Source organism: Janthinobacterium sp. CG_23.4 (genome assembly GCF_029892305.1).
GTDB lineage: Bacteria > Pseudomonadota > Gammaproteobacteria > Burkholderiales > Burkholderiaceae_D > Janthinobacterium > Janthinobacterium lividum_D.
In genome coordinates, this window is sequence record NZ_JARXUX010000001.1 from 4,368,157 (window position 1) to 4,481,360 (window position 113,204).

102 protein-coding genes, 1 tRNA gene and 1 pseudogene are annotated in these 113,204 nt (G+C 60.7%); 43 read left to right on the top strand and 61 right to left on the bottom strand.

Translation table 11 applies throughout. The features are described 5' to 3' along the window. Positions 1–184: 184 nt before the first annotated feature. Together H4V96_RS19630 and H4V96_RS19635 are read left to right on the top strand one after the other, a co-directional pair. On the top strand, positions 185–334 hold the full coding sequence (locus H4V96_RS19630) for a hypothetical protein (RefSeq protein ID WP_196855633.1): 150 nt from the start codon (positions 185–187) through the stop codon (positions 332–334). Between the two features lie 70 nt (positions 335–404). Continuing rightward, a complete protein-coding gene (locus H4V96_RS19635; RefSeq protein ID WP_196855634.1) occupies positions 405–683 on the top strand; it encodes a YkgJ family cysteine cluster protein in 279 nt (92 codons plus the stop codon). A gap of 22 nt (positions 684–705) precedes the next feature. Here H4V96_RS19635 and H4V96_RS19640 read toward each other — a convergent pair whose 3' ends face one another. After that, on the bottom strand, positions 706–1,689 hold the full coding sequence (locus H4V96_RS19640; protein ID WP_196855699.1) for a DUF5655 domain-containing protein: 984 nt from the start codon (positions 1,687–1,689) through the stop codon (positions 706–708). 231 nt (positions 1,690–1,920) lie between these two features. Here H4V96_RS19640 and H4V96_RS19645 point away from each other — a divergent pair, with 231 nt between their 5' ends. The 7 genes from H4V96_RS19645 (at position 1,921) to H4V96_RS19675 (ending at position 9,370) form a co-directional block, all read left to right on the top strand. Beyond that, positions 1,921–2,691: a DeoR/GlpR family DNA-binding transcription regulator gene (locus tag H4V96_RS19645; RefSeq protein ID WP_196855635.1), complete on the top strand. Its 771-nt coding sequence runs from the start codon at positions 1,921–1,923 to the stop codon at positions 2,689–2,691. Between the two features lie 33 nt (positions 2,692–2,724). Beyond that, positions 2,725–3,873 (top strand): MFS transporter, encoded by a 1,149-nt coding sequence (locus H4V96_RS19650; protein WP_196855636.1) that lies wholly within the window; start codon positions 2,725–2,727, stop codon positions 3,871–3,873. 168 nt (positions 3,874–4,041) lie between these two features. Beyond that, complete coding sequence (locus H4V96_RS19655; protein WP_196855637.1) at positions 4,042–4,887, top strand: undecaprenyl-diphosphate phosphatase; 846 nt, start codon at positions 4,042–4,044, stop codon at positions 4,885–4,887. 6 nt (positions 4,888–4,893) lie between these two features. Further along, positions 4,894–6,717, top strand: a complete 1,824-nt coding sequence (gene recQ / locus H4V96_RS19660) for a DNA helicase RecQ (RefSeq protein WP_010401723.1) — start codon at positions 4,894–4,896, stop codon at positions 6,715–6,717. Positions 6,718–6,780: 63 nt separating this feature from the next. Next, positions 6,781–6,909 (top strand): hypothetical protein, encoded by a 129-nt coding sequence (locus H4V96_RS19665; protein ID WP_280721119.1) that lies wholly within the window; start codon positions 6,781–6,783, stop codon positions 6,907–6,909. Positions 6,910–6,953: 44 nt separating this feature from the next. Next, complete coding sequence (locus H4V96_RS19670) at positions 6,954–7,934, top strand: LysR family transcriptional regulator (RefSeq protein ID WP_196855638.1); 981 nt, start codon at positions 6,954–6,956, stop codon at positions 7,932–7,934. Between the two features lie 149 nt (positions 7,935–8,083). Further along, complete coding sequence (locus tag H4V96_RS19675; RefSeq protein ID WP_010401726.1) at positions 8,084–9,370, top strand: Glu/Leu/Phe/Val dehydrogenase; 1,287 nt, start codon at positions 8,084–8,086, stop codon at positions 9,368–9,370. Between the two features lie 405 nt (positions 9,371–9,775). Here the strand turns inward: H4V96_RS19675 and galE are convergent, their stop codons facing one another. The 7 genes and pseudogenes from galE to H4V96_RS19710 form a co-directional block, all read right to left on the bottom strand. Further along, positions 9,776–10,795, bottom strand: coding sequence for a UDP-glucose 4-epimerase GalE (galE, locus tag H4V96_RS19680; protein WP_196855639.1), 1,020 nt, complete (start codon positions 10,793–10,795; stop codon positions 9,776–9,778). A gap of 149 nt (positions 10,796–10,944) precedes the next feature. Continuing rightward, positions 10,945–11,625 carry a tRNA (guanosine(46)-N7)-methyltransferase TrmB gene (gene trmB, locus H4V96_RS19685; RefSeq protein WP_070346145.1) on the bottom strand — a complete coding sequence of 227 codons (681 nt, stop codon included), beginning with the start codon at positions 11,623–11,625 and terminating at the stop codon, positions 10,945–10,947. A gap of 518 nt (positions 11,626–12,143) precedes the next feature. Continuing rightward, a complete protein-coding gene (locus H4V96_RS19690; RefSeq protein ID WP_196855640.1) occupies positions 12,144–13,568 on the bottom strand; it encodes a hypothetical protein in 1,425 nt (474 codons plus the stop codon). A 92-nt stretch (positions 13,569–13,660) separates the two neighbouring features. Then, positions 13,661–13,876: a hypothetical protein gene (locus H4V96_RS19695; RefSeq protein ID WP_196855641.1), complete on the bottom strand. Its 216-nt coding sequence runs from the start codon at positions 13,874–13,876 to the stop codon at positions 13,661–13,663. Next, positions 13,873–14,640: pseudogene (locus H4V96_RS19700) on the bottom strand (phage portal protein); the annotation flags it as partial. The gene H4V96_RS19695 and the pseudogene H4V96_RS19700, both read right to left, overlap by 4 nt. Positions 14,641–14,907: 267 nt before the next feature. After that, a complete protein-coding gene (locus tag H4V96_RS19705; protein ID WP_196855643.1) occupies positions 14,908–16,065 on the bottom strand; it encodes a Fic family protein in 1,158 nt (385 codons plus the stop codon). Positions 16,066–16,406: 341 nt separating this feature from the next. Next, positions 16,407–16,480: transfer RNA gene (locus H4V96_RS19710), tRNA-Gly, on the bottom strand. Between the two features lie 329 nt (positions 16,481–16,809). Between H4V96_RS19710 and rfbB the strand changes: the two genes are divergently transcribed. From rfbB to rfbD, 4 genes are read left to right on the top strand one after another with little or no spacing between them, the layout of a single operon-like run. After that, positions 16,810–17,889, top strand: a complete 1,080-nt coding sequence (gene rfbB / locus H4V96_RS19715; protein ID WP_070346117.1) for a dTDP-glucose 4,6-dehydratase — start codon at positions 16,810–16,812, stop codon at positions 17,887–17,889. After that, positions 17,889–18,782: a glucose-1-phosphate thymidylyltransferase RfbA gene (gene rfbA, locus H4V96_RS19720; protein WP_196855644.1), complete on the top strand. Its 894-nt coding sequence runs from the start codon at positions 17,889–17,891 to the stop codon at positions 18,780–18,782. Before rfbB ends, rfbA begins: the two co-directional genes overlap by 1 nt. 44 nt (positions 18,783–18,826) lie before the next feature. Next, a complete protein-coding gene (gene rfbC / locus H4V96_RS19725; RefSeq protein ID WP_070346115.1) occupies positions 18,827–19,372 on the top strand; it encodes a dTDP-4-dehydrorhamnose 3,5-epimerase in 546 nt (181 codons plus the stop codon). Between the two features lie 39 nt (positions 19,373–19,411). After that, positions 19,412–20,284: a dTDP-4-dehydrorhamnose reductase gene (rfbD, locus tag H4V96_RS19730; RefSeq protein ID WP_196855645.1), complete on the top strand. Its 873-nt coding sequence runs from the start codon at positions 19,412–19,414 to the stop codon at positions 20,282–20,284. Positions 20,285–20,424: 140 nt separating this feature from the next. On the opposite strand, the gene H4V96_RS19735 is transcribed toward rfbD, so the two are convergent. The 12 genes from H4V96_RS19735 to leuS form a co-directional block, all read right to left on the bottom strand. Next, positions 20,425–21,135, bottom strand: a complete 711-nt coding sequence (locus H4V96_RS19735) for a DUF4197 domain-containing protein (RefSeq protein ID WP_196855646.1) — start codon at positions 21,133–21,135, stop codon at positions 20,425–20,427. Between the two features lie 179 nt (positions 21,136–21,314). Next, positions 21,315–22,874, bottom strand: a complete 1,560-nt coding sequence (locus H4V96_RS19740) for a tetratricopeptide repeat protein (protein WP_196855647.1) — start codon at positions 22,872–22,874, stop codon at positions 21,315–21,317. Between the two features lie 3 nt (positions 22,875–22,877). Beyond that, positions 22,878–25,088, bottom strand: coding sequence for an EAL domain-containing protein (locus H4V96_RS19745; protein ID WP_196855648.1), 2,211 nt, complete (start codon positions 25,086–25,088; stop codon positions 22,878–22,880). Continuing rightward, positions 25,088–27,241: an HDOD domain-containing protein gene (locus H4V96_RS19750; RefSeq protein WP_196855649.1), complete on the bottom strand. Its 2,154-nt coding sequence runs from the start codon at positions 27,239–27,241 to the stop codon at positions 25,088–25,090. Before H4V96_RS19750 ends, H4V96_RS19745 begins: the two co-directional genes overlap by 1 nt. Before the next feature lie 203 nt (positions 27,242–27,444). After that, the gene (locus H4V96_RS19755; RefSeq protein WP_196855650.1) at positions 27,445–28,725 is read right to left on the bottom strand and encodes a multidrug effflux MFS transporter; all 1,281 of its coding nucleotides are present in this window, start codon (positions 28,723–28,725) and stop codon (positions 27,445–27,447) included. A 151-nt stretch (positions 28,726–28,876) separates the two neighbouring features. After that, positions 28,877–30,046 (bottom strand): class I SAM-dependent RNA methyltransferase, encoded by a 1,170-nt coding sequence (locus H4V96_RS19760; RefSeq protein WP_010401742.1) that lies wholly within the window; start codon positions 30,044–30,046, stop codon positions 28,877–28,879. Between the two features lie 124 nt (positions 30,047–30,170). Beyond that, a complete protein-coding gene (locus tag H4V96_RS19765; protein WP_196855651.1) occupies positions 30,171–30,788 on the bottom strand; it encodes a 2-hydroxychromene-2-carboxylate isomerase in 618 nt (205 codons plus the stop codon). Positions 30,789–30,798: 10 nt separating this feature from the next. Continuing rightward, positions 30,799–31,236 (bottom strand): CopD family protein, encoded by a 438-nt coding sequence (locus H4V96_RS19770; protein ID WP_010401744.1) that lies wholly within the window; start codon positions 31,234–31,236, stop codon positions 30,799–30,801. 84 nt (positions 31,237–31,320) lie between these two features. Beyond that, positions 31,321–32,592: a glutamate-5-semialdehyde dehydrogenase gene (locus tag H4V96_RS19775; protein ID WP_196855652.1), complete on the bottom strand. Its 1,272-nt coding sequence runs from the start codon at positions 32,590–32,592 to the stop codon at positions 31,321–31,323. Between the two features lie 34 nt (positions 32,593–32,626). Then, on the bottom strand, positions 32,627–33,643 hold the full coding sequence (gene holA / locus H4V96_RS19780) for a DNA polymerase III subunit delta (RefSeq protein ID WP_010401748.1): 1,017 nt from the start codon (positions 33,641–33,643) through the stop codon (positions 32,627–32,629). 10 nt (positions 33,644–33,653) lie between these two features. Continuing rightward, on the bottom strand, positions 33,654–34,253 hold the full coding sequence (gene lptE / locus H4V96_RS19785) for an LPS assembly lipoprotein LptE (protein WP_196855653.1): 600 nt from the start codon (positions 34,251–34,253) through the stop codon (positions 33,654–33,656). 2 nt (positions 34,254–34,255) lie between these two features. Next, positions 34,256–36,895 carry a leucine--tRNA ligase gene (gene leuS, locus H4V96_RS19790; RefSeq protein WP_010401750.1) on the bottom strand — a complete coding sequence of 880 codons (2,640 nt, stop codon included), beginning with the start codon at positions 36,893–36,895 and terminating at the stop codon, positions 34,256–34,258. A 378-nt stretch (positions 36,896–37,273) separates the two neighbouring features. On the opposite strand from leuS, the gene H4V96_RS19795 reads away from it, so the two are divergent. Continuing rightward, positions 37,274–37,639 (top strand): glyoxalase/bleomycin resistance/extradiol dioxygenase family protein, encoded by a 366-nt coding sequence (locus H4V96_RS19795; RefSeq protein ID WP_010401751.1) that lies wholly within the window; start codon positions 37,274–37,276, stop codon positions 37,637–37,639. Here the strand turns inward: H4V96_RS19795 and H4V96_RS19800 are convergent. Then, positions 37,636–38,532 (bottom strand): LysR substrate-binding domain-containing protein, encoded by an 897-nt coding sequence (locus H4V96_RS19800; RefSeq protein WP_029496712.1) that lies wholly within the window; start codon positions 38,530–38,532, stop codon positions 37,636–37,638. The two genes, H4V96_RS19795 and H4V96_RS19800, sit on opposite strands and share 4 nt — an antisense overlap. A gap of 160 nt (positions 38,533–38,692) precedes the next feature. Between H4V96_RS19800 and H4V96_RS19805 the strand changes: the two genes are divergently transcribed. Beyond that, positions 38,693–39,874, top strand: coding sequence for an acyl-CoA dehydrogenase (locus H4V96_RS19805; protein ID WP_010401753.1), 1,182 nt, complete (start codon positions 38,693–38,695; stop codon positions 39,872–39,874). Further along, positions 39,874–41,121 carry a CaiB/BaiF CoA-transferase family protein gene (locus tag H4V96_RS19810; RefSeq protein WP_070346107.1) on the top strand — a complete coding sequence of 416 codons (1,248 nt, stop codon included), beginning with the start codon at positions 39,874–39,876 and terminating at the stop codon, positions 41,119–41,121. The genes H4V96_RS19805 and H4V96_RS19810 overlap by 1 nt, the downstream gene beginning before the upstream one ends. Before the next feature lie 112 nt (positions 41,122–41,233). On the opposite strand, the gene H4V96_RS19815 is transcribed toward H4V96_RS19810, so the two are convergent. From H4V96_RS19815 to H4V96_RS19825, 3 genes are read right to left on the bottom strand one after another with little or no spacing between them, the layout of a single operon-like run. Continuing rightward, entirely contained in the window at positions 41,234–41,560 is a 327-nt protein-coding gene (locus H4V96_RS19815) for a barstar family protein (RefSeq protein ID WP_010401757.1), read from the bottom strand. 8 nt (positions 41,561–41,568) lie between these two features. Continuing rightward, the gene (dapB, locus tag H4V96_RS19820) at positions 41,569–42,378 is read right to left on the bottom strand and encodes a 4-hydroxy-tetrahydrodipicolinate reductase (RefSeq protein WP_196855654.1); all 810 of its coding nucleotides are present in this window, start codon (positions 42,376–42,378) and stop codon (positions 41,569–41,571) included. Between the two features lie 19 nt (positions 42,379–42,397). Continuing rightward, positions 42,398–43,003 carry an outer membrane protein assembly factor BamE gene (locus H4V96_RS19825; protein ID WP_196855700.1) on the bottom strand — a complete coding sequence of 202 codons (606 nt, stop codon included), beginning with the start codon at positions 43,001–43,003 and terminating at the stop codon, positions 42,398–42,400. A 195-nt stretch (positions 43,004–43,198) separates the two neighbouring features. Between H4V96_RS19825 and fur the strand changes: the two genes are divergently transcribed. Beyond that, complete coding sequence (gene fur, locus H4V96_RS19830) at positions 43,199–43,630, top strand: ferric iron uptake transcriptional regulator (protein ID WP_010401765.1); 432 nt, start codon at positions 43,199–43,201, stop codon at positions 43,628–43,630. 49 nt (positions 43,631–43,679) lie between these two features. On the opposite strand, the gene hrcA is transcribed toward fur, so the two are convergent. Next, entirely contained in the window at positions 43,680–44,696 is a 1,017-nt protein-coding gene (gene hrcA, locus H4V96_RS19835) for a heat-inducible transcriptional repressor HrcA (RefSeq protein WP_010401766.1), read from the bottom strand. Between the two features lie 173 nt (positions 44,697–44,869). Continuing rightward, entirely contained in the window at positions 44,870–45,595 is a 726-nt protein-coding gene (locus H4V96_RS19840) for an HAD family hydrolase (protein WP_050855975.1), read from the bottom strand. A gap of 244 nt (positions 45,596–45,839) precedes the next feature. On the opposite strand from H4V96_RS19840, the gene H4V96_RS19845 reads away from it, so the two are divergent. Both H4V96_RS19845 and H4V96_RS19850 read left to right on the top strand, forming a co-directional pair. After that, the gene (locus tag H4V96_RS19845) at positions 45,840–46,439 is read left to right on the top strand and encodes a hypothetical protein (RefSeq protein ID WP_196855655.1); all 600 of its coding nucleotides are present in this window, start codon (positions 45,840–45,842) and stop codon (positions 46,437–46,439) included. A gap of 36 nt (positions 46,440–46,475) precedes the next feature. Then, the gene (locus H4V96_RS19850; RefSeq protein WP_070346104.1) at positions 46,476–47,057 is read left to right on the top strand and encodes a hypothetical protein; all 582 of its coding nucleotides are present in this window, start codon (positions 46,476–46,478) and stop codon (positions 47,055–47,057) included. A 186-nt stretch (positions 47,058–47,243) separates the two neighbouring features. On the opposite strand, the gene mmsB is transcribed toward H4V96_RS19850, so the two are convergent. From mmsB to H4V96_RS19875, 5 genes are all read right to left on the bottom strand, one after another. Continuing rightward, entirely contained in the window at positions 47,244–48,149 is a 906-nt protein-coding gene (mmsB, locus tag H4V96_RS19855; RefSeq protein WP_070346103.1) for a 3-hydroxyisobutyrate dehydrogenase, read from the bottom strand. Positions 48,150–48,262: 113 nt separating this feature from the next. After that, positions 48,263–49,429: an enoyl-CoA hydratase/isomerase family protein gene (locus H4V96_RS19860; protein ID WP_280721120.1), complete on the bottom strand. Its 1,167-nt coding sequence runs from the start codon at positions 49,427–49,429 to the stop codon at positions 48,263–48,265. Then, positions 49,422–50,207: an enoyl-CoA hydratase gene (locus H4V96_RS19865; RefSeq protein ID WP_196855656.1), complete on the bottom strand. Its 786-nt coding sequence runs from the start codon at positions 50,205–50,207 to the stop codon at positions 49,422–49,424. Before H4V96_RS19865 ends, H4V96_RS19860 begins: the two co-directional genes overlap by 8 nt. After that, on the bottom strand, positions 50,204–51,364 hold the full coding sequence (locus tag H4V96_RS19870; protein ID WP_010401779.1) for an acyl-CoA dehydrogenase family protein: 1,161 nt from the start codon (positions 51,362–51,364) through the stop codon (positions 50,204–50,206). Before H4V96_RS19870 ends, H4V96_RS19865 begins: the two co-directional genes overlap by 4 nt. A 9-nt stretch (positions 51,365–51,373) precedes the next feature. Beyond that, positions 51,374–52,870, bottom strand: coding sequence for a CoA-acylating methylmalonate-semialdehyde dehydrogenase (locus H4V96_RS19875; protein WP_280721121.1), 1,497 nt, complete (start codon positions 52,868–52,870; stop codon positions 51,374–51,376). Between the two features lie 181 nt (positions 52,871–53,051). On the opposite strand from H4V96_RS19875, the gene H4V96_RS19880 reads away from it, so the two are divergent. Continuing rightward, complete coding sequence (locus H4V96_RS19880) at positions 53,052–54,434, top strand: short-chain fatty acyl-CoA regulator family protein (RefSeq protein ID WP_196855657.1); 1,383 nt, start codon at positions 53,052–53,054, stop codon at positions 54,432–54,434. Here the strand turns inward: H4V96_RS19880 and H4V96_RS19885 are convergent. From H4V96_RS19885 to H4V96_RS19915, 7 genes are read right to left on the bottom strand one after another with little or no spacing between them, the layout of a single operon-like run. Beyond that, entirely contained in the window at positions 54,431–55,507 is a 1,077-nt protein-coding gene (locus H4V96_RS19885; RefSeq protein WP_196855658.1) for an adenosine deaminase, read from the bottom strand. The two genes, H4V96_RS19880 and H4V96_RS19885, sit on opposite strands and share 4 nt — an antisense overlap. 28 nt (positions 55,508–55,535) lie before the next feature. Next, positions 55,536–56,483, bottom strand: a complete 948-nt coding sequence (locus H4V96_RS19890; RefSeq protein ID WP_280721122.1) for a nucleoside hydrolase — start codon at positions 56,481–56,483, stop codon at positions 55,536–55,538. After that, positions 56,431–57,552: an ABC transporter ATP-binding protein gene (locus tag H4V96_RS19895; protein WP_280721123.1), complete on the bottom strand. Its 1,122-nt coding sequence runs from the start codon at positions 57,550–57,552 to the stop codon at positions 56,431–56,433. Before H4V96_RS19895 ends, H4V96_RS19890 begins: the two co-directional genes overlap by 53 nt. 13 nt (positions 57,553–57,565) lie before the next feature. Next, positions 57,566–58,345, bottom strand: coding sequence for an ABC transporter permease (locus H4V96_RS19900; protein ID WP_196855659.1), 780 nt, complete (start codon positions 58,343–58,345; stop codon positions 57,566–57,568). Next, positions 58,342–59,181, bottom strand: coding sequence for an ABC transporter permease (locus H4V96_RS19905; protein WP_196855660.1), 840 nt, complete (start codon positions 59,179–59,181; stop codon positions 58,342–58,344). Before H4V96_RS19905 ends, H4V96_RS19900 begins: the two co-directional genes overlap by 4 nt. 21 nt (positions 59,182–59,202) lie before the next feature. Beyond that, positions 59,203–60,225, bottom strand: coding sequence for an ABC transporter substrate-binding protein (locus H4V96_RS19910; RefSeq protein WP_280721124.1), 1,023 nt, complete (start codon positions 60,223–60,225; stop codon positions 59,203–59,205). A 57-nt stretch (positions 60,226–60,282) separates the two neighbouring features. Continuing rightward, positions 60,283–61,386 (bottom strand): porin, encoded by a 1,104-nt coding sequence (locus tag H4V96_RS19915; protein ID WP_196855705.1) that lies wholly within the window; start codon positions 61,384–61,386, stop codon positions 60,283–60,285. 244 nt (positions 61,387–61,630) lie between these two features. On the opposite strand from H4V96_RS19915, the gene H4V96_RS19920 reads away from it, so the two are divergent. Next, positions 61,631–62,548, top strand: a complete 918-nt coding sequence (locus tag H4V96_RS19920) for a LysR family transcriptional regulator (RefSeq protein ID WP_010401793.1) — start codon at positions 61,631–61,633, stop codon at positions 62,546–62,548. Positions 62,549–62,634: 86 nt separating this feature from the next. Here H4V96_RS19920 and rsmA read toward each other — a convergent pair whose 3' ends face one another. The 4 genes from rsmA to H4V96_RS19940 all read right to left on the bottom strand — a co-directional run bounded on the left by rsmA (position 62,635) and on the right by H4V96_RS19940 (position 68,361). Beyond that, positions 62,635–63,414: a 16S rRNA (adenine(1518)-N(6)/adenine(1519)-N(6))-dimethyltransferase RsmA gene (gene rsmA, locus H4V96_RS19925; RefSeq protein ID WP_010401794.1), complete on the bottom strand. Its 780-nt coding sequence runs from the start codon at positions 63,412–63,414 to the stop codon at positions 62,635–62,637. Positions 63,415–63,514: 100 nt separating this feature from the next. After that, a complete protein-coding gene (gene pdxA, locus H4V96_RS19930; RefSeq protein WP_070346097.1) occupies positions 63,515–64,570 on the bottom strand; it encodes a 4-hydroxythreonine-4-phosphate dehydrogenase PdxA in 1,056 nt (351 codons plus the stop codon). 19 nt (positions 64,571–64,589) lie between these two features. Then, the gene (locus H4V96_RS19935; protein WP_128089132.1) at positions 64,590–66,008 is read right to left on the bottom strand and encodes a peptidylprolyl isomerase; all 1,419 of its coding nucleotides are present in this window, start codon (positions 66,006–66,008) and stop codon (positions 64,590–64,592) included. A 103-nt stretch (positions 66,009–66,111) separates the two neighbouring features. Then, positions 66,112–68,361 (bottom strand): LPS-assembly protein LptD, encoded by a 2,250-nt coding sequence (locus H4V96_RS19940; RefSeq protein ID WP_196855661.1) that lies wholly within the window; start codon positions 68,359–68,361, stop codon positions 66,112–66,114. A gap of 99 nt (positions 68,362–68,460) precedes the next feature. Between H4V96_RS19940 and H4V96_RS19945 the strand changes: the two genes are divergently transcribed. From H4V96_RS19945 to H4V96_RS19965, 5 genes are all read left to right on the top strand, one after another. Then, positions 68,461–69,528: a phosphotransferase gene (locus H4V96_RS19945; protein ID WP_010401802.1), complete on the top strand. Its 1,068-nt coding sequence runs from the start codon at positions 68,461–68,463 to the stop codon at positions 69,526–69,528. A gap of 92 nt (positions 69,529–69,620) precedes the next feature. Continuing rightward, positions 69,621–70,340, top strand: coding sequence for an N-acetylmuramate alpha-1-phosphate uridylyltransferase MurU (gene murU / locus H4V96_RS19950; RefSeq protein ID WP_196855662.1), 720 nt, complete (start codon positions 69,621–69,623; stop codon positions 70,338–70,340). Then, positions 70,340–71,662 (top strand): Xaa-Pro aminopeptidase, encoded by a 1,323-nt coding sequence (pepP, locus tag H4V96_RS19955; RefSeq protein ID WP_196855706.1) that lies wholly within the window; start codon positions 70,340–70,342, stop codon positions 71,660–71,662. The genes murU and pepP overlap by 1 nt, the downstream gene beginning before the upstream one ends. A 9-nt stretch (positions 71,663–71,671) precedes the next feature. Then, positions 71,672–72,814 carry a UbiH/UbiF/VisC/COQ6 family ubiquinone biosynthesis hydroxylase gene (locus H4V96_RS19960; protein ID WP_196855663.1) on the top strand — a complete coding sequence of 381 codons (1,143 nt, stop codon included), beginning with the start codon at positions 71,672–71,674 and terminating at the stop codon, positions 72,812–72,814. Between the two features lie 121 nt (positions 72,815–72,935). After that, entirely contained in the window at positions 72,936–73,889 is a 954-nt protein-coding gene (locus H4V96_RS19965; protein WP_196855664.1) for a sensor domain-containing diguanylate cyclase, read from the top strand. Positions 73,890–73,951: 62 nt separating this feature from the next. Here H4V96_RS19965 and H4V96_RS19970 read toward each other — a convergent pair whose 3' ends face one another. From H4V96_RS19970 to H4V96_RS19980, 3 genes are read right to left on the bottom strand one after another with little or no spacing between them, the layout of a single operon-like run. Further along, a complete protein-coding gene (locus tag H4V96_RS19970) occupies positions 73,952–75,406 on the bottom strand; it encodes an NAD(P)(+) transhydrogenase (Re/Si-specific) subunit beta (RefSeq protein WP_196855707.1) in 1,455 nt (484 codons plus the stop codon). A gap of 8 nt (positions 75,407–75,414) precedes the next feature. Further along, positions 75,415–75,729, bottom strand: a complete 315-nt coding sequence (locus H4V96_RS19975; RefSeq protein ID WP_010401815.1) for an NAD(P) transhydrogenase subunit alpha — start codon at positions 75,727–75,729, stop codon at positions 75,415–75,417. Positions 75,730–75,753: 24 nt separating this feature from the next. Next, the gene (locus H4V96_RS19980; protein WP_010401816.1) at positions 75,754–76,866 is read right to left on the bottom strand and encodes a Re/Si-specific NAD(P)(+) transhydrogenase subunit alpha; all 1,113 of its coding nucleotides are present in this window, start codon (positions 76,864–76,866) and stop codon (positions 75,754–75,756) included. 412 nt (positions 76,867–77,278) lie between these two features. Between H4V96_RS19980 and H4V96_RS19985 the strand changes: the two genes are divergently transcribed. Continuing rightward, positions 77,279–77,758 carry an NUDIX hydrolase gene (locus tag H4V96_RS19985; RefSeq protein ID WP_010401817.1) on the top strand — a complete coding sequence of 160 codons (480 nt, stop codon included), beginning with the start codon at positions 77,279–77,281 and terminating at the stop codon, positions 77,756–77,758. A gap of 31 nt (positions 77,759–77,789) precedes the next feature. Further along, a complete protein-coding gene (gene mnmA / locus H4V96_RS19990) occupies positions 77,790–78,905 on the top strand; it encodes a tRNA 2-thiouridine(34) synthase MnmA (RefSeq protein ID WP_196855665.1) in 1,116 nt (371 codons plus the stop codon). Positions 78,906–79,073: 168 nt separating this feature from the next. On the opposite strand, the gene H4V96_RS19995 is transcribed toward mnmA, so the two are convergent. The 3 genes from H4V96_RS19995 to H4V96_RS20005 form a co-directional block, all read right to left on the bottom strand. After that, entirely contained in the window at positions 79,074–79,478 is a 405-nt protein-coding gene (locus H4V96_RS19995) for a response regulator (RefSeq protein ID WP_196855708.1), read from the bottom strand. Positions 79,479–79,524: 46 nt separating this feature from the next. After that, positions 79,525–80,298: a 5'-3' exonuclease H3TH domain-containing protein gene (locus tag H4V96_RS20000; protein WP_010401823.1), complete on the bottom strand. Its 774-nt coding sequence runs from the start codon at positions 80,296–80,298 to the stop codon at positions 79,525–79,527. Positions 80,299–80,514: 216 nt separating this feature from the next. Beyond that, positions 80,515–81,186, bottom strand: a complete 672-nt coding sequence (locus H4V96_RS20005) for a glutathione S-transferase (protein WP_280721125.1) — start codon at positions 81,184–81,186, stop codon at positions 80,515–80,517. Positions 81,187–81,352: 166 nt separating this feature from the next. Between H4V96_RS20005 and H4V96_RS20010 the strand changes: the two genes are divergently transcribed. From H4V96_RS20010 to nagZ, 3 genes are all read left to right on the top strand, one after another. Continuing rightward, positions 81,353–82,405 (top strand): YjgN family protein, encoded by a 1,053-nt coding sequence (locus tag H4V96_RS20010; protein ID WP_196855668.1) that lies wholly within the window; start codon positions 81,353–81,355, stop codon positions 82,403–82,405. 2 nt (positions 82,406–82,407) lie between these two features. Further along, complete coding sequence (locus tag H4V96_RS20015) at positions 82,408–83,418, top strand: M48 family metallopeptidase (protein WP_196855669.1); 1,011 nt, start codon at positions 82,408–82,410, stop codon at positions 83,416–83,418. Positions 83,419–83,904: 486 nt separating this feature from the next. Continuing rightward, positions 83,905–85,446 (top strand): beta-N-acetylhexosaminidase, encoded by a 1,542-nt coding sequence (gene nagZ / locus H4V96_RS20020; RefSeq protein WP_280721126.1) that lies wholly within the window; start codon positions 83,905–83,907, stop codon positions 85,444–85,446. 45 nt (positions 85,447–85,491) lie between these two features. Here the strand turns inward: nagZ and H4V96_RS20025 are convergent, their stop codons facing one another. The 4 genes from H4V96_RS20025 to H4V96_RS20040 all read right to left on the bottom strand — a co-directional run bounded on the left by H4V96_RS20025 (position 85,492) and on the right by H4V96_RS20040 (position 88,194). Next, a complete protein-coding gene (locus H4V96_RS20025) occupies positions 85,492–85,653 on the bottom strand; it encodes a hypothetical protein (RefSeq protein ID WP_196855671.1) in 162 nt (53 codons plus the stop codon). 70 nt (positions 85,654–85,723) lie between these two features. Next, positions 85,724–85,996, bottom strand: coding sequence for a hypothetical protein (locus H4V96_RS20030; RefSeq protein ID WP_010401830.1), 273 nt, complete (start codon positions 85,994–85,996; stop codon positions 85,724–85,726). Positions 85,997–86,005: 9 nt separating this feature from the next. Then, positions 86,006–87,907, bottom strand: a complete 1,902-nt coding sequence (locus H4V96_RS20035; protein ID WP_196855672.1) for a ferrous iron transporter B — start codon at positions 87,905–87,907, stop codon at positions 86,006–86,008. 2 nt (positions 87,908–87,909) lie between these two features. After that, positions 87,910–88,194 (bottom strand): FeoA family protein, encoded by a 285-nt coding sequence (locus H4V96_RS20040; RefSeq protein ID WP_043462955.1) that lies wholly within the window; start codon positions 88,192–88,194, stop codon positions 87,910–87,912. A gap of 412 nt (positions 88,195–88,606) precedes the next feature. Here H4V96_RS20040 and H4V96_RS20045 point away from each other — a divergent pair, with 412 nt between their 5' ends. Further along, the gene (locus H4V96_RS20045; protein WP_010401835.1) at positions 88,607–88,810 is read left to right on the top strand and encodes a (2Fe-2S)-binding protein; all 204 of its coding nucleotides are present in this window, start codon (positions 88,607–88,609) and stop codon (positions 88,808–88,810) included. Between the two features lie 43 nt (positions 88,811–88,853). Then, entirely contained in the window at positions 88,854–89,555 is a 702-nt protein-coding gene (locus H4V96_RS20050; protein ID WP_196855673.1) for an energy transducer TonB, read from the top strand. A 224-nt stretch (positions 89,556–89,779) separates the two neighbouring features. Here the strand turns inward: H4V96_RS20050 and H4V96_RS20055 are convergent, their stop codons facing one another. Next, positions 89,780–90,460, bottom strand: a complete 681-nt coding sequence (locus H4V96_RS20055) for a Fe2+-dependent dioxygenase (RefSeq protein ID WP_010401838.1) — start codon at positions 90,458–90,460, stop codon at positions 89,780–89,782. Between the two features lie 423 nt (positions 90,461–90,883). On the opposite strand from H4V96_RS20055, the gene bfr reads away from it, so the two are divergent. Continuing rightward, the gene (gene bfr / locus H4V96_RS20060) at positions 90,884–91,360 is read left to right on the top strand and encodes a bacterioferritin (RefSeq protein WP_010401839.1); all 477 of its coding nucleotides are present in this window, start codon (positions 90,884–90,886) and stop codon (positions 91,358–91,360) included. 132 nt (positions 91,361–91,492) lie between these two features. Here bfr and H4V96_RS20065 read toward each other — a convergent pair whose 3' ends face one another. Beyond that, positions 91,493–92,107: a glutathione S-transferase N-terminal domain-containing protein gene (locus tag H4V96_RS20065; RefSeq protein WP_010401840.1), complete on the bottom strand. Its 615-nt coding sequence runs from the start codon at positions 92,105–92,107 to the stop codon at positions 91,493–91,495. Between the two features lie 277 nt (positions 92,108–92,384). On the opposite strand from H4V96_RS20065, the gene purB reads away from it, so the two are divergent. The 5 genes from purB (at position 92,385) to H4V96_RS20090 (ending at position 98,452) form a co-directional block, all read left to right on the top strand. Continuing rightward, complete coding sequence (gene purB, locus H4V96_RS20070) at positions 92,385–93,764, top strand: adenylosuccinate lyase (protein ID WP_010401841.1); 1,380 nt, start codon at positions 92,385–92,387, stop codon at positions 93,762–93,764. Positions 93,765–94,079: 315 nt separating this feature from the next. Continuing rightward, complete coding sequence (locus tag H4V96_RS20075) at positions 94,080–94,604, top strand: cytochrome b (RefSeq protein WP_010401842.1); 525 nt, start codon at positions 94,080–94,082, stop codon at positions 94,602–94,604. Between the two features lie 39 nt (positions 94,605–94,643). After that, entirely contained in the window at positions 94,644–95,198 is a 555-nt protein-coding gene (locus tag H4V96_RS20080) for a YceI family protein (RefSeq protein ID WP_010401843.1), read from the top strand. Between the two features lie 148 nt (positions 95,199–95,346). Beyond that, positions 95,347–95,922, top strand: coding sequence for a YceI family protein (locus H4V96_RS20085; protein ID WP_196855674.1), 576 nt, complete (start codon positions 95,347–95,349; stop codon positions 95,920–95,922). A 376-nt stretch (positions 95,923–96,298) separates the two neighbouring features. Then, the gene (locus H4V96_RS20090; RefSeq protein ID WP_010401848.1) at positions 96,299–98,452 is read left to right on the top strand and encodes a S46 family peptidase; all 2,154 of its coding nucleotides are present in this window, start codon (positions 96,299–96,301) and stop codon (positions 98,450–98,452) included. A 69-nt stretch (positions 98,453–98,521) separates the two neighbouring features. Here H4V96_RS20090 and H4V96_RS20095 read toward each other — a convergent pair whose 3' ends face one another. Further along, complete coding sequence (locus H4V96_RS20095) at positions 98,522–99,091, bottom strand: hypothetical protein (protein ID WP_196855675.1); 570 nt, start codon at positions 99,089–99,091, stop codon at positions 98,522–98,524. 152 nt (positions 99,092–99,243) lie between these two features. Here H4V96_RS20095 and H4V96_RS20100 point away from each other — a divergent pair, with 152 nt between their 5' ends. Both H4V96_RS20100 and H4V96_RS20105 read left to right on the top strand, forming a co-directional pair. Further along, positions 99,244–100,932, top strand: a complete 1,689-nt coding sequence (locus H4V96_RS20100) for a M14 family zinc carboxypeptidase (protein ID WP_196855676.1) — start codon at positions 99,244–99,246, stop codon at positions 100,930–100,932. Positions 100,933–101,022: 90 nt separating this feature from the next. After that, positions 101,023–103,176: an FUSC family membrane protein gene (locus H4V96_RS20105; protein WP_196855677.1), complete on the top strand. Its 2,154-nt coding sequence runs from the start codon at positions 101,023–101,025 to the stop codon at positions 103,174–103,176. Positions 103,177–103,304: 128 nt separating this feature from the next. Here H4V96_RS20105 and H4V96_RS20110 read toward each other — a convergent pair whose 3' ends face one another. From H4V96_RS20110 to H4V96_RS20125, 4 genes are all read right to left on the bottom strand, one after another. Continuing rightward, entirely contained in the window at positions 103,305–105,254 is a 1,950-nt protein-coding gene (locus H4V96_RS20110) for a S9 family peptidase (protein ID WP_280721127.1), read from the bottom strand. A 66-nt stretch (positions 105,255–105,320) separates the two neighbouring features. Then, positions 105,321–106,793 (bottom strand): amino acid permease, encoded by a 1,473-nt coding sequence (locus tag H4V96_RS20115; RefSeq protein WP_010401852.1) that lies wholly within the window; start codon positions 106,791–106,793, stop codon positions 105,321–105,323. A 351-nt stretch (positions 106,794–107,144) separates the two neighbouring features. After that, positions 107,145–108,575: an amino acid permease gene (locus H4V96_RS20120; RefSeq protein WP_196855678.1), complete on the bottom strand. Its 1,431-nt coding sequence runs from the start codon at positions 108,573–108,575 to the stop codon at positions 107,145–107,147. A gap of 128 nt (positions 108,576–108,703) precedes the next feature. Beyond that, the gene (locus H4V96_RS20125) at positions 108,704–109,162 is read right to left on the bottom strand and encodes a RidA family protein (RefSeq protein ID WP_010401855.1); all 459 of its coding nucleotides are present in this window, start codon (positions 109,160–109,162) and stop codon (positions 108,704–108,706) included. On the opposite strand from H4V96_RS20125, the gene H4V96_RS20130 reads away from it, so the two are divergent. Next, positions 109,161–109,322 (top strand): hypothetical protein, encoded by a 162-nt coding sequence (locus H4V96_RS20130; RefSeq protein WP_157998777.1) that lies wholly within the window; start codon positions 109,161–109,163, stop codon positions 109,320–109,322. The genes H4V96_RS20125 and H4V96_RS20130 overlap by 2 nt on opposite strands. Before the next feature lie 99 nt (positions 109,323–109,421). Here the strand turns inward: H4V96_RS20130 and H4V96_RS20135 are convergent, their stop codons facing one another. Both H4V96_RS20135 and H4V96_RS20140 read right to left on the bottom strand, forming a co-directional pair. After that, positions 109,422–111,008, bottom strand: coding sequence for an ATP-binding cassette domain-containing protein (locus H4V96_RS20135; RefSeq protein ID WP_280721128.1), 1,587 nt, complete (start codon positions 111,006–111,008; stop codon positions 109,422–109,424). Positions 111,009–111,159: 151 nt separating this feature from the next. Next, entirely contained in the window at positions 111,160–112,272 is a 1,113-nt protein-coding gene (locus H4V96_RS20140) for an NADH:flavin oxidoreductase/NADH oxidase (RefSeq protein WP_010401860.1), read from the bottom strand. 214 nt (positions 112,273–112,486) lie between these two features. On the opposite strand from H4V96_RS20140, the gene H4V96_RS20145 reads away from it, so the two are divergent. Next, positions 112,487–113,059, top strand: coding sequence for a glycine zipper 2TM domain-containing protein (locus tag H4V96_RS20145; RefSeq protein ID WP_196855679.1), 573 nt, complete (start codon positions 112,487–112,489; stop codon positions 113,057–113,059). The last annotated feature ends 145 nt before the right edge of the window (positions 113,060–113,204 follow it).

Here is a 113,204-nt window from a genome sequence, read left to right on the forward strand (position 1 = left end):
GCCGGCTGCCGTGCACACGCGCCATTGTAACGCGTCGCAGTTGCCACACGCCCATCGGCCGGGAGTGCCTGGGGCTGTCGCCTGCCTCCGGGAGACGCAATCCCATCTCAATGGCGCAACGCTGCCAGCGGCAAGGCTCACGCCGGCGATGGCGGGCAGGCAAACCATGGTGCAGTAAGCGCCAATGCACAGCGCATCTGGCGCACGTGGACGCTTCGATGTGCGCAACAACGATGCGGGCAGCAGCAGCGCCAGCGGTTCCGGCAGCATGACCATACACGGCGATCCTGCCCGCCGCACCCTGTCGGGCAAGCGCATCAGCATCGTGCCCTAATGCGGCCCAGGCAACGCATGGGGGCCGGCTTGCTATACTGTCGGTTCCTCACCCGCTCGTCTGAAATCCCATGTCACCATCTGCCACCCTGGCATGCCGTCCATCCTGCGGCGCCTGCTGCACCGCACCGTCCATCACCAGCCCGATTCCCGGCATGCCGGACGGAAAACCTGCGGGCGTGCGCTGCATACAGCTGGCCGACGACAACCGCTGCAAGATCTTTGGCCAGCCGCAGCGGCCCGCCTTTTGCGGCGGCTTGCAGCCGTCCGAGGACATGTGCGGCAGCAGCCGCGAACACGCCATCCGCTGGTTGGATGAGCTGGAACAGGCAACGACACCGCACAACTGATACGCGCACAGGCCACCATCGGCTACGTTTTCACACCACGCTGACCTGCATACGCGGCAAAAATGAACGGCTTTGCCGCATCAAGTTCGGCGATCGTGCTGATGTTGATCTCCAGGCTACCCGTACCCCAATGCCCGATGGCGGTCACATCGCGCGCTTTTGGCAGGACCTGTAATACGGGCGCCGGGTCGACGTGCAAGTACAGCGCGAGGCAATTCTTCTTATGTATCACCACGGTCGCAAAGTTCTTCAGCCGTTTGAACGCCAGGTACAAGCGCAGTTCCTTACGCTCAACGTCATCCCCCAACGACATCGTGTAATCCTCCAGCGAGGTCAGCAACTGACGCATGGGCTCCGACAGACCTGTCAGTATTTCCACAAATGCCTTGTCTGGTCCTGTCGACCTGTTCGTGCCCCCATCTGCGGACCCAGCAGCCATTGTTTCCAACCTGGCTGGCACCGACGTCTGCCGCTTGGCGGTGCCTTTCTTTGTTGTTGGATCTATGCCTGCGCTTGCGGACTCGAGCAGAAGCAGATCCTCTGCAAATCGGCGGTAGCGGATAAGTTCGATCGTCCGGCCTATCTGCTGGACGGCATGGCTATCAAACTTGGTAAAGTCAGCCGCAATGCAAATCACCCGCGGCGCGCTCCAGTCGATGGCCTCCGATGCCAGCTTGCCCAGCTTATCGAGGACCAGCAGTTGAAAGTCGGCCTGATGGTCCATCAACCAGTCCAGGTAGTACAAGCCTTGGTTAATGACATTTTCACCAACCGACCGTTTGTACTCAAGAATGACCGGGCAATTGTTCTCATCCAATCCAAGGGAATCGTTGCGGCCAGCATGCGTCTTGCCGGTCGAATACTCGCTCGCCAGGAAACGAATACTCAGCAAAGTTTCGAGGTTGGCCTCGATCAGGGTCTGTAATGGTTTTTCCAGATCCGATGCGCTACCTTGCAATTCCTGGGCTTGGCCATTGGCCAACTTGAAAAGTTTAATGTCACTCATCCGTCTGTTTCCCTTATTCCTCGGCAAGCAAACACCAAGGTGCATCAAGATATCGGCGATGAGCATGAACGTAAATTTATCTTTTTTACAAATTCATTTGCAACCGCGATGCCGTGGGCAGTGCATGCCCGCTTCAATCCTGAGGAAGACGCCTGCATCAGGTAAAGGTTGACGAATTTTGCACGTTTTCGTATATTCATGCGCAATCCTGCACGTTTTAGAAATAGACCCATGTCCCCCACCCTGCTCCTCAAACAACGCCATGCGCTGATCCAGCAACAATTGCACGCCGACGGCCGCGTGCTGGCGCTGGACCTGGCGCGCCAGCTCGATGTCTCTGAAGATACGATACGGCGCGACCTGCGCGAGATGGCGGCGGCCGGCCTGTGCCAGCGCGTGTATGGCGGCGCCCTGCCGCTGGCGCCCGACGGCGGCACCTTGACGCAGCGCAAGCAGGAAGCGCCGGAACGCAAGGCGCGCCTGGCGCAGGCTGCCGTCTCCCTCGTGCGCGCCGGCCAGGTGCTGTTACTCGATGCGGGCTCGACCAACCTGGCCATCGCCAGCGCCTTGCCAGAGTTGGCGCTCACTGTCATCACCAACGCGCCAGCGATTGCCATGGCGCTGATGGAACGCCCGGAAATCGAGCTGATCATGGCTGGCGGCAGGGTCGACCGCCGCGCCGGCGCCAGCCTGGGACCGCAAGCGCTGCGCACGGTCGAGCGCATGCATCCCGACCTGTGCTTCCTCGGTGCCTGCGGCGCCGACGCGGACGCAGGCGTGACAGCGTTCAACTATGACGAGGCCGAATTCAAGCGCAGCATCGCCGGCGCCAGCAAGGCCGTCGTCATCGCCGTCACCAGCGACAAGCTGGGCACGGCCGCCCCCTTCGGCGTGCTGGCCACGGGCTTGCTGCAGCACCTGGTGCTCGAAGCCGATGCCGACGCGGCCCATGTGGCCGCCTTTCAACGGCTGGGTGTGCAAGTGCTGCGCGCCCGCGCCTGATGTTATCCACCCCGACTCTGGAAAAGCTCTCCCATGCATCTCACCGGTACCCTGCAGCAACGCGCCACGCGCCTGGTCTTTTTCGCCGCCGGCCTTGGCATGGCGGCCTGGGCGCCGCTGGTTCCCTACGCCAAGTCGCGCCTGGGCCTCGATGAGGCCACGCTCGGCATCTTGCTGCTGTGCCTGGGCACCGGCTCGCTGTGCGCGATGCCGTTTACGGGCATGCTGTCAAGCCGCTTCGGCTGCCGCAAGGTCATCCTTGGCGCCGGCCTGTTGTTGATCGCCATCCTGCCCGGCCTGGCGCTGGCCGCCACGCCGCTGCAACTGGGCCTGGTGCTGCTGGTGTTCGGCGCGGCCATGGGCACCTTCGACGTGGCCATCAACATCCAGGCCGTGATCATCGAAAAGGCCAACGGTGGCGCCATGATGTCGGGCTTTCATGCGCTGTTCAGCGTGGGCGGCTTCGCCGGTGCGGCCTGCATGGCCCTGCTGCTGTGGCTGGGCCTGACTCCGGCCTGGTCCTGCGTGGTGGTGATGCTGCTGCTATGCGCCGTGCTGGGCGCGGCGCAAGGCCATCTGCTGCCGACGGCGTCCGCCTCGGGCGAAAAGACGCCGCTGTTCGTCATGCCGCATGGCGCCGTCATTTTCATCGGCCTGCTGTGTTTTATCGTCTTCCTGGCCGAAGGCGCGATTCTCGACTGGAGCGCCCTGTTCCTCACCACCACGCGCGGCGTGGAGGAAGCCAAGGGCGGCCTCGGCTACGCCGCCTTCGCCATCGCCATGACGGTGGGCCGCTTCACCGGTGACAATGTGGTCAGCCGCTTTGGCGGAAAGCGGGTGCTTACTGTTGGCGGGCTGTGCGCGGCGGCCGGCTTCTTCCTCACCGTGCTGGCACCGCACGCCAGCCTGGCCATGGCCGGCTTCGTCCTGATCGGCCTGGGCGCGGCGAACATCGTGCCCATCCTGTTCACGGCCGCCGGCAAGCAGCGCGCCATGCCGGCCAGCTTGGCGGTGGCGGCCATCACAACCATCGGCTATGCCGGCATCCTGGCCGGTCCGGCCGTCATCGGCTTCGTGGCGCACGCCACCAGCCTCAATCTCGCCTTCGCCATGCTGGGCGCCGCGCTGCTGCTGGTGGCAGCCAGCGCGCGTCTGGTGGCACCGGCAAAACAGCGATCCTGATCGCGCCTTCTGCCTGGCGGGCGGCGCTAAAAAAGCGCCGCCCGCCAGCGCCCAAATAAGATCGGCAAGCCTGTGTCGTGGTAAGCTTCGACCCCGCGCACATTGCTGGCGCCACGCGCTTCTGCCATCCTGTCACTTATACCCGTACTTATACCCTTTTATACATCTATGGATCTCATTCTTGCGTTAAAAGCCATCATCATGGGGCTGGTTGAAGGTTTCACCGAATTTTTGCCAATTTCGTCCACGGGGCATTTGATCCTGGCCGGCAGCCTGCTCGACTTTACCCAAGATGTCTCCAAAGAAGTCATGGATGTATTCGAGATCGCCATCCAGGCCGGCGCCATCCTGGCCGTCTGCTGGGAATACCGCCAGCGCATCGGCAGCGTGCTGTCCACCTTCGGCACCGAGGTCAAATCGCGCAAGTTCGTATTGAACGTGGCCATCGCCTTCATCCCGCTGGCCGTTATCGGCTTAGGCGTAGGCAAGATGATCAAGCATGCGCTGTTCAAGCCCGTGCCCGTGGCCATGGCCTTCATCATCGGCGGCATCATCATCTTGCTCGTCGAGCGCCGCGCACGCACCAATCCCGTCACCGTGCGCGTCAATTCGGTCGATGAAATGACGCCGCTCGACGCCTTGAAAGTGGGCTGCGCGCAGGCGTTTGCGCTGATTCCCGGCACCAGCCGTTCCGGCTCGACCATCATCGGCGGCATGCTGCTGGGTCTGTCGCGCAAGACGGCCACCGAATTTTCGTTCTTCCTGGCCATCCCCACCCTGCTGGCCGCCACCGCCTATTCTCTGTACAAAGCGCGCGACATCCTGTCGGCCAACGACGTGCCCCTGTTCGGCCTGGGCACCGTGGCCGCCTTCATTTCCGCCTTCCTGTGCGTGCGCTGGCTGCTGCGTTACATCAGCTCGCACGACTTCACGTTTTTTGCCTGGTACCGCATTGTGTTTGGCTTGCTGGTCCTGGCCAGCGCCCACTACGGCTGGGTTGTTTGGGCAGCATAAGGCACTATGAATCAAGATCTTAACCAGCGCGCGCTACACCTGCTGCAAACCGTTTTTGGCTACCCGGCCTTCCGCGGCCATCAGGCCGACATCGTCGACCATGTCAGCCATGGCGGCGACGCGCTGGTGCTGATGCCCACGGGCGGCGGCAAGTCGCTGTGCTATCAAATTCCCGCACTGCTGCGCGATGGCGTGGGCGTCGTCGTCTCGCCGCTGATCGCGCTGATGCAGGACCAGGTGGACGCGCTGGAGGAAGTGGGCGTGCGCGCCGCCTTCCTCAATTCCACGCAAACGTACGAAGAAGCGAGCCGCATCGAGCGCCTGGTGCGCACGGGCGGGATCGACGTCGTCTACGTGGCGCCCGAGCGCCTGATGACGCAGCGTTGCCTGGACCTGTTCCAGGCCTCGAAGATTTCCCTGTTCGCTATCGACGAGGCGCATTGCGTGGCTCAGTGGGGGCACGACTTCCGCCCCGAATATATCAAGCTATCGGTGCTGCACGAGCAATTCCCTGACGTGCCGCGCATCGCGCTCACTGCCACGGCCGACCCGCAGACGCGCGCCGAAATCGCCCTGCGTTTGCAACTGGAAGACGCGCGCCAGTTCGTCTCGTCCTTCGACCGTCCGAACATCCGCTACCAGATCGTGGAAAAGGCGAATGGCCGCAAGCAGCTGCTCGACTTCATCAACACCGAGCACACGGGCGACTGCGGCATCGTCTACTGCCTGTCGCGCAAAAAAGTGGAAGAGACGGCGGAATTCCTGAACCAGAGCGGCATCCGCGCCCTGCCCTATCACGCCGGCATGGAGTACGCCAAGCGCAGCGCCAACCAGGCGCGCTTCCTGCGCGAGGAAAATATCGTCATGGTCGCCACCATCGCCTTCGGCATGGGCATCGACAAGCCCGACGTGCGCTTCGTCGCGCATCTGGATCTGCCGAAAAGCATCGAGGGCTATTACCAGGAAACGGGCCGCGCAGGCCGCGACGGCATGGCCGCCAATGCCTGGATGGCGTATGGCTTGCAAGACGTGGTGCTGCAGCGGCGCATGATCGACGAATCGGAAGCGGACGATACTTTCAAGCGCGTGCTGGGCGTCAAACTCGACGCCATGCTGGGTCTGTGCGAAACGCTGAGCTGCCGCCGCATGCGCTTGCTCGAATACTTCGGCGAACCGGCTTCGCCGTGCGGCAATTGCGACACCTGCCTGGTACCGCCCGTGTCATTCGACGGCACGGTGCCCGTACAAAAACTGCTGTCAGCCATCTATCGCGTCGACCAGCGCTTCGCTGGCGGCCATGTGATCGACGTGCTGCGCGGCATGGAATCGGAACGCATCAAGACCTGGCACCACGATGCGCTGTCCGTGTTCGGCATCGGCTCGGACCTGGGCGAAGCGGAATGGAAATCGATACTGCGCCAGGCCATCGCGCTGGGCCTGGTGGCGGTTGACCACGAACAATACAGCTCGCTAAAACTGACGGATGCCTCGCGCCCCGTGCTCAAGGGTGGCCAGAAAGTGCAGCTGCGCCAGTACCAGAAACCGGTAAAAACCAGCAAGCGCAGCACCAGCGTGGCGAAAGGCTATGTCGAGATGGACCTGTCCACCAGCGAGCAGGCGATTTTCGACAAGCTGCGCTGGTGGCGCGTGGAGACGGCGCGCACGCACAATGTGCCGGCCTACGTGATTTTCGTCGACGCCACCCTGCGCGAAATCGCCAAGGCCAAGCCTACCTCGCTCGAGCAGATGCGCGGCGTAAGCGGCGTGGGCGAGAAAAAACTCGCCTCCTACGGCGACGAAATCGTCGCCATGATCCTGGAAATGATGTGATGCAAGCGCTGTCGTCCGACCTGAGCTATCAGGCCGTGAAGACCTGCGGCCGATCGCAATTCCTTGCTGTCGGCCATCGGCCAGGCCCTGAACGCGGACGGCTCGCCCGACGGCACAAGGCTGGCTCCGCCGTCCTTCTTCGACCTGCCCGCCGCGCTGTACCAGCCGGCGGCATCAGCCGATACGCACTGACCACTGCACCTTGCCCCTGCCCTTGATAACGGAACGCTGCCGCGATGGAAACCAAATGGCTGGAAGACTTCATTTCGCTCGCTGAAACGCATAATTTCAGCCGTTCTGCGGCCCTGCGCCACGTCACCCAGTCGGCCTTCTCGCGGCGCATCCAATCGCTGGAAAACTGGCTCGGCATCGACCTCGTTGACCGCACGTCCTACCCCACGCGCCTGACGCCGGCCGGCGCCGTGTTTTACGAGCAGGCGCTGGAAATGCTGGGACAAATCAACGGCGTGCGCGCGCTGTTGCGCGGCAAGCGCACAGCGGCGCAAACGAGCGTCGATTTCGCCGTGCCGCACACCTTGTCGCTGACCTTTATGCCGAAGTGGCTGACGGTGCTGGAGCAGGGCTTTGCGCCGATCAACAGCCGTTTGATGGCGCTCAACGTGCATGACGCCGTGCTGCAATTGGTCGATGGCGGCTGTGACCTGCTGCTGTGTTACCACCACCCGCGCCAGCCGGTGCAGCTCGATCCGGGCCGCTACGACATGCTGGTGATGGGCCGCGAAACCCTGCGCGCCTATGCGCGCTGCGGCCAGGACAAGGTGCCCGATTTCGTCCTGCCCGGCAGCGCCAAAGAACCGCTGCCCTTCCTCTCCTACACCAGCAATGCCTACCTGGGACGCATGGTGGAACTGCTGGTGGCCGACGCCAAGGCTCCCCTGTTCCTCGAAACCTGCTACGAAACGGACATGGCCGAAGGCTTGAAGATGATGGCACTGGAGGGGCGCGGCATCGCCTTCCTGCCCGAATCGGCCGTCATGCGCGACGTCAAATACAAGCATCTGGCGCGCGCCGACGGCGGTGCGCCAGGCTGGGAAATCGAGCTGGAAATCCGTTTGTACCGCGAGCGCCCGTCCAGCCAGCGCCCCGGCAAACCCATCGTCGAAAGCCTGTGGCAATACCTGGTGCAGGCGCAGGAAAACGCTGCACGCGGCGGAAAAAAACGCCGTCGTGCAAGCTTCATCACACTTCCATCCTAAGCTCCAATCTATGCAATAAATGCATAACCGGATGCGCACAAAGCATTGGCCCGGGCATGAGGCTATCGCCTACGATGCGGTTCCGCTGCGCGCAGCTGCATCTCGGCTGCGCCTCTAACGTATTCGTATTGTCCAGGAGCTTATCAAGCATGACCAGCAAGCACGCACTTCCTTCCTACCTCAATCCTGAAGACCTGGGCCCATGGGGCGTCTACCTCGAGCAGATCGAGCGCGTTACGCCGTACCTGGGCAACCTGTCGCGCTGGGTGGAAACGCTGAAGCGTCCAAAGCGCATCCTGACGGTCGACGTGCCTATCGAGCGCGATGACGGCACCATTGCCCACTACGAAGGCTACCGCGTGCAGCACAACCTGTCGCGCGGCCCGGGCAAGGGCGGCGTGCGCTTCCACCAGGACGTGACCCTGTCGGAAGTGATGGCCCTGTCGGCCTGGATGACGGTCAAGAATGCCGCAGTCAACGTGCCATACGGCGGCGCCAAGGGCGGTATCCGTGTCGATCCGAAGACCCTGTCGCGCAACGAACTGCAACGCCTGACCCGCCGCTACACGAGCGAAATCAGCATGATCATCGGACCGAACAAGGATATTCCGGCACCGGACGTCAACACGAATGAACAAGTCATGGCGTGGATGATGGACAGCTACGCCATGATCGGCGGTAATATGTCGACCGGCGTGGTGACGGGCAAGCCAATCTCGCTGGGCGGCAGCCTGGGTCGCCGCGATGCGACCGGCCGTGGCGTGTTCGTTGTCGGTTGCGATGCAGCCGCCAAGGTCGGCATGTCGCTCGAAGGCGCGAAAGTTATCGTGCAAGGTTTCGGCAACGTGGGCGGCGTCGCTGCCCGCATGTTCGCGGAAGCCGGCTCGAAAGTCGTTGCCGTACAAGACCACAAGACCACCGTGGTGCATGCGGGCGGCTTGAACATCCCGCAATTGCTGGCACACGTGGCAGAAGTGGGCAGCGTCGAAGGCTTCCCGGGCGCCGAAGCATTCGTGCCGCGCGAAGATTTCTGGGGCATCGATTGCGACATCCTGATTCCAGCCGCGCTGGAACAGCAGATCACGGCCGAACGCGCACAAGTCATCCGCGCCAAGATCATCCTGGAAGGCGCCAATGGCCCTACCCTGCCGGCAGCGGACGATATCCTGACCGACCGCGGCGTATTGATCGTGCCGGACGTGCTGGCCAACGCCGGCGGCGTGACCGTCAGCTACTTCGAGTGGGCGCAGAACTTCTCGAGCTTCTTCTGGACCGAAGAAGAAATCAACAGCCGCCTGACGCGCATCATGCGTGAAGCATTCGACGCCGTATGGCAAGTGTCGCAAGAGAAGAAAGTGTCGATGCGTACCGCCACCTTCATCCTGGCGTGCACGCGCGTGCTGCAGGCTCGCGAAGTACGCGGCCTCTACCCTTAATGGCTGCCTGAGAAAATGCCTGGGGCGTTGTTGCTTCGCCTCGCCGTACTAGCGTACTGTCTTCGGCTTTGCGCCTAGCCCCAGACATTTTTCAGGCGCCATTGGGTTGGCTGAAAAAGAGCCTGGGGCGTTGTTGCTTCGCCTTGCCGTACTAGCGTACTGTCTTCGGCTTTGCGCATAGCCCTGGGCTTTTTTCAGGCGCCATTAGGTTGGCTGAAAAAGAGCCTGGGGCGTTGTTGCTTCGCCCGTTGTTGCCTGCCCCTACTCCTCACTGTACTAGCGTACTGTCTTCGGCTTTGCGCCTAGCCCCAGACATTTTTCAGGCGCCATTGGTTTGCTGGCGCTCTAAAAAAATCCCGCCACACTTGCGTGTGAGCGGGATTTTTTATGCGCGTCGAATTTGCGTCAGGCTGAATAACCTTGCGGATTCTGGTGCTGCCAGCGCCAGTGATCGCGGCACATGTCGTCGATGTTTTTCTGCGCTTGCCAGCCCAGCAATTGCTGCGCCTTGTCGGCCGAGGCGTAGCAGCTGGCGATGTCGCCGGGGCGGCGCGGCACGATGTGGTATGGCACGGTGCGGCCGCTGGCGGCCTCGAACGCACGCACGGTATCGAGCACGCTGTAGCCGTGGCCCGTGCCGAGGTTGACGGTAAAGCCGCCTTCTGTAGAAAACAGGCGGTTCAACGCCGCCACATGGCCCAGCGCCAGATCGACCACGTGGATGTAGTCGCGCACGCCCGTGCCATCCGGCGTGTCGTAGTCGTTGCCAAAGACGGCCAGACGCTCGCGGCGGCCGACGGCCACCTGGGCGATGAAGGGCATCAGGTTGTTCGGGATACCGGCCGGATCTTCACCGATCAAGCCGCTGGCATGCGCGCCGACCGGGTTGAAATAGCGCAACACTCCGACTTGCCATTGAGCATCGGCATGCACGAGATCGGCCAGAATTTGCTCGACCATCAGCTTCGAGCGGCCGTAGGGGTTGGTCACGGACAGGCGCGATGTTTCCAGGATAGGCAAGGCTTCAGGATCGCCATACACGGTGGCTGACGAGCTAAACACAAAACGCTTCACGTTCGCCGCCGCCAGCACTTCCAGCAGTGCCACGGTGCCCGTCACATTATTGTCCATGTACATCAGCGGCTGGGCCACGGATTCGCCCACGGACTTCAGGCCCGCGAAATGGATCACCGCATCGATGGCATGCTCGCGCAAGATGCTGGCCATGGCCGTGCGATCACGCACGTCAGCTTCATAGAAAGGGATGCTTTTCCCGGAAATGCGCTCCACGCGCGCCATTGCTTCGCGTGCGCTATTGCACAGATTATCCACCGCGACCACATCAAAGCCGGCAGCCAGCAATTCGACGCACGTATGCGAACCGATGAAACCGGATGCGCCGGTGACGAGTATTTTCTTGGTCATAATATCAATCAATGCAAAAAAGATCAGACTACCGCAATTCCCCCACCTTGCCTAGCCAGCGCACGCCAGCGCACCATGAAAAAAGCCTGCAGCGTCACCGCGGCAGGCTTGTTCTCGTGCCAACGGCACAGGTGGTCAAAGCACCAGGTTTATTTCTTGATGAACAGCAGATCCCACACGCCATGCCCCAGCTTCAAGCCACGGTTCTCAAACTTGGTCAGCGGACGATACGCCGGCTGCGGCGCATAAGCCTCGGCACTATTGCGCAACTGCGGCTCGGCGCTCAACACGTCCAGCATTTGCACCGCGTAATCTTCCCAATCCGTGGCGCAATGCAGATAGCCACCCGGCGCCAGGCGATCAGTCAATTGCTTGACGAACGGCGACTGTATCAGGCGACGCTTGTTGTGACGCGCCTTATGCCATGGATCGGGGAAAAACACATGGATACCGGCCAGCGAATCGACAGGAATCATGTGCGTCAGCACTTCCACGGCATCGTGCTGCAGCAAGCGCAGATTCGTCAGCGACTCTTCGCCGATCAGTTTCAACAGACTGCCGACGCCCGGCGTATGCACTTCGACGCCGATAAAATCCTTCTCCGGCATGGCCTTGGCGATATGCGCAGTCGTCGCCCCCATGCCAAAACCGATTTCCAGGATAACCGGCGCCTTGCGGCCGAACACTTGCTCGAAGTCAGTCGGCTCCTTGGCGAAGGGCAACAGGAACTGCGGCCCCAAGGTCTCAAGCGCGCGCGCCTGCGCAACAGACAGCCGTCCCGCGCGGGTCACGAAGCTGCGGATGCGGTGTTCGGTCGGATCGTACATCATCGGCCGCGCCGGGCCGTTTGCTGGGGTATCAGAAGACATGGGAATGGAGAAATAAGTAGCCGCGCCGCTTAAAACCAGGCGCCAGCGAAAAATGGAGCGGGTGAAGGGAATCGAACCCTCGTCGTAAGCTTGGGAAGCTCGACAAGGAACTCAACAGCCATGCGGGCTTGCGGCCCGTTTCTGCTCCGCAAAAGTGACATTATAGCAGCCGTCAAAGCTTGCATCCATGCGGTGTATTTTGTATTTGTGGCTCGAGCGATTCAGACAAACGATACCGATCCACGGACTGCATCGCTAATTTAACTGATACTGCGGAACGTGCCCACTCGGCGCGCGGATGTGCGCCGAGTGGGCGCGGCGATGAGTTGCACACATCGAGAATTGATGCGGATTGCGAGCTTATTCACAATCTCATGCCTACAAAAATGTCTACAACGCCACGCTATCCGACGGTATCACACCGCTCTTATTCGTGCTCACGAGCGGAAACAGTATAGCCAGAAGCATTGCTGGCCGGATCAATCTTCCTTCTTGGGTTCATCCGACGCCACCATTAGCTTCGCTGCTTCGACAACCTTCACAGCTTCAGCCTTCGCACTCTTCGCTTGCTGAAGGCTTTCGCTGACCATCGCCATTATTTTCGCTGGTAGATCGGGCGCCGCTTTTAGAGCGTCTTTTACAGTATCCGAGTTGAGCAATTCCGACCAAGGAGAACCATGCTGCTGCGCCTCCACCAACCTCAACGGTGCTTCGTCCAAACGAGTCAATGCGGAGCGGAAAAGTGTCGCCTGAAACTCAGGATCAAGAACAGCAGCCTCTTTCCGGTAACCTTCATAGGCTTTGGCAACAGATGCTTTGAAGGCATAGTCCTCCGACAAGCGGAATCGCTGGCCAATCTGTTTGGTTGCTAACCAAGAAAACCATAGGGGCGCGCCTATTCCTAAGAATGCAAGAAGCATCTGAGCAACTATGGCAGGCCAGTTTGGATTGTCTGCTCGCAACTCCGCAGCCAATGAAGACAAACGGTTGATTCCAATTGCAGAGCCGGCGATCAAGGCAGCGACCAAGCCTCCGACCCATAACTGCATAGAACTACCCAGCGAGGCAGCTTTTTGGTCGAATGCTCCTGCTAGTCCTTTGGTCGTTGTGATGTGGTAGGCCTCCTCACACTTTGCGATGAGTTTTTCAGCTATGTCTTCATTTTTTTTCATACTATCCAAAGTAGCCTGGATCTTCTTCTGCATGTCATCCAACGCATTCTCGGTTTTCACCTGAACCTCGCCCCAGGCGGTACTGACTCGGTTCTCTATAGAATCAAGTACTTCCGCCGCCTTTGTTGCTGACTCAGCGCTTTTAGAGGCATTTCTGTTGGTCTCTTGAGCGGTGTGCTCGACCGCCTCCCGAGCCTCCCTCAATGCTTGCAAATCCAACTCAAGATTTTCTGCTACATGATGCGCGGCATTGATTGCGGTCACTTTGCCGGTAAGGTCTGGAATAGCCGACTCAATATCATCCATACGGCGTTGTGCGGCAACTGAGCGTCGGGCAAGCTGGGCTGGCAAAGAAGCATTTGGTACGGCTACCCAGCCTGTTGAAGGTAGTAATTTACTACGTATAAATTGTAAGGTCTCAAACATGGCTGGAAACCCCTGCACGTTCCCACCGTAGGTATTTGGTAGCGTCTGGGTCTGCATCACAGAAATACGATGTGACAAATGCAATACCCACGGCTTCATCTCTTCGGGGTATTGTTCAGCGTTCACGAAGCGTAGATCATCGGCGATACTGCGAGCGATCCAAGAGAAGTCTTGCCTGTTTAAGGCTGGGGCTGGCCACCCCCAGTAATCAGTGAAAATCTGGTCTGTATTATGGGGGAATGAACTCACTATTGCATCAGCAAACTGGTCGAGTGCAGTACACACTGCGAATAAATCTTGATGCATAGCTTGCTCCGTCCCGGAAAATAAATTGTCCAAATGGTAACATGCAAGTGGGGCTCGCAATTAGAAATTGTTAATGCGACGCGAGGGGACGGTCATCCTGCGCGGCCGGCGCGGGCCTTGGCCGCTTGCTCCTTGTCGTAGTCGTCGCGGCAGTCCGCATTGCAGAACAGCAGCGCGGGCGCCAGCGTCTCGTCGCAAAAATGACAGCAGCCGTGCGCTACCAGGGCGGGCCGGCCGCGCACGGCGGCCAGGCCTCGCGCCACCTCGGCGAAGATGATCTTGTCGGTGTTGTCGATGTGGTCGCTCATGCCGCCCCCTCCCCGCCCGTGGCCAGGTCATACGGGGCGAAGCGCACCACTTCCACGCCGGCCCACTTGTTGATCGCTCCGAACTGCGCCTGCAGGGGCACCAGCTCGTTACGCGCGAAGACGCGCGCGGCTGGCTCGACGGCGCCGAAGCCACCGGCATTGTTTGGCAGGATGCCCATGAGCTGGGGCGGCACGCGGTGCGCGGCCAGTTGGTCGTCGCGCGTGACGCTCTTGATGTTGAAAAACTCGTCCTTGGCGGCCACGTCCGACACGGGCAAAATCTGGATGCCGTCCTTCTTGCCGGCCGGCGCGTACATGAACGGGTTGCGGAAATTGCCCGGCCCCTTGCTGTCGCGCATGGCTTGGCGCAGCTTGTCCACGTCCTGCGTGTTGGCGGCGGCGTCGGTCATGTAGAAAACAAAACCGGCGTGTGAGCCGTTCTTGTAATACTTGCGGCGGAACAAGGTGGCCGCCTCGTTGAGCCAGGCCGACTGCAGGGCGCTCAGGTACTGCGGCACGCCGTACAGCTCCTGATTGACGTCCGGCTCCATCAGGTGGAACACGCGGCCCTTGTCGAATTCATGCACGGCCTGGTAGCCGTTGACGAAAAAATACGTATCGAGGTCGACGCCGCGCCGCATGTACTTGGCCGGGGCGTGCTGGTACGCCAGCGCCTTGCCGCTGCGGCTGGGCCGGTCTTCCGGGTAGGCGTTGCCGAACGTCAGGAAGTCCAGAGCCATGCGCTTGAAGGCGTCACGCGACAGGTACGTATCAGCAGCGCTTATAAACTGCTACTCAGGGGGGCGGCGAAAAGGCTCTCCGCCGAAAAGAATCCCGATCTGCAGCCGGAGATCAAAAAATTCTGGTTCTATGACCTACGGGAAAAAGCTGCCGACGACACCTCGGACCAACACGGAGACCAGGCGGCCAGCGATCTTTTGGGGCACGATAGCGTGAAGACCACGCAACGGCATTACTTGCGACGCGGGAAGATCGTCGAGCCGACGCGGTAAGCCGCCTTGCATGCCTGCTTACGCAGGGCCAAGCAAGGACGCGGAGATGAAGCCCTCGTTCGATAGCGCGTTGATGGCCCCGCGAAGCAGGTAGTTATTCGTAAAGCACATCGTGTACTGGCGTGCGCCAGGCTTAATGGGCTGCAGCATCTTACCTTCCACCAGGCGCTTGATCTGGTAGGTGCGCTGAGCTGGATTTAGCCCAGGCATTACCTTGGCCAGGTCCCCAGATTTCGCGGTGCCCAGCTTTACCACTTCAAGCAAAATCGCCTGCTCTTCGCGCGTTATCAATTGCCGCTGGACCGAGTAAGCAAGCGCGGGGATCAGGATTTTTTCCTTCAAGAAAGTGTAGTCGGTCAGGCGGTCTACTTTTTGCAGTTCATCCAGGATGCCTTGCAAAACATAGGTACACCAGCGATCCAGGCTTTCATCTGTGCCCTTGTCCGCGCATGAAAGCATCGCATAGTAGCGCTCGCGATCATTGCAAAAAACAGCGGTCGGGTTTAACACCCGTCCGCCTGTCTTGACATTGAAACCATACTTGATCAGAAGGGCATAGGTCATCAAACGCACGACGCGCCCATTGCCGTTACTAAACGGGTGTATCCAGCCAAAACGATGATGTGCCAACGCAACCTTGATCAAGGCATACTTGGGAGCATCGTCACGATTGATGAACCCCATCAGCTCTTCCATGTAACCAGGTACAAGGACAGGATCTGGCGGAAGGTGGTCTGACTTCGCAATGCGGACCGCTCCCGTTCGATATGCGCCAGGCGTGCGGTCGCCCTCTCTCTCCAGGTCATGCACTGCCAGCGCGTGCAGCTCGCGGATGAAGTGTTCCGAGACCGCAGAATTCGGCGTCACCACATCCTCGATATATTGCATCGCCTTTTCGATGTTGGAAATCTCACGCACCTGGTCGCTGTCGTTCGTGCCTCCTTCCACCGAAGTCTCGACGTAGTCTGCAAGAGTCGTATGGTTGCCCTCGATACGCGCAGACCCGAGGCTTTCCAGCATGTGGAAAATATGCTTGAGCTGGAAGAAGGTTGACGCGGGCGTTGTGCCACCAAGTTGCAAGCGCCGCAAGTGTTCCAGTTCCGTTAGAACATCGACAAGCGGCGAGTCGAACGAGGGATTTAAAAGCTTCAGGTCAAAGTGGTGGAAGTCTGGCATAGCAATCCTGCTCTTCTTAAATGGCGTCAAGGACTAAGTTGAATTTTCAAGATAATACACCTAAAAATCATATACTTACGCGTCATCGCAGAATATCACATATTTAATAATCCAAACTCACAAGTCAAGCCATCTAAAATTTTGGGAAGAGTTATAGCTTTTAATGCAAGTTTCTCATGTGCGAACAGATGGAGAAATTTCCGACACGATAATTGAAATGAGGTAAATTTGTTGCTTAATAAGCAAACAAAATATCGCCATGAAAAGCTCGCCTGAGCGTCTTTTGTGGAGCAATTTTTGCTTTGTGGAGCGGCGAAAACAGGTTTTTCGCCGTTTTTGACTGGAGCGGGTGAAGGGAATCGAACCCTCGTCGTAAGCTTGGGAAGCTTCTGCTCTACCATTGAGCTACACCCGCGAAGCCTGTATTTTACGCGGGTTTCACTGCTATTGGCAACGTTGCAGGACGTTCTCAAAGGTCAAGTCCCACACCTTTTCCTGTAAGGTGCCGCCATGGCAAAAATTGATCAACATTTGACCACCCAAGAGCGCGCAGTCGGCATGACCATGCACGACGACCTATGTGTATACTCAGCAAATAGCCTCGCTGCAACACCCGAGCAATACTGTTAATTAACCCAATGTAGCGCTTGGAGTTTAGAACTGCCCGTTCAGTCAGGTTGTCCATCGACGCTTGCACACTCGGGGACGCCTGTGAATTCGTTCAAGTGAGCAAAGGAAAGTAAAATGATTTTAGTGACCGGCGGCGCCGGCTTCATCGGCTCCAACTTTGTACGCGACTGGCTGGCGCTCAACGATGAGCCTATCATCAACCTCGATAAACTGACCTACGCTGGCAACCTCAGCAATCTGGCCAGCCTTGAGCAAGACCCACGACATATTTTTGTACGTGGCGATATCTGCGATACCGTTCTTATCTCGCGCTTGCTGGCAGAACACCAGCCGCGCGCCGTCGTGCATTTTGCGGCGGAAAGCCATGTCGACCGGTCGATCCATAGCCCCGGTGAATTCATCGCGACCAACGTCAACGGCACTTTCAGCTTGCTCGAAGCGGCGCGCGCTTACTGGTCTGGCCTGACAGGCGAAGCCAAGGACAACTTCCGCTTCCTGCACGTATCGACCGACGAGGTATATGGCACCCTGGGACCGAATGACCCGCCATTCACCGAAACGACCCCCTATGCGCCAAACAGCCCCTATTCGGCCTCGAAAGCAGCGTCCGACCATCTGGTACGCGCCTATTTCCATACGTATGGCATGCCGATGCTGACGACGAACTGCTCGAACAACTATGGCTCTTTCCATTTCCCGGAAAAACTGATTCCCCTCATCATCAGCAACGCCCGTGCCGGCAAGCCCTTGCCTATCTACGGCGATGGCATGCAAGTACGCGACTGGCTGTATGTGGGCGACCATTGCGCGGCAATTCGCCGCGTGCTGCAAGCAGGACGCCTGGGCGAGGTCTACAACGTGGGCGGCTGGAATGAAATGGCCAATCTGGAAGTCGTGCACACCCTGTGCGACATCCTCGATGCGCTAGACCCGAAAGCATCCGGCAGCTATCGCGAACAAATAACCTATGTACAAGATCGCCCCGGCCATGACCGCCGCTATGCCATCGACGCGCGCAAGATCGAGCGCGAACTGGGCTGGAAACCGGCTGAAACTTTTGCCACGGGCATACGCAAGACCGTACAGTGGTACCTGGACAACCAAGCCTGGGTGCGCGACGTGCAGTCGGGCGATTATCTGAAGTGGGTAGAGAAAAATTACGCCGCACGTGACACGGCCCAGGAGCAGCAATAATGAAAAAAAATATCGAACGCAAAGGTATCATCCTGGCAGGTGGCTCAGGCACGCGCCTGTACCCCGTGACCATGGCCATATCGAAGCAACTGCTGCCCGTGTATGACAAGCCGATGATTTACTATCCGCTGACCACCCTGATGCTGGCAGGCATACGCGATATCCTGATCATCTCCACGCCACAAGATACGCCACGCTTCCAGGAGTTGCTCGGTGACGGCAGCCAATGGGGCATCAGCCTGACCTATGCCGTACAGCCCAACCCCGACGGCCTAGCGCAAGCGTTCATCATTGGCCGTAAATTCGTCGGCGATGCACTATCGGCGCTTATTTTAGGCGACAACATTTTTTACGGTAACGACTTCGAAGCGCAATTGCGGCAAGCATCGACACGCACCAGCGGCGCGACCGTGTTCGCCTACCATGTGACCGACCCGGAACGCTATGGCGTGGTCGACTTCGACGCTCAACGGCGCGCCGTCAGTATCGAGGAAAAGCCGCTCAAGCCAAAATCGAACTATGCCGTCACCGGCCTGTATTTCTACGACAGCCAGGTGTGCGATATTGCCGCCGGCATCGCACCATCAGTGCGCGGCGAACTGGAAATTACCGACGTCAATCGGGTTTATCTGGAACGCGGCCAGTTGAACGTTCAAATGATGCGGCGCGGCATGGCCTGGCTCGATACCGGCACGCATGAATCCTTGCTGGAAGCGGGTCAGTTCATCGCCACCATCGAAAACCGCCAGGGTTTGAAAGTGGCTTGTCCTGAGGAAATCGCCTATCGCAAAGGCTATATCAATAGCGCCCAACTCGAGAAATTGGCCCTGCCATTGAAGAAGAACGCCTATGGTCAATATCTGTTGCGGCTGCTCAACGACAAGATATTCTGAGGTGCGCAGCGCTTTCTACCTAGTTCATACCATGCCGAAATACCATGCAAATCCAGAACACAACCATTCCTGACGTGCTCATACTCGAACCGACCGTGTTCGACGACGACCGCGGCTTTTTCTATGAAAGCTTCAACCAGAAGCGCTTTGCCGAACTGACCGGCGTTACACGACCTTTCGTGCAGGACAATCATTCCAAGTCGACCAGGGGCGTCTTGCGCGGCCTGCATTATCAGATCCAGCAACCGCAGGGAAAATTGGTACGCGTCATCGCTGGCGCCGTGTTCGACGTCGTCGTTGACCTGCGCAAAAGCTCGCCAACCTTCGGCCACTGGGTTGGCGTCGTCCTGTCGGCCGCCAACAAACGCCAGCTATGGATACCTGAAGGTTTCGCCCACGGCTTCCTGGTCACCAGCGACAGCGCAGAGTACCTGTACAAGACCACCGACTATTGGGCGCCGCAATTCGAGCGCAGCATCCTGTGGAATGACCCGGCAATCGGTATCGACTGGCCGCTGGACGGCGAACCACTATTGTCGGGCAAGGATGGCGCTGCGACATTGCTGGCCAATGCCGACGTCTTCGCCTGAGTACGGCAATACAGCCGCGCCGCCTTCACGGGAACACATATGAGCCGTATCTTAATTACAGGAAAAACCGGCCAAGTCGGCCACGAACTCGAATGCAGCCTGCAAGGTCTGGGCGAGATCATCGCGCTAGAGCGCAGCCAGATGGACCTGGCTGACCTGGACCAGGTGCGCGATGTGATCCGCCGTATCAAGCCGACGCTGATCGTCAACCCGGCCGCCTACACCGCCGTCGACAAGGCCGAAAGCGAGCCTGAACTGGCACTGCGCATCAATGGCGAGGCGCCGGGCGTGATGGCGGAAGAAGCGAAAAAGCTGGGCGCCGCGATGATCCATTACAGCACCGACTATGTGTTTGATGGCTCGAAAGATAGTCCCTACGTCGAAACGGATCCAACCTGCCCGATCAATGTCTACGGCCGCAGCAAACTGGCCGGCGAACAGGCGATCCAGGCCACCGGCATTGCGCACCTTATTTTGCGCACAAGTTGGGTCTATAGCACGCACGGCAAGAACTTTCTGTTGACCATGCTGCGCCTGGCAAAGGAGCGCGAAGAACTCAGTATCGTATCCGATCAGTTTGGTGCACCGACATGGAGCCGTACCATTGCCGATACCACGGCGCAAATCGTGGCGCAAAGCCTGGCGGCAAGAGACCTGCAAGCATGGTGGCAAGCACACTCCGGGCTATATCATTTGACGGCACAGGGAAAGACCAGTTGGTTCGGTTTTACTGAAGCAATCATGGCCCATGCATCGATCAATCAAAAGCCCAAGCTCAAGCCTATCCTGGCCAAAGACTATCCGGTTCCCGCGAAACGCCCGGGCAATTCGTTACTGTCGTCGCAACGCCTGATCGATACTTTTTGCGGTCTGCCTGAATGGCAGGAAGCGTTGAAGCTGTGCCAGGACTGAAGCGGTAGCCGATCTAAAAGATCGCTCACCGAATTTCAACATTGTTTTCTTGTAGTAAATGCTTAACTTGCCCCCCCTATTTCCTACACCTGTCAGTGCGGGGCAAACGCAGCCTGCGGCCATACAGCACGCTGTAACACTCACTTCAAGCTGCCAAACACTTTGCCGATTATCTTGCTGCCGTAAGCGAGCGGATTACTGCGGATGGCTTTTTCTTCCTCGCCTATCATCAGGTACAGGCCGTCAATCGCCCGGTCGGTCACGTAAGCTTCCACTGTCGATTGCTGCGGTGGCACCAGTCCGGTCTTGCCGATCTGGCTCATGGTACTGTTGTATTTGCTGGCCAGACCGGAACGGTCGGTGACGGATTTCACGATGGGCATGAATTTGACAGCGAGCGGCGCCGATGTTTTCTGGCGAAAAAAGTCCGTCACCGATGTATCGCCACCGGACAGGATATTTTTCGCATCGCTCACGCTCATCGACTTGACCGCATCGAGCAGCAAAGGCTTGGCCATGGGCACGGCCGATTCGGCGGCACGGTTCATCGCCACCACCAGATCGTCCAATTGCTGGCCGCGGCCCGTCATTTTCAGTAAAGGCTGGGCTTGCTCCAGGATGCCGGGCAGCTTGATCTTGACCTTGTCGTTGTTCAGGAAGCCGTTCTCGACGCCCAGTTTCAATACGGCGGCAGCGGAACCGGTTTCCAGTGCCGCTTTCAAGCCATTGCTGGCATCCTTGTTGCTGAGGGCATCGAAGACATTGGCGGCGCTGGCGCCAGACGACAGCAGCGCCAACGCACACAGGATGACGGCCGGACGGCCAGGGAAAGGGAAAGGAATTAAGCGCATGGTTTTCCTATTGTAAAGAATGTACAGACCACCTTCTTGTGGAACCTTAGCACATCAACACTGCAAATGCTGCGGCACTTTTTGTGAGCGGGACAAACAAGGGGGCTGCAGATGGCGCAGGGGCAGGACACTACCGCACCTGCTGTTATAGCCGCGCACGCTAACGGCGGCGGCGAAGCTTAGCCGGCGATCACCGCCAGATGTTCGCGCACGCGCGCCAGATCCGTTTCACGCATGCGCGCCGCTGTCTGGCGCAAGGATTTTTCCGCACCGGCTACGCCGGCCGCCTCGGCCATCGACAACCAGATATACGCCTGCTGCAAGTCGAGCGGACCGCCCTGGCCGCTGGCCGCCATCAGGCCCAGGTTCATTTGCGCCCGTGCATGCCCCTGGCGCGCGGCCAGCGCATACCAATCCCAGGCGGCAGCATAATCCTGCGGTACATCCTGGCCATTATCATGCCGCAGGCCCAGCGCAAACTGGGCCAGGCTGTGGCCCTGCGCGGCGGCGCGGCAATAGCAGGCGCAGGCCAACTGGCTATCGGGCGCCGGGCCATCGTCGCGGTCGTGCAAGACGCCCTGCATGTATTGCGCCGGCGCGTAATCTTGCTCGGCGGCGCGGCGGTACCACTCCAGCGCCAGCGCCAAATCCTGCGGCACACCCTGGCCATGTTCATAGCGCAGGCCGAGGTCGAACTGCGCTCGCACGTGTCCCTGGTCGGCTGCCTTGCGATACCAGAAGATGGCTTCCTGCGCATCGACTGGCGTACCCTGCCCATGCTCATGCAACAGTCCCAGCTGATACTGCGCGGCGGGAAAGCCCTGCGCGGCCGCCTGGCGGTAGAACACCTGCGCCTGGGTATAGTCTTGCGCGCCATGTTCATGGTGCAGGCCCAGGTTGTGCTGGGCCGCCGCGTGCCCCTGCCCTGCCGCCTTGCTATACCAGTCGAGTGCGGCCTGCTTATCACAGGGCACGCCCTGGCCATTGTCGTAAATCAGGCCCAGATTGAACTGTGAACTGGCGTGGCCTTGCTCGGCGGCGCGCCGGTACCAGCTGATCGCCTGTCCACTGTCCTGCGCCAACACGTCACCGTTTTCATAGCGCAGCGCCAGGTTGAACTGAGCCGGCGCATAGCCCTGCTCGGCCGCCTTGCGCAGCCAGGCAGTCGCCTGCTGGCGGTCCTGTCGCACGCCCTGACCATTGTCATAGCGCAGGCCAAAGTTGAACTGGGCGCGCGCATAACCCTGCTCGGCCGCCTTGCGGTACCAATTGATGGCTTGCACGAAATCCTGCGGCACGCCCTTGCCATTGTCATACATCATGCCCAGATTATTTTGCGCGCCGGCGTCGCCCTGCTCGGCCGCGCGGCTGAACCACAGCATGGCTAGCGCGCTATCTTGCGCCATACCCTGGCCCTTGGCATACAGCCAGCCCAGGTTGTACTGCGCCGCCGCGTAACCCTGCTCGGCCGCCTTCTGGTACCAGTGCGCAGCCTGCACAAAATCCTGTGCCACGCCCTGCCCCTTCTGGCACATGACGCCCAGGTTGTATTGCGCATGCTCGAGCCCCTGCGCGGCAGCCAGGCGATACCAATGCAATGCCTGCGCATAGCTTTGTTCGATACCCTGGCCGTTGAAATACATGAAGCCCAGGCTGTGCTGGGCATTCGCATTGCCCTTCTCGGCCAGTCCTTTCAGGCGCAGGTAATCGGCAGTGTAGCGAGGATCGGCTGGCGGCATGGATCAGGCCTCGATAGCCAGCGGCTGTAGTGTGTCCGATCCAACATCGGCGATCAGGCGGTTCTGCTCTTGCAGCACGCCGATGAAGCTGCCCAGGGAAATGGGCCGGTGGTACAGATAGCCCTGCATCGTGGTGCAGCCCTTGTCCTGCAGATAACGCGCCTGGCTTTCCGTTTCCACGCCTTCGGCAATCAGGTGCAGACCCAGTCCGCGCGCGATCGAGATGATGGCCAGGATGACGGGATAGTGTCCGTGCTCGTCTTGGACTTCCTTGACGAAGGACTGATCAATCTTGATGGTGTGGATGGGGAAGCGGTGCAGATACGACAGCGAGGAATAGCCGGTGCCGAAATCGTCGATGGCGACCGACACGCCCAGCTGGCATAGCTTGTTCAACTGCTCGATCGCATATTGCGGATTGCGGATGCAGATGTTTTCCGTGATTTCCACTTCGATCTTTCCCGGTGCGATGCCATAGCGCGTCAGCGCGCCGCGCATCTTTTCGAAAAAGTCGCCCCGGTCCAGGTATTGCGGCGACAAATTGAGCGACAGGCGCACGGCTTCGCCACCGGCCGCGTTCCACTGCACCAGATCGCGGCACAAGGCGCCCAGCATCCAGTCCGAGATCGGCAGCATCAAGCCGTTTTCCTCGGCAAACGGCAGGAATTCGCCGGCCGTCAGCAAGCCGCGCTGCGGATGGTTCCAGCGCATCAGGCCTTCGGCGCCAACGATGCGGCCCGTCGTCACATCCACCTGCGGCTGGTAATACATTTCCAGCTGGTTCAGCTCCAGCGCCTTGCGCAAGCTCTGCTCGAGCGCGATCTTCTGGTGCGACACATCGAGCATCGATTCATGATAAAAACTATGGCCGTTCTTGCCCAACGCCTTGACCTGATACATGGCAATGTCGGCATGGCGCAACAGCTCGTCGATGGTCTCGCCGTCGCCCGGATAGATGGCGATGCCGATGGACGCCGAAATATGCACCTGGTTGCCATCGAGGTCGAAAGGCTGGTGCAGGCATTCAAGGAATTTGTCGGCGATCAGGCGCGCATCCTGGCGGTCGCGCAGTTCCGGCAGAACGATGGTGAACTCATCGCCACCCTGGCGCGCCAGCGTATCGCCGCGACGCAAACAATCCTTCAGGCGCAGCGCCACCTGCTGCAGCAACTCATCGCCCTTGACGTGGCCCAGGGTATCGTTGACCAGCTTGAAGCGATCCAGATCGATGAACATCACGGCCAGTTCCGTCAGCTTGCGCCGCGCCTGGATCACGGCCAGGCCCAGGCGATCATTGAACAGCATGCGGTTCGGCAGGTCCGTCAGGATATCGTGATAAGCCTGATAAGAAATGACTTCCTCGGCGCGCTTGCGGTCGGTGATGTCGCGCGCCACGCCGTAGGTGCCAAAGTATTCCTGCTTCCGGGCCTCGTGATCGAGGCTGTGCATGCCGATCGAATTGAGCGGAATCGTCATCAGGGTATTGTTGAAGGTGCGGTCGCTGCCGCTGCCGCTATGGCACTTCAGGCGCAGTTCCACATTGCGCGAGGCGCGCTCGTCGAGACGGCGCTCATTGAAGGCATAGCGCGCCCGCTCCTGATCTTCATCGTGCACGAGGATCGAATAATGGCTGCCGATCAGCTCTTCGCGGCTAAAGCCCAGCAACTGGTGCACCCTGTCGTTGATGAAGGTAATGCGGCCTTCGTGGTTCAAGGTGTAGATGATGTCGGGCGAGCTGTCGACCAGATAGCGGTACATCTTTTCCGAGTTTTCCAGCTGCAGCGCGATGCGCTCGTTCTCCAGCGCCAGCTTGCGCTTTTGCAGCGCGTTCTCCACCGTCTTGAGCAGCTCCTCGCGGCTATAGGGCTTGCGCAAATAATCATAGGCGCCACGTTTCAGGGCGCCGATGGCGGCTTCGATGCCAACGTCGCCGCTCATGACGATCACGTCACCCTCGATGCCGCGCCGGTTGATGTGGTCCATGATTTCATGGCCGCTCATGTCGGGCAGGCGCAAATCGAGCAGGATCAGGTCGAAGCGCAGTTTCGACAACTGCGCCAGCGCCTCGCTGCCACAGGTGGCCGTGTACAGTTGGTAGCCGCGGTCTTTCAGCAATTCGTGGAGGGAGGCGAGCAGGCGGGGCTCGTCGTCGACCAGCAGGATGCGCGGGCTGTTTTTCAGGTCAAATGGAATGGCAAAGGAGTTCATGGACATTACGCAGACAAGGCGGCCTTGCCGGGCGCAGGCAGCGCGGCTGCAGCGCTCGTCGGCACGGGAATGGGAAGTAAAATTTCAAACGACGTGCCGGACTTGCTGCTGCGGCAGCCAATCACGCCATGCAGACGCGTGACCAGGTCATGCACGATGGACAAGCCCAGGCCATGATGCGCTCCCTCCTTGTTGCTGCGCACGGGAGAAAACAGATTGGCCAGCACCTCCGGCGCCAGGCCGGCACCATTATCGCTGACGCACAATTCCAGATACAGACGACGGTCCCGGTTGATGTGGCCCCGGTTCACCACTTCGATACGCCCGCCATCGGGCAGTGCTTCGACGGCGTTTTTCAGCAGGTTGAGCAGGATTTGCTTGAGCATGTCGGCATCGGCCTCTACCTCGCATGGCGCGTCGCGCATGCGCGTGACCACCTCGATCTTCGGCGGCAGGAAGTCGGTGACGCGGAACAATCGCAGCACATCGTCGACCACGCGCGCACAATCGGTGACGCTGCCCGCATCCACGGGCTGCAAATCAGCCAGGCCGCCGATCAACTGCCCGACGCGGTCGATTTCCTCGTTCAGGATAGCCATCTCGCCGCTGACCGGCTCGCGTTTCTCCAGCTTGTGATCGAGTACGCTCAGGTAGTTCTTGATGATGGACAGCGGATTATTCACTTCATGCACGACACGGCGCGACGCGGCACGGTATTCCTCGGCCACGTGGTCGAGCTGGCGCCGTGCCTGGCCGCGCGCATTGACGGCCGTTTCCAGCGCAACGGCGGCCTGGTTGGCATACGCGCGCAAGAAACCTTGGCGCTTCTGGCAAGCGCCAATCTGCCACGCCGCCACACCGCCTATCAGCACCCCAAGGCTGCGCTGGCCCGCCACCAAGGGCAGGCAGACCAGGCTGTCGGTGCCGAGGATGCGGAATAGCTGCTCCTCGACGATGCCCAGCGCCGGCATGTCGCGCTTCAAGAACGCCAGTTGGCACTCGAGTGCCGAAACGGCCAGCGGACCGCCCTTGGCCAGCGGGATAGAGAAGCCGGCCAGACGCTGCTGATGTTCGCCGGCCGCCACACCCACCAGCGCATGGCCGGTAGAGTTTTGCAGCAGGATGACGGCAGTTTCAAAGTCGAACAGGATGCGCGCCGAGCGCGTGATGGCTTCGAGCAGGCTGCTCTCGCTCTGCTGGCGGGCAAAGGTCTGGCCCACTTCGGATACCAGCACCATATTGCGCACTTCGTCGGACAGGCGCTGCTGCACCGGATCGACGGATGGCGAAGCATACGCCGGCGGGGTGACGATATCGTCTGCGCCGGCCAGGTCAATACCCAGGTGCTGCGCCGCCTGCTCCACCTGACGCGCGATGCTGCCGGACAGATTTTCCAGTACCTCCACTTCCAGCGCGCATAGCTGCGCCGCCTGCGCAATCGATTCCGCGTCGTCGGCGTGGCAGCACAACAGGTGCGCCAGGCGCACGATGCGTATCAATGGATGACTGGCCTCCAGGCGCGCCAGCGGCTCATGGTGATACAGCACGCTGTCGGCCAGGAAGGAATCGAGATGCCAGCGCTCGATCAGCCAGGCACCCGCTTCGGCATGCGTGATCTGCAAGGTGCGCTGCTCGACAGCGCACAGGGCGGCATCGTCGCGCGCCGTAAAATTGAACGCGTATTCCTTCGGCGCCGCAGCGAGCAAAGCCAGTCGACCGACATTGTGCAGCAAGCCCGCCAGGTACGCTTCTTCGACGTGCGGATAGGCCATGGCCTTGGCAATCGCGCGCGTCATGACGGCGGCCGACAGCGAGCTTTTCCAGAAAGCACGCAAATCCGTGCTGCCGGAATGGGGGAAACTGTTGAAGGTCTGGAAGACCGATTCGCTGATGACCAGGGTCTTGATCATATCCGTACCCAGCGACACGAGCGACTGTTCCAGGCTGACGAGCTTGCCATGACGATGGTAGGCCGAGCTGTTGGCCACGCCGAGGATCTTGCTGGTCATGCCCGCATCCTTGGCGATGAGGGCGGCCAACTCTGGCATGCCGACATCGTCGGCCTGCAGGTGGGCGATCAGCTTAATGAGAATCTGCGGCATGGCCGGCAGGCGGGCAATCAGCAGGCGATTGCGAATATCTTGATCAGATTGATGCATCGTATCAGGCATTACCGGTTCGAAAAGGAAGAGCGCTCAGCAGCAAAGCGCGGCCACGTTCAGAGCAATCCCCCACTCCTGTAACCCAAAAATAGACTGCCTGAGAGGATGCCGGAAAAAAAATCATCTTATCATAAGCGCTCGATATTACTTGCAATACAGAAAATTAAGTTGAAAAAAATCCAGCGTTCCATCAAGAAAACTTATGCCTTGAATGCACCCAGCAAACGCTGGCGAAAGCGCCTCGAGATCAGCCACAGGACCAGCGCCAAGCCCGTGAACGCCAGTTGGCCCGACGCCAGCCACAGCACGGAACCGGACAGCAGCGGCGAGATCACGCCAGCCACCACAGCGCCCAGCAAGGTGCTGGCGAACGACTGGCACGAGGCGACAGTGCCGCGGATATGCGGGAACAGGTCGAGCGCCAGCAGGGTCGCGCCCGGCCCCACCAGCGACATGCCGAAAGTGTAGAAGAACAACGGCAGCACTGACCAGGGCAGCGATGGTGGCAAGAACAGATGGTAAGCGACATTGACGCTGGCCGCGCACAGCAAGAAGGTGAAGCCGATGCCGATCTGGCGCGCGAACGTCACCTTGCCGGCGATACGGTTGGCCGCCAGGGCGCCCATGAAAATCCCGCTCACGCACGGAATGAACAGCCAGCCAAACTGCGATGGTCCCAGGTGCAGCTGCTTGGGCAGCATTTCCGGCGCTGCCGTGATGAACAGGAACAAACCGGCGAAATTGAGCGCGACGATGCCGGCCTTGATGTGGAACAGGGGCGAGCGCAGGATCTGTCCATAGCTCGATGCCAGGAAACGGGGATTGAAAGGCTGGCGTTTGGCCAAAGGCAAAGTTTCAGGCAGGCGCCAGTAGCAAAAGGCCAGCAAGATCACCGTGTAAAGGGCGAGGAACAGGAAGATCGAGCGCCAGTCGAACCAGATGACGATCCAGCCACCCAGAATCGGCGCCACGGCCGGGGCGATGGAAAAGATCATCGTCACCAGCGACAGCAACCGCGCCGCTGCAGCATCGGCATACAGGTCGCGGATGATGGCGCGGCTGATCACTACGCCAGCGCCGGCTGACATGCCCTGCATCATGCGGAAGAACCACAGATAGTGCACCGTGTGCGCCGAGGCACAGCCGAGCGAGCCGATGGCAAACATCAGCAGCGACACCAGGATGACATTGCGCCGGCCAAACGTGTCCGAGATCGCACCATGCCACAGCACCATGCCGGCAAAAGCGAGCATGTAGAACGTCAGCGACTGCTGCACTTCCAGCGGTGACGCTTGCAGCGAATCCTGGATCGCGCCAAAGGCCGGCAGATACGTGTCGATCGACAGGGGGCCGAGCATCGACATGCCGGCCAGCATCATGGCCAGCGCACCACGGCTCAGCGGCGCCATATGGCTAGGGGCGGGCGGCGGAACGGGCGTGACCGGGTCGGGCGGCACGTTGGCCGGAGGGATGGGAAACATGGCGGGTCCAGGGTGACACATCCGGCTTTCTCAGCTGCCAAAATATCTGAGAAAGCCGTAGCGAGCGCAAGTCAATTGTGGCCCAGAGCGCAACCGTACTTCAGTACGGTGAGCACCACAGGCCGCAAGTCACGACGCGCAGTAGGTTTAATCAGATATTTTTAGGCTTTGCTTCTTCGCGGCGGTTGTAGCCTGCCACCATATCGAAACGGAACAAACGGCATTCCAGCGCACCGTTGAAGAATGGCGTCTTGCGCGCTTCTTTCAGGCGCAGCAGCTTGGGCAGGCCCAGGTCGGCCGTAAACAGGAATACGGTCCAGCCAGCGAAGCGCTGCTTGAGCGTCGTGCCCATGGCCGAATAGAAGGACGTCGACAGTTCATCTTCCGGAATGGTGCTATCGCCGCGCACGCCGATACGCTCGCCGTATGGCGGGTTGGTCAGCATGATGCCCGGCACGTCGCTTGGCGGCTTGACTTCCTGCGCCTCGATCTGTTTCAAGGGCACGTCGAAGCGCACGCCGGCACAACGCAGGTTATGGCGCGTCATGGCCACCATGTCGCCCGAGATGTCGCTGCCGAAAATGGTCGGTTCGGCAGGCAGCGGATTGACCTTGATGGCGTTTTTCATGGCATTCCACGGCGCTGGGTCGAAGTCGTGGAAGTTTTCGAAGGCGAACTGGCGCGAGGCGCCCGGTGGAATGCCTTGCAGCATCTGCGCCGCTTCGGCCAGGATGGTGCCGGAACCGCACATCGGGTCAAACAGCACCATGCCCGGCTTCCAGCCCGACACGCGCAACAGGCCAGCGGCCAGGTTTTCGCGCAGCGGTGCGTCGCCCGTCTCTTCACGCCAGCCGCGCTTGAACAGGGCTTCGCCCGAGGTGTCGAGGTAGACCGTAAACGTGTGCGCGTCGAGGAAGCCGACGATGCGCATGTCCGGCGTCTTGGTGTTGACCGATGGCCGTTCGTTGAACTGGTCGCGGAAGCGGTCGCAGATCGCATCCTTGATCTTCAGGGTGGTAAATTCCAGGCTGCGCAGCGGCGACTTCACGGCCGTGACGTCGACACGGATGGTGTGGTGCACGCCGAACCAGTCTTCCCAGGATTGCGCCAGGGTCAGGTCATAAATATCGTTTTCCGTCTTGTAGCCGGAATGGGCCATGCGCATCAGCACGCGCGAAGCGATGCGCGAATGCAGGTTGATGCGGTAGGAATCGAGCAGGTCGCCCGAGCAGTGTACGCCGCCCGGCACCTGGTTATGCACCTTCATGGTCGTACTATCCTGGGCAATCTCGCCCAGTTCCTCGGCCAGTGCCGCTTCCATGCCACGCGGGCATGGGCAAAAATATGAAGCCATAATTAGGATACCTTTTATCCGTTAAAAACAATTTTACTTAAAAGCAAATGAAATCTGGGGTCAGACCCGACGGGTCTGACCCCGGTACTAACTACTTTACTGCCAGCGCGCGCTCGACAAAATCGAGGCGGTCCTGGCCCCAGTATCCTTCGCCATCGACGATGTACCACGGCGAGCCGAAGACGCTGGCGGCAGTCGCGGCCTCCGTGTTGGCATCGTACTCGGCCTGCACGCTGGCCGTGTCCGATGTTTTCAGCAACTGGCGGCCATCAAGACCGGCATCGAGCGCGATCTGCACCAGGGTTTCCTCGTCGCCGATGTTGCGCTCTTCGGCCCACAGGCCACGCATGATAGCGTGCGCCAGCTTCAGCGATGCTTCCACGCCATGCGCCAATCGCGTCGCGATGATGAGCTTGGCAGACGCTTCCGGCGACACGGGGAAGAACTTCGGCTGCAGGGTCAGCGGCACTTGCAGGTAAGCCGACCAGCGCGCCAGTTCGGCCAGGCGATACGCCTGGCGCTGCGGCGCGCGCTTGGCCAGCGGCAGGCCGCCCGAGACGCTGAAGACCTTGCCCAGGTCAAAGGGACGAATGTCGATCTGTGCGCCGGTCTTCGCGGCGATGGCCATCAGGCGCGCGTGACCCAGGTAGGTCCATGGCGAGTGGGGCGCGAAGAAATACTGCACGACTTTGCTCTGGCTTGCACTCATCTCGATTCCCCTAGAAAGGCTTGACCACGACCAGCACGACAACGACCAACAGCATTACCACCGGCACTTCATTGAACCAGCGGAACCAGGTATGGCTGCGCTTGTTGAGACCTTTTTCAAACTTGCGCAAGATAGCGCCGCAGGCGTGGTGATAGCCGAGCAGCAGCACCACGAAGGTCAGCTTGGCGTGCATCCAGCCCGGTATCTTCACGCGGCCTTCCCCGCCACCAAACATCATCCACATCAACACCAGCCCCAGCACCATCGCCGGCAGCGCCAGCACCGACATGAAGCGGTACAGTTTGCGCGCCATCAGTAACAGGCGCTCGGTGGCTACCGTTTCCGTCTCCATCGCCAGGTTCACGAAAATACGCGGCAAATAAAACAGGCCGGCAAACCAGGATGTGACAAAGACGATGTGCAAGGCTTTGATCCAGAGATAGAGCATGGGGTTCCCAGTGTCAGATAGCTACAGAAATGAGAGCACGGGCCACCTTGTGGGCCGCCCGCGAAGACGTACTACATACCATTCTTACTTGCGCACTTCACCGTGGCCAAAGACCACGTACTTGAGTGATGTCAGGCCTTCCAGTCCCACCGGGCCGCGCGCGTGCAGCTTGTCGTTCGAGATGCCGATCTCGGCGCCCAGGCCATATTCAAAACCATCGGCGAAACGCGTCGAGGCATTCACCATCACCGAGGCGGAATCGACTTCGCGCAAGAAGCGCAGCGCATCGCTGTAGTCTTCCGTGATGATGGACTCCGTGTGCTTGGACGAATACTGATTAATGTGGTCCATCGCTTCGTCGATGCCGTCGACCACCTTCACCGACAGGATCGCCGCCAGGTATTCGGTGCGCCAGTCTTCCTCGGTGGCCGGCACCAGATGCGGATAGGAAGCGGCAGCCAGAATCGCATGGCTTTCAGGATCGGCACGCAGTTCCACCTGCTTGCTCAGGTACAGTTCGGCCAGCTGTGGCAGTACGCTGGCGGCGATGGCGCGCGACACCAGCAGCGTTTCCATGGTGTTGCAGGTGCCGTAGCGATGGCACTTCGCGTTGAAGCCGATATCAATCGCTTTCCTGATATCGGCCTTGGCGTCGATATACACGTGGCAGATGCCATCGAGGTGCTTGATCATCGGCACGGTCGCCTCTTCCATCAGGCGTGCGATCAGTCCCTTGCCGCCGCGCGGCACGATGACGTCCACGTATTGCGGCATGGTGATCAGACAGCCGACGGCGGCGCGGTCGATGGTGTCGATCACTTGCACGGCATCGGCCGGAAGACCTGCTCCCAGCAAGCCCTCTGCCACCAGCTTGGCCAGCGCACGGTTGCAATGAATCGCTTCCGAACCGCCGCGTAAAATCGTCGCGTTGCCGCTCTTGATGCACAGGCCGGCGGCGTCTATCGTCACGTTCGGACGCGCTTCATAGATGATGCCGATGACGCCCAGCGGCACGCGCATCTGCCCCACCTGGATGCCCGTCGGACGATATTTCATGTTCGATATTTCGCCGATCGGATCGGCCAGCGCAACGATCTGCGTCAAGCCTTCGACCATGCTGGCGATGGCGGCGTCGGATAAGGTCAGACGGTCGAGCATGGCTGGCGCCAGACCGGCGGCCGCCGCCGCATCGAGGTCGCGCTGATTGGCCGCGCGCAGCAGATCGGCATCGCGCACGATGGCGGCGGCGATCAGGCTCAAGGCGCGGTTGCGCGTGGCGCTGTCAGCACGCGCCATGGCGCGCGATGCCGCGCGCGCGCGCATACCGACGTCCTGCATATATTCAGAGATATCCATGCTCGTATCCGCTTCCATCCATATTTATAAAAACCTAGCCTCGGGCGATCTTCAGGCCCAACTGCAGCATGGCGTCCCAGGCGTCGCCCGCGTAGCCCTTGGCGCGCAAGCCCTTGATCATCTTGTCAACCTGCGCCGCCTGCTGCAGCGCCGCTTCCAGCACCGGCAGCGAAATGCGCCGCAGGGCCGGTTCCATCATCCGCTCGCGCGGTCCCCAGATGCGGTATTCCTTCAGCAGCGCGCCCAATGGGCGACCTTGCGCCATGCCGGCCTTCAATTTTAACAGCGTGCGGATTTCCTCGGAGACGGCCCACAAGACCAGCGGCAGCGCCTCGCCTTCGCCTTTCAAGCCTTCGAGCATGCGCACCAGGCGCGCCGGATCGCCGGCCAACATGGCTTCGGACAGCTTGAAGACATCGTAGCGGGCCACGTTCAGCACCGCATCCTGCACTTGTTCATACGTCAGCTTGCCCGCTGCATGCAGCAAGCCCAGTTTCTGAATTTCCTGGTGCGCTGCCAGCAAATTGCCCTCCACCCGCTCGGCAATGAAGTCGATGCTGGCCCGTTCGGCACTCTGCCCCTGCGCGCCCAGACGCTGGGATATCCACGCCGGCAACTGTGCCCGCTCCACATTCGCAATCTCGATATACACGGCCGCCTGCTGCAGGCTGGCCACCCACGCCGCCTTCTGCGTGGCCCAGTCCAGCTTGGGCAAGGTGATCAGTGTCAGGTTATCGGGGCTGAGGTTTTTGGCATAGCTTTGCAGCGCGGCGCCACCATCCTTGCCAGGCTTGCCGGTAGGGATGCGCAGCTCGATCAGTTTTTTATCGCCGAACAGCGACAACTCCTGATTCGCCGCCAGCAGTTCGCCCCACTTGAAGCTGCGTTCCACCGTCAGCACGTCACGCTCGGAAAACCCTTGCGCGCGCGCCGCGCGGCGGATCTTGTCGGCCGCTTCCAGCGCCAGCAAGTGTTCGTCGCTGGTGATCACATACAGCTGCGCCAGCGGCTTGGCCAGATGCCCATCGAGCGCGTCTATCCGCAATTGCATGGCGTCCCCGTTACTGCTGCGGGGCTGCCGGCGCGACCGGGGTCACTGGCGCCACCGACATGGCCGGCAGCACCGGTTTGATGGCCGCCAGGCGGCGCATGATCTGCTGCACCAGATCGTTGCGCATGTCGCGGTACAGCGCCGCCTCCTCGGTTTCCTTGGCCAGTACCTGCGATTCATCGAAGGTGATCGGACGCACCAGGTTGATGGTCGTCGGTGCCAGCAGCTGGTTGCCGGCCTTGTCCACGACGCGGAAATTGATCGAATAGCCGAGTTGGTACTCTTGCACGCGGCCATTTCTATTCAACGACAATATGCTTTTAGTACGATTACTCTCCGGATCGCTGAGCACCTCAAGGACAGCGTCGGCGCCATCCTTGGTGTCGACCACCTGGGTGCTGCCAATGGCGCGGATATAGCGCTTCAGGCCAATCGCCAGCGGCGATGTCTCGGGCAAACCGATGTACATCGTCGCAAACGGCAGCATGAAACTTCCGTTCGATCCGCGCAAATGAAAGCCGCAGGCCGACAGCAGCACGGTCAGGGCGATGGCCAGCATGGCGCGCCAGGCGCGCCCGCCGAACAGCGAAACGGAAGAGGAAGTCGTCATGATTACACCACGATGCTAATTAATTTTCCTGGCACGACGATGATCTTCTTCGGCGTGGTCTCGACGTACTTTTGCACACTTTCGCACGCCAGCGCAGCCGCTTCGATGCTGGCCTTGTCGGCATCCTTGGAGACGGTGATCGAGCCGCGCAGCTTGCCGTTCACCTGGATCATCATCTCGATCTCGGACTGCTCCAATGCTTGCGGATCGACTTGCGGCCACGGCGCGTTGAGCAAGTCGCCCTGCACACCGGCGTAGCCCAACTCTTGCCACAGCACGTGGGTGATGTGCGGCGCGACAGGATTGAGCAAGCGCAGGAAGATGGAAAAACCTTCGGCGATCAATGCCTTCGACTGCGCGCTATCGTCTAACTTGGCCGATTCGAGGGTGTTGAGCATCTTCATGCAGGCCGACACCACGGTGTTGTACTGGACGCGCTTCAAGTCGTAATCAGCTTGCTGCAGCAGCTTGTGCAATTCGCGGCGCAGATGTTTCTGCGCGTCGCCGGTGGCCGGTGCGGCGCCGCCAGCCAATGCGGCTTGAATCGTGGCCGACTGGGCGTAGCCGAAGGTCCACACACGGCGCAGGAAACGGTTCGCGCCTTCGACGCCGCTGCCCGACCATTCCAGGGTCTGTTCCGGCGGCGAGGCGAACATGGTAAACAAACGGGCCGTGTCAGCACCGTACTGCTCGATCTGCGCTTGCGGGTCGATGCCGTTGTTCTTCGACTTCGACATTTTTTCCGTGCCGCCGATTTCCACCGGCTGGCCATCGGCCACCAGGATGGCGCTTTGCGGACGGCCCTTGTCATCGAGCGACAGGCGCACGTCGTCCGGATTGAACCAGGTGGTCTTGCCCACGGCATCCTTGCGGAAGTAGGTTTCGTTGAGCACCATGCCTTGCGTCAGCAGGTTCACAAAAGGTTCGTCGAACTTGACCAGGCCGAAGTCGCGCATGATCTTGGTCCAGAAGCGCGCGTACAGCAAATGCATGACGGCGTGTTCGATGCCACCGATGTACTGGTCCATCGGCATCCAGTAATCGTTGCGCGCGTCGACCATGGCGTCGTTCGAGCCTGGCGAGGTATAGCGCATGTAGTACCACGACGAATCGACGAAGGTGTCCATGGTGTCCGTCTCGCGGCGCGCCGGTTTGCCGCACTGCGGGCAGTCGCACTGCAGGAACGCTTCGTACTTGTTCAAGGGATTGCCCGTGCCGTCCGGCACGCAGTCTTCCGGCAGCACCACCGGCAAGTCTTTTTCCGGCACTGGCACCACGCCGCAGTCGGCGCAATGGATCATCGGGATCGGCGTGCCCCAGTAGCGCTGGCGCGAAATGCCCCAGTCGCGCAGGCGGAACGTGGTTTTCTTTTCGCCCAGGCCCAGTTCGGCCAGGTCGGCGGCCACCGCATCGACGGCGGACGCGAAATGCAGACCGTCGTATTTGCCGGAGGCGACACAAACGCCATCCTTGCTGCCATACGATTCCTGCCAGGCGTCGGTCGAAAATTGCTGGCCCTTGACTTCGACGACTTGCTTGATCGGCAAATTGTATTTCTTGGCAAAGCCGAAATCGCGTTCGTCATGCGCCGGCACGCCCATCACGGCGCCGTCGCCGTAGGTGATCAAGACGTAGTTGCCGACCCATACTTCCACTTGCTCGCCCGTCAACGGATGCGTAACGAACAGGCCGGTCGGCATGCCCTTCTTCTCCATTGTCGCCATGTCCGCTTCGATCACGGAGCCCAGCTTGCACTCGGCGTTGAAGGCAGCCAGTGCAGGATTGCTTTGCGCGGCGTGGATGGCCAGCGGGTGCTCGGCGGCCACGGCGCAGAAGGTCACGCCCATGACGGTGTCAGCGCGGGTGGTAAACACATACAGCTTGCCGTCGCCGATCAAGGCGCCATGCGCATCCTTGATTGCATGCGGGAAAGCGAAGCGCACGCCCGTCGACTTGCCGATCCAGTTGGTCTGCATGGTGCGCACGCGCTCGGGCCAGCCGGGCAGCTTGTCGTCCACATAGGCCAGCAATTCTTCCGCGTAATCGGTGATGCGCGCGTAGTACATGGGGATTTCACGCTTTTCGATCAGCGCGCCAGAGCGCCAGCCACGGCCGTCGACGACTTGCTCGTTGGCCAGCACGGTCTGGTCGATCGGGTCCCAGTTCACGGTACCGGTCTTTTTGTAGATGATGCCTTTTTCCAGCATCTTCAGGAACATCCACTGGTTCCATTTGTAATATTCAGGCTTGCAGGCGGTCATTTCGCGCGACCAGTCGATGGCCAGACCCATCGATTCCATCTGCTGCTTCATGTGGGCGATGTTCGAGTACGTCCATTGCGCAGGCGGCACATTGTTGGCCATGGCCGCGTTTTCCGCCGGCATGCCGAACGCATCCCAGCCCATCGGCATGAGCACGTTGTAACCGTTCATGCGCAGGTAGCGGTACATCACGTCATTGATCGTATAGTTGCGCACGTGACCCATGTGCAGCTTGCCCGAAGGGTAAGGTAGCATCGAGCAAGCAAAATACTTGCCTTTTGGGAAACGCGGGTCGTGTTCGACGGCTTTATAGGCGTCGATCGCCTTCCAGTGCGATTGGGCGGCTTGTTCGACGTCGGCGGGACTATATTTATCTTGCATGATGTGCGGCCAATAGTGGATATGAACCGAGCATTATACTGGTTGTCGCCGCCAGATAGCGCGGCGCGCTGGCGGCCCGGGCTGGCATATTTTGGCCGGCACGCAATTATGCGGTGTGATGTATGAGTAATATCTGTGCAATATCTGTGTAATATCGATGTACTATAAAGGCAATCTTGTTCTTTGCAGCAACGCCGGCCATGCTCGTCTACCAGGAATACATACCCATTCCCGCCCTTCGGACCTGGCTGGACTGCGTCTGGACGTGCCGGACAATTACATCGACCGCCTGTGCCAGGACCAGCGCGATGCCAGTTTTTCCGCTGGCATGATGGCAGCAGGTATTTCGCCGACTTTTTCGACCAACAGGAGCGCAATATGATCAAAGGCTTACGCACTGTCACCTATCCCGTCCCCGACCTGGACAAGGCCAAGGCCTGGTACAGCCAGGTATTTAATACGCAGCCGTATTTCGACCAGCCCTTCTATGTCGGCTTTAACATCGGCGGCTTCGAGCTGGGCTTGCTGTCGGACGGCCAAGCTGGCGCGCAGGGCAGCGTCACTTACTGGGGCGTGGACGGCATCGAGCAGGAAGTCGAGCGCATTATCGCGCTAGGCGGCAGCCTGCACCACCCGATCACGGATGTGGGCGACGGCATCCGCACGGTGGAATTGCTCGACCCGTTCGGCAACCAGATCGGTTTCATCGACAATCCCCATTTCGATGCCGCCAAGGTCGTTTAAGCTGCCTCGTCCTGCAACCATCGCCGTAACTGCTGCAAGGCCAGTTTTTCATGCGCCGCCTCGGGCGTGATCAGGTAATACGCGCGCTGGCCGCGCAGTGGGCGCTCGCATGCAATGCATAGTTCGCCGCGCGCCAGTTCCGCCTCGACCAGCATACGCGGCAACAAGACCACGCCCTGCCCCTGCACGGCCGCCATGGCCAGCATGGAAAACAGTTCGTAGCGGGCGCCATAGCGTGCCAGTTCCCCATCGACCTGCATGGCGTCAAACCACTGGCGCCATGCGCCCGGTCGCGTACTTTGTTGCAACAAGGTCAGTTCCAGCAAATCCTGCGCCTGCCAATGGCTGCGCGCCGCCAGCAGGCGGGGGCTGGCGACGGGCACGATTTCTTCATGCATGAGCAAGGTGGCGCGCGTGCCGGGCCAGCGCGCCAATTGCTCGGGCGTGCCCGCGTACAAGGCGCCGTCGTATTCCGTATCGGCAAACATGAACGGTTTCGTATAGGCGTCGATATGCACGACGATCTCGGGGTGCAAGCGCGCCAGCGATGACAGACGCGGCATCAGCCAGCGCGTGGCAAACGTGGGCACGGACGCGAGCTGCAAGGCCCCGCCGCCGCCCTGGCGCGCCATGGTGTCGAGCGTATCGCGCTCCAGGCCATCGAGGCGGGCGGCGATCTGGCGCGCATACGCGGCGCCGGCACTGGTCAGCAGTACACCGTGGCGCGTGCGCTGGAATAGTTGCACGCCAAGAAAGCTTTCCAAGGAAGATATCTGCCGCGACACGGCGCTTTGCGTCAGCGACAGTTCGCGCGCCGCATGCGTGTAGCTTTGGTGGCGCGCCGCCGCCTCGAAGCAATTCAAGGCTTGCAGCATGGGGATTTTGCGTGACATGGGGATATCCGGCCAGTAAAAGAACCCTAGTATGGCGCAAGATATGCGCAATACGCATGTCTGGGTGCGAAAATATCGTTTGCGCAAGGCTAGGCAAAAACCTACCATGAGGCATATTCAATCTTGCGCCGATCACCGGCGCTCACCTGCGAGGCCTGTGATGAGCAAAACCGTATTCGACTGGAATTCCCCCCTGCTGCTGGAAGATCAACTGACAGGCGAGGAACGCGCCGTGCTGGAAGCGGCCCGCGACTATTGCCAGGGCAGCCTGGTGCCACGCGTGCTCGAATCATTCCGCCATGGCCGCACGGACGCCGCCATCTTCCGCGAAATGGGCGAGCTGGGCTTGCTGGGCAGCACGATACCCGAACAATACGGCGGCGCCGGCCTGAACTATGTCTGCTACGGCCTGGCGGCGCGCGAAGTCGAGCGCGTCGATTCGGGCTACCGCTCGATGATGAGCGTGCAATCGTCGCTGGTCATGGTGCCGATCAACGCCTTCGGCAACGAAGAGACCAAGCAAAAGTACCTGCCGAAACTGGCGACGGGCGAATTCATCGGCTGCTTCGGCCTGACGGAACCGGACCACGGCTCCGATCCTGGCAGCATGGTCACGCGCGCGCGCAAGGTGCCGGGCGGCTATAGCCTGTCCGGTGCCAAGATGTGGATCACCAACAGCCCCATCGCCGACGTGTTCGTCGTCTGGGCCAAGGACGATGAAGGCGCGATTCGCGGCTTCGTGCTGGAAAAAGGCTGGAAAGGCCTGTCGGCACCGGAAATCCACGGCAAGGTGGGCTTGCGCACCAGCATCACCGGTGAAATCGTCATGGATGAAGTATTTTGCCCGGAAGAAAACGCCTTCCCGGACGTGCGCGGCTTGAAAGGCCCATTCACATGCCTGAACAGCGCCCGCTACGGCATCGCCTGGGGCGCGCTGGGCGCAGCCGAAGACTGCTACCTGAAGGCACGCCAGTACACGATGGACCGCAAGCAATTCGGCCGCCCTCTTGCTGCCAATCAATTGGTGCAAAAGAAACTGGCTGACATGCTCACGGAAATCACCATGGGCTTGCAAGGCTGCTTGCGCCTGGGCCGCATGAAAGATGAAGGCTCGCCTGCCGTGGAAATCACTTCCATCATGAAACGCAACAGCTGCGGCAAGGCACTCGATATTGCCCGCGTGGCGCGCGACATGATGGGTGGCAACGGCATTTCCGACGAGTACGGCGTGATCCGCCACCTGGTCAACCTGGAAGTGGTCAACACCTATGAAGGCACGCACGATGTGCACGCGCTGATCATCGGCCGCGCCATCACCGGCATCTCCGCCTTCAGCAACTGATGGACGCCTTGGCCTCCACCCTGCGGCCCGCGCCGCTGACCGGCTTGCGCGTACTGGACCTGTCGCGCGTGCTGGCCGGTCCCTGGGCCGGGCAATTGCTGGCCGACCTGGGCGCCGACGTGGTCAAGGTGGAACAGCCGGGACGCGGCGATGACACGCGCTCCTGGGGGCCGCCGTATCTGAAAGATGAAGACGGCCGCGATACGGCCGAGGCCGCTTATTTTCAGTGCGCCAACCGCAACAAGCGCTCGCTGTGCATCGACCTGGCTGCCCCTGAAGGCCAGGCGCTGGTGCGCAAGCTGGCTGGCGAAGCGGATGTATTGCTGGAAAACTTCAAGCTGGACGGTTTGAAGCAATACGGTTTAGACGCGGCCAGCCTCATGGCGCTCAATCCTCGCCTGGTCTACTGCTCCATCACGGGCTTTGGACAGGATGGCCCGTATGCGGCGCGCGCCGGCTATGACTTTTTGATCCAGGGCATGGGCGGCCTGATGAGCATCACGGGCTTGCCCGATGGCCAGCCAGGCGCCGGGCCGCAAAAAGTGGGCGTGGCGCAAACGGATATCATGACGGGCCTGTATGCGACCATCGCCGTGCAGGCGGCGCTGGCCGAACGGCAACGCTCGGGCCTGGGCCAGCATATCGACCTGGCCCTGCTCGACGTGCAAGTGGCGGCCCTGGGCAACCAGGCGGCGAATTACTTGTGCGGCGGCAAAGTGCCTCAGCGCATGGGCAATGCGCATCCGAACATTGTTCCATATCAAGACTTCCCTACGGCCGATGGCGACATGATTTTGGCGATCGGCAACGATGGCCAGTTTTCCCGCTTTTGCGCCATCGTCGGCCATCCGGAGTGGGCGCTGGACGAACGCTACGCCACCAATCCGCAGCGCGTGGCGCACCGGGCCACCCTGATCCCCTTGCTGCGCCAAGCTACCGTCATGCGCACGACGGCCGAGTGGATCAGCGCCTTCGAGGCACAGGCCGTGCCGTGCGGCCCCGTCAACCGCATCGACCAGGTGTTTGCCGACCCGCAAGTGCTCGCGCGTGGCTTGAAAGTGCAAATGCCGCATCCGACGGCGGGCACGGTGGCGCTGGTGGCCAATCCCGTGCGCCTGTCCGGCTCGCCGGTGCAGTACCGCTTGCCGCCGCCGTTGCTGGGGCAGCATACGCAGGAAGTGCTGCACGAGTGGCTGGGCCTCGATGGCGGCCAGATCGACGGCTTGCGCGAACGCAAGGTCGTCTAACCGTCTGGGGTCAGACGTAGGTCGGATTAGCGCTTGCGCGTAATCCGACTTTCACAGCCAACAATGTTGTCGGATTACGGCCCGCAGGGCCTAATCCGACCTACGATTCTATTCACTTGAGTACCAGCTTCAACGCCGGCTTTTCACCATAATCTTCGTAGCGCTCATTGATGCCGGCGATACAGAACGTGATCTCTTCCAGCAAGTCGGGCACCTGCGCCTTCATGGCCTGCGCGTCTTGCACGACAATTTCCAGCACTTCGTTCGGTTTCAAACGGAACTGGGTCATGTTTTCATCGTCGCGCAGATAGCTGAGGCAATCGACCCAGGCATCCATGCTGTTGCCGTAGAACGCGGGGAAACCGAAGGCTGGCGCGCATTGCGCGTGAAAGCTCGCTTCGTCGGTGATGTCTTTTCCATTCAGGATCGCAGTGGCCATAATGTTCCTCAGTTCTTCAGCGACAACACGTCCTGCATGTCGAACAGGCCGCTCGACTTGTCGGCCAGGAAGCGTGCGGCGCGCAGGGCGCCGTGGGCGTAAGTGATGCGGCTGCTCGATTTGTGGCTGATCTCGATGCGCTCGCCGATGCCGGCAAACAGCACCGTATGGTCGCCGACGATATCGCCACCGCGGATGGTGGCAAAGCCGATGGTCGACGGGTCGCGTTCGCCCGTCACACCTTCGCGACCGTACACGGCGCAGTCCTTCAAGTCGCGGCCCAGGGCGCCGGCGACCACTTCTCCCATTTGCAGGGCGGTGCCCGATGGCGCATCGACCTTGAAGCGGTGATGCGCTTCGATGATTTCAATGTCGTAGCCTTCGGACAGGCTTTTCGCCGCCAGCTCCAGCAACTTCATGGTGACATTCACGCCCACGCTCATGTTCGGCGCGAACATGATGGCCGTCTTTTCGGCGGCAGCGGCAATCGCCGCCTTGCCCGCGTCATCGAAACCGGTGGTGCCGATGATCATCTTGATGCCGTGCTCGGCGCAATACGCCAGATGCTGCAAAGTGCCTTCGGGACGCGTGAAATCGATCAGGTAATCGGCGCCCGCCAGGCCGCTAGCCAAGCTGGACTCGATCAGCACGCCGGCAGGCTTGCCGAGGAAGGCGGCCGCATCCTGGCCCAAGGACGGCGAGCCAACGCGGTCGAGCGCGCCGACGAGCACGGCGTCAGGAGCATTGCTGACCGCTTCGATCAGGATATGGCCCATGCGGCCACTGGCGCCAGCGATGGCGATTTTCAATTCAGTCATTTTATTCTCTTACAGCAACTTATTTGGTGGGCTCGGCGATGGCTGCCGGTACAGCGTCAGGCTTGCTCACAGGAATGGCGGGGGCGGCATCGGCCGGCGCTGGCACGGCGCTTGGCGCCACCGGCGATGGCACGGCAGCGGCCGGCACGTCGGCCTTGGCAACCTTGGCGAATGGCGACGGACCGGCGATACGGTTGATGTATTCTTTCTCGGTCGGTAAATTGCCGCCTTCGACACGTTCAACTTTGCCATCTTTGCCGAAGTAGACAACCACGCGGCTGCTCGTGGTTTCGCCATTGCCCCGGGCCAGGCGGAATGGATAATCCCAGCGGTCGGCATGGAAAATATCGGTCAGCAGCGAGGTGCCAAAGACGAAACGCACTTGGTCGCGCGTCATGCCCACTTTCAACTGGGCCAGCATCTCTTCGGAGACAAAGTTACCTTGTTGAATGTCGGGACGATACGGCGAGAAAAACCACATGAATTTTTGCAGCGGCGTAACGGTAGTCGTTTGTGCACCCTGCTCAGGGACCACTTCCTTGCCTTCTTTTTGGCTGGCGGCCGGCTTTTCGCCAAGGATGCCGCGGCTGGCGCAGCCAGACATGGCGAGCGCGACACAGACCATGCCTGCCACGACTGGGGCTCGAAATGAAATACGGTGCCAGAGAGATGGCAATACAGCCGGTGTTACGCGCATAAATGACCTCAATTGGATGAACAAAACGCCAGGAGTGACCGGCCTGCCAAAAAATGCATATTTTGGCACTCCCCGACAAAACGCTATATGATAAAGCACCTGACCCACATACGAGCAACAAACATGAGTAACAATCCTAGTGATCTCAAGGCAAGCGGCCTGAAAGCCACCCTGCCACGCCTGAAGATACTCGATATCTTCCAGAGTAGCCCGGTACGTCACCTGACGGCAGAAGATGTCTACAAGATCCTGCTGGCCGAAAATATGGATGTCGGATTAGCAACTGTCTACCGTGTCCTGACGCAATTTGAGCAGGCGGGCTTACTCAACCGCAACCATTTTGAAACCGGCAAGGCAATTTTCGAACTCAACGAGGGCTCCCACCACGACCACCTGGTTTGCCTCGATTGTGGCCGGGTCGAAGAGTTCTTCGACGAAGAAATCGAAATTCGCCAGCAAAAAGTGGCCGAAGAGCGCGGCTTCAAGATCGCCGAACACGCCTTGGCCATTTATGGCAACTGCGTCAAGACGGCTTGCCCGCATAAAACTGCCTGAGCCAAGCTTGGCGCTCCTGCGGGAGCGGGCGGCGCTGCAGGCAATACGCTCAATGATGGCTGAGCGCGCTCGACAGTAATTTAGCCGTAATATCGACGATCGGAATGACGCGCTCGTAAGCCATGCGCGTCGGTCCGATCACCCCCAACGTTCCCACGATCTTGCCGTTGACTTCATACGGCGCCGTCACCACGCTCATCTCATCCATCGGCACCAGGTTCGATTCGCCGCCGATAAAAATCTGCACGCCCGTCGCCTTGCTCGACACGTCGAGCAGCTGCATCAAACCGGTTTTTTGCTCGAACATGTCGAACATCTGACGCAGCGAATGCATATTCGATGACAGATCGCTCACGCTGAGCAAATTGCGCTCGCCGGAAATGACCATGTCATCGCTATGGTCGGCCATCGCTTCGCTGCCCGCTTCCACGGCCGCCTGCATCAGGCTGCCCATGTCGTCGCGCAACTGGCGCAATTCGCCCTGCAAGCGCAAGCGCACGGCATCGAACGACAGGCCGCCATAATTCTGGTTGATGTAATTGGCCGATTGCACCAGTTGCGCCGGCGTGTAGTCGGCCTGCGTCAGCAACAGGCGGTTCTGCACGTCGCCCCCCGGGGCAACGATGACGAGCAAGATGCGCTTTTCTGACAGGCGCAAGAATTCAATTTGCTGGAACACCGATTCCCGGCGCGGGCTGAGCACCACGCCGGCAAACTGCGATAGCGACGACAACATCTGCGCCGCATTGGCGATGGTTTTCTGCGGCTGCGGCGTCTGCAGAAGCATGCGCGACTCGACCATGTGCTCATCCAGATGCCGCACGGTCAGCAAGGTGTCGACAAAGATGCGGTAGCCGCGCGGCGTGGGGATGCGGCCGGCCGAGGTATGCGGGCTGGAAACATAACCGAGCTCTTCCAGATCAGCCATGATGTTGCGGATCGTGGCCGGCGACAGGTCCAGGCCGGAGATCTTCGACAAGGCGCGCGAACCGACCGGCAAGCCGTCGGCGATATAGCGCTCGACCAGGGCTTTCAGCAGTGTTTGGGCGCGTGTATCGAGTTGCATGGTGTAATTAATTAGGCCAATTTTCTATAAAACAAGTAGTCATACCAGGAGTGATGCAGGCCGTGGCAGAGGTCGCAATACAAGTCGTAAGCGCCGTAGCAAGCGCCGCATGCAGATTTGCGCCGACAGCGCCAGCCAGCTTGTATTATGCACGTTCGCCCGTCCGGCAGCGATCAATCTTCCAGTTGCTGCTGCAGCCATAGCAGCAACTCGTCAAAGTTGGCGCAGATGGCATCGGGCTGCACGCCGGCAGCCAGGTGGGCGTCGCTGCCCTTGCGGTTCATCCAGACGGCACGCATGCCCGCCCCTTGCGCTCCCGTCACATCGAAATACAGGTCATCGCCCACATACACGGCTTCATGCGGCGCTACGTCCAGCGCGGCGCAGGCGGCCAGGAAGATGCTGGCATCGGGCTTGGCCACGCCAAAGTCGCTGGCGGCGATGGACACTTTGAAATGCTGTGCCAGGCCGATAACTTCAAGGTCCGCATTGCCATTCGAAATCGAACCGACCAGCATGCGCTGGCGCATCCAGGCCAGGCCAGGCAGGACGTCGTCATACGGCTCGACGCGGTTGCGCGCGGCGAGAAAGTGCACGAGGGCTTGCTCGACCAGGGCGCAGTCCTCGCCGACGCTCTCGAAGGCGGCCAGCAGGCCGGCGCGGCGCAACTCGATCAAGTTGCCATGGAAATGCGGTTGCTCCTTGAGCATGAGCAGACGCTGCTGGCGCAGCACCTCGATGGAAAACTGCTGCGCCACCTTGGGCGCGTGCGTCGCCAGCCAGTCGTGTAACAGGGTTTCGGCGGCGACAATCACGGGCGCGATAGGCCACAGGGTATCGTCGAGATCGAACAGGATGGCCTTGGGCGGCACAGCCGATTTTAGAGGGGCAAGGGACATGGGATTCACAGTAGATGCCGCGCCACGGTGCGCAGGCTGACGGTATTGTCGCACCGATCGGCGCCGCCGGCATGGCTGCGCTTTCACGTAATGGGGCCAGGCCAGCGCTTCGCGGCGAAAAATTGTTACAGGGTGATACAAGGCAAGGTCATTCAGCTTGCCAGATAGACTAAAATAGGCGCCATTCCAATGCGGCGCCAGCGTCCGCGTTGCGCTACCCAACCTAATTCGTTTTGGAGAATGTATGAAAAATTTGTACCTGCGCTCGATGCTGGCGGCGGCTTGCGCCGCCACACTGGCAGCCTGCGGCGGCAGCGGCGGCAACCTGTATCTGCAAGGCACAGTCAGCGGCCTGACCAAAGATGGCCTGATTCTGCTGAACAATGGTGAACGCTTGCCTGTTAGCGCAAACCAGAGCAGCTTTGTTTTCACCAAGCTGATCAACACAGATGAGCGCTACGATATCACCATCGCGCAGCAGCCCAAAGGCGCCGTTTGCAGTATTAGCAGTGGCAGCGGCAAGGCATCGCGCTATTCCGTCAGCACGGCCTTTGTCAGCTGCACGACCAACACCTACGCCCTGAGCGGTACGATTACGGGCCTGAGTGCTGGCGGCTTGCGCCTGGTCATGGGCGCCAACGGTACCAGTCCATTGGCTGGTGTCAACTTCTATAAATTCGATGCGATAGCTGACGGCGCCCCATACGGCATTTCCATATTGACTCAGCCAACGGGCCTGAAGTGCCGCTTCCAGGGTTCAAAGAGTGCCGACGGCAGCGATACGGTCGGTACGATGGGTTCGAGCGCCACAAGCGCGGCCACACTCGACTGCACGCCGCAGTAATCCTTGCGATTCGTCACCTATTTTTTGGAGAAATACATGAAGTTATCCTGCTTGCGCCCACTCGCCGCACTGCTGTTGACCCTGGGACTGGCCGCTTGCGGCGGCAAGGCCTCGTATGACGTCAGCGGCACGATCTCAGGCTTGAACAATGAAGGACTGATACTGGCCAATGGCAGCGACACCTTGCCGATTCCTGCTGGCAAAACGTCATTCACCTTTGACAAGCGCATCGACTATGGTACCGACTACAACATCACCGTCAAACAACAACCGGCCCACATGACTTGCGGCATCCGCGGTGGTTCCGGGTCGGCTGGTCACTACATCAATATCAGCGCTGCGGTGGTTTGCTCGCAAAACAGCTATACCGTGGGCGGCACGGTTTCCGGCCTGACGGTGGATGGCTTGGTGCTGATTAACGGTAACACAATCACTGCGGTGACCAAGGACGCCACGGCCTTTACCATGGCCGGCTCTGTCAACTATGGCGATCCGTATGGCATCAGTGTCTCCGTTCAGCCGAAAGGTTTGCTGTGCGTGGTACAGCCAGGCACGGGCGGCGGCACCATGGGCGAAGCGAATGTGACGACGGTGAAGATCGCCTGCAATCCGGCCTGAGGTGCGGGAACGGTAGCGGTTGCGCGGCTACCGGGAAGAGATATCACTGAAATGTATAGTTGATATTAGAAAGATAAATTGGAGTTATATGTGGCGATGCAGCATAATGCATCTGTCTCCTCCAAATCTTCCAAGAATTGGATTTAGCCCGCTTTTACCAGCGGGCTTTTTTTTGCCCAAAATTTCTCAGGCAACAGGCGTTTGCAAAGCAGGCTGCAACATTTGCACGATGCTGGAGAAATCCTGCTGCGCATAACCGGCTTGCGCATGCATCTGGTACAACTGGCGCACCAGGGCGCCCAATGGCGTGGGCGCGTTTGCCGACAAGGCCGACTGCTGCGCCAGGCCCAGGTCTTTCAGCATCAGCGCCGTGCCGAAGCCGCCCGTGTAATGACGCGAAGCGGGCGTGCCGTCCATGACGCCGGGCCACGGGTTGTACACTTCCAGGGTCCAGTTGCGGCCCGAACTCTTGGCCATGATGTCGGACAACACTTTCGGGTCGAGGCCATGCGCCACGCCCAGGTTCAGCGCCTCGGCCGTACCGGCCATCAAGATACCCAGTAGCATGTTGTTGCAAATCTTCGCCACCTGGCCCGCACCCGCCTCGCCCGCATGGAAAATATTCTTGCCCATCTTTTCCAGCAGGGGCCGCGCCTGCTGCAAGGCCGCTACGCTACCGCCGACGATGAAGGTCAGGGTGCCCGCTGCCGCGCCCGCCGTGCCGCCCGAGACGGGCGCATCGAGCATGGCAAAGCCGCGCGCGCTGGCTGCCTGCGCCACCTGGCGCGCCACGTCGGCGGCGATGGTGCTGCAATCGATGAACAGGGCGCCGGGCTTGGCCGAATCGAGCACGCCGCCTGGCGCCAGATACAAGTCCTGCACGTGCTTGTTCGCGGGCAGCATGGTGATGACGGCATCGGCCGTCTGCACGGCCGCGCTGGCCGAAGCGGCCGCCGTGGCGCCTGCCTCGACCAGCGAGGCCACGGCGGCCGGCGCCAGGTCGAAGACGGACACGTGGAAGCCGGCGGCCACCAGGTTGCGGGCCATCGGCGCGCCCATGTTGCCTAGGCCGATAAAAGCGATATGTTGCATTTTTATAGTCTCCTGTCGCGCCTAAAAAAGCCCATGGCGTTGTTGCCTTGCCTAGTCGTACTGCCTTCGGCGAGGCGCCTAGCCCTGAGCATTTTTATGCACTACTTAAATGGTTAAATGGATAGGTCGGCCAGCGGATGCTGTCTCCACGGCGCGGCAAAATACTCGTTCAGATACGTCTCGCTGACCTCGGCCAGGCTGGCCGGCTGCCATTGCGGCGCGTTGTCCTTGTCTATTAGCAGGGCGCGCACGCCTTCGCTGAAGTCGGCATGGGCACAACATTGCACGGCCACAATCAATTCCTGCTGGAACACTTGCGCCAGGCTCAGATGACGCGTGCGTACACGCATTTCCCACACCAGGGCGGCCGAGCTGGGCGCGCCCTTGGCCAGCGAGTGCGCCGCCTTTTGCAACCAGGCCGAATCGCCATCGTAGGCGGCAATGGCGGCCACCACTTCGGGTAATGTGGGCGCTTGCGTCAAGGCAGCGATGGCGTCAAAGTTGGCGCGCACTTCGGAGACGGGCAGCATCGACACCGGGGCCGAGAAACCGCGCAGCAAGCGGTTCAGTTGCTGGTGATTCGCCGGCGCGCTGGCCTGCCATGGCGCCAGCGTCAGCGCGTCGAGCAGCATGGCACGCTCTTCCTGGCGCAGGAAGTAATCGCCGAGGCCAGCAAACAGCGCATCGGCCGCGTTCATCGGTGCCCCCGTCAAACCCAGGAACAGGCCGCTGCGCCCCGGCATGCGGCCCAGGAACCAGCTGCCGCCCACGTCGGGGAACAGGCCTATGCTGATTTCCGGCATGGCGATGCGCGTGCTTTCGGTCACAACGCGATGGCTGGCACCGGCCATCAGCCCCAGGCCACCACCCATGACGATGCCGCCGCCCCACACCAGCAGCGGTTTGACGTAGGTATGGATGCGGTGGTCGAGCCGGTATTCCTCGGCAAAAAAGGCCAGCGCCTGCGGGTTCGGCACGACACCGGGCTGCTCGGTCACGGCCGCACGCAAGCTGCGCACGTCGCCGCCGGCGCAAAAGGCCTTGTCGGTCGACGATTGCAGCACCACGCAGGCAATCGCGTCGTCACCGGCCCAGCGCACGAGGGCGCCATCGATGGCGCGTATCATATCGAGCGTCAGCGCGTGCAAGGACTTCGGCGCATCGAGGGTGATGACGCCCAGCTTCATGCCGCCGGGACAGCCGCGTTCCTCGATCTTCACTGTTTCAAGCGTTGTTTCAAGCATTTTTTCAGCCATTGTTTCATTGATTGTTTCAGCCATTCTTCCACTCCGCCTGACGTTTTTCCAGGAACGCTTGCACACCCTCTTTCTGGTCTTGCGTATCGAACAGGCCCAGGAACAGGGTGCGCTCATCGGGCAAGGAATTGACCAGCGGATGGCTGCGCGCGCCCTGGATCAGGGTCTTGCACGCCGACACGCTGCTGGGGCTCTGGCGCGCCACTTTGGCAGCCAGGGCCAGCGCCGTGGCGGCAGCCTTGCCAGTTGGCACAACTTCCTCGACCAGGCCGATGGCCAGGGCCTTGGCCGCATCGACCCGCTCGCCGCATAAAATCATGCGCTTGGCCCAGCCTTCGCCCACCAGCCACGGCAAGTGCTGCGTGCCGCCCGCACACGGCAGCAAGCCGACGGACGCTTCGGGCAAGGCCATCTGCGCGTGTTCTTCGGCAATGCGGATGTCGCAGGCGAGCGCACATTCGAGCCCGCCGCCCATGGCATAGCCATTGATGGCGGCAATGCTGACGCCGCGAAACGCCGACAGCGCTTCGAAGGCCTCGCCAAACGCGGCGGCCATGGCGAACGCCGTGTCCTTGTTGCCGTCGGCAAATACTTTCAAATCGGCACCGGCCGAGAAGAACTTCGCGCCGCCACCGGTAATGACCAACGCGTACACGCCCGGGTCGGCATTGAGGTCAGCCACCAGCTGCGTCAGCGCGTTCAGGCTGGCCAAGGTCCACGTATGGGCCGGCGGGTTATCGAGGGTCACCAGGGCCGTGTGGCCACGGCGTTCCAGCAACAGGTTGGCATACACTTTGCTCATCGTAAGGTCTCCGTCGCGCCATCTTTCAAAATCGCTCGCGCGACGATCAGGCGCATGATTTCATTCGTCCCTTCCAGGATCTGGTGCACCCGCGTATCGCGCACATGGCGTTCGAGCGGGTACTCGCGGATGTAGCCATAGCCGCCGTGCAGCTGCAGCGCATCGTTGGATACATTGAAGCCCACGTCGGTCGCAAAACGCTTTGCCATGGCGCAATATGCGGTGGCATCCGGACTTTCCTGATCCAGCTTCCAGGCCGCCAGGCGCACCATCTGGCGCGCCGCCACCAATTCCGTCAACATATCGGCGAGCTTGAATTGCAAGGCCTGAAATTGGGCCAGCTCGCGGCCGAACTGCGTGCGCTCCTTCATGTAGGCTTGCGCGCGCGTCAGGGCCGCTTGCGCCGTACCCACCGAGCACACGGCAATGTTGATGCGCCCGCCGTCGATGCCCTTCATGGCGATGGCAAAGCCTTCGCCTTCCGCGCCCAGCAAGTTACCAACAGGTACTTTCACCTGGTCGAAACTGATGATGCGCGTGGGCTGGCTATTCCAGCCCATCTTTTCTTCTTTCTTGCCATACACGATGCCGGGCAAATTTGCCGGCACGGCAAAGGCAGAAATCCCGCCAGCACCCTCGCCGCCGGTGCGCGCCATGACGATCAGCATGTCCGTCTGGCCGGCGCCGGAGATAAACGCTTTCGTGCCGTCCAGCACGTAAAAATCGCCATCCCTGACAGCTTTCGTGCGCAGGGATGCCGCGTCGGATCCCGACTGCGGTTCCGTCAGGCAATAGCTGGCCAGCTTCTGGCCGGCGGCCATGGCCGGCACCCACGCCTCGCACAGGGCTTCCTGGCCCCAGCGCGCCAACATCCAGGTGGCCATGTTGTGGATCGTAATGTAGGCCGTGGTTGAGGTGCATCCAGCGGCCAGTTCCTCGAAGACGATGGCCGCATCCTGGCGCGACAGACCCATGCCGCCCCAGCGCTGCGGCGTGTACAGGCCGCAAAAGCCCATCTCGCCCGCCTTGGCAATCGTTTCCACGGGGAAGATCGATTCCGCATCCCAATGCGCCGCGTGCGGCGCCAGTTCGCCTTCGGCAAACGCGCGCGCCGCCTGCTGGAACTCGCGCTGCTCGTCGCTCAATTCAAAGTCCATGCCAGCTCCTTACTTGAGGCTGATGGTGGTGTTGACCTTGCCGACCGAGGCCGCATCCGTAAACCAGCGCTGGGTAATCGTTTGCGTCTGCGTATAAAACAGCACGACTTGCTTGCCGAACGGCCCCAGATCGCCGAGCTTGGAGCCGCGCGAACCGGTGAAGCTGAACAGCGGGACGGGCACGGGAATGGGCACGTTGATGCCGACCTGACCCACATCGATTTCTTCCTGGAAATGGCGCGCCGCCGCACCGCTTTGCGTAAACAACGCCGTGCCGTTGCCGTTCGGATTCGCGTTCACCAGGGCAATGGCTTCATCGAGCGTGTCGACTTCGACGACGATCAGGACGGGTCCAAAGATTTCCTGGTCATACACGACCATGCCCGGTTCCACGCCAGACAAAATCGTCGGACCAATGAAATTGCCGTTCGGATAGCCGTCGACCTTCACGTCACGGCCATCGAGGGTCAGCACGGCGCCCTGTTCAATGCCCTTGGCGACCAGGCTGAAAACGCGCTCTTTTGCCGCGCAGGAAATCACGGGGCCCAGGTCGGGATTATCCTTGCCCGCGCCCACGCTCAAGCCTTGCGCCTTGGCGGCCAGTTCCGGCAGCCACTCACGCGCGGCGCCCACCAGCACGGCGACCGAGGCGGCCATGCAGCGCTGGCCAGCCGCACCGAAACCGGCACCGAGCAACTGGTTCAGGGTTTGCTCTTTATTTGCGTCCGGCAAGACGACGGCGTGATTCTTGGCTCCCATCATGCATTGCGCGCGCTTGCCGTTCAGGCTGGCGCGCTGGTACACATGCGTGCCCACTTTGCTCGATCCGACAAACGAGATCGCCTTGATGTCCCGATGGTCGCACAGGGCGTTGACCACGTCTTCGCCGCCGTGTATCACGTTCAGCACGCCGGCTGGGATGCCCGCTTGCAGCGCCAGGCGCACGAGTTTTTCCGTCACCAGCGGGTCTTGCTCCGATGGTTTCAGTACAAACGTATTGCCGCAGGCAATCGCCATCGGGAACATCCACAGGGGGATCATGGCGGGGAAGTTGAACGGGGTAATGCCGGCGCACACGCCCAGCGGCTGCATCACGCTGTAAGTGTCGACGCCACCGGCCACGTTTTGCGCATATTCGCCCATTTGCAGGGTGCCGATGTTGGCTGCGTGCTCGACCACTTCCAGGCCGCGGAAGATATCGCCTTCCGCGTCGAGCAAGGTCTTGCCCTGCTCCATGGTGAGCGTTGCGGCCAGGTCGGCCATGTTTTCGCGGATCAGCTGTTGAAGTTTGAGGAAGATGCGGGCGCGCGCGCCGATCGGCGTCTTGCGCCAGGTTTTGAAGGCGCGCTGGGCGGCGGCGATGGCGGCATCGACTTCGTCCGGCGTGGCAAACGGCACACGCGCCAGAACTTCCTGCGTGGCGGGGTTGACGACATCGCGCCAGACGGTGGTCTTCGATTCCAGCCACTCGCCGTTGATCAGCAGTGGAACGGTCGGAACATTCATAGCAGCAGCGTTTTGCATGGTCACTCGGTGTCTCCTCATTGGGGTAGTGGTCTGTTTGCATTATTCGCACAATACGGGCCGCAAACAAGGCGTGAAAATGCGAGATAATGCAAAGCTGAATCTGTTAATCTGCAAATATTGTAAATTTGCAGATTCCACAAACCGGCGAAGAGGAAACGCGATGGCGAAGGTTTTCATGGGCGTGCGCCTGCAGCGACTGCGCGAGGAACGGCGCATGACGCAGGTGGCGCTGGCCAAGTCCCTGGGCATCTCGCCCAGCTATCTGAACCAGATGGAGCGCAACCAGCGTCCGCTGACGGTGCCGATTCTGTTGCGTATCGGCAGCGTGCTGGGGGTCGATCCGCAAATCTTTTCCGAACATGACAGCGCCAGCCTGGTAGCCGACGTGCGCGACGTATTGGGCGAATTGCCCGACGCGCCACCCACCTCGATGGCCGAGCTCAAGATGCTGGTGGAAAACATGCCGGAACTGGCCCGTTCCATCCTGCTACTGCAGCGGCGCTACCGGGTGATGGCGGAGCGGGCCGATACGCTGGCAGCGCGCCTCGATGACGGCAGCCGCGGCGCCAGTTCGGCCGCGCCCTCCACGGACGAGGAAGTGCGCGAATACCTGAACCGACGACAAAACTATATCGATGAACTGGACCGCGCGGCGGAGCTGGTGGCAGGCGAACTTGATGCGCAGTTGCGCACGCTCGATGCGTTGCAAAGCCGCTTGCTGGAGCGCCACGGCATCGAGGTCCGACTGTCCGATGGCGACGCAGGCATGGTGCGCAAGCATCGCTACGATGCGCAACAACACATACTGTGGCTGCCCGACACCCTGACGGGCGGCCAGCGCGCCTTCCAGATGGCGGCGCAAATCAGCCTGCTCGAGCATAGCGACCTGATCGACGCCCTGGTGCTGGCGGCAGGATTTTCGGGCGCGGCCGCGCAAACGAGCGCACGCTTGGCGTTTTCCAATTATTTTGCGGGCGCCCTGCTGATGCCGTACCAACGCTTCTTGCAGGCGGCGGAAACGCGCGCCTACGATATCGAGCGCCTGGCGCACCAGTTCGGCGTGGGGTTTGAGGCCGTATGCCATCGCCTGAGCACCATGCAACGCCCGGAGGCGGCAGGACTGCCGTTTTTCTTTGTCAGAGTCGACCGCGCGGGCAATGTCTCGAAGCGCCAGTCGGCCACGGACTTTCACTTTTCAAGGGTGGGTGGCACCTGCCCCCTGTGGATCGTGTACGACGCCTTCAGCCATCCGGGCCAGGTGCTCACGCAAGTGGCCAGCATGCCCGACGGTTGCACCTACCTGTGGATCGCGCGCCAGGTCAGCACCGCCTCGCCGGGCTTTCGCGCACCGGGCAAGACGTTCGCCGTGGCGCTGGGCTGCGACATCTCGCAGGCGCACCGGCTGATTTACTCGAAGGGACTCGATTTGCACGACCCGTCCAGCGCCACGCCGATTGGCACCGGCTGCAAGGTGTGCGAGCGCCAGGCCTGTCCGCAGCGGGCGTTTCCCTCGCTGCTGCTGCCGCCACCCGCTTCGGCTTAGGAGGCGTCGACCACGCGCGCGCGCAGCGCATCGAATTGGCGCGTAAATTGCGCGCGCCAGTCGCGCCGTGTGGACTCGTCTATCCAGGCTGCGTCGAGGCCATTGAGCATGAAGCCGCGCATGTCGTCGAGGCCGAAACCGAACTCGCGCATCATCATCCAGGCGCCCGTCGGCGTCACATGGTGCAGGGTCGGGTCGTCCGTGTTCGGATGCAGTTTCAGTCCCAGCTTGGCCATGGCGCGGATCGGGTGGTCGAGCGCCCAGCGCTCGGGCGCCAGAGTGCGCAAATAATACGAATTGGTGGGCACCACCGTGAAGACCAGGCCGCGTTCGACGCAGCGCTGCGCCAGTTGAGCATTATCAACGATCGTATAGCCATGGTCGACACGGTCCACCTGCAACTGCTCGATAGCCGTTTCCACGTTTGTCCACGGCATGCCGAATTCGCCCGCATGCGCCGTGCACTTGAAACCGGCCTCGCGCGCGGCCCGGTAGGCTTCGATAAAGAGCTCTGGCGGGCGGTCGTTTTCGCGGTAGTCGATGCCGATACCGATTACTTCCGGCGCGCGGTGCGCCTTCATCCACGCCACCACCTGCACCGCTTCCGCAGGAGCGGCTTCACGGTCGATACTGGGGATCAAACGGCCGATCACGCCAAAGTCGCGCTGTGCGTCGCGGATGGCGGCCACGATGGCGTCTTGCGCTGCGTCATAGCGGATGCCCGAGACGCGCACGGTACCGGTCGGATTCCAGAAGAACTCCGCATAGCGCACGCCGTGGCCATGCACGTCTTCCAGGTATTCGTAGGCGAGGCAATACAGGTCGGTCGGCGTAACGATCAGGTGCGCGTCCAGCGCGCGCAGCACGCGCAGCACGCCGACCGGTTTGTCGCCACGCGTATAGAACGCGTCGATTTCCTCGGGGCTGACGACATTGCCCGTCTTGGCGGCCAGCGCACGGAAAGTGGCTTGCCGCACCGTGCCAAACAGGTGGCAATGCAGCTCCACCTTCGGCATGGCGCGTAAAAACTGTTCGATGCTCAAGGCTGGCAAGGGGTCGGCAAGGGGTCGCATGAAGCTCGCTTCGTTAGTGGAAAAAAGGTCAGGCCAATATGGCGGCCAGGCGGCGCATCAAGCGCTCGATCGCCGCTGGGCCATCGGCCAGCATCGCCACTTGCACGTTGATGGCGGCGCGGCGCGGCACGCGAAATTCGCACACCGTCATGCCGCGCGTCAGTTCGCCCGTCAATTCGATGGCCACGTGGGCGCTCTGGAACTGGAATAGCTGTGGCGCTTCCAGGTACAGGGCCACCACCGGGTCATACATGGGCATGGGCACGCAACCGTCGCTGCTGCGGATGCGCACATATGCTTCCAGGTAGCCGGCCAGAAGCTGTGCGCGCGGCGTGCCGATGGCGCGCAGGCGTTCCACTTCAGCGTTCGTCACCAGCAACTGGCGGCACAGGTTCAAGCCGAACATGCGCAGCGCAATGCCGGACTTGAACACCGCGCTGGCAGCTTCCGGGTCCGCATAGATATTGAATTCGGCCGCCGCCGTATGGTTACCCTGGTCGGTGGAGCCGCCCATCAGGATGATTTCGACGATTTTTTCCGCGATATCGGGCGCCTTGGCCAGCGCCGTGGCCAGGTTCGTCATCGGCGCGATGGCCATGATGGTGATCTGGCCAGGGTGGGCGCGCACGGCGGCGATCAGCGCGTCGACGGCGTGGCCCGGCGCATCCGTGGCTGCACCGGGCGGCAAAATATCTCCCGTGGTGGGCATGCCGCTGTCGCCGAGGATGCGCTGCGCCGTCTCGATAACGCCCGCCAGCGGTTCTTCGCAGCCCCGATAAATGGGCACCGTCAAAGCGTCATGGACCTTGATGCGCAAGGCATTGTCATAGGTGATATAGACCGGCGCATTGCCCGCCACCACGCTCACGCCCAGCCACTCGATAGCGGGATTGCTGCCCAGTAGCAGCATCGTCAGCCAGTCGTCAAATCCGGGATCGGTATCGAGCCAGATCTTTTTCAAAGCTTGCGTCATCATCGTTTCCGGTCGGGTGGTAGGGGAACGCAGACGGCCATTGAGCCGCCAAACACAGGGCGCTGTCGGACGGCAGCACGAACGAGACCGCCGTGCCTTCGCGCCAGGCGGCGCTGCCGGCCGCGCAAATGCCCTTGACCTGGCCCAGCGGCGTTTGCAGCAGGTATTCGACGGTGTCGCCCAGGAAGCCGCGTGCCAGCACGGTGCCCGGATATTTGCCAGCCGCGTCGTCCGGCGCGCAGACGCGCACCTTGTCCGGACGCCAGCCCAGCACCGTCGTGCCGGAAGTCACCGGCGCCGTGTATGGCAAGCTGGCACCGGCGTGGTGCAGCGCGCCATCGCGGTAATCGAACAGGTTTTCAAAACCCATGAAGTTGGCGACGAAGCGCGTCGATGGCGTGTTGAAGACGGCTTCCGGCGCGGCCAATTGCTCGATGCGACCGCCGTGCATGACAACGATGCGGTCGGACAAGGCCAGCGCCTCTTCCTGATCATGCGTCACGTACAGCATGGTGATGCCCAGTTCGCGCTGGATGCGGCGCAATTCTGCGCGCATCTGCACGCGCAGCTTGGCGTCCAGGTTCGACAGCGGTTCATCGAGCAGCAGCAGGGCCGGTTCGACGACGATGGCGCGCGCCAGCGCCACGCGCTGCTGCTGGCCACCCGACATCTGTGCCGGCAAACGGGTTTCAAAACCGGTCAGTCCCACGGCGGCGATGACCGCTTCCACCTTGCTTTTCAACAAGGCTGGCGCGACCTTGCGCAGGCGCAAACCAAAAGCGATGTTGTCGTACACATTCAAATGCGGGAACAAGGCGTAGGACTGGAAGACCATGCCGATATTGCGCTTGTTCGGCGCCAGCTTGCCGATGTCGCGGCCATCGAGCACGATGCGGCCCGACTGCAGCGGCATCAGGCCGGCGATGGCGCGCATGGTGGTGGTCTTGCCGCAACCGCTGGGGCCCAGCAGGGAAATCAGTTCGCCCTGCTCGACGTGCAAGTCCAGGTCTTTTACGGACGTCGTATTCTTGGCGTAGCCGAGGTTCAGCTTGTGCAGTTCCAGATAACTCATCGTGTGTTGCCTCTTACATGTATTTTGAAATGCCCAGCACCTTCTCGGTCACCATCACGAAAACCATGGTGAACAAGACCAGCAAGGTCGACAGGGCAGCGATCGACGGATCGAAACTGTTTTCCATGTGCCCCAGCATCTCGATGGGCAAGGTGCTGATGCCCGGTCCCGTCAGGAACAGCGAGACGGGCACCTGGTTGAACGAGGTGACGAAGGCGAGGAAGAAGGCGGCGATCACGGCGTTGCGGATATTGGGCAGCACGATCATGAAGAACGCCCGCAATCGCGACGCGCCCAGGGTGATGGCCGCATCCTCGATATCCACGCGCAGGTTGACCAGGCTGGCGTACACCACGCGCACCGAATACGGAATCAACAACGCGATATGGCCGATCAGCAGGCCCACATACACGGGTGCGTTGATGCTCAGGACCAGGTGGTGCAGCAAGCCCAGGCCGACCAGGATGGCGGGGATGATCAGCGGCGACGTCAGTATCTGGCGGATGACGCTGATGCCAGGCGGCGGCATGCGCGAAAAAGCATAGGCGACGGGAATGCCCAGCAGCAGCGCGATGACAGTGGCGATCAGGCCGATCTCCAGGCTGGTCTGGAAGGCGCGGCGAAATTCGGGCGCCGACCATACTTCGACGATCCAGCGCAGCGAATACGACTCGGGCGGGAACGCCAGCGTTTCACCGCTGGAAAAACCGGCCAGCACGACGATGGCAAAAGGCCCCAGCAAGAACAAAAACACCAGCCACAGGACGGCGCGCGAAAACAGGCTTTCTTTCATACGGAGCTCCGGCTCGAGGAAATACGTTTAAGGCCGGCATTGACCAGCAGGGTCATGCAGACGAGGATGACGGCGATCACATTCGCGGCACCGAAATCGCTTTCCACACTGACCTTCTGGTACAGCAAGGTTTCCAGCATCAGCACCTTGGTGCCGCCCAGCAGGGCCGGTGTGACATAGGCCGTCACGCAGCCCGTAAACACCAGGGTGCCGCCGACCACCAGGCCTTCCTGCGTCAGTGGCAGGGTGACCTTGCAAAACACTTGCCATGGATTGGCGCCCAGGGTGGCGGCTGCCGGTTCTACGTCGCGCGGCAAGTTTTCCAGTGCGCCCGCCAGCGACATCAGCATCAGCGGCAGCAGCAATTGCAGCAGGCCGACAAACACGGCGAACTCGCTGAACAGCAAACGCAGCGGCTCGTCCGTGAAGCCCAGGTTGACCAGCGCCGCGTTGAGGGCGCCATTGCGCCCCAGCAGTACGATCCAGGCATAGGTGCGCGCGATCGGCGAGACCATCAGCGGCAAGATCATCATGCCGACGACCAGGCCGCGCCACTTCGGCGACACGCGCGCCACGGCTTGCGCGGCCGGATAGCCGAGGACGATAGCGGCGAGCGTGACGAGCGCGGCGATGCGCAGCGTGCGCCAAAAGATGGTGCGGTTGAATTCCTGCGAGAAAAATTCAATGAAACGGTCGAAGCCCCATTGCATGCCGTCGCCGACGCGAAAGGCGTCGACCAGCAAGGCCAGCACGGGCAGCAGGAAGCAGACGACGATAAAGATCAGCGCCGGCAGGACCAGCAGCAGTCCCAGGCGCTTTTTTGGATCAGCAAACATGGTGTTTTCTCCTCGTCACCACTATTTGCTCATGGCCTTGTTCCACTGCGTCATCCAGCTGCTGCGCTGCTTGAGGGCGGTTTCCGGCTTGACGAACTTCAGCGAATTGATCTGCTCGGCGCCATAGGTATTAAATTGGGCGGCCGCCACCGACAGGCGCACGTCCTTGTTGACGGGCGAATCGACCAGGTTGGTCGCCAGCTGCGTCTGCACTTCCTTGGAGAGCCAGAAATCCATCAACTGATACGCCAGGTCCGCATTCTTCGAGCCAGCCACGATGCCCATGACGTTCATGCCGGCCGCCTGGCCTTCGGCCGGGATGCTCCATTTCAGGGGCAGGCCCGTCTTGAGCATTTGCGACCAGGTAAAGCGCGCCACGGGCGCGGCCCAGATTTCATCCTGGGCGAACAGGGCAGCGAGCTGCGCGCTGTTTTTCGAGAACGTGACGACGTTGCCCTTCATGCCGACGATCTTGGCAAAACCGGTCGCGTAGTCGTCGGTCTTGCCGCCCCAGGCCGCATCGGCCATGCGCAGCATCAAGGGACCCTGCGTGGTGCTCACGTCAGGGAAAGCCACGCGGCCCTTCAGCTCGGGGCGCCACAGGTCTTTCCAGGACGTCAGCGGGGCGATCTTGTCGCTGCGGTACACCAGGCCCACCGAGTACAAGGTGTAGCCGACGGCGTAGTTGCCGCCGATGGGGTTTTTCGCCACATCATACAAGGCTTTGTAATTGCTCAGCTTGGAGTAATCCATGGGCTCGATCACACCCTTTTGCGCCGCTTCCAGCATGCCGGAATCGGACAGCAGCACCAGGTCGATCACCGGGTTCTTGCTATGCACCACCAGCTTGGCGATGCGGTCCGCATTATTCCCCGTTTCCACCTTGATATCGCAAGCGCATTTGGCCTTGAACGGCTCGTACACATACTTCATGAACAAGGGCTGGGCAATCGGATAGGCCGAAATGACCAGCTCGCGTTTTTCCGCGTGGGCGGCGTTGGCCAGCAAGCCTAGGCTCAACGCCAACATGAGGTGCTTTTTCAAGATGCTTCCTTTCAGGGGACGGCGCTGCGGGACAGCACCGGTAAAGATGAATCAGACTCAGAAATAATGTCGCATGCCGACGATCAGCACACTTTGCGTCTTGCCGCCGGACGCGCCGAAGCCGAAGACGCGGGCAAAGGTCGCATCGCCGGCCGCTTTCTGATAGCTCCAGGTGACGGCAACGTCGGTGCGCTTGGAGAGGAAATAATCGGCCTGGAAGTTGAGCTGATGCCATTTCGGCGTCTTGTTGATGACGTCGTATTTTCCGCTGGTAAAGAAATACGACGCGCCCAGGTTCAGCGCCTGCGTCAGCTTATGGTTCACGTTCAGGTCCACGTTTTGCAGAGTCAGATTGCTTTGATCCAGGTAGTGGTAGCGCACGTTGGTGTACAGCGCGCCAAACTTGGTCCTGCCCACATGATAAAAGCCTCCCGTGCCGGCGATGGCCTGGCTGTCCACGCCGGCGCCCTTGACGGCGCTTTTATTGAAGATCAACAGGGAACTGCCGTAGTCGTTGCCGATGGCGCCATTCGGCGCATCGGGGCTATTCGGGTGATACATCTTGGTATAGGCGACGGCCCAGCTGAAGGCATCGACCTTATAGCCGGCGCCCATGCTGTAGACGCGGTTGCGGTGGGAATCTTCCGGGTTCTCGCTGAAACCGTACAAGCCCGTGAACGACAAGTTGCTGATGTTCGGGCTGACATACTTGACGGCATTTTGCACGCGCAAGTTGTTGTAGCCATTATCATTATCGCCGATGTGCACGCCGTTACTGGCGATGACCACCGGGCCCAGCAGATCCTTGACGGCTTCGTACTGGCGGCCCAGGGTCAGCGTTCCCTTGTCATCGCTCGACAGGCCCACATACGACTGGCGGCCGAACAAACGGCCGCTTTGCGCGGCCGTGCCCGTCATGACGTTAAAACCGTTTTCCAGCACGAAGACGGCCTTGCTGCCGTCGCCCAAGTCTTCCTGGCCGCGGAAACCGATGCGGGGATTTTGGTTCGTGCCGCTCAGCGCATGCGTACGGCTGCCAGTCCCCTCATCCGACACATAGCCGATACCGGCCGACAGCAAGCCATACACTTGCACGCTGCTTTGCGCTTGCGCCGCGCCCTGTACCGCCAGCAAGCCACCGAGCACCACCGTTCCCGTCATCCATTTGTTCATCGTCGCAGCCCTAAAAGAATACACCCTGAGTTTTTGGAATTATTTTGTGTCAGCGTCCCTTGCCTGGCGCACCGCCGCGAATGTCGCGAATGCAACTACCGCATGCCAGGCTCTGCTCCTGAATATTATTGCATTCAAGACAAGTAAGACCAGTCCAGAATATGGTAAATTGAGGGATAAGAAAATTTGTTTATTTTTATAAATCCATTACTTTTTTTAATAAGCCACGGCCATGCATGCGCTGAGCAAGAAGATTTCCTTACGACATTTGCAAGCATTTTCCACCCTAGCCCGTGTAAACAGCTTCAGCAAGGCCGCACAAGAATTGTGCGTGACCCAACCAGCGCTCAGCGCATCGATCAAGCTGCTGGAAAATCAGTTGGGAAAAAGGTTGTTTAATCGCACAACCCACCAGCTGGAATTGACGCGCGAAGGCAAGCTGGCGCTCGACTACGCCACGCATTTATTGAATACGGCAAGCAACACTTTTGCCGATATCCAACGCGCCATCGGCAGTGGCCGGCACCGCATCCGTATCGGCGCGATTCCGTCCGCCATGGCGATGACGGCCGTCGTGGTGGCGCACTACAACGAGCAGCATGGCGATGAAGTGGAAATCGTTCTGTCCGACATGCCCAATGACGGCTTGCTGCAGGCGCTGCATTCGGGCCAGCTGGACTTTTGCGTCGGTATCGAGGTGCCCGGTTCCATCTCGCTGGAAAGCGTGGGCTTGTTCGAAGACGAGCTGGTGCTGGTGACGGCGCGACGCCATGCACTGGCGCCGCTCAAGGAAGTGCGCTGGGAGCAACTGGCGGGACAGGAAATCGTCGTCTTTACCAAGGGCAGCATCTGGGAGTTCGCCTCGAGCGCGCTGCGCCAGCACGGCTTGAGCCCGTCGAGCCTATACCAAATGATACACAGCGAGTCGCTGTACGGCGTGGTGCGCGCCGGCATCGCCGTAGGCATCATGCCCAGCCTGTACACGACTTTCCTCAACGACGACGATCTGCATGTGGCGCCTTTGCGCCACCCCACCTGCAAGCGCAAGATCGCCTTGATGCGGCGCAATGAAATCAGCCGCAACCACCATGTCGACGACTGCTTTTCTGCCCTGCGGCAGGATTTGCAGCAGGTCGACCAGTGGTTTTGATTATCACCGCCGGGGTCAGCCCCCCACTCACGTCGACGCCTGCTCAGGCGCTAGTGGTGGAGAGGGTCTGACCCCAGCCTTGGCGATTACTGCGGTGCCTTGAGCAAATTGGCCAGCGCCACATACTGCTCCAGCCCCACGGTTTCCGGACGCTTGGTCGGGTCGATCCCGGCCGCCTTGATCTGCTCTTCCGTAAACATGCCGGCCAGGCAGTTGCGGATCACCTTGCGGCGCTGCGAGAAGGCCTTCATGACCACCGCTTCCAGGGTCGCCTGGTCGCAAGCCAGACGTTCGACCACGGGGATCATGCGCACGATGGCCGATTCCACTTTCGGCGGCGGGTCAAACGCCGTCGGTGGCACGATGAACAGGAGCGACATGGTATAGCGCCATTGCAGCATCACGGACAAACGGCCATACGCCTTGCTGCCCGGTTCTGCCACCATGCGTTCGACGACTTCCTTTTGCAGCATGAAGTGCTGGTCTTTCACCAGCGGCGCGAAGTCCGCCAGGTGGAACAGTAGCGGGCTGGAAATGTTATACGGCAAATTACCCACGATGCGCAGTTTCTGGCCGGCCGGCACGGGAATCTGCGCAAAATCAAACTTCAGCGCATCGCCCGAGTGGATCGTCAGCTTGGCCGGATTGAAGGTTTTTTCCAGGCGCACGATCAGGTCGCGGTCCAGCTCGACTACATGCATCTGTGTCAGGTGGCGCAGCAACTGCTCCGTCATGGCGCCCAGGCCGGGGCCAATTTCGACCATGGCATCGTCCGCCTGCGGCGCGATGGCTGCCGTGATGTCGTTGAGGACGAAGCGGTCATGCAGGAAGTTCTGGCCAAAGCGTTTGCGGGCAACGTGTTTCATCATGTGTTTTCTATCAATGCGGTAAAGCCGGCACAGGCCGGCGGGATCGGTTGAGCAAGCAGCGTCGGGTTACGCCGTGCCGGCTAACCCGACCTAAGCTCTATGCTCTGGTCGTGGTGCTGGCGCGCAGCATGTCGAGCGCCGTTTGCAGCGCTTGTTCCATGCTGTGGCAATCGGCCAGCCCCAGCCCTTGCGCGGCCAGGTCCAGCGCCGTGCCGTGGTCGACCGAGGTGCGGATCAGTGGCAAACCCAGGGTGATATTGATGCCGCGCCCGAAGGTCGCGTATTTCAGCACGGGCAAGCCCTGGTCATGGTACATGGCCAGCACGCAGTCGGCGTCGGCCAGGTATTTGTGTTGGAACAAGGTATCGGCCGGATACGGCCCCCGCGCATCGATGCCGCGCGCTTGCGCCGCGGCGATCGCCGGGATGATGACATCGATTTCCTCGCGTCCCAGATAACCGCCCTCGCCCGCATGCGGGTTCAGGCCGGTAAGCAAGATACGCGGCGCGGCGATGCCGAATTTCTGTTGCAAGTCCGCCTGGACGATATCGAGGGTGGCGGCCAGGCTATCCATGGTGATGGCAGCAGACACGTCCTTCAATGGCAGGTGCGTGGTAGCCAGTGCCACGCGCAGGGTCGGTTCGCCATGCCCGGGTTCGCCGGCCAGCATCATCACCACTTGCGCTGTGTTGGTTTTTTCTGCCAGGTATTCCGTATGACCGGAAAAGGCCACGCCGGCGTCGTTGATCGTGCTCTTTTGCAAGGGCGCAGTCACCATGGCGCCAAACCAGCCGGCGGCAATGCCTTCCAAGGCCGCGTCCAGAGTCGCGAGCACGGAGCGCCCATTTTCCTTGTCGAGCACGCCAGGGGTGACGTTATTGACGGTAGGAATGTCGATCACGGCCAGGCGGCCGGGGCCGAACTGCGGCAGGCCGCTGTTGCGCACGGCTTGCAGCGACAGCGCCGCCAGGCGGATCTCGGGGTCGATCAGGCTGGCCGTCAGCGCCAGGTAGGCCGCGTCACCGAGCAAGATGCAGTTGACCTCGTGCCGCCTGGCCCAGGCGGCGCGGATCGAGATTTCGGGGCCGACACCGGCCGGTTCGCCACAGGTAATCGCGATGGCCGGGCGGCGTGCTGGGGGCAAGTTACTCATGTGCAAATAGTGGGCAGCATTACTGGTCGTCCGCGCGGAATTCGACGTAAGCACGGTCGCGTACTTCGCGCGCCCAGTTTTCCGTCGCTTCTTCCAGCTTGCGTTCGCGCAAGGCGTTGCGCGCGGCGCTGCGCTGCTTCTCTTTCGAGACGTCGTCGCTCTTGCGTTCCAGCACTTCGATCAGATGCAAGCCAAAGCTCGATTCGATCGGCTCGCTCACTTGCCCCGGTTTCAGCGCATTCATCGCCGTTTCAAATTCAGGTACGGTGTCGCCCGGATACAGCCAGCCCAGGTCGCCGCCCTTGGCCGCCGAACCGTCATTCGAGAACAAACGCGCCAGGTCTTCGAACTTGGCGGCCTTGTTATCGAGACGCTCTTTTAATTCCGACAATTTGCGCTTGGCTTCGGCAGCCGACAAGGTCGGCGTAATTTTCAGCAAAATATGACGGGCACGCGTCTGCTGCACGGCAGCGACGGCTTGCGCCTCGGCTGCACTACGGCGATCCGTCAGTTTGAGGATGTGGAAGCCGCTGTTGCTCTTGATGATGGGCGTGATCTGGCCCGGCTTCAATTTCATCAACTGTTCCGTGAACAGGGGCGGCAAGCGGTCGCTCTGGCGCCAGCCGATATCGCCGCCGCTCAGTGCATCGCTAGCGTCCGAATAAGTGGCTGCCATCTTGGAAAAATCGGCGCCCGTGCGCAACTGGCGGCTGACTTCTTCGGCGCGCGCGCGGCGCGCGGCGATCTGTTCGGGGCTGGAGTTTTCCGGAATGCGCACGAGAATCTGCGCCAGGTTCAGCTCGACCTGTTCGCTGGCCGCCGCTTTTTCCGCTTCCAGGAAGTTATCCACTTCGGAATCGGAGATCTGGATCTTGGCGTCGACTTCATGCTCGCGCAAGCGCTGCATGATGATTTCATCACGGATTTCTTCGCGGAAGGCTGCAAACGGCGTGCCTTCTTTTTCCATCTGGTTGCGCAGCTCTTGCACCGTCATCTTTTGCTGTTCCGCAATACGACCGATCGCGCGGTCCAGGGTCAGGTCATCCACGCGCACGCCCATTTCCTTGGCCAGCTGCATCTGCGCGCGTTCAACAATCATGCGCTCCAGCAATTGACGACGCAGGTCGGCAGGATCAGGCAAAGGCACATTCTGCGCCTTCATGCGCTGCTGCACGCTCTTGATACGCGCCGCCACTTCATTGCGCGTAATCACATCGTCATTGACGACGACGGCGATGGAGTCGATGCTCTGGCCACTGCTCGAGGCGGGGGGCGTGAAGCCCTTGGCCGGTGCGGGTGCGGGTGCGACCACTGCGGCTGCGGCAGCGGCAGCGGGCTTGGCCGCAGGAGCTGGCGCAGCCTGTTGCGCCCAGACACTACTAGTCGTGGCGCCGGAAATGGCGCACAACAAAACCGTTGCAATTTTGAATTGGTGCATACTGGCATTACGCATAATGTGTAGAGCGCTCATGAGTTCAGGTGAATAAAAAAACCGGTTTGTGCCAGCGCCGGGAACACCGGCGGCGGCAACGGTGCCTATCTTAACGGAGTGGCTGGCTCAGTGTCTGGTAGCCAGGGATGGTTTTGGTAAAAGTTTCCAGGCCATTCGCTCCCAGGCCCAGGCCATTCGACAAGCCCGTCAATTCCAGCTGGAAGAAGATCGGCGTCGAGACAGTCTTGTTCGTCGTCACGAAACGCTGCGCGCCCATGCGGAACACCCAGCAGTCGCCCTTGTATTCCAGACCGACCAGGCTTTCCAGCATGCTACGGTCCTTCACGGAGTAACTGATGCGGCCCACGCTATACAGGCGGTCCGTCAACGGCCATTGCGTCGAGATCTCGACATTACGCAGGGCGTCGCGCTGAAAACGATTGCTAAAATTCAATACTTTCTTTGCACCGGGCTGATATTGCAAGGTGTACGAAGAGCTCATCAGGCGGCGGTCGCTGGGATTGTACTGCACCAGGCTATCCACGGTCCAAGTGTCGGACACGCGGCCCGTTGCGGCCAGCAAGATATCGGAACGCGACTGGTTAACCGGCGTGGCCGATGTGAGCTGCACGCGCTGGTCGGCAAAGTAGAAACGCTGGCCGAAGGTCAGGCGCATGCGCTCCGTGCCGTCCGTCTGCAGGAAGCGCGATACCAAGGCGGCAGTGACTTGATTGGCATCGCCGATGCGGTCGCTGCCGACGAAACGGTTTTCCGTGAAGATCTGTGTCAGGTTGAACGTCCCGGCGGCCGTATCGAAACTCGGGAACTGCGACTGGTCGCGGTACGGCGTGTAGACATAGAACAGGCGCGGCTCCAGGGTTTGCGTGCCGCCCTTGGCGCCAAACAGATGCGTATCGCGTTCGAACACCAGGCCGCTGTCGACCGAAAAGGTGGGCACGGCGCGCGTCAACGACGTATCCGGGAAAAGTGGCTTGCTCCCGGCATGGTTGTCGAGTTGGTACGCGCTGGCATTGAGCATCAGCTTGGGCGTGATGAAATAGCCAGGATGCAGGATGGGGAAACTCAGCTGCGGCACGGCCACGAGACGCGACCCTTGCACCTGTGTCGGGTGCGCGAAGCGCGTCGCTTCCGCATCGAAGGTCCAGTCGAAGCCGCCCCAGACGTCGTATTTGCCAGCGTGAAAGTTCAGCGCGGGCAAACGGTCATACGGCCGCGTCACGCTCAAGCTGGGATTATTGATGGCATCGGGATCTTGCAGCACCTGATAATTTTGCACGCGCGCCGTCAAGCTCCAGTCCTCGGTGCGGTAATCGGTGCGCAATTCGCGCAGCAACTGACGCTCGGTGGCGGTGGCGACGGTTTTCGAAAAATCGTTCGGGTAATTATTGTCGGACGCCTCACGCAGATCCCAGCTGTAAGTCCAGCCCTTGGCCAGCGCCTGCTCGTGCTTGGACTTGATCATGTAGCGATTGGACTTGGTTTGCTTGTCATTAGGCAAGAACTCAAACGACGTTACGCCCTGATACAGGCCTGCATCCGTCTCGCCCATGTAGCGGCCCGTTGCACCGAGCTGTATGCCGCGCCGCTGTATGTAGCGCGGGTACAACGTCAGGTCACGGTTCGGCGCGATGTTCAGGTAATACGGCATCAGCAGCTCGAAACCATTCTTCGAAGCAAAGCCCGGCGTAGGCGCCAGCCAGCCCGAGCGGCGCGCGCCCGACAAGGAAAACGAGATGCCCGGCGTGCCCAGGATCGGCACGTCCTTGAAATAGATGATGGTCTTGCTGCCGGTACCCACGTCGCGGCCCGTATCGAGGTTCAAGGTACTCGATTTCAAGTACCAGTCCGGATTCGGCCCTTCGCACGTGCTGTACGTGCCGTCGATGACATTGGCTTCATCGGGATTGATGAAGTCGATGCGCTCGGCCTTGCCCCGCCCGCCACCGGCGTCAAAGCGGTACGTCGGGTTGAGCAAGAAACCCTTGCCGGTCTCCATGTTCAGCTTCAAGACGTCACCGGTGTAGTAATCGCCGAAACGCCACATCTTGATATGGCCCTCGGCGTCGAACTGATCTTCAACTTGTTTGTAACAAGCTGTGTCGGCCGTCATTTTTGTGGTTTTTCCCCGCTCAATCACGACATTCTGATCGAGATTGATCTCCCTTTCGGGCCGTCCATTCATGCTGTTTGCCGTCATGACGGTGGGCGCGTCGGGATCTTCCACATGAACCGTACGCGGTGCTTTCTGGGCGTGAACGGGCACCGTCGTGGCGGCGACGAGCGCGCTGATGGCGAAAGCCCAGCGCTGCGAAGGGGGGGAGGCCGAAAACCAGCTCATGAATTGGAAGGGGCAAGCACCATTGAGAGGCGATTTTTTAATTTGAATCCCTTATTATATGGGAATCTGCATCATCAACCCGATTCCACAGGCCGCTTAATGTCATTCTCTTCCAATTCCTCCACCGCGCCGGCCCAGGCCGACGCTCGCCTGACCCTGTTGAAAGCCTGGTTAAGCTCGCTTAACCTCGTCGCGCCCGAGTCCGCCCGCCCCGCTTCCAGCGATGCCAGTTTCCGCCGCTACTACCGTTTTGATAAGCTGGCTGGCAATGCAACCTTGCCAGGCAGTACACTGATTGCCATGGATGCGCCGCCCGAGCGCGAAAACGTGGCGGCCTTCGTCAAGGTGGCCGGCTTGCTGAAAGGCGCCGGCGTGTCCGTGCCCGAGATCATCGCGCAAGACCTGGACAACGGCTTCCTGCTGCTTTCCGACCTGGGCACGAGCACGTATCTCGATGCACTCAATCACGACAACGCCAGCGTGCTGTATGCCGAAGCGCTCGAGTCGCTGATGAAAATTCAGCTGGCCAGCCAACCCGACGTGCTGCCCGAGTTCGACCGCGCCTTCATCCTGCGCGAAATGAACTTGTTCCCGGAATGGTTCATCGGCAAGCATCTGGGTGCAACCTTAACGGATGTGCAACAAACCCAGCTGGACAAAGTCTTCGAGGCCATCACGGCAAATATTTTGTCGCAACAACAAGTATTCATGCACCGCGACTACCATTCGCGCAACTTGATGCACATCAACGATGGTTCGATCGCCAATCCCGGCATCCTCGATTTCCAGGACGCCGTCTTCGGTCCTGTCACCTATGACATCGCCTCGCTGCTGCGCGACGCCTACATTCAGTGGGATGAAGAGCTGGTGCTCGACTGGGTCATCCGCTACTGGCAGCGCGCCAAGCAACTGGGTTTGCCAGTCAATCCCGACATCGACGCCTTCTACCGCGATTTCGAATTCACGGCCCTGCAACGCCACCTGAAAATGCTCGGCCTGTTTGTGCGCCTCAATTACCGCGATGGCAAGGATCTGTACATGGGCGACCTGCCAACCGTGCTCGACTACGTGCGCAAGACGGCCAACCGCTACACGGAACTCAAGCCGCTGGTGCGCCTGCTGGACGCGCTGGAAAACAAGACGCCGCAAGTCGGCTACACTTTCTGAGGACACCGGCCAAAAATCACTGCCGCCCGCTACGGTTTTGTCCGGTGTCGTAACTGCAAAAAAATTACTGAACAAATCAGAAAAGAATACCCATGAAAGCCATGATCTTTGCCGCAGGCCGCGGTGAACGGATGCGTCCGCTTACCGATACCTGTCCCAAACCGCTGCTGAAAGTGCGCGGCCGTCCGCTGATCGTCTGGCATGTGCTCAACCTGGTGCGCGCCGGCATCACGGACATCGTCATCAACCATTCCCACCTGGGCCATCTGATCGAGGAAACCCTGGGCGATGGCAGCGCGTATGGCGCGCGCATCGCGTATTCGCCAGAAAGCACGCCGCTCGAAACGGCGGGTGGCATCGCCCAGGCGCGCCACTTGCTGGGCGAGGAAGCGTTTCTCGCCATTTCAGGCGACATCTATTGCCCTTACTTTGATTTCAAGCAAGTACTCGATGTGCTGGCTGACAAAGATGTGCTGGGCGTGCCATATCCGGCCGACCAGCGCGACATCGCCTGGACTTATCTGGTGCCCAATCCCGACTTCCATCCGCAAGGCGACTTCGGCCTGACCTTGTTTGCGATCAACAATACCGACGACACCAAATGGACCTTCGCCAATATCGGCGTTTACCGTCCTGAAATGTTCGATGGCATCGCGCCGGGCAGCCACGCCAAGCTCGGCGATTTGCTGCGCCAGTATGCGGACCAGGGCCGCGTGGGTGGCGAAGTCTATACTGGCGAGTGGACCAATGTGGGCACCCCAAATCAACTCGATGCACTCAATGGCCTGGCGGCCAAGGTGGACGCCGCATGATGGCCAATTACGCGGCACGGCGCGCGGCGCTGATGGCGCAGATGCTGCCCGGTAGCGTGGCCATCCTCGCCACGGCGCCCGAAGTGGCGCGCAACAGCGATTGCGATTATCCGTATCGCCACGACAGCTATTTTTACTACCTCAGCGGTTTTACGGAACCCGACAGCGCCGTGGTGCTGCTGGCCGCCAGTGCCACGGCACCCGCGCGCGCCATCCTGTTTTGCCGCGCCAAAAACACAGAGCGCGAAATATGGGATGGCTTCCGCCATGGCCCCGATGCGGCGCGCGCCAGCTTCGGTTTTGACAGCGCCTTCCCCATCGAAGAACTTGACGTGGAAATGACGCGCGTGCTGGCCGACGCCACCGCCATCTACTATGCGCTGGGCGGCAGCCTCGATGCCCAGGTCAAGGTCTGGCTGCACAATGTACGCAAGAAGGCGCGCAGCGGCGTCACGGCGCCTGCCATCGCGCACGACATCAACGGCATGCTCGACGCCATGCGCTTGCTGAAAGACCCACAAGAACAAGGCCTGATGCGCCACGCGGCCGCCATCTCCAGCGCGGCCCACGTGCGCGCCATGCGCGCCACGCGGCCCGGCCTGCACGAATACGCGCTGGAAGCGGAACTGCTGTACGAATTTCGCCGCAACGGTGCACAATTTCCCGCGTATTCATCCATCGTGGCCAGCGGCGACAATGCCTGCACCCTGCATTACAGCGCCAACAACGCCGTCTTGAAAGAAGGCGAACTGGTGCTGATCGACGCCGGCTGCGAATACGCTGGCTACGCTTCCGACATCACGCGCACCTTGCCCGTCAACGGCCGATTCAGTCGTGCGCAGCAGGCGCTGTATGAGCTGGTACTGGCGGCGCAGCAGGCAGCACTGGAGATGGTGCGCCCCGGCTTGCCGCACAGCGCCATCCACGAGGCGGCGCTACAGGTGCTGGCACAGGGCATGCTGGATTTGAAACTGCTGGAGCGGGAAAAGTGCGGCAGCGTACAGGACGTCATCGCCGACCAGGCCTACCTGCCCTTCTACATGCATGGCACCAGCCACTGGCTGGGCATGGACGTACACGACGTGGGCGCCTACCGCGACACGGGAGCACCCGGCAAGCCATGGCGTGCTTTGGCACCGGGCATGGTGCTGACGGTGGAACCGGGCATCTATGTGCGCCCTGGCGCGGACGTACCGGAGCAATTCTGGCATACCGGCATCCGCATCGAGGACGATGTGCTGGTCACGCCGCAAGGCCATGAAGTCTTCAGCACGGCGCCCAAAAGCGTCGCTGAAATCGAACAACTGATGTCACAGGATTAAAGCCGCCGCATGCATACACCGTCCACTTTCGATCTCGCCATCTGTGGCGCCGGCCCTGTCGGCATGGCACTGGCCGCCCTGCTGGTGCAGCGGGGCGCGCGCGCCGCCGGCATCGCCCTGCTCGACGCCAAATCCATCGAGCAAGCCAGGCGCGACCCGCGCACCATCGCCCTGTCGCACGGCAGCCGCCAGATTCTCGAGGCCGCAGGCGCCTGGCCCGTCGCAGCGACGCCTATCCACCAGATTCACGTCTCGCGCCGCGGCCAGTTCGGACGCAGCCTGATGGACCGCGGCGAACATGGGGTTGAGGCGCTCGGCTATGTGGCGCGTTACGGCGCCGTCGTCAGCGCGCTGGCCGATGTATGCGAACGCCTGGGCGTGGCCAGCTTGCGCCCCGCCCAGGTAACGGGTAGCGCAGAGGATGCCGATGGCCTCAGCGTGCAAATAGAACAGGCCGGCGCCACATCGAGCTTGCGCGCCAGCCTGCTGGTACAGGCTGAGGGCGGTCTGTTCGGCCAGCAAGCGGAGCGCGCTGTCAGCCGCGATTATGGCCAAAGCGCCATCATTGCCCATGTGCGCGCCAGCGCTCCGATCGCCCATCGCGCCTATGAGCGCTTCACCGACGAAGGCCCGCTGGCGCTACTGCCGCAGGACGATGGCTACGCGCTGGTGTGGTGCGTAGCGCCGACGCGCGCAGAACAATTACTGGCCCTGGACGACGCGGCCTTCCTGGCGCGCCTGGGCGCCGCCTTCGGTAGCCGACTGGGACGCTTTACCCACACGACGGCGCGCCTGGCATATCGGCTGGGGCTGAACGCGCAGGCGGCCGGCACGGCGCGCACGGTTGCCATCGGTAATGCGGCGCAAACCCTGCACCCGGTGGCAGGGCAAGGCCTGAACCTGGGCTTGCGCGACGCCGCCGCGCTGGCCCGCGTGCTGGCACAGGACAGCAGGCCTGGCGCACTGGAACGCTACGCCAGCCTGCGCCAGGCAGACCGGGGGCTGACCGTGCGCGTGACCGACACCATGGCGCGCATTTTTACGGGCAGCGCTCCCGCGCAAGGCTTGCTGGGCCTGTCACTGGGCTTGCTCGATGCCATCAGCCCGGTGCGCAAAGGTCTGGCAGAACTGATGATGTACGGCCGGCGCTGAACCTCATTCATCGCTCAGCCACCCTGGAACGGGCGAAAAAGAAACAGGGAACCTATCGGGCATGGAGTAAACCGCCTGCGGGTGCGACAATGGCTGTCACCTGGATTTCAGAGACCGTTCCATGACAGAAGCTTTGCCCCCGGCACCGCCTGCCACGCTTCCCGAAGTACTTCTTTCCCGCCTGCTGGAAGACTCCCTTGACGCCGTGATCATCATCGATGAACATTGCCGCATCCGCTATATCAATGACGCCATGCAGGTGCTGTCGGGCTATGCCAGCGGAGAATTGCTGGGCCAGCCGCTGAACGGCCTGCTGCCTGACGCCTTCAGCACGCAGCACGACAACCACGTAATGAACTACATCCGCAACTCGTGTACCTCCAGCAAGCTGGGCAAGATACGCGAATTCGCCATCCGCCACCGCGACACGCAGATAATCCCTATCGAAATGAAGGCGCTGGACCTGGGCGTAGCCGACGGCATGCGCTATTTTGGCGCCCTCTTGCTCGATATGCGCGAACGGCGCGAAATGGCGGCAAAAAACGCCAGTCTGCTGGCACAACTGGAACAGCAGGCACTGCACGATGTGCTGACGTTGCTGCCCAACCGGCGCGCCTTTGAAGCCCAGGCCGAGCAAGCCATGGCGCGCGCAGCGCGCAGCGGCACCGCCCTGAGCGTGGGCGTGGCCGACCTCGATCACTTCAAGAAGGTCAACGACCGCTATGGCCATGCGGTCGGCGATGCCGTGCTGCGCACGGTAGCGCAAGCGCTGCGCGACACGGGCCGCATCACCGACGTAGTAGCGCGCCTCGGGGGCGAGGAATTCGGCCTGCTATTGCCCGATGCCAGCGTACAGCAGGCACAGCAGGTAGCCGAGCGCATCCGCACAGCGGTAGCTGCCGCTGTCACCCCCTTGCCAGATGGCAGCCAGTTGCAGGTAACCATCAGCATCGGCGTAGCCTCCTTGTCGGCTGGCGCCAGCCTGGACGCGGCCATGTCGGATGCCGACAAGGCCTTGTATATCGCCAAGCATCAGGGGCGCAATCAGGTCATCGCGGCAGCGGCCAAGGCATAAAGATGGCCCGCGCAGGCGGGCCATCTTCAGTCGCGCAAGATGCTATCTGACTCAACTTCCTCCTACTCAACCGCCTTGAGCATATCCTCGATCACCTTCTTGGCGTCGCCAAATACCATCATCGTGTTCGGCTGGTAGAACAGTTCATTGTCCAGGCCCGCATAGCCGGAAGCCATCGAACGCTTGTTGACGATGATGCTCTTGGCCTTGTAGGCTTCCAGAATCGGCATGCCGGCGATCGGCGATGTCGGGTCTTTCGCCGCCGGGTTGACCACGTCGTTCGCGCCCAGCACCAGCACCACGTCCGTCTGGCCGAATTCGCCGTTGATGTCTTCCATCTCGAAGACCTGGTCGTACGGCACTTCCGCTTCAGCCAGCAGCACGTTCATATGGCCCGGCATGCGACCCGCCACGGGGTGGATCGCATACTTGACGGTGACGCCCTTGTGCGTGAGCTTTTCCACCAGCTCCTTGAGCGAATGCTGTGCGCGCGCCACGGCCAGGCCGTAACCGGGCACGATGATGACAGTTTCCGCATTGCCCATGATGAAGGCGGCATCATCGGCCGAACCCGATTTCACGGGACGCTGCTCCTGCGCGCCGGCCACGCCTGCCACCGGCGCAGCGCCGCCAAAGCCACCGAGGATGACATTGAAGAACGAGCGGTTCATGGCCTTGCACATGATGTACGACAGGATCGCACCGGAGGAGCCCACGAGCGAGCCGGCGATGATCAGCATCGAGTTATTGAGCGAAAAACCGATGCCGGCTGCGGCCCAGCCGGAGTAACTGTTGAGCATCGACACCACCACCGGCATATCGGCGCCGCCGATGGGAATAATGATCAGTACACCCAGCGCAAAGGCGATGACGGCCATGACGATGAACGGCGTCCAGGCCGGCTCCACTGCGTCGGCGAAGCAGAACACCAGGCCCAGCGCAAGCATCACCAGCGCCAGCACCAGATTGAGCATGTGCTGGCCCTTGAAGCTGACAGGCGCCCCCTGGAACAGGCGGAACTTGTATTTGCCCGACAGCTTGCCAAAAGCGATCACCGAACCGGAGAACGTGATGGCGCCGACAAAGGTGCCGATGAACAGCTCGAAGCGGTTGCCGATGGGCAACGCCTGACCCTGCTGGGCGATATTGAAGGCCCATGGCTCGGACACGGCCGCCACGGCGATACACACGGCCGCCAGGCCGATCAGCGAATGCATGGCCGCCACCAGTTCCGGCATCTTCGTCATTTCCACGGTTTTTGCCAGGTAGGCACCGATGGCGCCGCCCGTGACGATGCCGATAATGACGAGGGTCAGCCCCATGCCGCCCGTTTGCTGTTCCTTCAGCTTGAGGATCAGCGCCACGGTGGTGACGGCGGCAATTGCCATGCCACTCATGCCAAAGGCATTGCCACGGCGCGCCGTCGAGGGCGACGACAGGCCTTTCAAGGCCTGGATGAAGCACACCGAGGCGATCAGGTACATCATCGTCACCAGGTTCATGGTGACGAAGCTCATGGCGTGACTCATTCTTTTGCTCCTTGCTTGGCCTTCGGTTCTTTTTTGCGGAACATCTCGAGCATGCGCTGCGTGACGAGGAAGCCGCCAAACACGTTGACGGCGGCCAGCGCCACGGCCAGGGTACCTGCCACCTGCGCCAGCGGACCTTGCGTCAGGCCGGCCGCCAGCATGGCGCCGACGATGATGATGGCGGAAATGGCATTGGTGACAGCCATCAGCGGCGTATGCAAGGCCGGCGTGACGGTCCAGACGACGTGGTAGCCGACATAGATGGCCAGCACGAAAATGATCAGGTTAATAATGGTGTGACTGATTTCCATGATGTTGTTCTCTCCGGCGCTGCATTATTTACGTAAGATTTCGCTGCCCGCGCACACCAGGCTGGCCTTGATGATTTCATCCTCGCGGTCGATCAGCAACTGGTCGCCCTTGTCGATGATGAGCTTTAAAAAGTCCAGCACGTTGCGCGCATACAGGGCCGAGGCATCGGCCGCCACCAGGGTCGCCAGGTTCGGCTCGCCCACGATGTAGACGCCATGCTTGAGCACCGTCTTGCCCAGTTCGGACAGGGGGCAGTTGCCGCCCTGCTCGACGGCCAGGTCGACGATGACGGAACCCGGCTTCATGGCTTTCACCGTTTCTTCCGAGATCAGCACGGGCGCGGCGCGGCCAGGGATCAGGGCCGTGGTGATAATGATGTCAGCCAGTTTCGCCCGTTCATGCACCAGTTCGGCCTGGCGCCGCATCCAGTCGGCCGGCATGGCGCGCGCATAGCCGCCCGAACCCTTGGCAATTTCTTTTTCTTCATCGGTCAGAAAGGGCACGTCGAGGAATTTCGCGCCCAGCGACTCGACCTGCTCCTTGACGGGCGGGCGCACATCGGACGCTTCGATGACGGCACCGAGGCGCTTGGCCGTGGCGATCGCCTGCAGGCCGGCCACGCCCACGCCCATGATCAGTACGCGCGCTGCCTTGACGGTGCCGGCCGCCGTCATCAGCATGGGCATGAAGCGCTGATAGGTATTGGCCGCCACCAGCACCGCCTTGTAGCCGGCGATATTCGCCTGCGAGGACAGCACGTCCATCGACTGCGCGCGCGTGATGCGCGGCACGGCCTCAAGCGCAAAGGCGGACAGGCCGGCCGTGGCCATGGCGGCGATATTGTCGGCGTCAAACGGGTTGAGCATGCCGATCAGCACGGTGCCGCTGGCCATCAAGGCCCGTTCAGCGGCATCGGGGGCGCGCACCTTAAGTACGATGGCGCAGCCATAGGCTTCCTGGGCGCTGCCGATCTGCGCACCGGCGGCGGCATACGCATCGTCGGGAATCGACGCTTGCAAGCCCGCTCCGGCCTGCACGACGATCTGATGCTTGGCGGCCAACTTCTTGACTGTCTCGGGCGTCGCTGCCACCCGCGTTTCACCAGGCCGTGTTTCGGCCGGTATGCCTATCCTCATGATGCCTCCGCTAATTAATAAACTGACTAGAATCTAACACGGAAAGCAGCGCGTTAAACGTTTATGAAGCAGCAACTTTTAGTTGTACGATACTAATTTCACCAGCATCCCCCAATTCGTTTCACCATGCGGCGCGGCGACCATATTGTGGGAAAAGTGTATCAATATCACCACAGTCTGGCGTGCGTGCATGCTTGTTTTGACCACGCGGAAAGCCTATATTAGCGGGCGTTTCCTGCCATCTTGCCGACTCAGCCCCCATGCTAGTGCGCGCCCCGGGAAAGACGTAAGTACCTCCCACCGCTGTTGACTAAAACGTTGTCATTTATCAATATCTCCGCGCAACAGAAGGCACGGTTCCAACTGCGCGCGCAGAACAAGATAAAATGTCGGCTCTTTCAAGGATGGAATCATGCCGAGAATCTGGAAACCCTCTGTCACCGTTGCCGCCATCGTCGAGCGCGACGGCCTGTTTTTATTGATTGAAGAAGAGACCAGCGAAGGCATCAAGCTCAATCAGCCGGCCGGTCACCTCGACCCGTTCGAGTCGCTGGAGCAGGCGGTGATCCGCGAAACGCTGGAAGAAGCGGCCTACGATTTCATCCCCACGGCACTGGTCGGCATGTATATGTCGCGCTATCAGTCACTGCGCACGGGCGAAGACGTGACCTATTTGCGCTTCACCTTTTGCGGCACGGCCGGCGCCGAGCATGACCGCCCGCTGGACGAAGGCATCATCCGCACCCTGTGGATGACGCGCGACGAACTGGCGGCATGCCAGGAACGCCACCGCAGCCCTCTGGTGCTGCAGTGCGTGGACGAATACCTGGCTGGCCGGCGCGCACCGCTGGCCCTGCTGCACACGCATGCGTCTGTCTTTAACAGCGCATAGCAACATTATCTAAAGTACACTGGAAAGCAAGATGAGCAAGAAGAAAGTCGTTATCGGCATGTCCGGCGGGGTCGATTCCTCGGTTGCCGCATGGATGCTGAAGGAACAAGGCTATGAAGTCATCGGCCTGTTCATGAAAAACTGGGAAGATGACGACGATTCGGAGTATTGCTCCACGCGCCAGGACTGGATCGATGCGGCCAGCGTGGCCGATGTCATCGGCGTCGATATCGAAGCCGTCAATTTCGCCTCCGAATACAAGGACCGCGTGTTCGCCGATTTCTTACGCGAGTACCAGGCCGGCCGCACGCCGAATCCGGACGTGCTGTGCAACGCCGAAATCAAATTCAAGGCTTTTCTTGACCACGCCATGACCCTGGGCGCCGACCTGATCGCCACCGGCCATTACGCGCGCGTGCGCCAGGCGCCCCAGGATGCCGGCCGCTATGAGCTGCTCAAGGCAGTCGACGCCAGCAAGGACCAAAGCTACTTCCTGCACCGGCTGAACCAGGCGCAATTGTCGAAGACCCTGTTTCCGCTCGGTGAAATCCCGAAGACGCAAGTGCGCAAGATCGCCGAACAACTGGCACTGCCGAACGCGCAAAAGAAAGATTCGACCGGCATCTGTTTTATTGGCGAGCGCCCGTTCCGCGAATTTTTGAACCGCTACCTGTCCTACCAGCCGGGCCCCATGAAAACGGCCGACGGCAAGACAGTGGGCGAGCACGTGGGCCTGAGTTTTTATACGCTGGGCCAGCGCAAGGGCATCGGCATCGGCGGCGTGAAGTCGTACCAGAATGCCGATGGCAGCAGCGACGCCTGGTATGTGGCGCGCAAGGATATCGCCAACAACACCCTGTGGGTGGTGCAGGGCCATGACCATCCGTGGCTGCTGTCGCCCGCCTTGACGGCGGACCAGGCCAGCTGGGTCGCCGGCACCGCGCCACAGGCAGGCGCCCTGTCCGCCAAGACGCGCTACCGCCAGGCCGACGTGGCTTGCCAGCTATTGCCGGATGGAAATGAACACTTCAGCCTGGCGTTTGACCAGGCGCAATGGGCCGTCACGCCGGGCCAGTCGGCCGTGCTGTATGACGGCGATGTGTGCCTCGGTGGTGGCATTATCGCCAGCGCGACGGGCCTGACCTGAAGTTAGTTTGGCTAGTATATTTTTACCAATCCAACTCAATAACAACGCCTGAGAAAATCGTAGCGAGCGGCAGTGAGTTGTGGCCGAGAAGCGCAACTGTACTTTAGTACGGGGGCGCCAAGCCAGTGAGCATCGCCGGCCGCAAATCGCGACGCGCAGTAGATTTTATCAAGTGTCTTTTACAGCGGCGGCCAGCGCCTGCTGCTTGCGCACCATGGCAATGACCGTGTTGCGCACGGTTTTCAACACGGTGTCGGCCATGAAGGGCTTGACGATGAAACCCGACACGCCCATCGCATGGGCCGCCTGCAGCGAGGCGGCGTCAATGCCGCCCGAGACCATGAAAATGAGCGTCTTCGGATACTGGGCGCGGATGGTTTGCACCACATTGCTCCCGTCTTCCACCTGCTCGCGCGCGATGCAGACGAAATGCGGGTGGTGCTTGACCAACAGCGCCAGTCCCAGCGCACTGGTATGCGTCTGCCCGCAGACATCGTAGCCGCCATCGGTCAGGACCGTGTTCAGCAGGCCGCGCGCCACGGCGCTGCTATCGATCAGGACTGTTTTTAACATCATGATTTACTTCCCTTGCTTGATTGTTCTTGTCTTGCGCCGTGCCTTACTTTTCCCACACCAGCTTGTTCCAGGTCACGCCTAAAGTCACGTCCGTCTTGAGCGCGACTAACTTTCTTGAAAGATACAGTATTTCCCGCTCTTTTCGCAGGCTTTCGCCCAGCGCACCGGGCAAAATCCCCGCGCCGGCCATCACGGCGTCGATATTGCCGTAGGCGCGCAACAGTTTCGCGCCCGTTTTCAGGCCAATCTTCGACACGCCGGGGATGCTGTCGGTGACGTCGCCCATCAGCGCCAGCAGGTCGGGCAGCAGTTCCGGCGGCACGCCGAACTTTTTCTCGACCCAGGCGCGGTCGTGCCAGATACCCTTGAAATGATCCCACACCAGCGCGCCGTGGGCGATCAAGCCATGTAAATCCTTGTCCGTGGTGGCGATGACGGCCGCGCCGCGCCCTTCTTGCAGCCAGCGCATGACGGCAGTACCGATCACGTCGTCGGCCTCGACTCCGGCAATACTCACGACATTTAGGCCGAAGCTGGCCAGGGTGGCATAGAAGCCGGGCAAGGCGTCGCGCAGCACCTGTGGCATGGGCTGACGCCCCTCGCGGTAACCGGCATACAGAGCGTGGCGCCAGGTGTTGCCGCCAAAATCGAAGGCCGGCAGGATATGCGTCGGCTCATGATCATTGATGAGGGTGCGCAACGACGACAACGCATGGCGCAGCGCGATTTCCGCCTTCAGGTCGGAATCGGGTTCAGGACTGGCTTCGTAGACGCGGCGTACGATATTCAAGCCGTCGATAGCGAGGAGTCTGGCCATACGATAAGTAGATGCTGATTGAATCGGGCATTTTACCGTATGACACAAGCACGATTGCCAGCCAATTCCGCTTGGCAGGTTTTACGCGGCGTAACAACGCCTAACAAAACCGTCGCGAGCGCAAGTCAATTGCGGCTAAGGAGCGCAACCGTACTCAAGTACGGTGAGCATCGCAGGCCGCAAGTGGCGACGCGCAGTAGGTTTGCTTAGGCGTTCTCATTTGGCAAAATCGTAGGGTCCGCCACGTTCGAGCGCCCGCTGGTAGGCCGGGCGCGCGTGGATGCGCTGCAGGAATGCCGTCAACTTTGGCAGTCGCTCATCGAGTCCGCCGCGCATGGCGGCCGCTTCCAGCGGAAAGCTCATCTGGATGTCGGCCGCCGTGAATTCATTGCCGGCAAACCATTTGGCGCTTTCCAGCTGCGCTTCCATGTAGGCCAGTTGGCTGTTGAGATTAGGCATGATGAAGCTACTCTTGACCTTGCTGGCGATGCCGCGCGCGATCGGCTTGACGAAAAATGGCATGGGCGACGATTCGACCTTGTCGAATACCAGTTTCATCAGCAGCGGCGGCATGGCCGAGCCTTCCGCGAAATGCAGCCAGTAGGTCCAGCGCAGCTTCTCCGGCGTGCCCGCCGCCGGTATCAAGCGGCCATTGCCGTAGCGTTCGACCAGGTACTCGATGATGGCGCCCGATTCGGCGATCGTGTTGACGCCATCGGTGATCACGGGCGACTTGCCCAGGGGATGGACGGCTTTTAAAGAAGCCGGCGCCAGCATGGTTTTCGGATCACGCTGATAGCGCTTGACCTCGTAGTCGAGGCCCAGCTCCTCGAGCAGCCAGAGTACGCGCTGCGAGCGCGAATTGTTCAAATGGTGGACGACGATCATGGTTTTTCCCGTTAGGCGGTGGTTGAGTTCTAGTATAGCCGGGACGGGAAAATCGCGGTGGCGCGGGCGGCAGAGCAAACTAAATTGCAAAAAACAATATTTTTAATTGATAACTTCTCAATCTTGCCTTATCTTGTTTTGTTTCCAATAAGCAAGGAAGCTCTCTGTGGATTTCGACACAAACAACAACACGCCGCAACGCGCAGCCATTACCTTCAGCGCCACCGGCAGCGAATACTTCCGCATCTGGATCGTCAACCTGCTGCTGAGCATCGTTACCCTCGGCATTTACTCGGCCTGGGCCAAGGTGCGCCGCAACCGCTACTTCTATTCCAGCACCCACCTGGCCGGCAGCAGCTTCGAATACCATGGCAATGCACTCGCCATTCTGAAGGGCCGTATCGCGGCCCTGGTCCTGATCGGCGGCTACAACCTCGCCTTCCAGATCTCGCCCGTCGTGGGCTTGGTCATGCTCGTACTGATGATGGCCGTCATGCCATGGCTGGTCTGGAAAAGTCTGCAATTCAAGCTCTACAACACCAGCTACCGGGGCATACGCTTCGGTTTCGGCGGCAGCGCCAAGGAAGCTTACACATACTTCCTGTGGCTACCCATCCTCAATACCTTCACCCTGGGCTTGATGACGCCTTTCCTGCACCAGCGCCTGAAGCGCTTCCAGCATACGCATAGCCGCTTCGGCACCCGCAACTTCAGCTTTGACGCCAGCGTCGGCAGCTTCTACAAGACCTATCTGCTGTTCTTCGCCCTGCTGCTGGCCGGTTTCCTGGTACTGATCTTTGTCGTCTTCGCCAGTGTCTTCGCCGCCTTCAGCGCCAATGCCAATGACGTCACCAAGGCTGGCAGCATCTTTGGCGCCGTGGCCGCCCTGTATGCCTGGGCCTTCATCGTGCTGCCACTGTTCCTCACCATGATCCAGAACCTGATCTGGAACCACACGCGTTTGCAGCAGCACCAGTTCCAGTCGCAGCTGACATGGGGCCGCACCACCTTCATCATGCTGACCAACTTGCTGGGCATCGTCGTCACCCTGGGCCTGTTTTCGCCATTCGCCCATGTACGCTGGCTGAAATACCGGCTGGAAGCGACTTCCATGCTGGTGTACGGCAGCCTCGATGCCTTTGTCACAGCCACCGGAGAGCAGGTATCTGCCACTGGCGAAGGCATGGTCGACCTGCTGGACTTCGACCTGTCGCTGTAAGCATGGACGCCAACACGCAAGCGAACCACGCGCCCCTGGCCGCCCGCTATTTCGACGGCCAGAGTTCGCGCCTGTACCACGTGACACTGTCCGTGCGCGATGGCGTGGCCGTGCTGGCGGGCGACGTCGAGCGCAGCTGCCCGCTAGGCGAGCTGCATGTGTCCGAACGCAGCAGCCACGCCGTGCGCAAGGTCAGCTTTCCCGACGGCGCCTATCTGGAAATCGCCGACCAGACGGCCTTCAACGCATTGCTGCACGACACGCACCACCGCGACGGCTGGGTGGTGCGGCTGCAGCAAAGCTGGCGCGGCGCCCTGCTGGCCACGGTGGCCACCGTGCTGGCGCTGTGGCTCAGCTATCAGTACCTGCTGCCGGTCGTGGCGAAAGGCATCGCCTATGCGATTCCCCAGTCCGTCGAGCGCCAGCTGGGCCAGGGCGTGCTCGATATCCTCGACCAGCACGTGTTTGCCGCGAGCAAGCTCGATACGGCACGCCAGCAAGCCTTGCGCAGCCAGTTCGCGCGCCTGTCCACGCCCGGCGACAGCACGCCCGAGCACCGCATCGTTTTCCGCAAGAGCAAGATCGGTCCGAACGCGTTTGCCCTGCCGTCGGGCGATATCGTGCTGACCGATGACATGGTGGAACTGCTGCCGGACGATGTCGCCATCATGGGCGTGCTGGCGCATGAGCTGGGCCATTTGCAGCAGCGCCACCTGACGCGGCGCATCATCCAGACCTCGGCCGTGGGCGCCGGTGCGGCACTGCTGTTTGGCGACGTGTCGACGCTGGTGGCAACCGTGCCGCCGCTGCTGCTGGACTTGAAGTATTCACGCGACGTCGAACGCGACGCGGACGACTACGCCATTACCATGCTGCGCCAGAACGGCATAGCGCTGGAACACCTGGCGCAAGTCTTTGTCGCCTTGGGCAAGCTGGAACAGGGCACGCCTTACCTGTCGAGCCATCCGGCCAGCGCCGAACGGATCGAACGCATCCGCGCCGCACAGCGTTGAAGCCGCGCGGCGTCCAGCGGGCGCCGCGTTTTTTCCGCCATCACCTTACGCAAATCAAAGGTAGCCTCGACCTTATCATTCCGACTTCACCGCAGTGCCCATGCGCCCAATACCCTTTCGCTAGCTGACCTTCATTGCCACGGCCGCCATCTTTGCCCTGTGCCGGGCTTACTATGCATATTAATGACGATCCCCGCTGGCCGGTGCGCTGCCTGCAGTCGCAAAGCTGTCGCACGCAACTGCCGCCCGTATTCGGCCGCTACTGCCCCAAGGCCCAGCCAGCGTCGTTCCAGCGCCTGGGTCGATACGGTCGCTGCATAAGCGAAGCAATACCACTTAATAACCACTTGCGCAAAAACCCAAATCCAATACAATACCAAAACAAATACAAAACCAAGGCAGCTTTTGCGGTGAGCGCCACGATGCGCCACCACGGTGCCAAAATGCGTATGCCGTCGTCAAAATAAATACCGGAGGAGTTGCAGCATGGAGCAGGGTTTGCGCGAGAAAGCAGGACAGTTGTTCATGGTGGGCTTCGACGCCCTGCAGGCGGACGAGCATATCAAGACCTTGATACGGCAAAAGAAGGTGGGCGGCGTGATCCTGTTCCGCCGCAACGTGCACACGCCCGCGCAGGTATCGGCCCTGTGCCGCGAGCTGCAAGAAATCAACGCGGAGGTATCCGACACGCCGCTGCTGATCGCCATCGACCAGGAAGGCGGCATGGTGATGCGCATCGAGCAGGGCGTCACGCCGATACCTGCGGCCATGGCCTTCCAGGCAGCGGGCTCCATCGAAGACTGCGAGCGCATGAACCAGATCAGCGGCGATGAGATGCGCCAGCTCGGCATCAATATGCTGCTCGCCCCCGTGCTGGACGTGAACAACAACCGCAACAACCCCGTCATCGGCGTGCGCGCGTATGGCGAAGATGCCGCTACCGTCATCGACTACGGCATGGCTGCCATGCGCGGCCAGCGCGCCAGCGGCGTGGCCGTCACTGCCAAGCATTTCCCCGGCCACGGCGACACGGCCATCGACACGCATTACGCCATGGCGCTGGTGCCGCACGACAAGGAACGCCTGCACGCCGTGGAACTGGCCCCCTTCCGCGCGGCCATCGCCGGCGGCGTGGACGCCATCATGACGGCGCACGTGGTCTTCCCCGCTTTTGAGGCCGATACCAGCGTGCCGGCCACCCTGTCCAAAGGCGTGCTGACGGACTTGCTGCGCGGCGAATTGAAATACCAGGGCGTGGTCATTACCGATTGCCTGGAAATGGCAGCCATTGCCGACGGCATCGGCATCGCCCAGGGTGCCATCGCGACCTTGCAGGCAGGCGCCGACATCGTCCTGATCTCGCACCGCGAAGCGCAGCAAACGGCTGCCATCGAGGCCGTCATCGCCGCCGTGGAACGCGGTGACATCGCCATGGCGCGCATCGACGCAGCGCTCGCGCGCGTCGCTGAACTCAAGCGCAACCGCGCCGTGTGCGACTGGCGCACGCGCCCCGTGGTTCCGCCCGCACTGATGCAAGCGTCTGCCATGGCACTGTCGCAGCGACTGCAAACAGCGGCCTTGCGCGTGCAAGGCGCGTACCGCCCGCTTGACCCTGGCCTGCCCGTGACCCTGCTGACGGTAGAAGTGCGCTCGCGCAGCGAAATCGACGAAGTGGCGCTGGGCCGCAACAAGGAAGCGCGCAGCTCGATGCTGCCGGCGCTGCTCGCAGCGGGCCTGGACGTGCGCGAATATGCACTGTCGGCTGAAGCGCTGGACGAGGAAGTGGCTGCCGCCATTGCTTTTGCGCAAGGCGCGCAACAAATCGTGCTGCAAACGTATAACGCCATGTTCATCGACGGCCAGCGCCGCCTCATCGACGCCCTGGCGCAAGATAAACTGTGGCTGGTAGCGGGCCGTTTGCCCTACGACCTGGATCTGGCGCCACAGGCGCAAGGCCGCCTGGCTGCCTTTGGCTGTCGCCCGGCCGCGCTGGCACCAGTCGTCGACAAGCTGGCCGGCAAGACCTAGCGCTGTAGCGGCGTAAAAAAACCCGCAGCAGCGGGTTTTTTTCGTTCAGGGCCGCGTGACAGGCGGCAAGGCAGCCACCGCCAGCAAGGCAAATGGCCCGAGGACCAGGCCGATGCAGAACCAGAATCGCGCGTGGCGGCCACGCCGGCTGGCCAGCAAGCAGGCAGCAAGCGCAAACAAAAACATGAAGATCAAGAGTATCGCCATTGCCACTCCTTGCTATGCGCACAGTCCAGTGTAGCCGACGGGCGCACCGGTGGCTACACGTATATCAGCCTTAGCGCCGCACCTGCATCAGGATCACGCGCTTGCTGCTGCCATCGGCCGGCGGCGTGGCGGACGGCGGCGGGCTGTCGCAAGAGCCACAGGAACCGCAGCCGCTGGCGCAACCGGCTGCCACCTTGAACAAGGTCGACATTTTCGCCTCATCGAAGCTGCAGCGCACCAGGCCACGCACGATGGCGCGGCGCACGCCAGCGGGCAGATACCTGGTCGAAAAGTGCAGCAGCGCGGCGGCGACGATCAGGGCGACAATGAGGGTTTGCCACATGCTTTTCTCCTAAGCGCCCAGCAACAGGGCGAGGCGATACGTGATGAACGAGGCGGCGTAAGCGAGGGCGAACATATAGCCGGCCATCAGCAGCGAATAGCGCCAGCCACCCGTTTCGCGTTTCACCACGGAGAGGGTGGACAGGCACTGCGGCGCGAACACATACCAGGCCAGCAGCGACAGTGCGGTGGCCATCGACCACGAATGGGCAATCAGCGGCTCCAGAGTGGTGGCCAGCGCATCGCCCGTTTGCGACAGCGCATACACGGTGCCCAGCGCGCCGACGGCCACTTCGCGCGCCGCCATGCCCGGCACCAGCGCGATGCAGATCTGCCAGTTGAAACCGATGGGCGCGAAGATCACTTCCAGGCTGCGGCCCAGAATGCCGGCCAGGCTGTAATAGATAGGCGGATGAATCGCATTGTCCGGCGCGCCGGGGAAGGTGCTGAGGAACCACAGGATGATCATCAGGCTCAGGATGATGGTACCGACGCGCGTCAGGAATATCTTCGCGCGCTCCCACAGGCTGACGGACAAGTTCCGCAGATGCGGCCAGTGGTAGGCCGGCAGTTCCAGCATCAGCGGCTGCTTGCTGCGCACACCCATGCTGCGCTTCATGACCCAGGCCACGGCCATGGCCGAGATGATGCCGGCGAAGTACAGGACAAACAGCACCAGGCCTTGCAGGCTCAGATAGCCCCACACCTGGCGCTGCGGGATGAAGGCGGCGATGATCAGCGCATACACGGGCAGGCGCGCCGAGCATGTCATCAGCGGCGCAATCATGATGGTGACCAGGCGGTCGCGCGGGTTCTGGATGGTGCGCGCCGCCATCACGCCGGGAATGGCGCAGGCAAAGCTCGACAGCAGCGGGATGAAGGCGCGGCCCGACAGGCCCACGCCACCCATCAGACGGTCCAGCAGGAAGGCCGCGCGCGGCAGGTAGCCGCAGTCTTCCAGGCTGAGAATAAAGAAGAACAAAATCAGGATTTGCGGCAGGAATACCAGCACGCTGCCGACGCCGCCGATGATGCCTTCCACCAGCAAGCTTTTCAGATGGCCGTCGGGCATGTTCGCTGTCAGCAAGGCGCCCAGGTGGCCCACGCCATCGGTGATCATTTCCATCGGCGTGGCGGCCCAGGCAAACACCGCCTGGAAGATCAGGAACATCAGCACGGCCAGGATGATGGGGCCGAACACGGGGTGCAGCACCACGTCATCAATTTTTTCTGTCAGGTTGCCCGTGTCGGCGCTGTCGTTGCTGACGGCGGCCAGGATGCGGCGCACTTCGCGCTGGGTTTCTTCAACGGTGATGGCATCGATGGCGGCCAGCGGTTTCGCTTGCACGGCCGGCAGCGGCAGCATGGCGTCAATCGCGCCCAACAAAGCTTTTTCGCCATCATGCTGCACCGCGACGGTTTCCACCACGGGCATGTCCAGTTCCCGTGACAGCTTGGCCGTATCGATGCGCATGCCGCGCTTGCGCGCTACGTCCGTCATGTTCAGCGCCAGCAGCATGGGCAGGCCCAGGCGTTTGACTTCCAGCACCAGACGCAAGTTCAGGCGTAAATTGGTGGCGTCAACCACGCAGATGATGGCGTCCGGACGCGCTTCCCCCTTGCGCACGCCTCCCACCACGTCGCGCGTGATGGCTTCGTCGGGCGTAGTGGCGGACAGGCTGTAGGCACCCGGCAAATCGAGCAGGCGCACGGGCTTGCCAGCGGGCGAAGTGAAATGCCCTTCCTTGCGTTCGATGGTCACGCCAGCGTAGTTCGCCACTTTCTGGCGCGCGCCCGTCAGGCGGTTGAAGAGGGCAGTCTTGCCGCAGTTCGGATTGCCCAGCAAGGCAATTTGTGGCTGATGCAGCGGCTTATGCAAGCCCGCATCGACAATAGTTTCGACAGCACCCATGGTCATTCCGGTTGAAGCAGCGGTTGAATCGTCACCAGCGCCGCTTCGAAGCGGCGCAGTGCGAACGTGGCATTGCCGACCTTGATGGCCAGCGGATCGCCGCCGGGAATGCCGCGCTTGAGCATGCGCAGTCGTTCGCCAGGAACAAAACCGAGCTCCATCAAGCGGCGGGCGAGGTCGACGCCGTCGTCCGTCTGTCCTGCCGTGTAGGGAGTGATATGCAACACCGTGCCGCTCTGGCCGACTGCCAGCGCGTCGAGCGTCATCGAGGGTGGAACTAGAGTCATGAGCAAATTCCGTTCAAATTAAACACACCGGGGACATACTGCGGCGCGCGGCGCATCGCGTTTGACTTGGCTGTTGTGAGGTAAACGCAACTGTTGCGCTTTACCGACAAGCGGCCTTTCAAACTGTCCAGACGGCGACCATCCGAAACAATACCAGCATTATAAACATGAATGCGAATTGTTTTTATTTGCCCCGGAGAGTAGCCCCTGTCAAGGGCTAGGCCATGGACCAGAAGCACATATCGACATGCCACACCTGGCCGCTAAGCGCCGCACGCCAGATCAAAATCGCTTGCATTGTCCTGCGCTTTGCGCGACAATGAAACTTAATGATAATGATTCTCATTAAAACACTAGCAACAATGCTTTGAGAACCTAGTGTCCATTCATCATCCAGCCAGAAGGTGCATCAATGATTGTATGTGTCTGCAACAACATATCTGATCGTGAAATCCGTCAAGCCGTCGATCTTGGCCTGTCGAGCATGGCCGAACTGCGCCGCGACCTGGGCGTGGCCACCTGCTGCGGCAAATGCCACACCTGCGCGCGCGACGTGCTGAACGATCACCTGGGCGCCACCGCAGTGATGCAAGAAACAGTATTGATGCGAGCGTAATGATGCGAGCTGTACTGACAAACTGAAGAAAGCGACGACCGCCATGACGATGATGCCCCCGCCCGTAACGGTGCAGGCCGTGCAACAATTTGCCGACTTCGACAAGAAGCGCAACAAGTTTGCGCCGCTGATGGCCATCGTCGTTCTGCATATCGCCGGCTTTTACGCCATCCAGAGCGGCCTGCTGAGCCGCGTCGTCACGGCAACCATACCGACCATCACCACCATCAGCATCATCGCCCCGCCAGCGCCGCCCAAGCCGCCGGCAGCGTCGGTGCCAAAAACCGTCGAACTGAGCGCTCCCGTGCCGCGCGCCGTGATCCCGCCACTGCCGCTGATCGCCGTGGCGCCGAGCGAACCGACGATCACGCCGCCACAACCGACGCGTGCCGAAGCAGCCCCCGTGGCCACAGCCGCGCCGGCAGCACCATCGACACCGGCGCCCTCACCACCGGCGCCAGCGGCACCGCGCACCGTCAACAGCGTCGAATACGTCAAGGCACCGCAACTGATCTACCCGAATTTGTCGCGCCGTCTGGGCGAGAGCGGTACCGTGGTATTGCGCATCCTGATCAATGAAAAGGGCTTGCCTGAGCAAATCCTGGTGCATAAATCTAGCGGCTACGGCAATCTCGATGAAGCGGGCCGCCAGGCTGCGCAGCGCGCGCTGTTCAAGCCGATGATAGAGAACGGCAAACCCATGTCCGTGTATGTGCTGGTGCCACTGACCTTCCAACTGAGCTAACCTTCCGGCAGGCAGCGCAGCGGGTGTGCCCTGCTGGCTTTTCTGCAGCGTGTTTTCTGTACCAATCAAGCAACTGCTTGTTTCAGTCTGCCAGCCTACATCCCCGGGCCAGGCAGACTTTTTTTTGCCACAGCCCACTATGGGGTCAGACCCTCAACACCGCCAACGCAAAGTTCAGCGCCAACGTCGCCGGGGGTCTGACCCCAGCCCTACGCCCCCCTTTTTTAGATCTCCGCCCACATCCTGAGCAGGTTGTGATAATGGCCCGTCAAGCCCACCGTCGCCGGTGAGTCGCCGTGCTCGCCACGCACATTCTGGATGTTCTGATCGAGCTCGAACAACATGCTGCGCTTCCAATCCTCGCGCACCATGCTTTGCGTCCACAGAAAAGAGCAGATGCGCTCGCCGCTGGTGACGGGCAGCACCTGATGCACGCTGCTCGACGGATACACGATCACGTCGCCGGCCGGCAGTTTCACTTCATGCGTGCCGTAGGAATCGACCACCACCAGTTCACCGCCTTCATACTCGTCCGGCTCGCTCAGAAACACAGTCGACGAGACGTCGGCGCGCATCGACTGCATGCCGTTTTTCGGCGTGCGGATAGCGCCGTCAATATGCAGGCCATAGTGCTCGCCACCGGCGTAGCTATTGAAGAATGGCGGCAGGATGCGCAGCGGCAGCACGGCCGAAAAAAACAGTGGATTGGCCATCAATGCGCGGCTGACGATCTCGCCCAGCTCCAGCGCCAGCGGCGAGCCCTCGGCCAGTTGGCGGTTGCGCTTGACCTGCGCCCCTTGCGCCCCGACGCTGGCGCGCCCATCGACCCAGTCCGTCTGCGCCAGACGCTGGCGAAACTGCGTGACCTGTTCCGGCGTCAGCACGCCGGGTATATGCAGCATCATTTTGCTATCCTTTTTTCAGTAAAATCGCTGCCCGATTATCGCATCGCCGACGGCGGCCAAGAATACGTCAAAGCAAGAACGGCGCAAATATTTTCGCCCGTTTCAAGGCCGCCAAGCACACACGCCAACGGCAACAAAGTGGCAGCAGGAACGCGAATGAGAATGGCCTTCATTTTCCTTCACAAATAAAAAACGGAAAGATCGGACAATCCATTTGAGAATGGGTTTTATTCGCACGTTATTTACGTTAAAAAGACGGAAAAATACCGTTTCCCGCCCGAAATCGCCGATATTTTGCGCTATTATGCGGGCATAGCGAGACCAAAAAACTGCGCGCCACCAGGCAGCCATGTGCCACCCGGCAGTGAACGCCAGCAGCCTCCGGTTTCATCATCAAACGCGACACAGAACAAAGGACATCCCATGAAGGGCGATAAAGAAGTCATCCGTATGCTCAACGCACAGCTCACCAATGAACTGTCGGCCATCAACCAGTACTTCCTGCATGCACGCATGTACAAGCACTGGGGCCTGGAAAAGCTGGGCAAGAAAGAATACGAAGAATCGATCGGCGAAATGAAACACGCCGACAAGCTGATCGACCGCATCCTGATGCTCGACGGCCTGCCGAACCTGCAAGCGCTGCATAAGTTGCTGATCGGCGAGAACACGCCGGAAATGCTGGAATGCGACTTGAAACTGGAACGCGCCGCGCACGCCACCGTCAAGGAAGGCATCGCCATCAGCGAAAAAGCCGGCGACTACGTCTCGCGCGACCTGTTCCTGATGATCCTGGAAGACACGGAAGAGCACATCGACTGGCTCGAAACGCAGATCGACCTGATCGCCAAAGTCGGCATCCAGAACTACCTGCAAAGCCAGATGGCTGTGGAAGAGTAAAGCTTCGGCAGTAGCGTAAAAAAACCGGCATGCGTGCCGGTTTTTTTACGTCTGTACTCAGGGCTGTCCGGCGCCTTGGCGCCCGCTGTCGGCGATTGCCCGGCCTTCGACGCGCGACCGCTCAGCGCACGCTCACTGCGGCACGGTATCCTTGAACGATTGTCGCTCGGACAGTTTGTCGAACAGACGTGCCAGCGCCGGATGCGCGGCGCGCCAGTCGATTTCCGGGAAGCGGAAGCTGAGCCAGTCCAAGGTGCAACCCACGGCCACGTCGGCCAGCGTATAGTTCTTGCCGGCGCAATACGCACTCTCGCCCAGACGCGTTTCCAGCGCTGCGAGACCCAGGATGATCTTGTCGAGCTGGCGCGCGATCCAGGCCGCGCTTTGCTGCTCGGGCGGACGCTGCGTGCGCTCCAGGCGCACCAGCACGCCTGCATCGAGGATGCCGTCGGCCAGCGCTTCCCAGTTCTTGATATCGGCGCGCTCGCGGCCATTGCCGCCGGCAGGCAGCAACTTGCACACTGGCGTCAGCGTGTCGAGGTATTCGACGATGACTTTCGAATCGATCAAGGTGCTGCCATCCTCCATCACCAGGCAGGGCACCTTGCCCAAGGGATTGGCCTGCGCGATGCGGGTTTCTGGCACCCACACGTTTTCCAGCTCAAAAACATAGTCGAGCTTTTTTTCCGCCAGCACAATACGGGCTTTGCGGACATACGGGCTGGCGAGGGAGCCGATCAGTTTCATAGGTACTTTAAGGTAAAGGAGCAGCGAGCAGTATAACATCGGCGGCAGCGGCGTTTGGTCGCACGCGCCCAGCGGTCCGCATAGTGTGGCAGGCATGCCGCATCGAGTCCGGATTCGTCCGAAATGGCGGCCATCGGCAGCCGACCGACGGCTAGCGAACGGCCAGCGGTGGTAAAATCGGCATTTATCTGTGGCGCCGAAAAATTGCTTAATTGCAATAATCCTACCCTCCCCGCGCGCCACACGCCAACCGTTTCTTTAACTTGCGTCCGCTCTCATGACTTCTATCACTCCGTATTCCACGCTGTCGGCCCTGTCTCCGCTCGATGGCCGCTATGCCAGCAAGACCGATCTGCTGCGCCCGATCCTGTCCGAAGCCGGTTTCATGCACCACCGCGTGAAAGTGGAAATCTCCTGGCTGCAAGCACTATCGCAAGCCGGCTTCGCCGAAATCAAGCCTTTCTCGGCAGAAGCGAGCGCCTTGCTCGACAAGATGGCGGCGGATTTCTCGGAAGCCGACGCGGCCCGCATCAAGGCCATCGAAGCGGTCACCAACCATGACGTCAAGGCCGTCGAGTACTGGCTGAAGGAACAAGTGGCGGACGTGCCGGAACTGGTGGCGGCATCGGAATTCATCCATTTCGCCTGCACCTCGGAAGACATCAACAACACCTCGCACGGCATGATGCTGAAAGCCGCACGCGATGGAGTGATGCTGCCCGCATTGCAGGGCCTGGTGGCCAAGCTGACGCAGATCGCGCACGACAATGCCGACGTGCCGATGCTGTCGCGCACGCACGGCCAGACGGCCAGCCCGACCACCCTGGGCAAGGAGTTTGCCAACGTCGTGGCACGTTTGCAGCGCGCGGTGAAACGCATCGAACAGGTGGAAATCCTCGGCAAGATGAATGGCGCCGTCGGCAACTACAACGCCCACCTGTCGGCCTACCCCGGCTTCGACTGGCCGGCCTTCTCGCAGGCCGTCATCGAACAGCGCCTGGGCCTGGTCTTCAACCCGTACACCATCCAGATCGAGCCGCACGACTACATGGCCGAACTGTTCGATGCCTTCGCGCGCGCCAACACGATCCTGCTGGACCTGAACCGCGACATCTGGACCTACGTGTCGCTGGGCTACTTCAAGCAAAAACTGAAAGCCGGCGAAATCGGTTCGTCGACCATGCCGCACAAGGTCAACCCGATCGACTTTGAAAACTCCGAAGGCAACCTGGGCCTGGCCAACGCCGTGCTGAAACACCTGTCGGAAAAACTGCCCGTCTCGCGCATGCAGCGCGACTTGACCGATTCGACCGTGCTGCGCAACATCGGCGTGGGCCTGGGCTACACCCTGCTGGCGTATGACAGTTGCCTGCGCGGCCTGAACAAGCTGGAAGTGAACCACGCGCGTCTGGCGCAAGACTTGGACGCCACCTGGGAAGTGCTGGCCGAGCCCGTGCAAACCGTGATGCGCCGCTATGGCATCGAAAATCCGTACGAGCAACTGAAAGAATTGACGCGCGGTAAGGGCATCTCGAAAGAGGCGCTGCAAACCTTCGTCAATGGCCTGGCCATCCCGCAAGACGCCAAGCAAGTGCTGCTGAGCATGACGCCAGCTAACTACATCGGCATCGCAGCGCAATTGGCCAAGGCGATCTAAGCGAGCACCGCGATCCGCATCAGGCAGATCCACTCCCGCAGGGCGGCCAGCGCACAAACGCCGCCCGCCCTGTAATGGCGTTCAGTTAGTGTGTTAGTGAAGCTATTTTTAGCCCAAGAACCAGGACTGGGGTTAGCGAATTTACTGGCGCTCATAAATCACGCCAAAATCCTTAACTGAACGGCATTACCGCCCGCCCTGCGGTTTTTCCAGTCATCTTTCTTATAGAATTAGCAGCACGCAGCGCAATTTGATTTTCTTTGGTATATTAAGGCCAATTAGTCCTGACACGTACTACTTTCAAGAAAGCCGCCGATGCAACGCTACACGACCACCGCCATCCTCCTGCACTGGCTAAGTGCCCTGCTGATCATCAGCGCCTTTGTCATGGGCCTGGTCATGACAGACATTCCCGGCTTGACGCCCACCAAACTCAAATATTTCTCCTGGCACAAATGGCTGGGCATAACTGTGCTCGCCGTCGCCGCCATCCGCCTGCTGTGGCGCAAGGCCAACGTGCCGCCGCCGCACCCGTCGAGCATGCTTGCCTGGCAAAAAAAGGCGGCCGACGCCGTGCACGTGCTGCTGTACCTGCTGATCTTCGCCGTACCCATTTCAGGCTACCTGTACACCCTGGCGGCCGGCGTGCCGGTCATCTATCTGGGCCTGTTCCAGCTGCCGGTCATCATGGCGCCGAACCCCGAGCTTAAGCCACTTCTAAAAGAGATTCATTATGTTCTGAACATGACGATGGCCGCCGCCGTGGCCGCCCATGTGCTGGCAGCGCTGAAACACCATTTTATCAACCGCGATGGCGTACTTAAACGCATGCTGCCATAACGTCCTCCCTTTGCTCACTGAAACACAGGAAAAAACAAGATGAACACCACCCAACGCATCGTCCTCGCTTCCCTGCTGGGCCTATCCGTGGCCGCCACCGCGGCCACCGTGCTGAAAGTCGATCCCGCCAAGACCAGCGTGTCGGCCGCGTTCAAGCAAATGAACGTCCCCGTGGAAGCGAAGTTCAAGAAATTCAATATCGCCATCGATTACAACCCGGCCACGCCGGATGCCTCGAAAGCGTCAGTTGAAATCGACACGGCCAGCATCGATATCGGCGACCCGGAGTACAACAAGGAAGTGGCCAAGAAAGAATGGTTCAACTCGGCCCAGTTCCCGAAAGCCACGTTTGTCTCGAGCAGCATCAAGGCCGCCGGCGCCGGCAAGCTGACCGTGAGCGGCAAACTGAGCATCAAGGGCAAGACCAGCGACGTGAGCTTCCCCATGACGGTGAAAGCCGATGGCGGCAAATACGCATTTGACGGCGCCCTGCCGATCAAGCGCCTGACCTACAACATCGGCGAAGGCGAGTGGAAAGACACCAGCATGGTTGCCGATGAAGTCACCATCAAATTCCACGTCGCCGCCCAGTAACACCTGAGAAAACGTCCATGGCTGCGTTGCTCTTGCCCGGTTTTCCACCTTGTGCTTTTCGTACTGCACCAGGCAAGGCGCCTTGTCCTGAACGTTTTTCAGTCGTTACCAAAAACAACCCCACCACCTGTTCAACTATAGGATCTGCATGAAATTTTCGCACTTGATGATCGCCGTGCTGGCCGCTGCCAGCGCTGGTTCGGCCATGGCCGCCGCCGACACCTACAACCTCGACCCGACGCATACCTTCCCCAGCTTTGAAGCCGATCACATGGGTCTGTCCGTCTGGCGTGGCAAGTTCAACAAAACCAAGGGCAGCGTGACACTGGACCGTGCCGCCAAGACAGGCAGCCTGGACCTGGTCATCGATGCCGATTCGATCGATTTCGGCTTCGACGCCATGAACACGCACGCAAAAAAAGCGGACATGTTCAACGTGGAAAAATTCCCGGCAATCACTTACAAGAGCACGTCGTTCAAGTTCAACGGCGATCAGCTGGTGGAAGTGAACGGCGAACTGACCCTGCTGGGCGTGACCAAGCCCGTCACATTGAACGTGAGTAAATTCAAGTGCATCATGCACCCGCGCTACAAGCGCGAAGTGTGCGGCGCTGACGCCAGTGCGCAATTCAAGCGCAGCGACTTTGGCCTGAACTACGGCATGCCGGCGTTCTCGCCGGAAGTCAAGCTGGCCATCCAGGTAGAAGCGATCAAGGCCGATTAAGGCTGATTAAGCACGGCCTTGCAGCATGACAAGCCCGCCTCGCTGCACGCAGCCAGGCGGGCTTTTGCATGCGCGACGCAAGGGCGCTGGACTTTTTATGCTGCGGCTTATGCTGCGGCATCAATATCACCTGGCGCCAAGGCAAGTACGCACAAATACCACGGCGCTGGCACCGGGAAAATGACACTGGCAAGCGGCTCCTGCCACTGCACCACTGGAAGTTGTGTCCATTAAAACAAATAAATGCAACCATGCCGCCCGGAAAATGTGATTGACTAGTGCGAGTTCGATACGGATACTATGCCTCGCCCGCTGAGAAAAACACTGGGTACACGTTGGTTCCGCCTTCCCACCATGTAAAAAGACTAGAACTCGAATGAAAAAATCTTTAATCGCGCTCGCCATCCTGAGCAACTTCGCACACGCCGACGAAGGCATGTGGATGCCCCAACAGCTGCCACAAGTAGCCAAGGAACTGAAAGCGGCCGGACTGAAACTCGATCCGACCACCCTGACCAAACTGACCGAGTTCCCGATGGGTGCCATCGTCAGCCTGGGCGGCTGCTCGGCCTCGTTCGTCTCGCCGCAAGGCCTGGTTGCCACCAACCACCATTGCGTCTACAACAGCGTGGCGGTCAATTCGACCAAAGAGCGCGATTTGCTGGCTAACGGCTTCCTGGCCAAGACGTTCGCGGAAGAATTGCCGGCCGCTCCTGGTAGCCGCATCTTCGTCACCTCGGCCGTGACCAATGTCAGCGACAAGATCATCAGCGCCGACGTAGCCAAGCTGCAAGGCAAGGCACGCATCGACGCGATCGAGAAAAACCAGAAAAAACTGGTCGCAGAGTGCGAAAAAGAAGCCGGTTTCCGCTGCACCGTGTCGGCCTACTACGGCGGCCTGGAGTTCTACCTGATCAAGCAACTGGAAATCCGCGACGTGCGCCTGGTGCACGCGCCTCCAGCGGGCGTGGGCAAGTTTGGCGGCGACGTCGACAACTGGATGTGGCCACGTCACACCGGCGACTACGGTTTCTACCGCGCCTACGTCAGCCGCGACGGCAAAGCTGCCGACTTCAGCAAGGACAACGTGCCTTACCAGCCTAAACACGTGCTGAAACTGGCCAAGGATGGCTTGAAAGAAGGCGATTTCGTGATGGTCCTCGGCTACCCTGGCCGCACCAACCGTCACCGCCTGCCATCGGAAGTGGCTTACACGTTTGACTGGAACTATCCGGCCTTCGTAAAAGCGTCGGGCGAAACCCTGGCCATCATCGCGCGCGAAACCAAGGACAACAAGGATGTTGCCCTGAAATACGCGGGTCAGGTCGCTGGCGTCAATAATTACTACAAGAACCGCCAAGGCATGCTCGATTCCTACGCTGGCAGCGACTTCCTGGCGCGCAAGACGACGCAACACAATGACATGAAAGCATGGGTCAACGCCAATCCTGCACGCAAGGCTGAATTTGCCGGCGATATCGAGCAAGTGGAAAAGCTGATCGCCGAGCGCGATGCCGACACCAAGCGCGACTTCTTCCTCAGCTACGCACAGCCGCGCCTGCTGAGCACAGCACGCAGCTTGTACCGCCTGTCCAACGAGAGCACCAAGGCCGACACGGAACGCAAGTCCGGCTACCAGACGCGCGATTTGCCGCGCCTGGCCTCGGGCATCACGTCGGTCGAGCGCACCTACGATGAAGCAGTCGACAAGGCATTGGTATTGAACAGCCTGAGCAAGTACGCCGCGCAACCGGCAGCACAACGCCGCGCCAGCTTCGACGCCGCCATCGGCATCAAGGATGGCATGTCGGCCGCCGAACTGTCCACCGCGCTGGACAAACTGTATGCCGGCAGCAAACTGGGCGACAAGGAAGAACGCGCAGCATGGCTGAAACGCACGCCAGCCGAATTCCAGGCCAGCAAGGATAGCTTCATCCAGGCAGCCGTTGCCATGTATCCCGATTCGCTGAAAAACGAAGCGGAAGACGAAGAACTGGCCGGCAAGATCCAGCAAGCCTACGCCAACTACATGAAAGCAAAAATTGCCTTCATGAAGAGCAAGGGACTGGCCGTCTATCCTGACGCCAACAGCACCTTGCGCGTGACGTTCGGCAAAGTTGCCGGCCGTGACCACGGCGCCGACGGCACCACCTGGAGCGCGTTTACCACCGTCAAGGGCATCACTGCCAAAGCCACGGGCGAAGGTGAATTCAATGCACCGGCGAATCAACTGGCTGCAATCAAAGCCAAGGACTTCGGCAAATTTGTTGATCCGAAACTGAAAACCGTGCCGGTCGACTACCTGGCGACTCTGGACATCACCGGTGGCAACTCCGGTTCGGCTGCCCTGAATGCAAAAGGCGAATTCATCGGTCTGGCCTTCGATGGCACCTTGGACTCGATCATTTCCGATTGGGACTACAACAAGGCCAACACCCGTTCGATCCAGGTCGACCTGCGCTACATGCTGTGGAACATGAAACACATCGACCGCGCAGACAACCTGCTCAAAGAAATGGGCGCTGAGTAACAAGAAACGATCAGCCGCTCACGCGCGCTTGTCAGCTGAGCCACTCCTGCGGGAGTGGCTTTTTTTCGTCTAGCGTTTGATCTTTGAAAACCGGTAAGGTACGCCTTGCTGCGCGCCAAACACCTGCGCTCGAGGGTTTCCCAAGGGCAGCATCACGCGCCGTCCATCCTGCAGCAGCAGGGCCAGGTCGGCGCCGGGAAAACGCTGCGCCAACAGCCGATAGGCTGGCCGTGCTATGGCAGCGGCGGGAATCACGATGCGGTAATCGGCATCGCCAAAGTCCAGCAGCAGCGCGGGAACCTCGTCCGGCCCGGGCAAGGCCGTGATGCGCAGGTGCGTGCGTCCCTTGACCAGCTCGATGGCTGACCAGGCGGGCAAGGCGCGCTCGGTGACGCCGATCTGCAACTGCGGCGCCTGCCTGCCATCCGCCGAACGCAGCAGGACATCGGGCCGCGCCGCCGGCGCTGCTATATCGACGGCCAGCAACCAGCCCCGGTAGCGTATCAGCGCGCCTTGCGCGCTGGCAGTGACGGAGCCGCCAGGTGCCACGGGGTCCTTGCTCGCCTGCAAACGCAGCGGCGCCGCCTGCGCTGCCAGGCAAGCCCACCACACCAGCGCCGCCAGCATCATCTTGTCCATGCCGCCTCCATCCTTGCACCTGAAACGTATTCATAACACAGGCGCCGTCGTTGCCTGCTGTTGCGCCTCAAGGCATCAGCGCCGGTGCTACAATTACCCTCTTGTGGGCGTACTTACCCGGCGCGCCTTCCCCCTCCCAGACTCAGACCGCTATGCCACCAGACTTGCGCACGACCTACGAACTCGGTAACCACAACCAGACCACGACCTGGCTGGAATGCATCACTTTCTACAAAGATCTCGCCGCACGCTACCCGCAGGTGCTGCATTTCGAACAAATCGGCCTGTCCGATTCGGGCGTGCCCATCCATGCTGGCGTCGTCAGCGCCGATGGCGTGTTTGACCGCGAGCAAATCAAGCGCGCAGGGCGCAGCGTTTTCTTCAACAATAATGGCATCCACCCGGGTGAACCGGAAGGCATCGACGCTTGCATGGCCATCGTGCGCGATCTCTGCACGCAGCCGGAACGCCTGGCGGCCCTGGGTAGCACCGTGCTGCTGTTCATTCCAATCTACAACGTCGATGGCAGCCTGAATCGCGCCAATACCTCGCGCGTGAACCAGGATGGCCCGGAGCAATTCGGTTTCCGCGGCAACAGCCGCCACCTGGACCTGAACCGCGACTTCATCAAGTGCGACAGCCTGAACGCGCAAGTATTCAACCGTCTGCTGAGCAGCTGGGACCCGGACGTCATGGTCGACACGCATACCTCGAACGGCGCCGACTATCCGTACACGATGACCCTGATCCACACGCAGACGGATAAACTGGGCAATGGCCTGGGGCCGTTCCTGCAACAGACCATGCTGCCGCACATCTTTGCCGCAATGGAAAACGCCGGCTGGCCCACCTGCCCGTACGTCAATCCCGTCAAGGACAGCCCCGACCACGGCATCGCCGAATTCCTCGAAGTACCGCGTTTCTCGACCGGTTTTGCGGCCCTGCACCATGTCATCGGTTTCATGCCGGAAACGCATATGTTGAAACCATTTGCCGACCGCTACGCTTCCATGCGCGCCCTGCTCGACATCACCCTGGCGTTCACCATCGAGCATGGTGAACAGATCAAGCAACTGCGCGCGCAAGCCAAGGCGGCTAGCCGCACGCAAGCACAATGGCCGATCCACTGGGTCATGAACGAAGAGCAGCCGTCGACTTTCCCCTTCAAGGGCTATGCGGCGCAATACACGCCTAGTATCTTGGGCAACTACCAGCGCCTGTCGTATGACCGCTCGCAACCGTGGGAGCGCGATATCGCTTACTACAACCGCTTCGATGCGGACGTCACCGTGGCCGCGCCGAAAGCCTATGTAGTGCCGCAAGCCTGGCGCGAAGTCATCGAGCGCCTGCGCTGGAACGGCGTTGAAATGTCGCGCATCAGCGAAGAACAGACCTTAACGGCGCGCTACTACCATATCGCCAACGTCGGCACGCGCACCACCCCCTACGAAGGCCACATGTTCCACGAGACGGTGGAACTGGAGGCACGCATGGGCGAATTCACGGTGCAGGCGGGCGATTATGTGATCAGCCTGGAGCAGGACAAGGCGCGCTATGCGGTGGAAACGCTGGAGCCGCAGGCGCACGACAGCTTCTTCCGCTGGGGCTTTTTCAACAGCGTGCTGGAGAAGAAAGAAGCATTTTCCGATTACGTCTTCGAAGACATGGCATCCGAGTTGCTGCGCGATGAGCCAGCGCTGGCGGCCAAGTTTGCCGACTGGAAAGCAGCGAACCCGGCCTTGCTGAGCAATCAAGGAGCCGTCCTCGACTTCATTTTTGAGCACTGCCAGCGCTTCGCCGAGCCTGAATGGCGGCGCTACCCCGTCATTGCCCTGATGTAAATCGAAGCGGTAGCAACTGCAACATCCTGGCGCCGCAGCGGAGACCCCGGTGCGGCGCCTCTTTCTGTGCCCTGCCCACAAGGTAATCCCATGCACTACGCACTGAACCTGCGCACCTTCATTTACAGCCATTATTTTTACCTGGGCTTGCGCGTGGCCATCGGCCTGGTCGGCCTGGCCTTGCTGGTCCAGGAAATCAGCGACAGCGCCACCGCCATGACGGTATGCATCGGCGCCCTGTGCACGACCCTGATGGACATGCCCAGCCCGCTGCGCCACAAATTGAACGAAATGCTGGCCTCCGTGCTGTTGTGTAGCGCCGTCACTCTATTGATCAGCCTATGCGGGCCGGTGCAGTGGCTCTTGATGGCGGTGCTCGTGCTGGTCAGTTTCCTCGCCAGCATGATGGTGGTGTATGGCAAGAAATCCATGCCCTTGCAACTGGCCGCCCTGTTCATCATGACCATGTCGATGGAGCATCAGATGACGTGGCAGCAATCGTTTCACCATGCAGGCCTGTTCATGCTCGGTGGCCTCATCTATCTGGCCTATGCCATGGCCATCGCCTGGGTCTTGCGCCACCGCATCAAACAGCAAGTGCTGGCCGAAGCCCTGTTCGAACTGGCCACCTACATCGACATCAAGGCCGACTTCTACGACACGCGTTTCAATTTGACGGCGCAGTTCAACAAGCTGGTGCGCCACCAAAGCATATTGGCCGACCGCCAGCAAGCATCGCGCGACCTGATTCTGCGCAGCCACAAAAACAGCAAGGATGCCATCGTGGTGCAAGTGCATGTATGCATGCTCGATTTATACGAGCTGATCCTCTCCACGCACACCGATTACGCGCTGCTGCGCCAGCACCTGGCCGATTCCGACGTGCTCAAATCCTTGCACGACCTCGCTTACAAGGCGGCGCGCGATATCGAATCGGTCGCCTACGCCGTCACGCGCAAGCGCGCCTCGTATGCGCAGATCAGCTATGACAAGCAATGGTGTGATATCGAAGCGAAGATCGCCAGCCTGCATGCGCAAGGAGACAAGGCGCAGGAAGCGCTGGCCACCCTGCGCGCGCAGCGCAACAAGATCCGCGCCATTCTGAAGATGATCGTCGAACTGCACCTGGCCACGCAAAAAGTCTACGCCGACGTGCCGTTCTGGAACGGTGCGGACATGGCGCCATTTTTGTCGCAGCAGAAATACGAACTGAAGACCTTGCTGGCGAACCTGCGCCTCGATTCGCCCATATTCCGCTTCGCCCTGCGCGTCTCGATGGCCATCTCGGTGGGCTTGGCGATAGGCCACTGGCTGCCGTATGCGGCGCACAGTTACTGGATCGTGCTCACCATCGTCATCATCTTGCGCCCCACGTTCAGCATGACGCGCCAGCGCCGCGCCGACCGCATCATCGGTACCATCATCGGCTGTGTCATCACGGCCATCGTGATCCGCTTCGTCCACAGCAATATCGTGCTGATGGCCATTCTATTTTTATCCATCGTCGCCACGCCCACCTTTATTTACTTGCGCTACCGCTACACGGCCATCGCCGTGAGCCTGATGATCTTGCTGCAGATGCACCTGGTAGCGCCCAGCAACCCGAACCTGGTCAGCGAGCGCCTGATCGATACCCTGATCGGCGCTGCGGTGGCGACTATCTTCAGCTTCGTGCTGGCCAATTGGGAATACCAGAGCCTGCCACGGCTGGTGCGCCAGGTACTCAATGTGAACCTGAACTATATGCGGGCCAGCTTCGCGCTGTTGCAGGGGGAGTGTTGCGATGACTTCGCTTATCGCATCGAGCGCAAGCGTTTGATGGACAGCCTGGCCGCGCTCAGTTCGGCGCTGGTGCGCATGCTCGATGAACCGGCCAGCAAGCAACGGGCGGTGGAAGACATCAATCTGTTCATCGTGCAAAATTACTTATTGGTGGCCCACGTGGCGGCGCTGCGCTCGATCCTGGGGCGCCACGCCAGCTTGTTGCCTGTCGTCCGCGTCAATGCCTTGCTCAGCCACAGCCACGCGCAAGTGTGTCTGACCCTCTCGCGCGCGCTGGAGCAGCTCGATAACAAGGCCGCCATCAGCGCCCCGCTGGCCGCGCCTGCCACACCACAGGTCAGCGAAGTGGTCTGGTCGGGTTGGCCACTGGTGCAGCGCCGCATCCGCTTGTTGCAGGCCGATGCCGACAAAATCGTGGTACATAGCGCGGCGATCGTGCACATCGTTTCACCGCGCGCCTGAAAAAAAGTCCATGGCGTTGTTGCCGCGCCTCGTCGTACATTCGTACTGCCTTCGGCACGACGCCTAGCCCTGAACATTTTTTCAGCCGCTTTATGCAGGCTGGCCTGCCTGCGGCAGGCTACCAATCACTACTTCAGATACTGCTCAAACCAGCCGACGGTGCGCTGCTGCAAGTCGCGCTGATGTTCGATCTTGCGTAAGGAGTGACCTTCGCCTTCATAGATGACCAGGCTCGATGGCACGCCCATGGCACGCAAGCCGTGCCAGAATTCCAGCGACTGGGCAGCTGGCGTTTCCACGTCGCGCTCGCCCACGTAGATCAGGGTCGGCGTCTTGGCCGCCTTGATCGATTCGATGGGTGAAGCCTTGCGATAGACAGCTGGATTGTCATACGCGGAAGCGCCAAAGAATGGCATCATCCACTGATTGATGCCATTCTGGCCGTAATAACTGATCCAGTTCGACACGCCCGCCCCCGCCACGGCGGCCTTGAAGCGGTCGCTGTGCGTGACGCCCCACATGGTCATGAAGCCGCCATATGAATGGCCGATCAAGCCCAGGCGCTGGCCGTCGACGGGGGCCACTTTTTGCACCGCATCGATGCCGGCCAGGATGTCGCGCCAGTCGCCGCCGCCAAAGTCGGCCATGTTGGCACGCGTGAAGGCCTGGCCCTGGCCAAAGCTGCCGCGCGGATTGGGCAGGAAGACGAAATAACCTTTTTGCGTCAATTCGTGGATCAGGGTGCTCGCGGCCACATAGCGGGGCGAGGCGGCCGCGCCCGGGCCGCCATGCACGTTGACGATCAACGGGTAGCGCTTGCCGGACGCCAGTGACGACGGTCCCAACAGCCAGCCCTGCACCTTGTATTGCTCGTTATTCCAGCCCACATTCTGCACCGTCAGTTGCGGTGCGAAGCCGTCATTGTCGCGCGTGATTTTTTTCAGCTGGGCCACCGGACCGGCCACCAGGTAGCTGGCATGCGTAAAGTCTTCCTGTGCAGCAGCGGCTCGCAGCCCATCGGCGCTGAACGACAAACGGCCGTCGCTGCCGCTGCTGCTGATCTCACCGAGCATCACCGGCTGGGCCGGACCGGTCTGCGCATCGACAGGCACCAGCGCCAGTTGCGCATCGATCAGTGCCGTTGCCAGCAAGCCGCTACCGCGCCAGACGACGCCATTGAAGGTACCGCGATAGTCTTGCGTGAGATTGCGCGGCGTGCCGCCCGCCAGCGCTACGGTATAAATATCGCCGCCGATAGAGCCGAAATCACTCATCAGGCCGCCGATGAAAACCACCGTCTTGCCATCTGGCGAGACAGAAGGCAGGTTCAGCTGCATGGCTGGCGCGGCGATCACGCGCAGCTCGCCGGTGAGCGCATCAATATGGCTGAGCTTGGCAACCCACCAGTTGCTGTCGCCATTGCCCTGCGCGCTGGTGGCGACAAAGCCGCGGCCATCCGGCGTCCAGCTGTATTCATACACATAGGTGTCGTTGGGTGACAGCAAACGCGGTGCGCCGCCACTGGCAGGCACGACGGCAATGCGCTGGGCATCGTCTTCGCTGCCCACCTCACCCACCTGGCGCACACCCGCTTCCACGGCACCGGCCAGCTTGCGCGCCCCCACCGTCGCGAGCAGGGCCAGCTGCTTGCCATCGGGCGACCAGCGTGCCGCACTGGCCACGCCCCTAATACTGGTCAACACACGCACTTGCGCCTGTGTCAGCGTGGCCAGGTACAGCTGCGCCACGCCCGCCTTGGCGTCGTAGCCGACAAAGGCCAGCTGCCTGCCGTCGGGCGACCAGCTGGGCTTATCGTAGGAGCACACGGCGCAAGGATCGAATTGCTGCACGATGGCACCGGTGGCGGCATCGCGCACGACGATGGCTGCATGCGGACGCTGCGGCTGCTCATCGGCCTTGCTTGATTCAATGGCGGCAATGCGCTGGCCATCAGCCGACAGGGCGACGGCGCGATAATCGCGCAGCTCCTTGCTGCTGGCAGGAGCTGCCTGCAGCGCACTGCCCAGAAGGCTGCTTGCCAGCAAGCCACAGGCGGCAAGATCAGTTATTTTCATCATGTAAATTCCCGTTAAGAATAAAAAAACCGCCGACAAGCGCGGCGGTTTTGGAGCGAGCAGACTGTGTTAGCGAGCCTTCTTGCCCAGGTGCGAATGGCGCATGCTGTACAAGAAGTAAATGGCCACGGTCACCGTCATCCACACACTGAACACGACAAACGTCGTATGTGGCAAATCACGCATGATGTACAGGCAAGCCAATATGCTCAGGCCGGGAATCACATACGGCCCGAACGGCACGCTGAAGCCTTCGATGCGGTTCGCACCCTGCTTGTAGCGCAGTACGGGCACGGCCAGCGAGACCACCATGAAGGCGGTCAGGGTACCGATGCTGACCATGTCCCACAGGTAAGTTGCATCGACGGCGCCGGCTATCGCGGCCACCACCATGCAGACGATGATGGTATTGCTGACCGGTACCAAAGTACGCGGGTGTATCTTCTGGAACGACTTCGGGATCAGGCCATCGCGGCTGACGGCGAACAGGATGCGCGTCTGGCCATAAATCGTTACCAGGGTCACGCTGAAGACGGAAATGACGGCGCCAGCCGACAGCACCAGCGCCGGCCAGGACTTGCCTGTCACATTTTGCAGGATGACCGACAGTCCCGCTTCCTGGCCTTCGAACAGCTTGGCTTGTTGCGCTCCCAGGGCAGCGACGGCCACCAGCAGGTAAAACACGGTAACGATGATCAAGGCACCGAGGATGCCACGCGGCACATTGCGCGTGGGATTTTTCACTTCGTCACCTGCCGTGGCCACCGTATCGAGGCCGATGAAGGAGAAGAAAACGGTGCCGGCGGCGGCCGTCACACCGGTCATGCCGGCAAAGCCCTTGCTGTTGTCGGAATTGAAGAAGGGGACGAAATTGTCGGCATTAAAACCGGAAAACGCGATGATGATGAAAAACACCAGAATGGCCAGCTTGATAATGACCATGATGGCGTTCATCAGGGCCGATTCCTTGGCACCACGCAGCAGCAAAAGGCCGCACATGCAGATCAGGAAGATAGGCGGCAAGTTGATGTGGCCGGCATGAAACTCCATGCCATGCGGACCGGAAACGATCATCGGCGTGCGCAGCATGGCGGGAATATGCCAGCCGAAGGCATTTTCCAGGAAGTTATTCAGGTAGGACGACCAGCCGATGGCCACGGCACTGCCCGCCAAACCGTATTCCAGCAGCAAACAGGCGGCCATGATGAAGGCAAGGAACTCGCCCACGGTGGCGTAGGCAAACGAATACGAGGAGCCGGAGGCGGGTATGCGGAACGACAATTCCGCGTAGCACAGGGCCGTCAAGCCGGCAGTGATGGCGGCGATCAGAAAAGATAGCACGACCGCTGGGCCGGCCTTGGGAACGGCTTCGACCATGGTAAAGAAAATGCCTGTGCCGATGGTGGCACCAACGCCGATCATGGTAAGGGAAAACAAGCCGATGGAGCGGCTCAAGCCACTACTGCTGAGGCCTTCACCATATTCGATCGTGGCATCGATCGGCTTGGTGCGGCAAAGTTTCTGGACCAGGGTTTGAATCACTAGACTTCCTTTGTGAGGCATGCGCAATGTCATGAGGACTGAAAAAGAGAGCAAACGAGGCGCCAGGCACCTTGCATCGCATCGACTTCTGTTGGCTATAAATTCGCAATAATTTTCTGGTGATTACTCGCCTGCGAAAAAACCGAAAATAGGTAGTCCATTTTAAATGCCTAAATGATTATAGAGCTTTCATCGGCTCTGCTAAACAGAGCTTTGATGCAAAGAAACAACGCTGAGCGTGCACCGGCAAACCTGCCAGCGTGCTGGCGATAAAGGAAAGTGCTTTCAAGAAATAAAAAGCGCGCCGCTGGGATCAGAGGCGCGCTTTGAGCTCGGCACAACTACGCTGCTTTACCGCTTGACATGTGGCGCATCAGTCGGCGGCCAGCCTGCCTCGTAGCCTTGCGGCACGTCATCGCGCCGCTCTTTCGGCGCCAGGCCCAGCACGTAGTACAGCAGCGTCAGCAAGATCAGCCAGGCCGGTCCCACCATCAAGGCGATGCGCGTATCGGGGAAATACGCCATCAGACCAATCACCAGCACCAGGAAGGCCAGCGAAATCCAGGAACCGTATGGCGCGAACGGCATGCGGAAGGCCAGATTCTTGATTTCCAGCGGGCTCAAGGTCTTGCGGAACTGAAGCTGCGTGACCAGGATCACGCCCCAGGTCCAGACGGCACCGAAGGTAGAGATCGAGGTAACCCAGATAAACACTTTTTCCGGCACCAGGTAGTTCAGCAACACACCCAGCAGCAGCGCGAAAACGGACACCAGGATGGCGCGGCGCGGCACGCCGCTGGCCGTGGTTTGCGCAAACGCCTTCGGTGCCTGGCCTTGCAGCGCCAGGTTGTACAGCATGCGGCCCGTGCTGAAGATACCGCCATTGCACGACGACAAGGCTGCCGTCAGCACGACGAAGTTGATGATGCCGGCTGCCGTCTTGATGCCCAGGCGTTCAAATGTCATCACGAAGGGGCTGCCGGTGGTGCCGATTTCATTCCATGGGTAGATCGACAGAATGACGAACAGTGCGCCGACATAGAAAATCAGGATGCGCCAGAACACTGAATTGATGGCGTCAGGAATCGATTTCTTCGGGTTCGCCGCTTCGCCGGCCGTCAGGCCGATCATTTCCACGCCCAGATAGGCAAACATCACCATCTGCAAGGACATCAGCACGCCCTGCGCGCCATTCGGGAAGAAACCGCCATGCGTCCACAAATTCGAAATACCGATGGCCACGCCGCCGTTGCCGAGACCAAAGATAATCATGCCCGTGCCGCCGACGATCATCAGAATGATGGTAACGACCTTGATCAGGGCGAACCAGAATTCAAACTCGCCGTAGGCTTTTACAGCCAGCAAATTGATGGCACCCATGGAGCCCAAAGCCGCCAGCGCCCAGATCCAGCGCGGCACGTCGGGGAACCAGATGCCCATATAGATGGCGACGGCGGTAATTTCCGCCACGCACGTGACGAGCCACAGGAACCAGTAGTTCCAGCCCGTCAGATAGCCTTGCAGGGGGCCCAGATAATCCTGGGCATAGCGGCTGAAAGAGCCGGCCACCGGATTGTGCACCGCCATTTCGCCCAGCGCGCGCATGATCATGAAAATGACCGCGCCGCCGATAATGTACGACAACATGATGCCGGGACCGGCCATCTTGATAGCGTTGCCGGAACCCAAAAACAGGCCCACGCCTATTGCGGCGCCCAGCGCCATCAGGCGTATCTGCCGCTCGCCCAGGCCGCGGTGCAAGCCTTGTTCACTCGTTTTCATTACGTGTCTCCGTTTTTTCTTGAATACACCGATCCCTCCACCCCAATGGCGGTTGCGCTCTTGCTGGAAAGGAGGAAAGGATGCGCCGGCGGCAAGCGCCGGCATGCTCATGTACTTAGACCACTGCGTCAGGCCAGTTCGGCGATCAGCTCGATCTCGACGCAAGCGCCCAGCGGGATTTGCGCCACGCCGAAGGCGGAGCGGGCATGCTTGCCGCTGTCGCCGAAGACTTCGACAAACAGTTCCGAGGCGCCATTGGTCACCAGGTGCTGTTCCGTAAATGTGGCGGTAGAGTTGACCAGGCTCATGACCTTGACGATGCGCTTGACCTTGTTCAAGTCGCCGCCGCACGCGTCTTGCAGGGTGGCAATCAGCTCGATGGCGATACCGCGCGCAGCAATCTTGCCTTCTTCCGTGCTCACGTCCTTGCCCAGTTGACCGACCCAGATCTTGCCATCCTTCTTGGCCAGGTGGCCAGACAGGAAGACGGTGTTGCCCGTGCGGGCATGCATCACGTAAGCGGCAGCTGGTGCGGCAACGACCGGCAATTCAATGTCGAGGGCCTTGAGTTTTTCGTAAAACGACATGCTATTTCTCCAAGAAAACAATATAAGCAAAACCGAAATTCATCAGCAGAAACAGGATGATGGCGCGATGATGGCGTCCTGGCAGCGCGGTAGTGAGCTACAACAACGCCAGATTAAACATCATCATATTGGTGAACCAGCAGTTTTAGTTCACAAATAGGCCCGGTTATTCAGTGGATTATACCGATAATCAAACAAAATTCAGCATCAGTTCGTGTAGCGTGTGCGGCCGGCATCGCGCGTGACTATTTTCACTTGATTATCTTTTCTGCAGAGTCAAGCCCTCTGGGTCCAGCTTCAGGCCATCCAGAAATGCGCGGTCGTGCGACACCACAAGTAATGCACCCTGATATTGCAGCAGCATCTGTTCGAGCGCCTGCAGGCTGGCCAGGTCCAAGTGATTGTCTGGCTCATCGAGCAGCAACAGTTGCGGCGGCACCTGCGCATACAATTCGGCTGCCAAGGCCACCTTCATACGCTCGCCCCCGCTGAGCAAACGACTGGGCATGGTGGCGCGCGCGCCGACAATACCGAGCAGCGCCAGCCGCGTGCGCAAAGCCCCTTCCGCCAGGCTGCTATTGCGTGCCTGCAAGCGCTGTACGGCACTCCACTCGCCATCGCGCAGTCCCGCATGCTGGTCCAGCCAAGCCACCCGTGCATGGCAACGCAACTGGCCTTGCGCCGCTGCCAGCTGCCCGGCGATCACGCGCAGCAAGGTCGACTTGCCGCTGCCATTGTCACCGGTCACGGCCAGGCGGCGCGGCCCGCTGAGTAACAACTGAATAGGGAGTGCCTGACCATGTGGCAAGACCACGTCGTGCAATTCCAGCAGCAACTTGCCATTCGGCACCAGGCTCTCGGGCGCCAGCAGCAGCCGTTCGGTATCGGGCGCGCAGCGGGCGCTGGCATCCATCACCCTTTGCTGGCGCGCCTGCTGCGCCTCTTGCGCGCGCAGGTGCAGCTTGCCCTGGTATGCCTGGCTTTTTTCCTTTTTTGCGTCAAGCAGGAGCTTGCTTTGATTGCCTTCGCGGCCCTCGCGCTCACCACGTCCAACGCGGCGCTGCTGGCGCTCGGCTTGCTGTTGCGCCGCGCGCTGTTGGCGTCTGGCGCCAGCTTTTTCCGCCTGCAGGGCAGCGGCGTAGCCGGCCTGCTCCAGCGCGCGCTGCTGCGCATACAAGGAATAATTACCGCCATAGCTGCGCAAGCCCTGCGGCGACAACTCGACGATTTCATCGACGTGCTCCAGCAGAGCGCGGTCATGACTAATCAGCAGCAAGCCGCCCGGCCAACGCGCCATCTGCACCACCAGGCGGGCGCGCTGGCGCGCATCGAGATGGTTGCTCGGTTCATCGAGCACCAGCCAATCTGCCTGCGACAGCCAGGCCCCCTGCAAGGCGATGCGCTGGCGCTCGCCACCGCTCAGGCTACTCGTCGGCGTGTCGGCATCGACATGGCGTAAATCGAGCGCATCGAGCGCCTGGCGCAGGCGGGCGTGGGCATCCCAGCGCTCGCCCACCAAAGCGTAATCTGCCACATCGACGCTGCCGGCGGCGATGCGCGCCAGTGCAGCCAGCAAGACCTCCATGCCGGCGAGCGCCGCCACGCTGGGATAGTGTTGCGGATCGAGTTCCTGCGCCACGTAATGCACGCTGCCGTCGCAGCGCACGGCGCCAGAAGACGGCTGCGCCTGGCCCGCCAGAAGGCGCGCCAGCACGCTCTTGCCCACGCCGTTATCGCCGACGAGGCCGATACTTTGACCAGCAAAGACAAATTGCACATCGGAAAGCAGGGCGCGGCCATCGGGCAGCAGCAAGGAAAGACGGTCGAGTTGTAGTAATGCGGGCATGGATACTCCTGATGCAAGGCTGGCGAACCCGCGCGGCGCAAGGCGCTGTGGCGGGATGGGCGAGGCCGTGCGCAGCACGGCAGTATCAATGGCGCATGTCGAAGCGTCCTGGAAGATGGGGAAGAGACGTCAGTGTAGCAGACGAGGTTCGTTAACGCTGGCCCAGGGTTGTGTCGCCGAACAGGTTCTTGTACTCGCGCGGCTGCGAACGCCAGTACTGGGGTGGCGCCTGCACCTGCGCGCCCAGCTGGGCCGCCGCATGCCAGGGCCAGCGCGGGTCGAACAGGATGGCGCGCGCCAGCGCCACCATGTCGGACTGGCCATTGGCAATGATGTCTTCCGCCTGCTGCGCCTCCGTGATCAAGCCCACGCTGATGGTGGGCAAGCCGCTGTCACGCTTGATGCGCTCGGCAAACGCCACCTGGTAACCGGGGCCCACGGGGATTTGCTGCTGCGGCGACATACCGCCGCTCGAGACGTGGATAAAGTCGGCGCCCAGTTGCTTGAGTTCCTGCGCGAAGCGCACGCTTTGTTCGATTTCCCAGCCGCCCTCGACCCAGTCGGTGGCAGAAATGCGCACGCCCACGGCGACGCTGGCGGGCACGGCGGCGCGCACGGCTTCATAGACTTCCAGCGGAAAACGCATGCGGTTGTCCAGGCTGCCGCCATACGCATCGGTGCGCTGGTTCGACAGGGGCGACAGGAACTGGTGCAGCAGATAGCCATGCGCGGCGTGCAGTTCGATACCCTCGATGCCGAGCGCATGCACGCGCTGCGCTGCGGCCACAAAAGCGCCCTTGATTTGCAGCAAACCCATCTCGTCGAGGGCAATCGGCACCGTTTCGCCGGGCGCATGGGCGATAGCCGATGGCGCCACCGTTTGCCAGCCACCATCGGCCAGATGCACGCAGGCGCCGCCCTGCCAAGGCGCGCGGCTCGACGCCTTGCGTCCTGCATGGCCGAGCTGCACCACCAAGGGGATAGTGGCGTGGCGGCGGATCGCCTGCACCACCTTGTCGAGCGCCGCCTGGTTGGCATCCGACCACAGGCCCAGGTCTGCGGCCGAGATGCGCCCCTCGGGCGAGACGGCCGTCGCTTCCGTCATCAGCAGCCCCGCGCCAGACAGGGCCAGGTGCCCCAGATGTATCATGTGCCAGTCGGTGGCGTTGCCGTTGTCGGCCGAGTACTGGCACATGGGTGCGATGGCGATACGGTTGGCCAGGTGCAACGGCCCCAGTGCGTAAGGCGTGAATAGCTGGCTCATGACGGACTCCGGAAAAGGATAAGCACCGATTCTACTGCGCTTTGGAAAATGCGGCTTACACCTGCTTACGTTTGATACAGCGCAAGGTCTAGCCTTGTGCAGGCGCGGCAGTTAAGGTGGATGCATCAGGTGAAGATATCAGCTGGAAACATCAGTTGGAAACATCCGCTGGACCCATCAACAACACCGCAACACCTCGCCACCAGGAGTACACATGAACACCACCACTACCGCCAGCCGCATCCACCCCTTGATGGCCGGCGCTGCCATTTCCGTGACGGTACTGTGCCTGGTGGGCGCGGCATCCATCGCCGGCATCCTGCCCAATTCACGCGCGAATGCGCCTGCGGTAGCAGCCGAGGTGGCCGCCATGACGCCAGCGAGCGCGGCTTCCCTGGCCGCTCCTGTCGCCTCTCCCATGGCAGCACCGGTCGCCGCGCCCGTCGTCGCGCAAGCTGCCCCCGCTGCGACGCCGGCACCCGTCGTGCACAAGCGCATCGTGCACCACACGCAAGTGGCGCAAGCGCGCCCTGCCTACAATGACGATGGCTACCGCGAGGCAGCGTATCGCGAACCCGTGCGCCAGCCGCAGCCGCAGCCAGTGTCTGCGCCGGCCCCGGCACAACCCAACTACGTGGGCATAGGCACCGGTGCCGTCATCGGCGGCTTGATCGGCAATCAGGTCGGTGGTGGCCGCGGCAAGGCACTGGCGACGGTGGCCGGCGTCATCGGCGGCGGCATGCTGGGCAATGCGGTGCAAGACCAGGTGCAGCAGCCGCAGCGATAATCGATATCCGTCGTATGGCCCCCGATAGTCGAGCTTACCCACGGCCATGCCATGGTTTCTTCAAATGGCGTGGCACATGGAAACGTGGAAATAGAAGTTCGGCATAGCTGAGCTGAGCTGAGCTGAGCTGAGCTGAGCTGAGCTG

What these genes read in the sequence shown, in the direction of transcription:
- H4V96_RS19890 (WP_280721122.1), bottom strand. Translation starts at nt 56,483, where the DNA reads ATGATGACGCAAGCTTTGAAAAAGATCTGGCTCGATACCGATCCCGGA.
- trmB (WP_070346145.1), bottom strand. Translation starts at nt 11,625, where the DNA reads ATGATGTACGATCCGACCGAACACCGCATCCGCAGCTTCGTGACCCGC.
- H4V96_RS19980 (WP_010401816.1), bottom strand. Translation starts at nt 76,866, where the DNA reads ATGAGGATAGGCATACCGGCCGAAACACGGCCTGGTGAAACGCGGGTG.
- H4V96_RS19960 (WP_196855663.1), top strand. Translation starts at nt 71,672, where the DNA reads ATGCATACACCGTCCACTTTCGATCTCGCCATCTGTGGCGCCGGCCCT.
- H4V96_RS20095 (WP_196855675.1), bottom strand. Translation starts at nt 99,091, where the DNA reads ATGGACAAGATGATGCTGGCGGCGCTGGTGTGGTGGGCTTGCCTGGCA.
- H4V96_RS20040 (WP_043462955.1), bottom strand. Translation starts at nt 88,194, where the DNA reads ATGACTCTAGTTCCACCCTCGATGACGCTCGACGCGCTGGCAGTCGGC.
- H4V96_RS19705 (WP_196855643.1), bottom strand. Translation starts at nt 16,065, where the DNA reads ATGCCAGACTTCCACCACTTTGACCTGAAGCTTTTAAATCCCTCGTTC.
- H4V96_RS20065 (WP_010401840.1), bottom strand. Translation starts at nt 92,107, where the DNA reads ATGAAACTGATCGGCTCCCTCGCCAGCCCGTATGTCCGCAAAGCCCGT.
- H4V96_RS19840 (WP_050855975.1), bottom strand. Translation starts at nt 45,595, where the DNA reads ATGTCCCTTGCCCCTCTAAAATCGGCTGTGCCGCCCAAGGCCATCCTG.
- bfr (WP_010401839.1), top strand. Translation starts at nt 90,884, where the DNA reads ATGAAGGGCGATAAAGAAGTCATCCGTATGCTCAACGCACAGCTCACC.
- H4V96_RS19765 (WP_196855651.1), bottom strand. Translation starts at nt 30,788, where the DNA reads ATGAGTGCAAGCCAGAGCAAAGTCGTGCAGTATTTCTTCGCGCCCCAC.
- H4V96_RS20005 (WP_280721125.1), bottom strand. Translation starts at nt 81,186, where the DNA reads ATGATCGTCGTCCACCATTTGAACAATTCGCGCTCGCAGCGCGTACTC.
- H4V96_RS19770 (WP_010401744.1), bottom strand. Translation starts at nt 31,236, where the DNA reads ATGCTCTATCTCTGGATCAAAGCCTTGCACATCGTCTTTGTCACATCC.
- H4V96_RS20125 (WP_010401855.1), bottom strand. Translation starts at nt 109,162, where the DNA reads ATGTCGTTTTACGAAAAACTCAAGGCCCTCGACATTGAATTGCCGGTC.
- H4V96_RS19870 (WP_010401779.1), bottom strand. Translation starts at nt 51,364, where the DNA reads ATGGACTTTGAATTGAGCGACGAGCAGCGCGAGTTCCAGCAGGCGGCG.
- H4V96_RS20085 (WP_196855674.1), top strand. Translation starts at nt 95,347, where the DNA reads ATGAAATTTTCGCACTTGATGATCGCCGTGCTGGCCGCTGCCAGCGCT.
- rfbA (WP_196855644.1), top strand. Translation starts at nt 17,889, where the DNA reads ATGAAAAAAAATATCGAACGCAAAGGTATCATCCTGGCAGGTGGCTCA.
- H4V96_RS20080 (WP_010401843.1), top strand. Translation starts at nt 94,644, where the DNA reads ATGAACACCACCCAACGCATCGTCCTCGCTTCCCTGCTGGGCCTATCC.
- H4V96_RS19895 (WP_280721123.1), bottom strand. Translation starts at nt 57,552, where the DNA reads ATGAGTTATCTGGAACTGCACAAGCTGAACCTCGGCTACGCCAAGAAT.
- H4V96_RS19740 (WP_196855647.1), bottom strand. Translation starts at nt 22,874, where the DNA reads ATGCCGCCAGCCGATCCTCGCTACACTGCCGATTACCTGCGCCTGAAA.
- H4V96_RS19825 (WP_196855700.1), bottom strand. Translation starts at nt 43,003, where the DNA reads ATGGTCTGTGTCGCGCTCGCCATGTCTGGCTGCGCCAGCCGCGGCATC.
- H4V96_RS19795 (WP_010401751.1), top strand. Translation starts at nt 37,274, where the DNA reads ATGATCAAAGGCTTACGCACTGTCACCTATCCCGTCCCCGACCTGGAC.
- H4V96_RS19845 (WP_196855655.1), top strand. Translation starts at nt 45,840, where the DNA reads ATGAAAAATTTGTACCTGCGCTCGATGCTGGCGGCGGCTTGCGCCGCC.
- H4V96_RS19975 (WP_010401815.1), bottom strand. Translation starts at nt 75,729, where the DNA reads ATGGAAATCAGTCACACCATTATTAACCTGATCATTTTCGTGCTGGCC.
- dapB (WP_196855654.1), bottom strand. Translation starts at nt 42,378, where the DNA reads ATGACTGAATTGAAAATCGCCATCGCTGGCGCCAGTGGCCGCATGGGC.
- H4V96_RS20025 (WP_196855671.1), bottom strand. Translation starts at nt 85,653, where the DNA reads ATGGCGATACTCTTGATCTTCATGTTTTTGTTTGCGCTTGCTGCCTGC.
- H4V96_RS19690 (WP_196855640.1), bottom strand. Translation starts at nt 13,568, where the DNA reads ATGCATCAAGATTTATTCGCAGTGTGTACTGCACTCGACCAGTTTGCT.
- murU (WP_196855662.1), top strand. Translation starts at nt 69,621, where the DNA reads ATGAAAGCCATGATCTTTGCCGCAGGCCGCGGTGAACGGATGCGTCCG.
- H4V96_RS19810 (WP_070346107.1), top strand. Translation starts at nt 39,874, where the DNA reads ATGGACGCCTTGGCCTCCACCCTGCGGCCCGCGCCGCTGACCGGCTTG.
- hrcA (WP_010401766.1), bottom strand. Translation starts at nt 44,696, where the DNA reads ATGCAACTCGATACACGCGCCCAAACACTGCTGAAAGCCCTGGTCGAG.
- H4V96_RS19695 (WP_196855641.1), bottom strand. Translation starts at nt 13,876, where the DNA reads ATGAGCGACCACATCGACAACACCGACAAGATCATCTTCGCCGAGGTG.
- H4V96_RS20130 (WP_157998777.1), top strand. Translation starts at nt 109,161, where the DNA reads ATGCTATTTCTCCAAGAAAACAATATAAGCAAAACCGAAATTCATCAG.
- H4V96_RS19905 (WP_196855660.1), bottom strand. Translation starts at nt 59,181, where the DNA reads ATGTTTGCTGATCCAAAAAAGCGCCTGGGACTGCTGCTGGTCCTGCCG.
- H4V96_RS19915 (WP_196855705.1), bottom strand. Translation starts at nt 61,386, where the DNA reads ATGACGGGAACGGTGGTGCTCGGTGGCTTGCTGGCGGTACAGGGCGCG.
- H4V96_RS19970 (WP_196855707.1), bottom strand. Translation starts at nt 75,406, where the DNA reads ATGAGCTTCGTCACCATGAACCTGGTGACGATGATGTACCTGATCGCC.
- H4V96_RS19875 (WP_280721121.1), bottom strand. Translation starts at nt 52,870, where the DNA reads ATGAATGTTCCGACCGTTCCACTGCTGATCAACGGCGAGTGGCTGGAA.
- H4V96_RS19805 (WP_010401753.1), top strand. Translation starts at nt 38,693, where the DNA reads ATGAGCAAAACCGTATTCGACTGGAATTCCCCCCTGCTGCTGGAAGAT.
- H4V96_RS19945 (WP_010401802.1), top strand. Translation starts at nt 68,461, where the DNA reads ATGTCATTCTCTTCCAATTCCTCCACCGCGCCGGCCCAGGCCGACGCT.
- H4V96_RS20090 (WP_010401848.1), top strand. Translation starts at nt 96,299, where the DNA reads ATGAAAAAATCTTTAATCGCGCTCGCCATCCTGAGCAACTTCGCACAC.
- H4V96_RS20035 (WP_196855672.1), bottom strand. Translation starts at nt 87,907, where the DNA reads ATGGGTGCTGTCGAAACTATTGTCGATGCGGGCTTGCATAAGCCGCTG.
- H4V96_RS19670 (WP_196855638.1), top strand. Translation starts at nt 6,954, where the DNA reads ATGGAAACCAAATGGCTGGAAGACTTCATTTCGCTCGCTGAAACGCAT.
- H4V96_RS20015 (WP_196855669.1), top strand. Translation starts at nt 82,408, where the DNA reads ATGGACGCCAACACGCAAGCGAACCACGCGCCCCTGGCCGCCCGCTAT.
- H4V96_RS19735 (WP_196855646.1), bottom strand. Translation starts at nt 21,135, where the DNA reads ATGCGCTTAATTCCTTTCCCTTTCCCTGGCCGTCCGGCCGTCATCCTG.
- H4V96_RS19745 (WP_196855648.1), bottom strand. Translation starts at nt 25,088, where the DNA reads ATGTCCATGAACTCCTTTGCCATTCCATTTGACCTGAAAAACAGCCCG.
- H4V96_RS19940 (WP_196855661.1), bottom strand. Translation starts at nt 68,361, where the DNA reads ATGAGCTGGTTTTCGGCCTCCCCCCCTTCGCAGCGCTGGGCTTTCGCC.
- H4V96_RS19880 (WP_196855657.1), top strand. Translation starts at nt 53,052, where the DNA reads ATGGCGAAGGTTTTCATGGGCGTGCGCCTGCAGCGACTGCGCGAGGAA.
- H4V96_RS19640 (WP_196855699.1), bottom strand. Translation starts at nt 1,689, where the DNA reads ATGAGTGACATTAAACTTTTCAAGTTGGCCAATGGCCAAGCCCAGGAA.
- H4V96_RS20140 (WP_010401860.1), bottom strand. Translation starts at nt 112,272, where the DNA reads ATGAGCCAGCTATTCACGCCTTACGCACTGGGGCCGTTGCACCTGGCC.
- leuS (WP_010401750.1), bottom strand. Translation starts at nt 36,895, where the DNA reads ATGCAAGATAAATATAGTCCCGCCGACGTCGAACAAGCCGCCCAATCG.
- rfbC (WP_070346115.1), top strand. Translation starts at nt 18,827, where the DNA reads ATGCAAATCCAGAACACAACCATTCCTGACGTGCTCATACTCGAACCG.
- H4V96_RS19935 (WP_128089132.1), bottom strand. Translation starts at nt 66,008, where the DNA reads ATGCACCAATTCAAAATTGCAACGGTTTTGTTGTGCGCCATTTCCGGC.
- pepP (WP_196855706.1), top strand. Translation starts at nt 70,340, where the DNA reads ATGGCCAATTACGCGGCACGGCGCGCGGCGCTGATGGCGCAGATGCTG.
- holA (WP_010401748.1), bottom strand. Translation starts at nt 33,643, where the DNA reads ATGCAATTGCGGATAGACGCGCTCGATGGGCATCTGGCCAAGCCGCTG.
- rfbD (WP_196855645.1), top strand. Translation starts at nt 19,412, where the DNA reads ATGAGCCGTATCTTAATTACAGGAAAAACCGGCCAAGTCGGCCACGAA.
- H4V96_RS20100 (WP_196855676.1), top strand. Translation starts at nt 99,244, where the DNA reads ATGCCACCAGACTTGCGCACGACCTACGAACTCGGTAACCACAACCAG.
- purB (WP_010401841.1), top strand. Translation starts at nt 92,385, where the DNA reads ATGACTTCTATCACTCCGTATTCCACGCTGTCGGCCCTGTCTCCGCTC.
- H4V96_RS19760 (WP_010401742.1), bottom strand. Translation starts at nt 30,046, where the DNA reads ATGGAAGCGGCACTGGCCGAGGAACTGGGCGAGATTGCCCAGGATAGT.
- H4V96_RS20105 (WP_196855677.1), top strand. Translation starts at nt 101,023, where the DNA reads ATGCACTACGCACTGAACCTGCGCACCTTCATTTACAGCCATTATTTT.
- rfbB (WP_070346117.1), top strand. Translation starts at nt 16,810, where the DNA reads ATGATTTTAGTGACCGGCGGCGCCGGCTTCATCGGCTCCAACTTTGTA.
- H4V96_RS19900 (WP_196855659.1), bottom strand. Translation starts at nt 58,345, where the DNA reads ATGAAAGAAAGCCTGTTTTCGCGCGCCGTCCTGTGGCTGGTGTTTTTG.
- nagZ (WP_280721126.1), top strand. Translation starts at nt 83,905, where the DNA reads ATGGAGCAGGGTTTGCGCGAGAAAGCAGGACAGTTGTTCATGGTGGGC.
- H4V96_RS19920 (WP_010401793.1), top strand. Translation starts at nt 61,631, where the DNA reads ATGCATGCGCTGAGCAAGAAGATTTCCTTACGACATTTGCAAGCATTT.
- H4V96_RS19775 (WP_196855652.1), bottom strand. Translation starts at nt 32,592, where the DNA reads ATGGATATCTCTGAATATATGCAGGACGTCGGTATGCGCGCGCGCGCG.
- H4V96_RS19860 (WP_280721120.1), bottom strand. Translation starts at nt 49,429, where the DNA reads ATGGCTGAAACAATCAATGAAACAATGGCTGAAAAAATGCTTGAAACA.
- H4V96_RS19985 (WP_010401817.1), top strand. Translation starts at nt 77,279, where the DNA reads ATGCCGAGAATCTGGAAACCCTCTGTCACCGTTGCCGCCATCGTCGAG.
- H4V96_RS20120 (WP_196855678.1), bottom strand. Translation starts at nt 108,575, where the DNA reads ATGAAAACGAGTGAACAAGGCTTGCACCGCGGCCTGGGCGAGCGGCAG.
- galE (WP_196855639.1), bottom strand. Translation starts at nt 10,795, where the DNA reads ATGACCAAGAAAATACTCGTCACCGGCGCATCCGGTTTCATCGGTTCG.
- H4V96_RS20135 (WP_280721128.1), bottom strand. Translation starts at nt 111,008, where the DNA reads ATGCCCGCATTACTACAACTCGACCGTCTTTCCTTGCTGCTGCCCGAT.
- H4V96_RS19885 (WP_196855658.1), bottom strand. Translation starts at nt 55,507, where the DNA reads ATGCGACCCCTTGCCGACCCCTTGCCAGCCTTGAGCATCGAACAGTTT.
- H4V96_RS20030 (WP_010401830.1), bottom strand. Translation starts at nt 85,996, where the DNA reads ATGTGGCAAACCCTCATTGTCGCCCTGATCGTCGCCGCCGCGCTGCTG.
- H4V96_RS19630 (WP_196855633.1), top strand. Translation starts at nt 185, where the DNA reads ATGCACAGCGCATCTGGCGCACGTGGACGCTTCGATGTGCGCAACAAC.
- mmsB (WP_070346103.1), bottom strand. Translation starts at nt 48,149, where the DNA reads ATGCAACATATCGCTTTTATCGGCCTAGGCAACATGGGCGCGCCGATG.
- H4V96_RS20145 (WP_196855679.1), top strand. Translation starts at nt 112,487, where the DNA reads ATGAACACCACCACTACCGCCAGCCGCATCCACCCCTTGATGGCCGGC.
- H4V96_RS19995 (WP_196855708.1), bottom strand. Translation starts at nt 79,478, where the DNA reads ATGTTAAAAACAGTCCTGATCGATAGCAGCGCCGTGGCGCGCGGCCTG.
- H4V96_RS19965 (WP_196855664.1), top strand. Translation starts at nt 72,936, where the DNA reads ATGACAGAAGCTTTGCCCCCGGCACCGCCTGCCACGCTTCCCGAAGTA.
- H4V96_RS20000 (WP_010401823.1), bottom strand. Translation starts at nt 80,298, where the DNA reads ATGGCCAGACTCCTCGCTATCGACGGCTTGAATATCGTACGCCGCGTC.
- lptE (WP_196855653.1), bottom strand. Translation starts at nt 34,253, where the DNA reads ATGACGACTTCCTCTTCCGTTTCGCTGTTCGGCGGGCGCGCCTGGCGC.
- H4V96_RS19815 (WP_010401757.1), bottom strand. Translation starts at nt 41,560, where the DNA reads ATGGCCACTGCGATCCTGAATGGAAAAGACATCACCGACGAAGCGAGC.
- fur (WP_010401765.1), top strand. Translation starts at nt 43,199, where the DNA reads ATGAGTAACAATCCTAGTGATCTCAAGGCAAGCGGCCTGAAAGCCACC.
- H4V96_RS19865 (WP_196855656.1), bottom strand. Translation starts at nt 50,207, where the DNA reads ATGAGCAAAGTGTATGCCAACCTGTTGCTGGAACGCCGTGGCCACACG.
- H4V96_RS19635 (WP_196855634.1), top strand. Translation starts at nt 405, where the DNA reads ATGTCACCATCTGCCACCCTGGCATGCCGTCCATCCTGCGGCGCCTGC.
- H4V96_RS19750 (WP_196855649.1), bottom strand. Translation starts at nt 27,241, where the DNA reads ATGCATCAATCTGATCAAGATATTCGCAATCGCCTGCTGATTGCCCGC.
- H4V96_RS19800 (WP_029496712.1), bottom strand. Translation starts at nt 38,532, where the DNA reads ATGTCACGCAAAATCCCCATGCTGCAAGCCTTGAATTGCTTCGAGGCG.
- H4V96_RS19650 (WP_196855636.1), top strand. Translation starts at nt 2,725, where the DNA reads ATGCATCTCACCGGTACCCTGCAGCAACGCGCCACGCGCCTGGTCTTT.
- pdxA (WP_070346097.1), bottom strand. Translation starts at nt 64,570, where the DNA reads ATGAGTAACTTGCCCCCAGCACGCCGCCCGGCCATCGCGATTACCTGT.
- mnmA (WP_196855665.1), top strand. Translation starts at nt 77,790, where the DNA reads ATGAGCAAGAAGAAAGTCGTTATCGGCATGTCCGGCGGGGTCGATTCC.
- H4V96_RS19645 (WP_196855635.1), top strand. Translation starts at nt 1,921, where the DNA reads ATGTCCCCCACCCTGCTCCTCAAACAACGCCATGCGCTGATCCAGCAA.
- H4V96_RS19755 (WP_196855650.1), bottom strand. Translation starts at nt 28,725, where the DNA reads ATGTTTCCCATCCCTCCGGCCAACGTGCCGCCCGACCCGGTCACGCCC.
- H4V96_RS20045 (WP_010401835.1), top strand. Translation starts at nt 88,607, where the DNA reads ATGATTGTATGTGTCTGCAACAACATATCTGATCGTGAAATCCGTCAA.
- rsmA (WP_010401794.1), bottom strand. Translation starts at nt 63,414, where the DNA reads ATGAAACACGTTGCCCGCAAACGCTTTGGCCAGAACTTCCTGCATGAC.
- recQ (WP_010401723.1), top strand. Translation starts at nt 4,894, where the DNA reads ATGAATCAAGATCTTAACCAGCGCGCGCTACACCTGCTGCAAACCGTT.
- H4V96_RS19850 (WP_070346104.1), top strand. Translation starts at nt 46,476, where the DNA reads ATGAAGTTATCCTGCTTGCGCCCACTCGCCGCACTGCTGTTGACCCTG.
- H4V96_RS20050 (WP_196855673.1), top strand. Translation starts at nt 88,854, where the DNA reads ATGACGATGATGCCCCCGCCCGTAACGGTGCAGGCCGTGCAACAATTT.
- H4V96_RS20055 (WP_010401838.1), bottom strand. Translation starts at nt 90,460, where the DNA reads ATGATGCTGCATATACCCGGCGTGCTGACGCCGGAACAGGTCACGCAG.
- H4V96_RS20110 (WP_280721127.1), bottom strand. Translation starts at nt 105,254, where the DNA reads ATGATGAAAATAACTGATCTTGCCGCCTGTGGCTTGCTGGCAAGCAGC.
- H4V96_RS19675 (WP_010401726.1), top strand. Translation starts at nt 8,084, where the DNA reads ATGACCAGCAAGCACGCACTTCCTTCCTACCTCAATCCTGAAGACCTG.
- H4V96_RS19655 (WP_196855637.1), top strand. Translation starts at nt 4,042, where the DNA reads ATGGATCTCATTCTTGCGTTAAAAGCCATCATCATGGGGCTGGTTGAA.
- H4V96_RS20075 (WP_010401842.1), top strand. Translation starts at nt 94,080, where the DNA reads ATGCAACGCTACACGACCACCGCCATCCTCCTGCACTGGCTAAGTGCC.